Genomic DNA, 89898 nt, shown 5'->3' with positions numbered 1-89898 from the left:
AAAGAGCGTTGTTCACGTTTTAACCGTTTTTCTATCTTTTTTACTTTCATTGTTTTGTTGATGTTTTCATGAACGATCCCATCGCTACGTGTAGCAAAATCCTTCACTCCTAAATCAATCCCTAGACCTATTTTATTGAGTGCTAACTTTGTTGCCATTTCTTCCAATTCGCAAAGTACAGATACAAAATATCTTCCTGCTCTTTGATATACTGTGCCACTTTTTACAGTTGCATTTTTAGGGATATATCCATATTCTTTTAACCTTACCCAACCAATTGTAGGAACTTTGACTCTATGTCTTTCTACTGTCCAATCTGTTTTGTTGTTTTTCGGAAAGTAGCACTTCACATCTTGCTTCCTCTTTTTTTTATATCGTGGAAACTTAGATAAACCTTTAAAAAACCGCTTAAAAGCTTTATCTCCATTCATAATCGCTTGTTTTACCGCTTTGCTCGACACTTCTTTAATCCACTGGTCACACTCTTTTGTATGAATATTGTTCAGCCATTTGGAAAAGTCATAGCCACTAAGAAATTTCTCCTCCGACTCATATGCCTCTTTATTTTTAGAGATATACAGGTTATATACATATCGACACACCCCAATAGTTTGACGGATTTTACTAATTTGTTCAGTTGTCGGTTTGATTTCTATTAAATATGCTCTTTTCATAAGTCTCCATCCTCCGACATTTTCTTTTTGTATTTTCTCAACCCATATATTCTACAGCTAAATACATGAATGATAGATATTAAATCCTGAACAAGTTCTTCTTGAATCCCCATATATTCCTTATACTGTTCTTCTGTATAATATCTTCTTCCTTTTGGGTTTCGGTAAGCAGGTAAAACACCTTGGTTGTCCCACCTTTGCAATGTCTTAACAGAGACATTAAGCATTTCTGAAAATTCTTTTGGTTTATATTGTTTCATAATTACTTTTTTGCTATATATGCACACTTTTGTCTATGTTTTTGTTTACTGTTTCTTTCTCCTGTATATAGAAACTTTATCCCGATTGGTGAGGGATAATAACCAGTGGGAATGGTTCCTTACTGATCAAAGATTTACTTTATATATTATAAACGGCATACCCTTTTTCATAAAGGGTATGCCGTTTCTATTTTCTATACTAACTTACTTGCTTTTGTTTTTGTTTCGTTTTTGGACCTGTAAATAGTCGTTCATTTCCCATAAGTAAAATACAAATAATACTTAGCACAGCCGGGATAAGTGCCCAGAAGAATGTGCTGGCAATAGATGTAGCGAGAGCCTCTTTAATACCAGTTAATATTTCAGGTGGCATCTTCTCGGTAGCACCTTGTGATAATAAGAAACTTGTGTCTCCGCCCTGTGGAGCTAATTTAGCTAGTTCAGGAGGGAACACCGTGCTTAATTTATTAGTAAAAATATGATTTTGAATGGTACCGAAAATTGTTACACCAAGAGTCATACCGAGTGAACGGAAGAATGAGTTTGTTGATGTAGCAGAACCACGGTCTCGCATTTCTAACTTGTGAATAGAAGACATACTTAAAACTGAGAACGAGAAACCAACTCCAAGTCCAGTGAGAACCATAAATAGTGTTACAAGTAGACGAGGTGTATCCATCGTTAAAGTGCTTAATAAATAAATACCAATTACAAAGAAAACGCCAGATACGATCATGATGTTACGATAACTTGTTCGTGAAGCTAACTGTCCACCTGTTTGACTTCCAATTACAGAGCCAACCATCATAGGTGTTAAAATTAATCCAGCATTAGAGGCTGAACCGCCGAGAACACCTTGAACGAAGATTGGAATATAAACTGTACAGATAATAAAAGCGGCACCATAGAAAAAGGCAACGCCTTGGCTAGCTGCGAATAAAGGTTTTTTAAAGAGATGGAAAGAAATGATAGGCTCCGTTGCTTTTCGTTCTACGAAGAAGAAAATAATGAGCATAATAACAACTGTTGTAAATAAACCGATAATTACAGTGGAATTCCATGCATATTCTTTACCACCAAGTTCTAAGGCGAACATTAAGCAAACGATACTAATAACAAGTGTAATAGCGCCAGCCCAATCAATTTTTTGTTTTCTAAATTCTAGAGATTCACTGTAGTATTTAGTAATGAAGAAGAAGGAGATAAGCCCTAATGGAATATTAATATAGAAGACCCAGTGCCAACTTATATAGTCTGTAATATAAGCACCTAATAAAGGACCGAACACACTAGATGTCCCGAAAACGGCACCGAATAGTCCTGTCATTTTTCCGCGTTTTTCTGGTGGGAATATATCGTACATAATTGTGAAGGCAATAGGCATAAGAGCGCCCCCGCCAATCCCTTGAATTGCTCTATAAATACTTAACTGCTCAATACTAGATGCTGTTCCGCAAAGCGCAGAACCGAATAAGAAAAGAATGAGGCCACCGATATAAAAACGTTTCCGTCCGTACATATCAGAAAGTTTTCCGAATATAGGCATACCTGCCATTGTTGCTACCATATATGCAGATGTGACCCAAACGAACTTGTCAAATCCTCCTAGGTCTCCAACGATCGTTGCCATTGCTGTTGCAACAATTGTATTATCCATTGCCGCCATTAAAATACCAAGTAGTAAACCAGCAACAACAAATTTTGTCTTGTTGGAGTCTTTTTTTGATAATTGAGATTCCAAATATAACCCTCCTTTAAAAATAAGTAAACTATATTAAGTTTTGAGTGCAGCGCATAAAAATGTAAAGGACAGTTCTTTCAAATCAATTTACACAAGTGCACAAGCCATAAAGAATATTATAGTCAAATTTGACTAAAAGGCAAACTTTTTCATCCGTCAAAATATTCTGTTGTATGGACAGCGAAAGAGTGAGTAATACTTAATGGTGGTATAAAGTCAATGAAGGAAATTGTAAAAAAATATTTCAGTAAGAATACCGTCTGTTAACAGAGGAAAAATGGTTTTTTCTTTACATTGTCGAATAGGATAAAAGGAAGTGTAATAACTATATAGCGTTTGTAACAAGCATTATTAATATTGGGTAGAGAGGCAGAGTAAGGTCGTATAGATGATGCATCTGAAATGGGGTGAATATTATTATGAAAATATGGAAACGAATTTCGGATCAAGGAAGGCGTTCAATACCGCTACAACCGGTATTATGGATTGATGGATCAAAAAAGGAAAACGAATGTCCTAATGTAGCAGTTACATTACAAATCCGTAGTATGTATAAAGAAAAATTTTCATATGAACTGACCTATGATGTAAACGACATACTTATTATTCGAATTGAAGTTGAAAATAAAGGAACGGAAATGATTTCACGAGTTGTAGTAAGTCATATGATTCGCGATTATTTTGCATATATCCCCAATTCATTAAAGGCAGATAAGGGGGTAAGTGAGTTTCTATTCCAACTTGTAAGGTGGCGAATCGATAATTTATTACCCAATGAAAAGGTAGAATTAATTTGTAAAATAAAAGCAAATAAAGATAAAGCACTCAAAAATGCATTATTTCAGGCTACATATACATTTCAATATAACGGAGTACCATATGGTCCACTGCAAACAAATGAAGTTGTTGTGCGGCAATGAAAAAAAGGAACCTGTATGAAAGGTTCCTTTTTTAGTGAAGGTTGTGCTTTTTGAGTACTTTTTTTTGCTCGATTCCTTTTTTTCCTACATAATTATTTTTATAACCAAAATATAGAATGAACAGAAAGGAAACAACATTTACAATAGCGTCAATTTGATCGTTTGAAATAAAGTTCACTCCGAAAGAATTAAATAGTAATTTTAACGATAACAGAAAACCGGCTAGTAAACGTATAATATCTGATAGATTTTCTTTTTGTAGCATATAGGTCACCACCTTTCTAAAACGATATATAGTATATATATGAAATAGAATAGAGATGGTAGACAAGCTTAAGCGGAAATGTACACTCAATATGTACATTTTTTATTTTGTGGAAAAACATAATTGTTATAGAAACATATATTGGTATAGAAAGGAGGAGAAATATGAAACATAAAGGGAAAATTAGTGGATTATTACTTGGGAATACAGTGGCAGTTACAGAATGGATTGCGCTTCAGGATGTAATTACAAAACTGGATTCGCGATCATTTTATACCGTCTTTATTATTTATATATTGCAAATGGTACTCAGTTATTATTTTGGGCATTGGTATGATAAAAGAGCGAGTGGTCGTATGGATACGGAAGGAGGAGGAATGGCAAGTAATGATTTTGTAGTTGATTTCTTTGAGAAAGTAGCTGCTTTATCAGAACGGGATTCTCATAATATTACAGTGTACATTCTTTCTATGAAAGAATGGAAAGAACTAAAAGAAACAGTGCAAGAAAAAAAATTGGAGGCGTTAGTACAAAAATTGGAGAGCGCGATTGTAAAGACAATTCGTAAAGGGGATGTCGTTACTAGATGGGATGAAAATAAGTATGTTATTGTGGCGATTGATAACGGACATGAAAAGTCGACAATAACAAACAGATTAATGGAAAATATTGAAAGTGAAATAGAAAATGGCTTGTTAAGTATGACTCTATTATTTGGAGCTGCTAGTTATCCAATAGAAGGGAAAACTTTTGAAGAATTGTTAAGAAAAGCACAAAATCAATTGTATCAGCATAGGGATTTGTAAGGAAATCAGTGAAACTTTGATTTAAAGAAATATGATATGAAGAAGTTTTTGAATGTAACATTCTTTTGACTTTTATTACAAAAAGAACTTTTATTGTAATAAAAGTCTTTAAAAATATATGGAATAAGCATATAATTATGTTGGATGTGTCAATGCATTTTGCACAATGTGTTTCATTTTTAAAGTGTAGAGGAAAGCATGCTCTACACTTTTCCTTTTTAGGGAATGACAAGAATAATTGTAAGTTGTTGCAAGATGACATTTACACTGTGTAAAATGAACAAAGAGATTATTTGATAGAAAGCGGAAAGGGAATGATAGAATGATAGACGTGACGGAACAACGAACATCTTTTATCAGGTGAATTATTACCGTTGTTCTCCAAATTATTATGGCTGTGATGAATTCCGTTGTACTTTTATGTAATACATAGTATAAACAGGTTTTAAAAAGTGCCAAGTAAAAGGTAGATATGAAACTGTTATTTAGTTCAAAAATGTAATTTTGAGTAATACAATTTGTACAAGCATTATAAATAATATGAATGATTTTCGTAAAAAGGTGCGAGTGTGGAGTTAATAAAAGGATAAATAATTTCATAGCTTTTTACACGATGATCGTATATAAGTAGGAGGAAAAAGATGTTGAAGTATAGTAAATTAGCAATTGTAACTGCATTATCAATGACTTTACTGGCGGGTTGTTTTGGACCGAAACCAGAAGAGGAATTATATGTTTCATTTGAAAATGCTGCAAAGCAAGAAAAAACAATGTTTGAAGATGCGAAGAAACTTGAAACTTTAGAAAAAGAGGGACAAGAATTATATAACCAGATTGTTCAAGAAGGAAAAGATAATAATCAAACTGTTAAGGAAAAACTGAACCAAGCAGTGAAAAATACAGATGAACGAGAAAAAGTGCTTAAAAAAGAAAAAGAATCTTTAAATAAGGCACAAGAAGAAGTGAAGTCAGCAGATAAATATGTGAAGAAAATTGAAGATAAGAAATTGAAAGATCAAGCGGATAAAGTGAAAAGCACATATGAGAAACGACACGATTCGTTTAACAAGATGTATGATAGCTATAATAAATCGTTAAAACAAGAAAAAGAATTATATACAATGTTACAAGATAAAGGTACAAAATTAAAAGATATTAGTGAAAAAGTAAAAGTCGTAAATCAGTCTTATAAAGATATTGAATCAGAAAAAGACAAGTTTAATGAATTTACAAAAACTTATAATACAGAAAAAATAGCTTTTTATAAACAAGCAAATATTAAAATTAAAGAAGAGAAAAAATAAAACAGTTTGGCCTATAATTGGCCAAACTGTTTTATTTTTTTGTATAAGTACGACTATACCATGGGACAGGTTCACTTAATTTTTTTTCTTGTTTCAGTGCTTCAGGACCAATATAATCTTGAAGTGTCTTTTTTGCTACTGTTAAAGATAAGTTTGTTTTCGGGTTTCGATAGGAGGATTCAAGATGACCAAGATGTGGTAGGATTCGAAAATCTTCTTTTGTAGGAGGGATATGGAAAAAATAATCACCTAAACGTATAAGAACATCAGATTGTTGTTGGCTAAAACGTGGATTTCTAGAAAAATGTAATCCTTCTTTAATAGCTTTTTTTTCAGCAATTAAGCGTTCTAAAGCCGTCTTTTTTAACCAATATAAATACTTCGGATTAGTTGCAGCTTTAGCATGACGATTCACAACGAAAATAGATTGAGCTAGTCGATTAATAGAATGTTGGTTTTGTAATTGAGATTGTGGTTGTGAAGGTTTCATATTGAATCTCCTTTCAATTTTTCATTATTATAACATAAATAAAAGAGGTTTTTATTATATGCAAAAAGTGATTGTATATATTTTCAATATTAAAGCAATATTGTTACAAAAAACAACTATTTTGTATAATAGTAATAGAATGTGTTTTAGAAATTTGATAATGAAAGAGTGAGAAGTTTGAAAGAAATATTAAAGCAGCAATATGCCATTATAGATATAGGATCTAATACAATGCGTTTAGTTATTTATGAAAAGCAAAACGGAGGTTTTTATAAGGAGATTGAAAATACGAAAGTGGTTGCTCGGTTAAGGAATTACTTAATCGATGGTGTATTGATTGAAGAAGGAATAGAGGTATTGTTACAAACATTATTTCAATTTCAAGAAAGTACACGATTCCACCAGTTGCATCATGTACTTTGTGTTGCAACAGCAACAATTAGACAGGCTGAGAATCAAGAGGCTATTAAAAAGCTTGTTGAAGGACAAACAGACTTTACTCTTAGAATATTATCAGAATATGAGGAAGCGCGTTACGGCTATTTAGCAGTTATGAATTCAACTTCGTTCTCTGAAGGAATTACAGTAGATATTGGTGGAGGAAGTACAGAAGTTACATACTTTCGAAATAGAGAGATTTTAGAGTATCATAGCTTTCCTTTTGGAGCACTTTCTTTAAAGCAACAATTCATTAAGGGGGATATACCTAATGAAGATGAGTTGAAAAAGATTCAAACGTACTTAGAATATCAATTTCGAACATTACCATGGTTAATTGATAAGAAATTACCTCTTATTGCAATTGGTGGTAGTGCGAGAAACTTAGTGAAAATCCATCAAAATTTAATTTGTTATCCTATAGCAGGGGTACATTTATATAAGATGAAAGAAGAAGATATTAAAAATGTGAAAGAAGAATTGGAATCATTGTCGTTCATAGAACTTCAAAAATTGGAAGGATTGGCAAAAGATCGAGCAGATACAATTATTCCAGCAATCGAAGTTTTTCATACGCTTGTTAATGTTATAGAGGCACCAGCATTTGTATTAAGTAGAAAAGGGTTACGAGAAGGCGTTTTCTATGAAGAGTTGACAAAAGATTTGGGGATTTCATATTATCCGAACGTTGTGGAAGAAAGTTTGTATTTATTATCACATGAATATGAAATGGATATGGAATTTGTAATGCAGCTTATTAAACATGGAAGGTTGATTTGTCAACAGCTTGAAGAAACAGGGCTAATTTCTATGTCAGTGAAAGACTGGGAAGTATTTCACCAAGCAGCGAAAGTGTTTAATATAGGTAAATATATAGACGAAGAAGCGAGCCGCCTACATACGTTTTATTTACTAGCGAATAAAACAATTGATGGTATGGTGCATAAAGAGCGAGTTAGATTAGCGCTTATTGCGTCTTATAAATCAAAAATGTTATTCAAACAATATTTGTCTCCATTTGAAGGATGGTTTGATAAAAACGAACAAAAAAAAATTCGCCTATTAGGGGCTGTTTTACAATTTTCAGCAGCTCTAAATATAAGACAAAGATCGCTTGTTGAATCGATATCTATAACAGAAAGCAAAGAAGGATTAACATTTAAAATTGTATGTGAGCAAGCGGCATTAGCGGAAAAAGTGCAAGCTGAAAAGCAAAAAAAGCAGCTGGAAAGAGTATTGAAAACAACTATTAACTTATTCTTCGAATCAAAACACTAAGTTGTACGGATGTCTTTACGAAAAATTTACACTTTATAATATTGTAATTTGCTAAAATGAAAGTAACTAAATTATAGTAAAAAAGTTTCAAGGGGAAGTGTGAAGAGAATGGAATTATCTAAGGGGAACATAGTAAATTTAAATGATACAGCTTATTATAATAATCGAGAATTAAGTTGGTTAGCATTTAATGAACGTGTACTACAAGAAGCACAGGACGAAACGAATCCGCTCTTGGAAAGATTAAAGTTTATTAGCATTTTTAGCTCAAATTTAGATGAATTCTTTATGGTACGAGTGGCAGGATTGAAGGATCAAGTGAGTGCGGGGTTTAACCAACCAGAAAATAAGGCTGGCTTAACACCCAAAAAGCAATTAAATAAAATTGCGATAAAGGCCCATGAATTAATGACTGTACAATATAATACGTTTAAAAATTATGTGTTGCCAGCGCTGGATCAAGAGGGGATTGAGCGTTTAACATTCCATGATTTGACGAAAGAACAGAGAGAATTTATAGAAGAGTATTTTGATGAGCAAATTTTCCCAGTCTTAACACCTGTAGCTATCGATGCATATCGTCCATTTCCGATGTTATTAAATAAAAGTTTGAATTTAGCTACTCTTTTATATGATGAGAAACAAGTGGAGGAAGAAAATCGCACGAAGTTAGGAATTGTACAAGTTCCGTCATTACTCGAACGTTTTATATTTTTACCGAGTGAAGGGCAAAAGCATAAATTTATTTTGTTAGAAGATGTAATTAGTGGTTTTACTCATAAATTATTTACAGGGTATAAAGTATCATCTGTTACTCGTTTTCGTATTACACGTAATGCGGATTTAACAATTCATGAAGAAGGTGCGAGGGATTTATTAAAGGTAATTGAGAAAGAATTAAAGAAGCGTAAGTGGGGAGCTGCTGTACGTTTAGAAGTTGGAAAAGAGCATATTGATGAAAGAGTATTAGCACTATTATATGAGGTGTTGGAAGTAAAAGATGAAGATGTGTATATAATGGATGGACCGTTAGATTTAACATGTCTATTTTCTTTATATAAAAAACTAGCGCCTTTATATGAGCATCTTGTATATCCGGCTCTTATTCCACAAAGACCTCAAGACTTAGGGGACGCGGAAGATGTATTTGAAAAAGCAATTGAGCATGATATTTTATTACATCATCCCTTTGAATCGTTTCAGCCAGTAGTTGATTTTGTCCGTGATGCGGCAGACGATCCGAATGTACTTGCGATCAAACAAACATTATATAGAGTAAGTGGAGATTCGCCGATTATTCAGGCGCTAAAGGTAGCGGCTGAAAAAGGAAAACAAGTGACGGTATTAGTTGAATTAAAGGCAAGATTTGATGAAGAAAATAATGTGCATTGGGCTAAAGAATTAGAAAAGGCAGGCTGTCACGTTATTTACGGTGTAAGCCACTTGAAAACACATAGTAAAATTACGCTAGTTGTACGAAGAAAAAACGGAAAAATTGAAAGGTTCGTACATCTTGGGACTGGAAATTATAATGACGCAACTGCAAAGTTATATACTGATTTTGGGTATATTACATCACGAAAAGACTTTGGGGTCGATGCAACAAATTTCTTTAATTATTTGAGTGGTTATACAACAAAGCCGCATTTTCATCATTTATCGGTTGCACCATTTGATATAAGAGAGCAATTTATGGATTTAATAGATGAAGAAATCCGTTATCATAGGCAATATGGAAATGGATATATTATCGCTAAGATGAATTCATTAACAGATAAACCATTAATAAAAAAAATGTATGAAGCATCACAAGCTGGAGTAAAGGTAGAGCTTATTGTTCGAGGAACATGTTGTTTAAGGCCTGGTATTCCAAATGTAAGTGAAAATATTCGGGTAGTTAGTGTTGTAGGGAGATATTTAGAACATAGTCGAATTTATTATTTCCATCATAATGGAGAAGAGAAAATATACTTATCTTCAGCTGACTGGATGACGCGAAATATGGAGAAGCGAGTAGAAATTTCTTTCCCAATATTAGATATTGAAATGAAAGCGAGAATTAAGGCGATTTTACAGCTTACATTAGCTGATAATGTGAAAACGCGTGAACAAAATAAATCTGGTGACTACTACTATGTTATTAATAGTAGTGCAGAAGAAATTGATAGCCAAGTGAAGTTGTTTAAGATGGCGTATCAAAACACGGATGCTGAATAATGGGAACAAAGTAAAAAACCTCTTAAAAAAGAGGTTTTTTACTTTGTTCCCTACATATTATACGTTCTCTAAATAGAAGGATACGTAGAGAGAATAGTTTTTATTGTAAGCATATTAATGGATCATGAATCGGTTAAGAAAGGGGATAACATTAGTAGAATTGTTGCAGTACATTAATAATAGTATGGTTGTTGACAAGGTCCACCATAACAAGGATAAGGTGTTGGCGGGGGGAAAGGTGGTGGATATGGTGGGTAATACGGTCTAGGACCGAAAGCTAATGCTCCGCCGAGCAGTCCACCAGCAATGCCAGCTAAAAATGGAACGCCAAAAAACGGAAAGAAGCGTGAGTCGCCTACTGGACCAATAGGTGCTGAACGGACTGGGATTGGTTGATAATATGGATACATGAACAAACCTCCTTTATTGGACTCACTTTTATCATATGGTAAACGAAACGTGGATGAGCGCGTACAAGAAAGGATATGTAAGAAAATAGGCGAATTATTACGAATGTTGGAGCGTGAAAATCGTAATTTCAGGTTTTGACATAAATCGGAATGGGACACGTGTTCTTCCAAGGCCTCGATTTACATAGAGAGATAAATCTTGAATCGTATAGAAACCTTCTACATAGTTTTTAGCAAGTGATGGGGTAATAATAGCACCTACAAAAGGAATTTGGACTTGTCCACCATGACTATGACCAGAAAGCTGTAAGTTAACTGGATATGTAGCAATTTTGGGTGCAATATCTGGCTCGTGAACAAGAACAATGTTATAAGTGTTTTGCCTCGCGTGATGTAGTGTCTCCTCTATTTTGGGTTTGCCTAGTAGTATATCATCAAGACCGAAAATTGAAATTTCACTATTATCCAGTAGACGAATTTTCTTTTCACTATTTAGTAACAGTTCAAATCCAGATTCACGCATGATGTGTTCATAGTATTCCGTTCCATATCCGCCGTGATCATGGTTACCATAAATAGAAAATTTACCGAAGGGTGCTTGTATATTTTTTAAAATGGATGCAACGAAAGGAGTGTCAGTATATGTTTGATAATTATCAATGAGATCACCAGTAAAAAGAACAATGTCAGGATTTACAGCATTAATTTTAGAAACGATTTGAGATAAATGTTGGAGAGAGAAATAGTATCCGAGATGTAAATCGCTAAATTGGAGAATCTTCATACCATGAAAACTTTTAGGTATGAGCTGTGATGTAAGTGTATGCTCTGTCAAAGAGAGTAAATGAGGCTCAATATATTTAGCGTAATAGTATCCAATGCCAGTGGTTATAAATGAATATAGACAAGTGCGCATTCCAGCTTTTAAAAAATCTCTTCTTGTAATTTTCTTCATAAAAATATGAGTATACCTATTTGACTTATATCGTATGTGTTCGTTACATTTACAGGTTACTCAAATCTCCTTTCAGTTTATTTAAAATATATTTTAAATAATAAAAAAATAGTATAGATTACGAAAAAAGACGAATGAAATAAACCTCTTTACGTTAAAATATCAGAAAAATTTAAAAATATAAAGATTTCTATTAAATAAAATGATAAAATGAATGTATATTCATTTTTTGGAGGGGATGTATGTGAAAGAAAAGGTAGTTATTATAACAGGTGGATCAAGCGGAATGGGAAAAGGAATGGCGATTCGTTTTGCAAAAGAAGGGGCAAGAGTTGTTATTACAGGACGTACAAAGGAAAAACTAGAGGAAACAAAGTTGGAAATTGAACAATTTCCAGGACAAATATTACCTGTACAAATGGATGTAAGAAATACGGATGATATTCAGAAAATGATTGAACAGATTGATGAGAAGTTTGGACGAATTGATATTTTAATAAATAATGCAGCTGGAAACTTTATTTGTCCAGCAGAAGATTTATCCGTAAATGGCTGGAATTCGGTCATTAATATTGTGTTAAATGGTACATTTTACTGTAGCCAGGCTGTCGGAAAATATTGGATTGAAAAAGGGATAAAAGGGAATATCATTAACATGGTAGCAACATATGCATGGGATGCAGGTCCAGGAGTTATTCATTCGGCTGCAGCGAAGGCTGGAGTATTAGCAATGACGAAGACGCTTGCTGTAGAGTGGGGACGTAAATATGGAATACGAGTTAATGCTATCGCGCCAGGACCAATTGAACGTACGGGTGGTGCTGATAAATTATGGATTTCAGAAGAAATGGCTAAGCGTACGATACAAAGTGTTCCGCTTGGAAGGCTGGGTACGCCAGAAGAAATCGCAGGTCTAGCTTATTATTTATGTTCAGATGAAGCTGCGTACATAAATGGAACTTGCATGACAATGGATGGAGGACAACATTTGCATCAATATCCATTTTAAAAGGGATGAGAAAATGGATGTTTGATTCATTTTTCCATGGTTAAATGTGACGGAATTGTGACACATGAAAGAAAGGTGTTTACAAGAGGTCATATATACGTTATATTTAAGACCTCTTTTTTCTTCATAGTAGAATTGCTAATTCCCCTTAGCATTTTACCCCTCTAATCCCTTCAGGAAAACTGAAGGGATTTTTTATTATTTTTCCGTAAATATCATGTTATAATTTTTGAAAAGTAAAGGGAGGGAAGCACGTTGATAGATGCATTAGATGTAATGAGTAACTTGGATAAAGTCCTTCCTTATTATCAAGCTATTTTTAGTGCTGATGAGCATACTGTAATTGGATATGAAGTAGTAGGACGCATTCAAACAGAAGAGGGCATACAAAGTTTAGCTTCTTTCTTTCATGATGATTCTATTCCAAGTGAGTTTCAACTGGAAGCGGATAACATTATAGTAGAAAAAGCTTTAAATCGTTATTTAGAAAGTGATCAACAACTATTATTATTTATACATCGAAATGCTAACGTATTAATGAACGATGATGATGAAAGTTTACTTCAACTTTTATTGATGTATGAAGAGCAAGGTTTAAATTTGAAACACATTGTTTTAGAGATTACAGAACATGAATGTAAAGAAGATATAGAGCAATTTAATCATTTGCTTATGTATTATCGTACATATGGTATTCAAATTTCGATTAATAAAGTCGGAACAGGTACAAGTAATTTAGAACGTATTAGCGTGTTAGCACCGGATATTTTAAAAGTAGATTTAACAAACTTAAGGCAAACTGCACTTTTACAATCTTATCAAGATATTTTATATTCTTTATCATTACTTGCTAGAAGAATTGGTGCGACATTGTTATATGAAGAAATAGATGCTTTTTATCAACTACAATATGCTTGGAAAAACGGTGGTAGATACTATCAAGGAAATTATTTGAAAGAATGCTTACCTGATTTTATTGAAACGAACGTTTTGAAAGAACGACTTGGTAATGAGTGTCATCAATTTATTCAACATGAGAAGAAAAAGTTACAAAAGATTTATAATTTAACAGAAATGTTACGTGATCGAATTGGTGATGTTCTAGCTAAACAGAAAAAGAATGAAGATATAAATGATTGGTTATTACAATTTAGCCAAAGTGTATCACAATGTAGTTTTCGCATATTTATTTGTAACGAAGATGGTTTCCAACAATCAGGAAACGTTATGAAAAAAGATGGGGAATGGATTGTGATGCCTGAGTATTATATGAAGAACTGGAGTTGGCGTCCGTATTTTTTAGAAAATATCATGAAAATGCGTTTTGAGAATAAGGCAAGACTTTCAGATTTATATGCTGATATTGAAACCGGTGAGATGGTACGAACATTTTCTTTCCCAATTGATGATGAAAACTTTTTATTTATAGATTTATCGTATGAATATTTATATGAAGAAGATGTTTTATTTTAATGCACGAAGAGATTCGTGCATTTTTTGTTTGTTTTTATCATAAATTGGTAATAGTGAAAATGGTGATGAAAATGCTGTCTATCGTTGTAAAGATTTTACGAACGAAACCAGCCCTTTCTTTGCATAATCATTGTTACAATGAATACTACAAAGACAAGTTCTCTTAAAAGGAAGGTGAAATAATGAGGAAATATGGAATATGGTTAGTTCTATTTGTATGCGTTGCCTTTCTAGTTGGTTATAGTGTTACAACTGTTTTAGGAAAAGAGGAAGTGAAAGTCGATCGGGAAGAAGTGTTTACAACGATACAAAAAGGCTATGAAACCCAATTTTCAATTCGTGGGAAGCAATTGCCGATGAATAAGATGATAGAAACGTTATCACCGTATTTTACAGAGAATTTCCTTCAAGTATTTACAGATGAAAATAGTAGAAGTGATAAACAAAGTGGTGAATATTTACTTCCAGCAAAAGAAGCGCCGTTTTCTTTTCATTCAGAAACGAAAATGTCATATGATGAAGAGCATAAAATTTTATATGTATATGAGCGGGCGAAAAGTGGACAATATCAAATTGTAACATTGCAAAGAGATCAAGGGAAATGGAAATTGGCCGGATATCATGAAAGCCAAGAACTTTTAACTGAAATAAAAAGATTACAACAATTATAAAGTGAAACTTTAAGCAGTGGGGTATATCCCGCTGCTTATTAGCCCGCACCAATCGGGCGTTTACTGCCTATAAATAGCGGGATAAAAATAGGAATAGGTTTTTACCTATTCCTATTCTATATTGAGTAGCTGTTGTAATTTTTCAATTTGAAAACCAGCAACAACTTCTCCATCAATTACAACTGTTGGAGTTGAATAAGAATCATAGTCATATAGAAGACGATTGCGGGCAGCAGCGTCTTTTTTTACGTCAAATTCTTCATATACAACGTTATTATGCTTTAAAAACTCTTTCACAATGACACATGGCGGACAATCAGGTTGTGTGTAAACCTCAATTTTTTTCATTGTAATTCCTCCTTTTTTCTGTTTTTTATTATATTCTTCCATTATAAAAATCGCAATAAAGAAGGGAAAAGATGTTCTTTCTGTTTTTTCCTTCGCATTTCGACAAATTTTTAGTTGAGTTTCTGGCCAATAACCTTTATCCTAGAGTGTGGAACATTTTTTCTGTTATGACGGATAGAATGAGTATAGCTGTAAAACCTATTGGTAGGAAGATCAGAGAAAGGAGAGATTTCATGTCTCTACTCCAAGGAATTTTAACTCGACTTGTTAGTCTACAAGAACAAGCTGAAAGCGGTGAAGTAGCACAACGCTATTTTGAAGTGAACGGTGAGCGCAAATGTAGCGTGAAATTTTTCGATAAAAGTGAAATGTATGAGTTAGAAGTGTATCAACAAGGTGAAAAACCTCAAGTGTATCAATTCGATAATATCGACATGGTTGCAATTGAGATTTACGATATCATTTCTTGATACATATAAAAAAGGTGTTGCCATACGGCAACACCTTTTTTAGTTCTATTACTTTTTAATATGTATAGGGATTTTTCATTTTTCCTACAATGGTAATAAAGTGAAATTGTAATCAGTGGGGTTTCTTCGTCCTATTCTGATTATTAGCCCGCACCAATTGGGTGTTTACGGATAGCAAATAGTGGGATAAAAATAACGAGGAGGTGTGTTGTATGGAACGTTTACCGGTTGTGATTTGTCCTAAATGTCACAATTCTGCTGAGATTATTCATGTATTAACGGCTCAATCGAATCAAAATGTAATTTATACATGCCAAGTTTGCCATTATGTAATTCGAAATATTGAAACGAATAAAGGATAGGAAGTTATAATTTTTATTTTTGTCCCATACAATGAGAATACGAAAAGTCTGTCTAATTGAAAGGACGTGACTATGTGGCCGGTGAACATACATTTTATAATGTTTCAGAGAGACATTTAAATTTTGACATGGTCTTTAGCCGTATTTGTAGTTTCATTGAAAAGGATCCACGAAATTTATATCGTTTATCCATTGGGACAGACTCACAAGCGCATCAAAAGGATACGAGGTTTATTACGGCAATTCATATTCATCGCGTTGGAAAAGGAGCCTGGGGGTGTTTACACCATAAATCAGTAAAAGATAAGCCAGCAACTTTACGTGAGAAAATATATTTAGAAACGCAGTTTAGCCAAGAAATCGCATGCCTATTTACTCCAAACCATATACAAACAATATGGGATTTATTGCATCCATATGCTCAAGATGGGGCTGGATTTATAATGGAAATTCACTTGGATATCGGAAATGATGGTTTAACAAAAGAATTTATTCTAGATATGACAGCGAAAATTCAAGCGATGGGATTAACTGCAAAAATTAAGCCAGATGCTTATGCGGCGTTTAGTTATGCAAATCGATATACGAAATAAAAAACAATTTTTATATATCTTTCACTAAAAACTGAATATTACATCTATTAAATAGGCTGGAAATTTTATATAATAAGAGTAACGATGCGAGTATAAGGAGAGGGGTATATGAAAAGGGAATTTATTTTAACAGAAGAAGAGGAGAATTTGTTACTAGATATTTTATTTCAGCAAAATTATGCGAGTGAAATTTTAGCTGTAGAACTTACAGATATTGAGAATGGTTTAAAAAAGACAGATGTGATGCAATATAAAAAAATCACAAGGTTATTTTATAGATTAAAAAATAAAGGGTATTAAGCGCTACCGGAATGGTAGTCTTTTTTTTGTGTTGTATGCTAAAATAGCTGTGTAATTTTGTTTTTATTTGAAAAAAAGTAAGGACAAAATAATAATATGAAAACGCTGTCATAAAATGTGAATAGAGTCGGTGATTATAAGCAGGAAAAAGGGAAGATGGGGGATGTAATATGATTAGTATTCCAAAAGACGAGTTTCAACAAATTTTTGTGAAAGATTTAATGATTTCATCAGAAAAAGTAGCACACGTCCAAATAGGGAATGGTTTAGAGCATGCTTTACTCGTTCTTGTGAAATCTGGATATTCGGCAATACCTGTTTTGGACCCGATGTATAAATTGCACGGGTTAATTAGTACTGCTATGATTTTAGACGGTATGTTAGGGCTAGAACGCATTGAGTTTGAAAGACTTGACGAAATGAAAGTAGAACAGGTGATGAAGGAAGACATTCCGGTTCTTAAATTAGAAGATTCATTTGCAAAAGCTTTAGAAATGACAATTGATCATCCTTTTATTTGCGCTGTCAATGAAGAGGGATATTTTGAGGGGATTTTAACACGTCGGGCTATTTTAAAATTGCTAAATAAAAAAGTAAGGCAACATAATCGATAATGTGAGAAAAGTGACTTCATAGAAGTGGAGAAGTCACTTTTTTTTCGTGCATATCAGTTGCGTATGTATTATATTTAAAAAGATAAAAAATATAAGGGTACATAGTTAAATTAAGGATGAAAAGCTTATTGAGATAAGGTGTATGGAAGCTAAGGAAAGAGGGAGAAAGTTGCAAATTGATGATTTTCAAATGATGGTTGTGTTAGCTCAGGAATCAAATATGAGAAAAGCGGCGGAACGTTTATTTGTTTCACAACCTGCGCTTAGTCAACGATTACAATCTATGGAGAAACAATGGGGAATGAAGTTTTTTATTCGCTCACAAAAAGGATTGACCATTACACCTGAAGGGGAAAAAGTCGCAAATTATGCAAAAGAAATGCTACAAAAGGAAGAGGATATTAAAAGTGAGCTAGCTGTTTTTAGAACAGAAACTCACGGAACATTAAAAATAGCTGTTGCATCAGTTATTGGTCAATATTGGCTTCCTCCTGTTTTGAAGAAGTTTGTACATAAATACCCTTCTGTGAAAATATCGCTGTTTACTGGTTGGAGTAGTGAAGTGCAAAAGCAATTTTATGAAGGAGACGTTCATGTTGCTATATTGAGAGGCACACAAGAATATAAAGGTCAGAAGCAACAATTATTTGAAGATGAACTGTATTTAGTGGATAAAGAAATAAAAGATATTTCGATGTTAAAAGAAACAAATAGACCATTTATTCAATTTAAAAGTGATTCGACTTATTATGGACAAATACAAAATTGGTGGTATGGTTTATTTTCTAATCCACCTAAGAGAACGATTGTGGTTGATCAAATTGAGACTTGCAAACAACTCGTTTTAAATGGTATAGGTTATGCTCTTTTACCTTCTACTGTTTTAAAAGAAGTACAGGAAAATATGTATAAAACACCTGTTCAATTAACGAGAGAAACATGGTTATTGACGAGTGAATCGGCCAGACAATTGAAGCAAGTACGGGCATTTTTAGAAATTATAGAAGAAATTCAAATGGAAAAATAGGATTATTATCTTGCTACTCGCTCTATCGTTTGGTAGAGTAACATTATAAATGGATTTAGGAGGCAACAAGAATGAAAATGATGGACGCTAACGAAATTATTTCGTTTATTCAAAAAAGTGAAAAGAAAACTCCTGTAAAGGTATACATAAAAGGGGATTTAAAAGAAGTAACATTCCCTGAAACGGTACAAGCATTTGTAAATAAAAAGTCTGGTGTATTATTTGGAGAATGGTCTGAAATTAAGACAATTCTTGATGAAAATAGCAAGCACATTGTTGATTACGTTGTTGAAAATGACCGTCGTAATTCTGCGATTCCAATGCTTGATTTAAAAGGTATTAAAGCTCGTATTGAGCCAGGCGCGATTATTCGTGATCACGTTGAAATCGGCGACAACGCTGTTATTATGATGAATGCTACAATTAATATCGGTGCTGTAATTGGTGAAGGTTCTATGATCGACATGAATGCGGTACTTGGTGGACGTGCAACTGTTGGTAAGAACTGTCACGTAGGTGCGGGTGCAGTACTTGCAGGTGTTATTGAGCCGCCGTCAGCAAAACCAGTTATCGTTGAAGATGATGTTGTAATTGGTGCTAACGTAGTTGTGTTAGAGGGAGTTACAGTAGGTAAGGGTGCAGTTGTAGCAGCAGGAGCTGTTGTAACAGAAGATGTGCCTCCATATACAGTTGTTGCGGGTACTCCAGCACGTGTAATTAAAGAGATTGATGAGAAGACAAAAGCAAAAACTGAAATTAAACAAGAGCTTCGTCAATTAAACCCAGAGAAATAAAAACAAAAAAGCGTAAGAGCATAACGGGCTCTTACGCTTTTTATAGATAGAGGTGCAAAAATGGCAGTAAGCAAATTCATTCAAATACGTAGAGACTTACACAAAATACCGGAAATTGGATTTAAAGAGTGGAAAACACAACAGTATATTTTAGATTATATAGGAACGCTTTCGAATGAGCATGTGGAAGTGAGAGTATGGAAAACGGGTGTCATTGTTAAAGTAAATGGAAAAAATCCAGAAAAAATTATCGGTTATCGCGCAGATATAGACGGTTTACCAATTACCGAAGAAACTGGGTATGAGTTTGCTTCTATTCATGAAGGAATGATGCATGCATGTGGACACGATTTGCATACAACAATCGGTTTAGGCCTTCTAACAGCTGCTGTAACAGAAAGAATAGATGATGACCTTGTGTTTCTATTCCAACCAGCTGAAGAAGGTCCAGGAGGGGCTCTTCCTATGTTAGAGAGTGAAGAGTTAAAAGAATGGAAGCCGAATATAATTCTTGGTCTTCATATTGCACCTGAATACGCTGTAGGAACAATTGCAACAAAAGAAGGGCTATTATTTGCGAATACATCAGAGTTATATGTTGATTTAAAAGGGAAAGGTGGACATGCAGCTTATCCGCATACTGCAAATGATATGATTGTTGCAGCAAGTCACCTTGTAACACAACTTCAATCCGTTATTAGTCGTAATGTGAATCCCCTTGATAGTGCAGTAATTACAATCGGAAAAATAACAGGTGGTACAGTTCAAAATATCATAGCAGAAAATTCCCGGTTAGAAGGAACGATTCGAACGTTATCAGTGGAGTCAATGAGTCGTGTTAAAAGTAGGATTGAGGCAATTGTTGCAGGTATAGAGGCTTCTTTTCAATGTGAAGCGGTCATTGACTATGGAGCGATGTATCATCAAGTATATAACCATGAAGCATTAACGAGAGAGTTTATGCAGTTTGTAAGTGAACAAACTGATATGAATGTAATTACATGTACTGAGGCAATGACTGGAGAGGATTTTGGTTATATGCTTCAAGAAATTCCTGGGTTTATGTTTTGGCTTGGGGTCAATTCAGAATATGGTTTACACCACGCAAAATTAAAACCAGATGAAGAGGCTATTGAGAAAGCTATTGCATTTTTAGATCAATATGTGAAGTGGAAAGGAACTAGAAAGTGAACTTGCTCGCCAAATTTGCAAAGATTTAAAGTGGGTACTTGTTAGTTTCAAGACGAAAACATCTTTCATATTTGTTTTGGATTACACATCGGCATACAAATGGATAAAGTAATGAGCAGTGGTTTTGAGCCGCTGCTCATTATTCATTATCGCTTATTGAGAAGATGATTAGTTAACTAGCTTATATATGTTTACATTTCGTGTAGAAAGTGTGTAAAATCAATGTGAAACATAGAAAAAAGGGTGGGGAATTACGTGCAAATTAGCAGTGCAATGTTGTGTTTCGTCTTATATGCGTATGTTATTATTGCGGCGGTGTATTTTGGGATAAGTTTTTATGCCTACCGTTTAGTAGACAATCATGAATATGACGAAACATATAAATGGGTGAAGAGATATTTATCACCGGTATTAGAAATTATGAATGGGTTTGTGCTCTTTTTATTTATTGGATTAATTGCTTTCTCAACGAGCTTAGTGGGGAATAAAACGACATTATTTGTACTAGGTATCATTATTTTTATGTTGTTAGGAATACGGATTGGTAACACTGTGTTTTGGAATGAAAGAAAAGTAGATGGTTGGACTGGAATGTTAATTCCGTGTATGTTAGCGGCTATCGTGACAAACATAGAGCATGAGTACTATCAATTACATTTTTGGCTTATTATCGTGTTAACAATTCTTTCTGTTTTGTACATAAGTACGGTAGTACTAACATACATTGCACATGAAAAAGGTGATGTTAAAGGAACTCACTTCTTTAGAGGGCGAGCATTATTTTGGAGTGTGCCAACGATGGCGGTTATAGGAATTATCGCGATATTAGTAAATGGATATCAATTTACTAATTGGCAATTGTTTTTAGAAAACTGGTGGATTTTCATCATTTCGTTTATCGCTTTTTTAGGTGCGACGCATTATTTATTCCATCAACATCATTATATATTGGCATTGCTATTCGCATTTATACAACTATTATTTGCTTTCTTTGGACAAGAAACGTTATTATTCGTTTTTGAAACATTTAGTTCATTTGGAAATATATTTGTATTTGGTATGTTAATTTTCAGTATCGCATTTTATTTACAACAGTATTTTTATATGCAAAAACAAAAATAAGAATGATATACAGATTTTTGTAGCAAATCTAAAGTATGTTACAATAAAAATACATAGTATTCGATGTTATTGGAGGAATTCCTGTGGGTGAAAAAGAGAAAGAATTTGCTGTCATTGGGCTTGGACGTTTTGGTGGAAGTATTTGCCGAGAACTCGCTCAATTAGGTATGGAAGTAATGGCGATTGATTCAGATGAGGATAAAATTAATGAGTTTGCAAATATAGCTTCACATGCTGTAATTGCAGATTCAACAGATGAGATGGTATTAAAAAGTCTCGGTATTCGTAATTTTGATCATGTAGTCGTTGCTATTGGAGACAATTTAAATTCAAGTATTTTAACAACATTAATTCTAAAAGAGTTAGGTGTAAAAAATATTACTGTAAAAGCACAAAATGATTACCATGAAAAAGTTTTAAGTAAAATAGGGGCAGACCACATTGTGCATCCGGAGCGTGATATGGGAAAGAGGATTGCTAATAATATTGCATCAAGTAATGTATTAGACTATCTTGAGCTTTCAGATGAGCATAGTATTGTAGAGATTATTGCAAATAAAAAAATTGATGGTCATTCTTTAATCGAATTAGATATTCGTGCGAAGTTTGGATTGAATATTGTAGCGATTAAACGTGGTAAAGAAGTGATTGTATCTCCTCGAGCTACGGAAAATATTCAAGCAGGAGATATATTAATTGTAATTGGTCATGACGATGAAGTAGATCGTTTTAAACACTTTTTAAGATAAGAGAAAAGGACAATACCATGAAGGTATTGTCCTTTTTCTTATATTTCCATAATGATTGGTAAAATCATTGGGCGACGTTTCGTTTTCTCATATAGGAATGGTGCTAATGTGTCTGTAATTTCATTTTTAATTTCAGACCATTGCGTTGTTTTACGCTCCATTACTTTTTCTAAATGAGTTGTAATTAATGTTTGAGCATCATTAATTAAATCACTACTTTCGCGCATATACACGAAACCACGTGAGATAATATCAGGTCCTGCTGCAACTTTAAACTCTTTCATATCAATGCTTACAACTACAATAACAAGTCCTTCTTCAGAAAGAATACGACGATCGCGTAATACGATATTACCGATATCTCCAATACCATTTCCATCAATATAGACAGATCCAGATGGTATTTTACCAGCTACGCTTGCTTCATCTGAACGAAGAGCAAGAACATCGCCATTATCCATGATGAAACAGTTTTCTTCTGGAATACCACAATCGTTTGCTAACTTCATATGCATACGTTGCATGCGGTATTCACCATGAATTGGCATGAAATACTTCGGTTTAATTAGACGAAGCATTAGTTTTTGTTCTTCTTGTCCGCCGTGTCCACTCGTATGAATGTTTGACAGTTTTCCGTGGATTACATCAGCACCAGCACGATACAACATGTTAATTGTACGGCTTACACTAATTGTATTACCAGGGATTGGTGAAGAAGAGAAAACAACTGTGTCGCCAGGAATGATTTGAATTTGACGATGAGTACCATTAGCAATACGTGAAAGTGCTGCCATTGGCTCACCTTGACTACCTGTACATAAAATAACAACTTTGTTAGCCGGTAGGCGGTTTAGTTGAGCTGTATCTATGAATGTATCCTTCGGACAGCGAATATAACCGAGGTTTTGTCCGATTTCAATCGCCGCTTCCATACTGCGACCGAACACAGCCACTTTACGATTGTTTTCAACAGCCGCTTCAACAACTTGTTGCAAGCGATGGATATTTGATGCAAAGGTTGCAAAGATAATACGACCTTCTACTTTGCGGAAAATATCTTGAATACTATCACCAACACGGCGCTCAGACATTGTAAAGTTTGGAACTTCACTGTTTGTACTGTCAGATAAGAGACAAAGTACACCGTCTTTTCCGATTTCAGCCATTTTCGTTAAGTCCGCTGGTTCACCGACTGGTGTGAAATCAAATTTGAAATCGCCAGTATGAACAACTTGTCCTTGAGGTGTTTTCACAACAACTCCGTATGAATCTGGGATACTGTGAGTTGTACGGAAGAAGGAAACAGATGTCTTTTTAAATTTAATAACATCATCTTCTTGAATTTCATAAAGTTTTGCTTTACGAAGTAATCCGTGCTCTTCTAATTTGTTTTTGATTAGTGCAATTGCTAATTTCCCGCCATAAATGGGGATGTTTACTTGACGTAATAAGTAAGGAATTCCACCGATATGATCTTCGTGACCATGTGTAATGAATAATCCTTTAATTTTATCTTCGTTTCGCACAAAATAAGTGTAATCTGGTATTACATAATCGATTCCGAGGAGTTCGTCTTCTGGAAATTTAATTCCAGCATCAATAATAATAATTTCATCTTGAAATTGAACAGCATATGTATTTTTACCGATTTCACCAAGTCCACCTAAAGCAAAAACGGCAGCCTGATCGTTCTTTAGAAATTTCATATGACTATACGATTTCCGCTAATGTTAAATCAGCGTTTTCTTTTTCATATTCAAGATGATTGCCAGTAACAGACTGAACGAACTCGATATTATATGCGAACTTATTTAATTTCTTACGAACATCCTTTTCAGACGTAGCCTCTAAATATAAAACTTTTGTATTTTCACGAACTGGAACCTCAGTCATTTTGTCTTGATAAAATACTTTAAAAATCATTTGGAAAACCTCTCCTTGTCTATGTTTTGCATTATCTGTTACTTATTATAAAGCAAACAGTCACGATTTTCATGTTTTTTCGAATGAGAATGAAGAAAAAGCCCGAAATGGGCACAATTTAAGCGATTGTCTTTTTACGGACTAGGTCTTTTAAATAACGCTTGAGCTTTTTCTTCAGCTTCTTCAGCATGATTACTCCTTCCTTTCCTTATTTTAAACATGCATATTACTAGTGAAAACGTCGTCTCTGATATAAGAAAGAAGACAAAAGTGAATGTTGAATCTTGTCCTTTCTCATACAGGGAAAGTCATTCTATAGTAACGATTAGTAGCCGTTAGTTATAGGTATAGTATGAGAAAGAATAGAAAAGAAAATTCATACGAACAAGTATCCACATTTTTTACTAATATATATATGCAGGTTTCATAAATAAGGTCAGAAAGTGAACGCTTTCTTCACAGATGTTTAATATGTTATACTTTTTTTTAGAATTTGAAAAGCGATAATCAAAATAGGAATATAGAGTAACAGAAAGGATTTTGACAAATGAATGATAAAATTGTCTTTTTTGATATTGATGGAACATTATTAGATCATGATAAGAAGATTCCGCAATCTACACGAGATGCAGTAAGACATTTACAAGAAAAAGGTGTGCATGTAGCAATTGCTACAGGACGTGCGCCATTTATGTTTGAAGATATTCGTGAGGAACTCAATATACACAATTATGTTAGCTTTAATGGACAGTACGTTGTATTTGAAGATGAGGTAATATTTAATAATCCGTTACATCCAGCTGCTTTACATAAATTTACTCTGTTTGCACAACAAGAAGGATATCCACTTGTATATCTTGATCATCAAGAAATGAGAGCATCAGTGGAGTATCATGATTATGTGAAAGAAGGTTTTGGAAGTTTAAATTTTGAGCATCCGGCATATGAACCTGATTTCTATGAGAAACGTAATATTTATCAAACACTTCTTTTCTGTGAAGTGAATGAAGAGGAAAAGTTTATTAATCAGTACCCAGACTTTCATTTTATTCGCTGGCATGCATATTCAATGGATATTATTCCGAATGGTGGTTCGAAGGCAAAAGGAATTGAGAAATTCATTGAAAAATTAGGATTTAACCGTGAACAAGTGTATGCATTTGGAGATGGATTAAATGATTTAGAAATGATTGAAGCAGTTGGGACAGGTATTGTGATGGGGAATGGTCATGAAGACTTGAAAAAACTTGCAAATCATGTGACAAAGGATGTTAGTGAAGACGGCATATATCATGGCTTAAAGTGGGCTGGATTGCTATAAGTGAATATGGAACCCATTTCATATAAAAAGGCGGAAGATAACTCCCGCCTTTTTATTATCGCTCTAGAGGTTTTGAATCGTCAGGAGCAGCAAAAGGATTTTCTTTATTAATGTGGTCATAGAACATAACACCATTTAAATGGTCGATCTCATGCTGAAATACAATTGCTGGTAAACCTTTTAAACGTAATTTTACTTCTTCGCCGTTGATAGATGTTGCTTTCACTGTAATTCTTGTGTAACGAGGGACATAACCAGGTACTTCGCGGTCTACTGATAGACAGCCTTCCCCGCTTTGTAAATATGTACGTTCAACAGAATGACTAATGATTTTTGGGTTGAATAATGCATGACTATATAACGTACCGTCCGTATCAGTTACATGAATCGCAATCATTTTCTTTGAAATACCGATTTGCGGAGCTGCTAATCCGATTCCAGGGCGTAAACTATATTTTTCAGCCATTTCAGGATCTTGGCTATTTATTACAAATTCAATCATCTCTTTAAGTGTAGTTGTATCTTCTTCGCTCGCCGGTAGTGATACCTCTTCTGCAACGTTTCGCAAAATAGGATCTCCTTCGCGAATTACATCTTTCATTGTAAGCATATGTAATCTCTCCTTTCTTCTTTAGTCTACCAAAGGAGATGAAAAAAGTCATCGACAAGTAGGGGAAGCGCTTTGGAAAGTGTTCTACTGTAGAATGTGGATGTAATATAAAGAAAAGACGGCAAAGCCGTCTGTTTCTTTCCATAGTTGTTTCATTTTACATTAGCGAATGCAAGCAGCACCAACGATAATTAAAAGAATAAACAACACAACGATTAAGGCGAAGCCGCGTCCAGATCCGCCACAAGAACCGCCATAACCGTAGGAAGGATATGAACAAGTTGGATAGCAATATGAGTATCCGTACATGAGATGACCTCCTTTATCATTTCCCGCTAATACTGCGGTTACTATAATGTATGGAGCGAAGAGTAGAAATGTATGGGTAATTACCTATAAAAGGAAGAAGAGTTTGTATATTTTTGTTAAGAAGAGAGAAAAACTAAAGAGAATTAAATCGTTTACATATTATTCTAAGAGAAAAAACAAGTTAAAAAGGGAATAATATAACAGCAGGTTAATGCTTACTAATACAGATGTGAAAAATAAAAACACGTTTGTGTAGAAGAAACCTGCAGATTATTTATAAAAAAACGTATTCAAAGTAATTGACATCGTAATTAGAATAGTTGTAAACTAAAAAACGTGATCAAGATTGTATTAATATGTTTCTGAAAAAACATTAGTACAGATTGTTAGGTACACAAAATTATTCTCAACCGACAAATAAATTTGTTGGTTTACATTGTTGCGTTTTCAGTCTAGCTAATAGATAGTGAAAGCGTTTCAGAATATGGTTCAAGAGAGGAAGAGGTGAACGGAATGGGTACTAAAACAAAAAAGACCCTATTTAATGTTGATGAGCAAATGAAAGCTATCGCAGCTCAATTTGAGACATTACAAATTTTAAATGAAAAAGGCGAAGTTGTGAATGAAGCAGCTATGCCTGAATTATCTGATGATCAATTAAAAGAATTAATGCGCCGTATGGTGTATACTCGCGTACTAGATCAACGTTCTATTTCTTTAAACCGTCAAGGACGTTTAGGTTTCTACGCACCAACAGCTGGACAAGAGGCTTCTCAATTAGCAAGTCATTTCGCACTTGAAGCAGAAGATTTCATCTTACCAGGATATCGTGATGTGCCACAATTAGTATGGCACGGTTTACCATTATACCAAGCATTCTTATTCTCTCGTGGACATTTCATGGGTAACCAAATGCCTGAGAATGTAAATGCGCTTGCTCCACAAATCATTATCGGTGCGCAAATCATCCAAACTGCTGGTGTTGCGTTAGGTATGAAACTACGTGGTAAAAAATCTGTTGCAATTACTTACACTGGTGACGGTGGTGCTTCACAAGGTGACTTCTACGAAGGTATGAACTTTGCGGGTGCATTCAAAGCTCCAGCAATCTTCGTTGTACAAAACAACCGTTATGCAATCTCTACTCCAGTAGAAAAGCAATCTGCAGCTAAAACTGTAGCACAAAAAGCAGTAGCAGCAGGTATTTACGGAATTCAAGTAGACGGTATGGATCCATTAGCTGTATACGCAGCAACTGCTTTCGCTCGTGAGCGTGCAGTAAACGGCGAAGGCCCTACTTTAATCGAGACTTTAACATTCCGTTACGGTCCACATACAATGGCTGGTGATGACCCAACTCGTTACCGTACAAAAGATATCGAGAACGAATGGGAACAAAAAGATCCAATCGTACGCTTCCGTGCATTCTTAGAAAACAAAGGCCTATGGTCTCAAGAAGTTGAAGAGAAAGTAATCGAAGAAGCAAAAGAAGATATCAAACAAGCAATTGCTAAGGCTGACCAAGCTCCAAAACAAAAAGTTACTGATTTAATGGAAATCATGTACGAAAAAATGCCTTACAACTTAGCTGAACAATATGAAATTTACAAAGAAAAGGAGTCGAAGTAAGCCATGGCTCAAATGACAATGATTCAAGCAATCACTGATGCTTTACGCGTTGAAATGAAAAATGACCCTAACGTACTTGTGTTTGGTGAAGACGTTGGTGTAAACGGCGGTGTATTCCGTGCTACTGAAGGTTTACAAGCTGAATTCGGTGAAGATCGTGTAATGGATACTCCACTTGCAGAGTCTGGTATTGGTGGACTTGCAGTTGGACTTGCATTAGAAGGTTTCCGTCCAGTTCCAGAAATCCAATTCTTCGGTTTCGTTTATGAAGTAATGGATTCAATTTCTGGTCAATTAGCTCGTATGCGTTACCGTTCTGGTGGACGTTGGACTGCTCCAGTAACAGTTCGTTCTCCATTCGGTGGCGGTGTTCATACTCCTGAACTACATGCTGATAGCTTAGAAGGATTAGTGGCTCAACAACCTGGTCTAAAAGTTGTTATTCCATCTACTCCATACGATGCAAAAGGTCTTTTAATCTCTGCGATTCGTGACAACGATCCAGTTATCTACTTAGAGCATATGAAATTGTACCGTTCATTCCGTCAAGATGTACCAGAAGGCGAATACACAATTGATTTAGGTAAAGCTGATATCAAACGTGAAGGTACAGATGTATCTGTTATCGCTTACGGTGCTATGGTTCACGCTGCATTAAAAGCTGCTGAAGAACTTGAAAAAGAAGGTATCTCTTTAGAGGTTGTTGACTTACGTACAGTTCAACCATTAGATATCGAAACAATCATCGCTTCTGTTGAAAAAACAGGCCGCGTAGTTGTAGTTCAAGAAGCGCAAAAACAAGCTGGTATTGCAGCTAACGTTGTAGCGGAAATTAACGACCGTGCAATCTTAAACTTAGAAGCTCCAGTTGTACGTGTTGCAGCTGCTGATACAGTATTCCCATTCTCTCAAGCTGAGAGCGTATGGTTACCAAACCATAAAGATATTGTTGAAGCTGTTAACAAAGTAATGAACTTCTAATTTTTAGCTTTTCATGTGCAAAAGAAATCAGCACATGCTGGTTTCTTTTGTACATATTCCATAATAATGAAATGAATCAGGGGGCTGAATTCCGTGGCATTTGAATTTAAACTACCAGATATCGGTGAAGGTATCCACGAAGGTGAAATCGTAAAATGGTTTATTAAACCAGGCGATGAAGTAAACGAAGACGATGTACTTCTTGAAGTACAAAATGATAAAGCAGTAGTAGAAATCCCTTCTCCTGTTAAAGGTAAAGTACTTGAAGTACTTGTAGAAGAAGGAACAGTTGCAATTGTAGGAGATACATTAATTAAATTTGATGCTCCTGGATACGAAAACCTTAAATTTAAAGGTGACGATCATGATGCAGCTCCAAAAGCTGAAGAAGCAGCAGTAGAAGCTCCAGCAGCGGAAGCTACTCCAGCAGCAACTGCAGAAGTAGTAAATGAGCGCGTAATCGCTATGCCATCTGTTCGTAAATATGCTCGTGAAAACGGCGTAGACATTCATAAAGTAGCTGGTTCTGGTAAGAACGGCCGTATCGTTAAAGCTGACATCGATGCATTTGCAAATGGTGGACAAGCAGTAGCAGCAACTGAGGCTCCAGCAGCAGTAGAAGCTACTCCAGCAGCAGCGAAAGAAGAAGCACCAAAAGCACAACCAATCCCAGCTGGTGAATATCCAGAAACTCGTGAGAAAATGAGTGGTATCCGTAAAGCGATTGCAAAAGCAATGGTTAACTCTAAGCACACAGCTCCTCACGTAACATTAATGGATGAAGTTGATGTAACTGAGCTTGTTGCTCACCGTAAGAAGTTCAAAGCTGTTGCAGCTGACAAAGGTATTAAATTAACTTACCTTCCATACGTTGTTAAAGCTTTAACATCTGCATTACGTGAATTCCCAATGTTGAATACTGCTTTAGACGATGCTTCTCAAGAAATCGTTCATAAACATTACTTCAACATCGGTATCGCAGCTGATACAGACAAAGGTCTATTAGTACCAGTTGTTAAAGATACAGATCGTAAATCAATCTTCACTATTTCTAACGAGATCAATGATCTTGCTGGTAAAGCACGTGAAGGTCGTTTAGCTCCGGCTGAAATGAAAGGTGCTTCTTGCACAATTACAAACATTGGTTCTGCAGGTGGACAATGGTTCACTCCAGTTATCAACCACCCAGAAGTAGCAATCCTTGGTATCGGCCGTATCGCTGAGAAGCCAGTTGTGAAAAACGGTGAAATCGTTGCAGCTCCAGTATTAGCATTATCTCTAAGCTTTGACCATCGTTTAATTGACGGCGCAACTGCTCAAAAAGCATTAAACCAAATTAAACGTCTATTGAATGACCCACAATTATTAGTAATGGAGGCGTAATAACAATGGTAGTAGGAGATTTCCCAATTGAATTAGATACAGTCGTTGTTGGTGCAGGTCCTGGTGGATACGTTGCGGCAATTCGTGCAGCACAATTAGGTCAAAAGGTAGCAATTATTGAAAAAGCTAACCTTGGTGGCGTATGCTTAAACGTTGGATGTATTCCTTCAAAAGCGTTAATCAATGCAGGTCATCGTTATGAGAATGCAATGCATTCTGATGACATGGGTATCACTGCAGAGAACGTAAAAGTTGACTTTACAAAAGTTCAAGAATGGAAAAACGGCGTAGTTAAGAAATTAACTGGCGGTGTTGAAGGCCTTCTTAAAGGTAACAAAGTTGAAATCATTCGCGGTGAAGCTTACTTCGTAGATGCTAACACATTACGCGTAATGACTGAAGATGCAGCTCAAACTTACACGTTTAAAAATGCTGTTCTTGCAACTGGTTCTACACCAATCGAAATTCCTGGATTCAAATACTCTAAACGTGTTATCAACTCTACAGGTGCTTTAAGCTTACCTGAAATTCCTAAAAAACTTGTTGTAATCGGCGGCGGTTACATCGGTATGGAATTAGGTACTGCATATGCTAACTTCGGTACAGAAGTTACTGTAGTAGAAGCTGGCGATGAAATCTTAGCTGGTTTCGAAAAAGCTATGAGTTCTGTTGTTAAACGTGCTCTTCAAAAGAAAGGTAACGTTAATATCCATACAAAAGCTATGGCTAAAGGCGTTGAAGAAACAGAAACTGGCGTAAAAGTTAGCTTTGAAGTTAAAGGTGAAATCCAAACTGTAGAAGCAGATTACGTATTAGTAACTGTAGGTCGTCGTCCAAACACTCAAGAAATCGGTCTTGAGCAAGTTGGAGTTAAAATGACTGACCGCGGCATCATCGAAATCGATGAGCAATGTCGTACAAACGTACCAAACATCTATGCAATCGGTGATATCGTTCCTGGACCACCATTAGCTCACAAAGCTTCTTACGAAGGTAAAGTAGCTGTTGAAGCAATTAGTGGCCATGCATCAGCAATCGATTACATCGGAATTCCAGCAGTATGCTTTACTGATCCAGAATTAGCATCTGTTGGTTACACTAAGAAACAAGCAGAAGAAGCAGGAATGACAGTAGCTGTATCTAAGTTCCCATTCGCTGCAAACGGTCGTGCGTTATCATTAAACAGCACTGACGGTTTCTTACAACTTGTAACACGTAAAGAAGACGGTCTTCTTGTAGGTGCTCAAGTTGCAGGTGCAGGCGCTTCTGATATTATCTCTGAGATTGGTTTAGCTATCGAAGCTGGAATGACAGCAGAAGATATCGCTCAAACAATCCACGCTCACCCAACATTAGGTGAAATCACAATGGAAGCAGCTGAAGTTGCTCTTGGAATGCCAATTCACATTGTAAAATAATTATAAAAAAAACGTCTTCTAAATTTAGAAGACGTTTTTTTTGTTATATGCATAGAAAAACAAGAGGTGAATCTCTTCGATTCACCTCTTGTTTTTATTCTTTATTTTCAAATTGATACATTTCTTTATTTGTACTAGTGTCATTATAAAGGAATAACACGATATCAGCATTTAGTTTTTCAAGGTCTTGTTTTACATTTTTACTTGCCGCAAATCGTGGATCAATAAATGTTGTTTGTTCAAACTCTTGTGCAAATAAAGGATAAGTTGCATCTGCATAAGAATCTTTAATAATGACAGCGTGTAGTTTGTTTTTTGCATCTGGATTGAAGATATTTATCTGTGCATAGTCTGTTTGGTAAACAGAACTATAGTCTGGTGAAAGCTTATTTTTGTCAGCTGCAAAGAATTCCTTCATCGGCATTTGCAGCGATTCTTCTGATTTTGGACCGAGATACACAGTGTAATTATCCCACATATTTGGGTTTTGCTTTAATTGTACATATGGGACTGTTTCAGGTGTTTTTATTAAATTATACAGTTGTTTATTCCAACTACCGATAAATTGTCCATTCGGTTTTTCTGTAGTTATTTTATAATCATCTCGATTAACAGCATTACCTTTAAATATTTTAGATTCATTAGTAATGTGATTCATTGTTTGTTCGTATGCATAAAATGCACCTTTCATATTCCAATGGTGATCGGTTTTAAAGTATAGATCTTCTAATTGTTCATGAGTAAATTCTTTTTGAAAAGCAGGAAGAACATCAATAACAGGGAAATTTATTTTCTGTAACTCTTGTACAAAATAATCGCGATGCTTTTGATCGTATCCACGATCTACATATGGCGGATATTTATACGAAAATGCCGTTAGTTTACTTGGAGCTAACAAGAAATAAAATTCTGTTTTTGGAAATTGAGTTTGTAAGTTTTCTAATTCATTAACAGATTGTTTAATTTGATCACGCATATCTATCTTTGTAGGTGCGGATAAAATGAAACCGTCATCTGCAACATAATTGTTATTTACGAAAGTTCGATTGAATTTCATTTGTAGCTTTGTGTATGTTTCAATAAATCTGTCTCGTGCTGCAATGTGATCTGTAAAGTGTAATTCAGTATCTTTGAAATATTTTCCGGATTTTATAGTATCGATAGTTAGGACTGGATTTAAAGCTAATTCTCTGTTTTCAAAATCAGAAAAACTTTTTTTGTCCCAATATATTATTTTTCCGGTCCATATACACATTCCAAAAATAATAGTGAGAAATCCTGTAATTAATATACGATTAGTGAAATTTTTCATAGTTAGCCCTCCTTTAGAAGCGGAAGTAGATAAATGGATTGTAAGTTGCATTTGTTAAATACATCATAGTTATGATTAAAACACTCAAGTAATAAAGTGGAGATAAAATGATTACCTTTTTATTTGCTAATAAATTCTTGATCCAAGAGAAGATTGGAGCTGATGTAATAATAGCAAGTATAAAGATTCCCCAATAATTCATTACATAGAAATAACTTGTAATGTCAGTTAACGATCCATTTAATCCGAACATTGCTTGTAAAAATTTAGAACAGTAGCTAAAATTATCAGCGCGGAAGAACACCCAACCAATAATCACTAAAAACATAACGTATACGTGTTGAATTGGCCACCATAATTTTTGTAATATTTTTTCGAAACCAGCCTTTTCTAAAGCAATTAAACATCCGTAATAAATACCCCAAATCATAAATGTCCAACTAGCTCCATGCCAAAATCCGGTTAACGCCCATACAATGAAGAGATTACGATAGATTTTCCAAGTAGATACGCGATTCCCGCCTAATGGAATATAAACATAATCACGGAACCAAGAACCAAGTGAAATGTGCCAACGACGCCAAAATTCAGAGATGGATTTTGAAATATATGGGTAATTGAAATTTTCTAAGAAATCAAATCCGAACATTTTTCCTAATCCAATTGCCATATCACTGTAACCTGAAAAGTCGAAATAAATTTGTAATGTGTAAGCGATTGCGCCAATCCAAGCAGTAGATACGCTCATTGTTGCTGGATCCATCGCAAATATCTCATCAGCAATAGCTCCCAATTGATTCGCAATTAAAACTTTTTTTCCTAATCCAATGATAAAACGACGAATTCCTTCTGAAAACTTATCAGCATTAACTGTTCTAACATGTAATTGAAAAGCGATTGTATTATATCGAACAATTGGTCCTGCTACTAATTGCGGGAAAATAGTAAAGTATAGTGCGAGATCAAATAGATTTCGCTGGGCTTCTACTTTTTTCTTATAAATGTCAATAATATAACTCATTGCATGGAAAGTGAAAAATGAAATTCCAATTGGTAAGGGGATTTTTTCGAGTACAATGTTTGTATGAAAAATTCCATTTATATTATCTACTAAGAAATTAGCGTATTTAAAATATCCGAGTATAGCGGTATTGACAACGATTGCTATAGTAAGAATAAGTTTTCTATTTGCACTAGACAGTCGGTCCTTATTAAGCCATATGCCGAACCAATAGTTGATGAAAATAGAAAAAAGCATTAGGAAGACATATATTGGTTCTCCCCAAGCATAAAATAATAAACTAAACAATAGTAGAACTATGTTTTGTAATTCTTTCCGTACTGAGTAGTACACAAAAAGAATTGCTGGTAGAAACAGACATAAAAAAAAGAGGTTGCTAAATACCATATATCATTAATTCCTTTCTATAGTTACTGCATAAGAATTATATCATGTAACAGACGGGATAATCTATATTTTAAGGGATATGAGAGTATGGTGTGAAAAAAAAGAGCATTTGCACATAATTATATAAAAGAGAGGATATGAGGAGGTAACGCTATGAAAATTACGCTAGCTTCATTTTTTCATCTAGTTTTGTGGAGTGGATTTTCAGCAGTGTTATTATTATCAAGTCGTGATAAACTTCATTATAAAATTTTTCTTTTTCTTATATTTTTGTACTTAGCGTATGTAATAGCGTATGTCATACTAAGTGCAAGGAGAAAAGCAATGCTTCTTACTTGCACAAATAGTATGATCTTTTTAATCATTTATTTTTGTTTTTAAATTAACGTTTATAAAAATACATTGTTCTTCCATTAAATAATTGTAATTCTCCTTCTAATTTCTTTGCTAGAAAACGGCAAAATTCATTAGCTTTTCCTTTATCACCAAATGTTGCATTAGGTGGTAAAGAAATCTGAATAAAAGATTGTTCCTTTTCTATACCGACACCAACATAAATGGAGTCATATCGATCGTGAGTAGATTGTAGTTTTAATGTTGTTGCTGATGTGTCTAAAATTTCATAAGGAAAAGCGGTATTTGTATAAGCATAATTAATTTGAACACCAGTTTTGGAAGTAACTGTTTGATAGTAAATAAAAAGTTGTTTTATATCATCTATTGAAACAGATTGTTGATTGGATTTAGGTACAAGCGTAATATAGGCATGTTGCATATAAGTTCCCCCTAACTTAGTAGAATACTATCATTTTACAGCCTACTGAATTTTTTTGACAATTAAAAGGAGTATTCCTTTTTTTGTTTAATATACTAATGAAAGTTGATGTAGAAAGGTGGAAACCGATGTTTGAAAAATTGTATGATGAGCATGAAAGTGTGAAGGTACGATTTTTGGGGTTTATGACACACGATACTCGGTATGATTTTGGTGTTATTTATACAAATATGTTTTTTGGAAAGCCACTCATTGTTTGTATGCAAACAGGGAGGTCTACTTTACTTGGACGAGATGATGTAGAGAATGTTCAATATTTGCAGGAAATTTTCAAATTAGGGTCAGAGGGTGAAGCAGCGGAGTTAGCTCAGTTCTTCTCATTTCTAGTTCCATCTACATCTTTGCATGCGGAATATGAGGAATAAATAATGTAAAACAGTCGTACGTATAAATATGGCTGTTTTTTTGTTTGAATATCGCATACTAATTTAAATTTAAAATAATTAATGTGTTATACTAAAAACCTATTGACGTAAAAAGTATAACATATTAAAATGAAGACAGAAAGTTAAGCGGTTACAAAAAGTTTTTGGGATTATAAAACTTAGGGGGAAATGAAAAATGGGAACAATCGTATGTCAAGATTGTGAAGGTACAATTGCACACTTTGAGGATGAGAAAGTAACGGTACTTTACGGGAAATGTGGATCTTGCGGATGTGATCACACAGAGCATACAAAAGCCCAATAATTAATAGGAAATGGACAGCTAAAAGTTTTTAGGACCATAAACTTAGGGGGAAATGAAAAATGGGAACAATCGTATGCCAAGTATGTGAAGGAACAATCGGTCATTTTGAAGATGAAAAGACGACAGTGCTTTACGGGAAATGTGGTACAAATTGTGACTGTGCTAATAAAGATAAGGCGAAAGCTTAATTATAAATAAGTAGATTATTATTAAAACTCAGGGGGAAATGAAAAATGGGAACAATCGTATGCCAAGTATGTGAAGGAACAATCGGACATTTTGAAGATGAAAAATCAACAGTACTATACGGAAAATGTGGATCTCATTGCGAATGTGACCATAAGGAACATACAAAAGCTTAAATAAGAAAAAGCGCCTACATATGTAGGCGCTTTTTTAATAAATTGTAGTTGTATGGCCAACTGTTGCAACGATTGCATCATCTCTAATCGGAATAAATCCTATGGATGTCTGTGGAGCGCTAGGAGAAGCGTAGTGGCTCATAAGACGGCTATCAATGCGGGTAATAGTATCGGTCAAGAAAGCCGAAATAAAAGCGTAAGGGACTCGTCGTTCATTTAATGAGTATATAATTTCTTCTTTTGTTTTTACACCTACACCATGTCCGTAAAAAAAGAAATTTCCTAAATAGATTGTATTTTCTCCTTGCCACTCGATTGTAGCTGGATTCACTTGTGGATTTTTAAAATAAACGAGATCACCTGGGACAAGATCGCCACCTGTTTTTGTTATGAGCTTTAAATCTTGATCGTAGTCCCACGTATAAAGTAAAAGGTTTGCAAAGAGACGGTTGAAAGTTTCTTCCTCATACAATGATAGTAAAGCTTTGTAAAAAATAATGATCATAGCGGTGGCACATTCAGTTCCATACAGTTTTCCGTTTTTGAAAATATCTTGTATGGCAATGGAAGGGGGTATGTTTGGAAGGAGCTCGAATCCTCCAAGTGATGTTCTTCTCCAATACTGGGGGTTGCAAAAGGATTGTTGAAATGTGCGAAACTGAAATCCACTTTGAAAAAGTTCTAATGCAGAAGTAATAATATTAACGCGCAAATTTAGATCAAAGCTGAGTTCATCAGATGTTCGGAAGGAATAAATTTCTTGATTTCCTGCCATTATAGATAAAATTTGTTGTTTCTCAGCTGCAAATGGCTCATATTCATTTGTGATATAAGGATGTACAATAGAACGGCCTATTACAATCATAATAGTATCCCCACCTATACATTACATTACTTAATATCGTATGAGAAAAGGGAAAAAGGGTGAAAAAAAAGCCTATCAACTGATAGGCTTGTACTCTTTAATCACACGTAATGTTTGTAATGTCATATCTTCGGGACCTTGTACAGGTAAACCCGCTTCTAAGTTTTTACGAATATACTCTAAGTTATCTTGTGTAATAATTTCCCCCGGAGTAAAGATTGGAATCCCTGGCGGATAAACCATAACGAAATCAGCTATTATACGACCTGCTGCATTTTCAAATGGAATAACTTCTGTTTCCGAATAAAAAGCATCTCGAGGAGAAAGTGCTAGCACTGGTATTTCGGGAATTTCTACTTGAATTTGAACACCCTTATCGGCTTTACTTCTAAATGTTGCTGCTAAATCTTGTAATGCTGCAATAAGTGTATTTGTCTCACTTTCTGTATCCCCAAAAGTGACAAGACATAGTATGTTGTATAAATCTGAGAGTTCTACTTCAATGTTATATTGCTCTCTAAGCCATACTTCAGCCTGATGGCCTGTAATACCTAAATCTTTTACAGATACAATTATCTTTGTAGGATCATAGTTAAAAGTAGCATCCGTACCTAGCATTTCTTTCCCAGGACAGTAAAGATGCTCAATATCATTAATAGCTTCACGAACATGTTCCGCTAATTGTATTGTTTGTTCTATGAGTGCTGTTCCTTCTGTAGCAAGACGTTTTCTAGCAACATCTAGGGATGCCAACAAGATGTAAGAAGTTGATGTCGTCGTAAGCATGCTAATAATAGATTGAACATGTTTTACGTTCACAAGGCCTTCCTTCACATTAAGAATAGAACTTTGTGTTAAAGATCCTCCTAATTTATGAACACTTGTTGCCGCCATATCTGCACCGGCTTGCATCGCTGACATCGGCAATTCATCGTGAAAATGAATATGAACACCATGAGCCTCATCAACTAATACAGGGATATCGTAAGAATGTGCTAATTGTACAATTTGTTCTAAGTCCGCAGCAAAGCCGAAGTATGTTGGATTAATAACAAGTAAGCCTTTCGCATCTGAATGTTCTTCAAGTGCCTTTTTGACAGATTGAATTGTAATTCCATGTGAAATTCCAAGTTTTGGATCGATTTCAGGATGCATGAAAATCGGTTTTGCACCTGAGAAAATAATAGCTGACATTACTGATTTATGCACGTTTCGTGGCACTAGGATTTTGTCACCAGGACCGCAAACGCTCATCACCATTGTCATTATTGCACCACTTGTACCTTGAATAGAAAAGAAAGTATGATCCGCACCAAATGCAGCGGCTGCTAAATCTTGTGCTTCTTTAATCATACCTTTTGGATGATGTAAATCATCGAGCGGCGCAATATTAATTAAATCAATTGCTAATGCATTATGCCCAATAAATTCGCGAAATGTAGGATCCATGCCCTGTCCTTTTTTATGACCAGGAATATGGAATTGAATTGGATTTCGCTTACTGTGCTCAACTAAAGCGGTAAACAATGGTGTTTCGTATTGGGACAATCTATACACCCCTTCTTTTTCATAATATTTATTAGAGTTTGTTTTATATAATCTTGTTCTAAAAAAGTTAAGTGCTTTTTAGAATGAGACTTGTTTTTCTGCCAATCACAAAAGCGTTTTTGAGATGGTAGGTTCACTTTATTTTCTATAAAACAAAAGCATTATATCACCAATAATTATAGATGTATAGAAAAAAATATTATTACAGTGAGTATGTTAAATAGTTATTTCTAATTAACATATAGAGGAAGACAATTCCATCATAATGAATAAATAGTGTATAATGCAAAGTGGCTATAGTGAAGAAGAAAAAAATCCCTTTAAGATAGCATATTGAAATATGAAGAAATGATAAATGAGGTGCGAAATGGAATATCAATACCCGTTAGATTATGATTGGTCAAATGAGGAAATGGTTGCAATTGTGAAGTTTTATGAAGCAATTGAGAAAGCATACGAAAAAGGAATTATAAGAGAAGAATTAATGGGATTATATCGTCGTTTTAAAGAGATTGTTCCATCGAAAGCAGAAGAAAAGAAAATTGATAAAGAGTTTCAAGAAGTAAGTGGGTATTCTATATACCGTGCGATTCAAAGGGCGAAAGAAACGGAAGAACAAAAGCTTGTAAAAATGTAAAAAATATTTTGAAAAATAAAAACTGAAGTGATATAATGTGATAACAACTAAAAACGGACAATATAAATTGTCCGTTTTCTACTATCGATTACAAAGTGCATATAAAGGAAGGAGTGATTGCATCGTAGATTCAATCTTAGCAAGGAATTGTTCGTTGGTCATTGCTGAAAACTCCTCTGGTGATATATGAATACCAACTAATAATTCTGCTTTTTTCACAGTAGCTAGGCGTTCAATCATCTTTTGTAAGTCTTCTGTTTCAAGTGTTTTATGTAATTTTACACTTGGTTTAGTATGGTCAATGGACCAAACGAAGTCATTTGGAATATTTGTTTTTAAATCATTTAAATGTTCTAAGAAGGCGTGAGCCGTCTCCACTTTTTGTGGACACTCATAGATTAAACCAAAGTATATGAAGGCATGAGTACCCCATAATCCAATTTGGAAATGTGGCAGCATTTTATATCCTCGTTTATTTGTTGAAAAAGCAACCCAAGTATCGTTTGGTGGATTGACTTTACGACGTGCATGTTTTGCTACATGATAAAAAAAGTTCTCATCAGTTTGTTTGGATAAATACGCTGCAAACTGTTCCCCTAAAGCTTCTAGCTTAGGATGAATGTTCGTTTTAATTGCACTCATTCGTTCTTCGAGACCATCAACTGTAAAGACCTCAAAATCAGTTGATTTGAATGTTTGTAGTGTCATGATTGTTCCTCCAACTCCTATTTTGTTTTTATTTTAGCATAGCTTGTACTATTCATAAAAAAAACAGCACAAAAAAATTTAAATAAAAAAATATAATTTTGTTGCATAGATGATTTATCCAACATAGTATAGTATAAAACAAAAAATCAGAAAATTGAATTAATTCTAGTCCGAGGGCAGACGAATATTGGGAGGAGGCAAATAATATGAGACAGGTGATTAATGCGTTAAAGAGAACAGATGCTGAAAAGAGAATACCGGTGCTACGTTTGGAGCTAGATTATGAATTAGCAACTTTATATGATGCGATGATGGAAAATGATAAACAGAAAAAAGAAGAGTGTGTACAAAAGTTAGAAGTGTTAAGACTTGAAATGATTCGTTTAGAAGCGTAATAATAGTATATGTATAAAAAATTAGTTGGTGCGAACCTTATAAAGGGTTCGTTTTTTCTGTGAACAGTATAGATCGGAGTGTTTAAACATGCAAGAAGTATGGAAAGACATCGATGCACACGCCAAACAGTGGATTCGAGATGCGGGAGAGTTTTTAATGGCATCAATGGAAAAAGCACTTATTATAGAAACGAAATCCAATGCAGCTGATTTAGTAACAAATATGGACCGAGAAATAGAACAGTTTTTAATTGGGAAAATTAAAGAAACATTCCCGAACCATAATATTTTAGGTGAAGAAGGTTATGGAGATGAGGTAACTTCTTCTGATGGGGTTGTTTGGTTAATTGATCCAATTGATGGCACGATGAACTTTGTTCATCAAAAAAGAAATTTCGCAATTTCAATTGGAATTTATGAGAACGGTATCGGAAAGGTTGGACTCATTTATGATCCAGTTCACGATGAACTATACCATGCGGTAAAGGGAGCTGGAGCATTTTGTAATGAAGTACCAATACCTTTATTGGAAAAAGGGACTGTAGAGCAAGGTATTGTAGCTTTAAATGCGATATGGCTTACTGATAACCCATTGCTTAATAAGGAAAGTATGATGGCACTTGTTAAGCGAGCAAGAGGCACAAGATCATATGGCTGTGCAGCGTTAGAGATGGTATATGTTGCAACAGGAAGAATAGATGCATATGTAACGCCGAGATTATCACCATGGGATTTTGGTGGGGGACAGATAATTGTAGAGGAAGTTGGAGGTAAGGTGACGACATTTTCTGGAGCCCAGCTTTCTATAGTAGAGAAGAGCAGTGTATTAGTTGCAAAACCAGGGGTGTATGAAGAGGTGTTACGATTTATAGCGGAGTAACAAAAAAAGTAAGAGGCTGTATACACGCTTCTTACTTTTTGACGTTATTGCGATTTACGCATTTTTCTTTTTGTTACAAAACCGTATCCAACTGTAACAAATGTGCCGATAATGCAAATAATAACACCGATGGGACTATTTTCAGCAACCATAATGCCGATACCGATTAAGAAAATAACACCGATAATTGCAGTTAATAAAAAGCGATATTGAATGTGTTCCATTTCTTCACCCTCCAATCTCATTTTACTTTCACAAAAGTAAGAATACAACTATATTTTCATTCTTGATTTTATTTTGATTGCCATTGTATCCCCTTCGCTCTTATAATAGAGAAGGATTAAAAAGACATTAGGAGTTGGACATGTTGAAAAAACGACAAGATTTACGTAATATAGCAATTATTGCCCACGTTGACCATGGTAAAACAACACTTGTTGACCAGTTATTACGTCAAGCGGGGACTTTCCGTGCGAACGAACACGTTGAAGAACGCGCAATGGATTCAAATGATCTAGAAAGAGAACGCGGTATTACAATTTTAGCGAAAAATACGGCGATTCACTATGAAGATAAACGAATTAACATTTTAGATACACCAGGTCACGCTGACTTCGGTGGAGAAGTAGAACGTATTATGAAAATGGTTGATGGCGTTTTACTTGTTGTTGATGCATATGAAGGTTGTATGCCACAAACACGATTTGTTTTAAAGAAAGCTCTTGAGCAAAACTTAACTCCAATCGTAGTTGTAAACAAAATTGACCGTGACTTCGCTCGTCCTGATGAAGTAGTTGATGAAGTAATCGACTTATTCATCGAACTTGGTGCAAACGAAGATCAATTAGAGTTCCCAGTTGTATTTGCATCAGCAATGAACGGAACAGCAAGCTTAGATTCAAACCCAGCAAATCAAGAAGAGAATATGAAATCATTATTTGATACAATTATTGAACATATTCCAGCACCGATTGATAACAGCGAAGAGCCACTTCAATTCCAAGTAGCACTTCTTGATTACAATGACTATGTTGGACGTATTGGGGTTGGACGCGTATTCCGCGGTACAATGAAAGTTGGACAACAAGTTGCATTAATGAAGGTTGACGGAACTGTAAAACAATTCCGTGTAACGAAATTATTCGGTTACATTGGATTAAAACGTCAAGAAATTGAAGAAGCAAAAGCTGGAGATTTAGTAGCTGTTTCAGGTATGGAAGATATTAACGTAGGGGAAACAGTATGCCCAGTTGAGCATGAAGATGCGTTACCATTATTACGTATTGATGAGCCAACACTACAAATGACGTTCCTTGTAAATAACAGTCCATTTGCAGGTCGTGAAGGTAAATACATCACATCTCGTAAAATTGAAGAGCGTCTTCGTTCACAATTAGAAACTGATGTAAGTTTACGTGTAGATAATACAGATTCTCCTGATGCTTGGATCGTATCTGGACGTGGAGAATTACATTTATCTATCCTAATTGAAAACATGCGTCGTGAAGGTTATGAACTACAAGTATCTAAGCCAGAAGTAATCATTAAAGAAGTTGATGGCGTAAGATGTGAGCCTGTAGAGCGCGTACAAATCGATGTACCTGAAGAATACACGGGTTCTATTATGGAATCTATGGGTGCACGTAAAGGTGAAATGTTAGATATGGTGAATAACGGAAACGGTCAAGTTCGCCTTACTTTCATGGTCCCAGCACGTGGTTTAATTGGTTACACAACAGAATTCTTAACATTAACTCGTGGTTACGGTATTTTAAACCATACATTCGATTGCTACCAACCAGTACACGCTGGACAAGTTGGTGGACGTCGCCAAGGTGTTCTAGTTTCACTTGAAACAGGAAAAGCATCACAATACGGTATTATGCAAGTTGAAGACCGTGGTGTAATCTTCGTTGAACCAGGTACAGAAGTATATGCTGGTATGATTGTCGGAGAACACACTCGTGAGAACGATTTAACAGTTAACGTTGTAAAAATGAAACAACAAACTAACATTCGTTCTGCAACGAAAGATCAAACTTCAACAATGAAAAAACCACGCTTAATGACTTTAGAAGAGTCATTAGAGTACTTAAACGATGACGAGTTCTGTGAAGTAACTCCAGAATCAATTCGTTTACGTAAAAAGATTCTTGATAAGAGCGAGCGCGAAAGAGCTGCTAAGAAAAAGAAATCTGTAGAAGCGTAAAATAATAGAACAGCTACCTTTGAGGGGTAGCTGTTTTTTATTGTATTTATTTTTGGAATATTTACTCTTTTTTGTGGACAGTATTTTTTTTGCGGGTTACTCTTGTATTAAGTACATAAAAAATTGTTTTTGTGAGAAAGGGGGATGAATGATGTTAGAAAGAATGTCTTTTTTTGCGAAATTATGTAAAGTTGATGAAAATCCAGAACTAGGGATGTGGTTACTGTATGGCATCATTATTATATTAAGTGCACTTGTGTATAATTTAGGTTTTGCAAGAAAACTATCAATAGTAAAAAATATAGTGATATATATATCGTTAGCGATTGGGTGTACAGTTTTAACTTTCTTTGCAGTTTTTTTACCTGTTGGAGAGGGAATGGTTGTAGCGGCAATTGTGCTTGGGATTTATAGGTTGCGATTACATCAAGCAAGACAACAAAAAGCAGGATGAGGGGGCGGAGTTTGATGCGTTCAGTGCAAGATGCATTATATAATTGGTTAACAATTAAAACAGTTGCCGAAGCACGTCCAGATGATAATGCTGCAAAAGAAACGTATTTACTATTTCAAAATATGATATATGAAGAGCACAAATTAAAGAATGTGGAAGTTGAAAAGAACGAAGAAATGTATTTGATTTCATATGAAATGAATGGGGAAAGAAAATCTGCAAGGTTTCCATTAGAAGCTATTGATTGTTTCTTGGATCAAATGAATCGTGAACCTGAAAAATATAAATAAGTCCTTATCTATATGATTAAGGACTTATTTACATTTTACCAATCGTCTTCGACTTTTTTATCACGATATAGTCGAAAATTACCACTTGCATGACGTTCCAGCGTACGTTCTGCAATTCGTTCCGAACATTCCATGCACATATATGTATGAATAGGGCGATTACGCAGTTTTTTTGCCATAGGATTTTCATCATCTAACATATCTTTTTTATCACAAATCATACATTTGACTCTCATTTCGTCACCTCAATACGAATTCTATCAGTATAAGTATATCATGGAAGTGTAATGTTTTTGAATAATAGCGGGAAAAAATAATATTTTCGCAATTCGAAAAATAAGTTATGATAAGGATATATTAAGTATATTTGGAGGTGGAAATATGGCGAATGTAGTAGAGCCTACATTAACAGATGATTTAGTACAAACGTTACGTAAAGAATGTATTGTTATGGTTGCAACAACAGACTTCGAAAAACAAGTTCCTAACGTAAGTGCTATTTCTTGGGTGTATGCGGTGAGTAAAACTAGTATTCGATTTGCAGTAGATCAACGTTCACGTATTGTAGAAAATATACGGCATAGTACTGGGGTGGTTTTGACTATAATGGCGAATGAATCCGTATTTTCCATAAGTGGTGCAGGTGAAATTTTGACTGATAGAATGGAAGGCATTCCTCTAAAATTAACTGTAATAGAAGTAAATGTGCAGGAAGTACGTGATGTTATGTTTTATGGAGCGAAACTTGCAACTGAACCAACATATGAAAAAACATATGATATCCGCGCAGCGAAAAAGCTGGATAACCAAGTGTTAGTAGGAATAAAAGAATTGTAAATGTGATAAATAAGAAAGTCAGTTATAAACTTTTGTAATCGGTTATTGTGATTTTATGTTAATAATTATAATTAAAAGTAATATATTGAATAGAAATGAATAAAAAATAAATAACAGGTTTAATGGCTATGAATTTCGATTCTACCTCGTTTATACGGTACATATAATTATAACAATGGTTCGTCCATATTTTATGGATGAAACCCTTGTTCTACAAATTTAAAAGTGGAGTCAGGGGGTAACAGGTTGGATAAAATTTATGTGTTAGATACGAATGTACTTTTGCAGGATCCTTTATCTATTTTTTCATTTGAAACCAATGAAGTAGTGATTCCAGCAGTTGTATTAGAAGAGGTTGATTCGAAAAAACGTTATATGGATGAAGTAGGACGAAACGCTCGTTATGTATCTAAGTTAATAGACAAATTTCGTGAAATAGGAAAGCTGCATGAAAGTATTCCGCTAGAAAACGGCGGTACATTTCGTATTGAATTAAATCATCGTTCATTTGTTCAACTACAAGATATTTTTGTAGAAAAAACAAATGATAATCGAATTTTAGCTGTAGCAAAAAATCTATCTTTAGAAGAACAAGAAAAAGAGGACGGGAAGTCTGTTATTTTAGTAAGTAAAGACGTGCTCGTAAGGGTAAAAGCTGATGCAATTGGTTTGAAGGCCGAAGATTATTTAAGTGATCGTGTGATTGAAGTAGATAATATATATTCTGGATTTTTAGAAGGGTATATATCAAAAGAGCAATTGGATTATTTTTATGAAAAAGGTGAATTGCCTTTATCCGAAATTGCAAATCATCCTTTTTATCCAAATCAATTTGTAGTAATGAAAGATGCATTAGGGGGATCTAGTTCAGCACTTGGCATTGTGGATCATTTAGGTAAGAAGGTAAAGAAACTTATTTTTCACAATGAACAAGTATGGGGAATACGACCACGAAATGTACAGCAAATTATGGGGTTAGAATTGTTGCTTCGTGAAGATATTCCGCTAGTAACGTTAACGGGGAAAGCTGGTACAGGAAAAACATTACTCGCGTTAGCTTCGGGACTCATGCAAACGGAAGATTTAGGGTTATATAAAAAACTACTCGTTGCAAGGCCAATTGTTCCAGTCGGAAAAGATATCGGTTATTTACCAGGAGAAAAAGAAGAAAAGTTAAGACCGTGGATGCAACCGATTTTTGATAATCTAGAGTATTTATTTAATACGAAAAAGCCAGGAGAGTTAGATGCTATTTTAGCTGGAATGGGTTCGATTGAAGTAGAAGCTCTTACCTATATACGTGGAAGAAGTATTCCGGATCAGTTCATTATAATTGACGAAGCACAAAATTTAACGAAGCATGAAGTGAAAACGATACTAACAAGGGTAGGAGAAAAAAGTAAAATCGTATTAATGGGAGATCCTCAACAAATTGATCATCCATATTTGGATGAGTATAATAACGGTTTAACATATGTTGTAGAGAAGTTTAAAGAGCAACGTATTAGTGGCCATGTGAAGTTTGTTAAAGGGGAGCGGTCTAATTTAGCTCAATTAGCAGCAGATTTATTATAAAAAGGAGTGAGCTGAAGCTCACTCCTTTTTTCTTTCAAGTATACATTTTAGATAATAGTAAATTTACGAATGTTACGGATTGGGTTTTGTCTATTAGATCCATCATTGTAATATAGATGAACAGGTCCATCTTCTTTTAATGGCTTCCCTTCTTTTGAAAAACCAAGAATAGCATTTTCGACAGTTTCTAATGGAAGTATTAATGTTCGTTCTACTGTTTCAATTTCAACTTGCGTAGCGTCATCTGAAATTTCGGCGTTAGCAAGAAATGGATGAAATGGTATACCGAACGTCCCAGTAATTAGCTGTTCTTTTTTATATTTCTTTACACTTTGTTGTATCGGTGGAAACGCAGCACCATCACGGATTTCACGATCCCAATGTTCTGAAGTGTTTTTTAAATAAGCTTCTAGTTCTGATGTGTTTTCTCTTGTTTCATCAAAGTAAGTTGTCAAATCTACTTTTCGATCATCAAAGATCCAAACAGTTGGATCGATAGTGATTGGAAAACGAACTTTTCCATTAATAAATAAAATTTCGCTCATTGTTGTTCCCCCATTTGTGTTATACTCCCACTTTTCAGTATAATAGCATTAGACACGGTTGTCACAAAAAATGTTTCTATTGCAATTTACTAAAACTATCGCTAATATTAATAGATAGGAGAGAGTAGGACGGAAACGGAGGGAATCAATTTGGCGTCTGAGACAGTATCAAATCATCAGGAAAAGGCACTAGCCCTTCTACAAGCGGATGCGGAGAAGATTTTAAGACTTATAAAGGTGCAAATGGACCATCTTACAATGCCGCAATGTCCATTATATGAAGAAGTGTTAGACACACAAATGTTTGGACTATCCCGCGAGGTCGATTTTGCAGTTCGCCTTGGTCTTATTGCAGAAGAACAAGGGAAAGCAATGTTAGGAGAGCTTGAACGTGAGTTATCTGCACTTCATGAAGCATTTACAAACAAACAACAATAACGGGTTCAAATAAGGGGGCTCAAACTGAAAAAGTTTGGGCTTTTTATTTGTATAATAAAGCAGGAAGAATCAATGTACATATGGAATACAACAATAATTAAATTGAGACAGAGAGAGGAAATGAAATGAAAAGAGTATGGAAATCAATGGATTATTCATTATTACTTCCTCTTGTTATCTTATGTGTGTTGGGAGTTATAATGGTATATAGTTCTAGTTCCATTGTCGCGATTTCGTCGAGATATAACTGGCCAGCAGATCACTTTTTTAAAAAACAATTAGTTGCTCTTGCTATTGGAACGGTAATATTAGTGATTGTCGCTATAATTCCTTACAAACTTTGGAGGGAAAAAATAGTTTTAACAGCGATGGGGTTAGGGAGTATTAGCTTACTAACAGCAGCTTACCTTTTCGGTAAGGAAATCAACGGTGCAAAAGGATGGATACTAGGTATACAACCGGCTGAGTTTGTAAAAATAGCAGTTATTATTACGCTAGCGAGTTTTTTTGCTAAGAAACAAGAGAGGCAAACCCCTTTTTTCCAAGGGATAATACCGCCCATATTTGTTGTCGGTGGATCAATGTTGTTAATTTTATTACAAAATGACTTAGGGACTGACATATTAATAGGTGGAACGGTGCTAATCATGTTCTTCTGTTCAGGGGTTAATGTTAATTTGTGGATAAAAAGATTTTTATTAACATCTGTCGTGTGGATTCCGGCGTTGTATTTTATTGGAAACTATAAATTAAGTCAATACCAAAAAGCGCGATTTTCAGTTTTTCTTGATCCATTTAGTGATCCACAAAAGGATGGATTTCAACTAATAAATTCATTTATTGGAATTGCCTCAGGTGGATTAGGTGGTAGAGGACTAGGGAATAGTATACAAAAGTATGGCTATTTACCAGAGCCGCAAACGGATTTTATTATGGCAATTATATCTGAAGAATTAGGTTTTATAGGTGTAGCTATCATTTTAATCTGTTTACTACTTATTATCATTCGTTCGTTTAGAGTGGCACAAAAATGTAAAGATCCATTTGGAAGTTTAATTGCAATCGGAATTGCAAGTTTAATTGGAATACAAACTTTTGTTAATGTGGGTGGTATGTCGGGATTAATACCGCTTACAGGGGTACCTTTACCGTTTATTAGTTATGGTGGTAGCTCTTTATTGGCTAATCTAATCTCGATGGGTATATTATTAAATATTGCTAGTCATGTAAAACGACAAGAGAAACAGCAAAATGAGATAATGAAAGAAAGAGAACAAGATGGACCACGTCTTGTCGTTGTAAAATAAAAACACATCTTGCTTTAGAGCACGATGTGTTTTTTTATTTTTTAAAAATATTAAATATGATACATTAATTAGTATTAATGACAAAAAATATATCACATTAAACCAAATGTGATATACAATTGAGTTGTGAGAAAAGGAAGAGGTATGCTATACTATTTTTGTGAAACAAATTGATCAGAAAACTTATCATTTGCTAAAAAATAAGGTATGATGGATAAAAATAAAGTGAAGCTTTCTAAGTATAATATAATGTAGAAAGTGAAGAACTTCACGCTCTTTAGGGTGTGTATATATTTTATCTCTAGAGTGGTAGGAAAGTAGAGGGGGAAAATCATGACAAAGCTGCAACGTATTCAAAAAGTATTGGTAGCTAACCGTGGAGAGATTGCAATTCGTGTGTTTCGAGCTTGTTCGGAACTTGGATTAAAAACAGTTGCAATCTATTCTAAAGAGGATAGTGGTTCTTATCATCGTTATAAAGCCGATGAGTCCTATTTAGTTGGGGAAGGGAAAAAGCCAATTGATGCTTATCTAGATATTGAGGGCATTATTGAGATTGCGAAAAGTAATCATGTAGATGCAATCCACCCTGGATATGGTTTCTTGTCAGAAAATATTCAATTCGCAAAACGTTGTGAAGAAGAAGGGATTATCTTTATCGGTCCAAAGAGTAAGCATTTAGATATGTTTGGAGATAAAGTGAAAGCAAGAACGCAAGCGCAGCTAGCACAAATTCCAGTTATTCCTGGTAGTGATGGTCCAGTAGATTCAATAGAAGAAGTCGAAAAATTTGCTGAAAAGTATGATTACCCGATTATTATTAAAGCTTCCCTTGGCGGTGGCGGTCGTGGTATGCGTATTGTACGTACTAGTGAAGAATTAAGAGAATCGTATAATCGAGCGAAGTCAGAAGCAAAAGCAGCCTTTGGTAATGATGAAGTATACGTAGAAAAATTCGTTGAAAAACCTAAACATATAGAAGTTCAAATTTTAGCAGATGAAGAGGGCAATGTTGTTCATTTATACGAGCGAGACTGTTCTGTACAACGTCGTCATCAAAAAGTTGTAGAAATTGCACCTAGTGTGTCACTTTCAGATGATTTGCGTCAGCGTATTTGTGATGCTGCTGTTAAGTTAACGAAAAATGTAAATTATTTAAACGCAGGAACAGTAGAATTTCTTGTGAAAGATGATGAGTTTTACTTCATAGAAGTAAATCCGCGTGTTCAAGTTGAACATACGATTACAGAAATGATCACAGGAGTGGATATCGTTCAATCGCAAATTTTGATAGCTGATGGACATGCATTACATAGTAAAATGGTAGGTGTTCCGAAGCAAGAGGAAGTAGTTGTACATGGATTTGCAATACAATCTCGTGTAACGACTGAGGACCCGTTAAATAATTTCATGCCGGATACGGGGAAAATTATGGCATACCGATCAGGTGGTGGTTTCGGTGTACGTCTTGATACAGGTAATAGTTTCCAAGGTGCTGTTATTACACCGTACTATGATTCTTTACTTGTAAAAGTTACAACATGGGCACTTACTTTTGAACAAGCTGCTGCGAAAATGGAACGTAACTTAAAAGAATTCCGTATTCGTGGTATTAAAACAAATATTCCATTCTTAGAGAATGTAGTAAAACATAAAAACTTCTTATCAGGAGAATATGACACTTCATTTATTGATGCGTCTCCTGAACTATTCTTGTTCCCGAAACGTAAAGACCGCGGAACAAAAATGTTAAATTACATTGGGACAGTAACAGTAAATGGCTTCCCAGGAGTAGGGAAAAAAGAGAAACCAATTTTCCCGGATGCTCGTATACCGAATGTATTACACTCAGAGCCAATCCAAAATGGAACGAAACAAATTTTGGATGAGCGTGGAGCAGATGGATTAGTAAAGTGGGTACAAGATCAAAAACGTGTACTTTTAACAGATACAACATTCCGTGATGCGCATCAGTCATTACTTGCGACGCGTATTCGTACAAAAGATTTACATCAAATTGCAGAGCCGACAGCGAGAATGTTACCGAACCTATTCTCAGCAGAAATGTGGGGCGGTGCAACGTTTGATGTTGCATATCGTTTCTTAAAGGAAGATCCATGGGAACGATTACTAGATCTTCGTGAAAAAATGCCAAACGTTTTATTCCAAATGTTACTTCGTTCTTCAAACGCAGTTGGTTACAAAAACTATCCAGATAATTTAATTCAAAAATTTGTGGAATGTTCTGCTCAAGCTGGAATTGATGTGTTCCGTATTTTTGATAGCTTAAACTGGGTAGAAGGTATGAGAGTTGCGATTGATGCTGTACGAGATACTGGTAAAATTGCAGAAGCAACAATGTGCTACACAGGAGATATTCATGATCCGTTACGTAGTAAATATGATTTAAATTACTATAAAAATTTAGCAAAAGAGTTGGAAGCATCAGGAGCTCACATTTTAGGCATTAAAGATATGGCGGGCTTACTAAAACCAAACGCAGCGTATGATCTAGTTTCGGCATTAAAAGAGACGGTATCGATTCCGATTCACCTGCATACACACGATACGAGTGGAAATGGTATATTAACGTATACGAAGGCAATTGAAGCAGGTGTTGACATTGTCGATGTAGCAGTAAGTTCTATGGCTGGTCAAACGTCACAACCAAGTGCGAACACGCTATACTATGCATTAGGTGGAAATGAGAGACAGCCAGACGTTAATATAGATTCATTAGAAAAACTATCTCATTATTGGGAAGATGTACGTAAATACTACGCACCGTTTGAAAGTGGTATGAATGCACCTCATACAGAGGTATATATGCACGAAATGCCAGGCGGACAGTATAGTAATCTACAACAACAAGCGAAAGCGGTTGGTTTAGGAGATCGCTTCGATGAAGTGAAAGTAATGTACCGCCGTGTGAATGACATGTTTGGCGATATTGTTAAAGTAACACCATCATCTAAAGTTGTCGGTGATATGGCATTATTTATGGTTCAAAATCACTTAACAGAACAAGATATTTTAGAGCGTGGGCATTCTATGGATTTCCCTGGATCTGTTGTTGAAATGTTCTCAGGAGATTTAGGACAACCATATGGTGGTTTCCCGAAAAAATTACAAGAAATTATTTTAAAAGGGAAAGAGCCATTAACAGTAAGACCAGGTGAATTATTAGAGCCAGTAGATTTCGATGCGTTAAAAGAAGAGCTATTCCATAAACTTGGACGTGAAGTGACGATTTTTGATGTCGTTGCATATGCATTATATCCAAAAGTATTTATGGATTACGAAAAAGTTGCTGAGCTTTATGGAAGTGTATCTGTGCTTGATACACCAACATTTTTCTATGGTATGAGACTTGGTGAAGAAATCAATGTGGAAATCGAACAAGGTAAAACATTGATGGTAAAACTAGTATCAATCGGAGAGCCTCAGCCAGATGGAAATCGTGTTCTTTACTTGGAGTTTAACGGTCAACCACGTGAGATTGTTGTGAAAGACGAAAGTGTGAAAGCAACAGTTGCACAACGTGTGAAAGGAAACCGTGAGAATCCAAACCACATTAGTGCAACAATGCCAGGAACGGTTATTAAAGTAGTTGTCAAAGAAGGCGATGAAGTGAAAAAAGGCGATTCTATGGCAATTACAGAAGCGATGAAAATGGAAACGACGGTTCAAGCACCGTTTAATGGTAAAGTGAAAAAAGTATATGTTAACGATGGGGACGCAATTCAAACGGGTGACTTACTCATTGAATTAGATCACTAAAATAGAAAAGAGCTGCATGCAGCTCTTTTTCTTTATTGCAAAAAATACCTTGCCAATTTGGCAAGGTATTTTAATGTGAATTTATTTTGTTTGTTTAGAAGTTGATTCAGCTTCTTTTGCATTCACTTTGCTTCTTGTACCTAACATAACTAAATAGCATAGTACAGCAAACAAGCAAGAAATGAATAGTGAATGTAATAGTGCCATTGCTAAACTAGCATTTGTAAATACGACTAAAATTCCTACGATAGCTTGAAGTGTAACAAGGATAAATGAAATGATCCATCCCCAGTATACGACAGGCTGCTGCTTATAATGGCGTATAGCGAGAATCATCGCGTATAGTATCCAAGCGAAAATTAACATTGCTGCAACTCTATGTCCCATTTGAACCCATTCATGGAGTTGAGTTGGCATGGGTCTATTTTTGCTACATAAAGGGAAGTCTGGACAGGCTAAGCTAGCTCGTTCGTGACGTACTAAAGCTCCTGTGTAGACAACGAGATAACAGTAAATTGTTACACCATAAATATGAAATTTCATTTTTTTGTCCATAATAAGTGAACGTGCATCAAATTTTTGGTCAATTTCAAAGATAAGACACGTTAATAAAATAACAGAAGCAAATGAAATTAAGGAAATACCGAAATGGATAGCAAGTACAGCTGGCATTTGTCCCCAAACAACTGCTGCGGCCCCCATTAATGCTTGTGCAACTAAAAATACGAAGGATAAAATTGCTAACGTTTTTGTTTCGCGCACATGTTTATAATATTTCCAGGACAAAATACAAAGGAGAGTGACAAGAATTCCTGCTGATCCTGATGTAAGGCGATGACTTAGCTCAATAATAGTTTCCATGGATAAATTAGATGGAACAAATTCACCGTTACAAAGTGGCCATGACTTACCGCACCCTTGGCCAGAACCTGTTTTTGTAACTAAGGCGCCTCCTAATAAAACTATTAATAAATCAAGACTCGTAATGACTGCTAACCATTTAATAAAGCGTTGCAATCTCTTTCACCATCTTTCTGCTATGAAGTTATTGCGAAATATTTTCATTCCATTATGTATAGAATAAAACGCGCTAGTTCCTATGATATATAAAAAATAATAAAATAGCAAAGAAATGGCGGGGGAAGACAGGGGAGAGAAAATGGGTGTAGAAATAGGATATATAAGGAAATTTTTAGGTGGAAAATAGGCTATTTTGAAAAGAAATGGGGAGAATACGTGTTAAATATGACAAAAAAGTTTATGATAGAAGGTAACATCATGTTATGATAAGGACAAGTAAGAATTAAGTTTTTTATATTCGACACAAAAAGTTCATGTTTTCTTCACAAAATGTTCGGGAAATATGATTTAATATATTGGAGTATGGGCGTAGATTAGTAGTAGAATGGGTTAACAATGTTTCTACTGTAATAATATTGCTATATAGAAGCGAAATATTTCATTCGAAATAGGCGCAAAAAGAAAGATGAAAGTTTTAAGAGGGGGTTAAAGTGATGAACCATGCAACAAGTGAGCTGCATGATGAGTCAGCTGTTACAAGTGTACCGGAAACAACTCGGCTACAAGATTTATCAGCGCTCGTTAAAATGGGGATTGTAAACTCAAATACACTTACTGTATTTACAGGATTTTGGTTGGCGTTACATTTTAATGGATTAAGTGTGATGGACAATCTGGATAAGTTATTTTTTACAATCGTTGGTTCTGGATTAATTATGGCAGGGGTATGTTGTTTAAATAACTACATTGATCGAGACATTGATCCGTTAATGGAAAGAACAAAGACCCGTCCAACGGTTACAGGGAAGTATAAACCAGGATTTGCACTTACGTTTGGACTAGTCATATTACTACTTGGATTTGTATTTTTATTATTAACAACACCAATGGCAGTATTAATGGGATTTATTGGTGCTTTCACATATGTTGTCTTATATACTTTATGGACAAAGAGAAAGTATACACTAAATACTGTTGTAGGTAGTATATCTGGTGCAGTTCCACCTTTAATTGGATGGGCAGCAATCGATCCATCTTTAGGTCATCCAATTGCTTGGATGTTATTTTTAATTATGTTTATTTGGCAAATCCCACATTTCCTCGCATTAGCGATGAAACGTGTTGATGAATATCGAAATGCAGGAATTCCAATGCTTCCTGTAGTTCATGGATTTGAAATTACGAAACGCCAAATTATGATTTGGACAGTATGTTTATTACCACTACCATTTTATATGAGTGGACTAGGGATAACATTTATGGTAATTGCAACTTTGCTTAACATCGGATGGATTGTTTTAGGATTTTATGGCTTCCGTAAGAAAGATGACATCAAATGGTCCGTACAAATGTTTGTTTATTCCCTAAATTATTTAACAATCTTATTTGTATCAATGATTGTAGTTACATTCTTCTAAGACAACGACATAATTGGATTTCTTTACGTTGAGATTTACTTTACTTAACTATAAAGTACAATCTAATTCACAAGGAAAGTGGGGGTTGTTTGTATGAAGAAACAGTGGCGACTGCTTTCGTTCGTTTCACTGCTGGCTTTACTGTTAGGGGGATGCGGTAAAGCCTTTCAATCTACTTTAATTCCGCAAGGAGAAGTAGCAAAAATGCAATATGATTTGCTCTTACTAGCAACTGCGATTATGGTAGGAGTAGTACTAGTAGTTACTATTATTTTCTTATATGTAATTGTGCGTTTCCGACAAAAGAAAGGTCAGGAAGATTATATTCCGGAGCAAGTTGAAGGGAATCACAAGCTAGAAATTATATGGACAGTTATTCCGATTATTCTTTTGCTAATCTTAGCTGTTCCGACGGTTACATATACATTCAAACTTGCTGATGTAAGTGCGATGGAGAAAAAGAATATTGATAAAGATACTATCGTTGTTGATGTAACAGCGAATCTTTATTGGTGGGAATTTTCTTATAAATCAGAAAAAATAGTAACTTCTCAAGATTTAGTCATCCCCACAGGTAAGAAAGTGTATTTGAATTTGAAGGGTGCCGATATTAAACATTCGTTTTGGGTTCCATCGTTAGCTGGGAAAATGGATACAAATACAGATAATGTGAACAAAATGTGGTTAAAGGCAGATAAATCGGGCACTTATAATGGTTTTTGTACAGAATTTTGCGGCCCATCACATTCTTTAATGCAATTCAAAGTGAAAGCTTTAGATGAAAGCGAGTACAAAAAGTGGCTTGCTGATATGAAGAAGATTGATGGGAAGAAAGAAGTAGCTTCAACAAAGGCGCAAGAGGGCCAAGAAATATTTAATAAAAGCTGTATTGGTTGTCACGCAGTTGGATCTAATGATAGTAGACCACCTTCCGCTCGTATCGCACCAAACTTAGCAAACTTTGCGGATCGCGATATGGTTGCCGGTATTGCCGAAAACAATGAAGAAAACTTAAAAAAATGGCTGAAAGATCCTGAAAATATGAAACCAGGAAATAAAATGACTGGTAAATATGGCAACTTAACGGATGATCAAATTGATGCATTAAATGCATACTTACAAACGTTAAAAGTTGAAAAGTAAAGAGGGATTATTCGCGAAGGGGAGGTTGAAAACGTGAGTTCTGTAGCAAAAAAACAGGGGATGGGTGCTGTCATATGGGATTATTTAACGACAGTAGACCATAAAAAGATTGCCATTCTCTATTTAATTGCAGGTGGATTGTTTTTTATAATAGGCGGAATAGAAGCTCTATTTATTCGCCTTCAATTAGCGATTCCTAACAACGCTTTTCTTGTTGGGGATGCTTATAATCAAGTATTAACGATGCACGGTACAACAATGATTTTCCTCGCAGCTATGCCACTCGTGTTTGCATTTATGAACGCCGCTGTACCACTTCAAATTGGTGCGCGTGATGTAGCGTTCCCGTTTTTGAATTCACTCGGATTTTGGTTATTTTTCTTTGGTGGAGTATTTTTAAATTTAAGTTGGTTTTTAGGTGGAGCACCTGATGCAGGGTGGACATCTTATGCATCTTTAGCTTTAGCCTCTAAAGGCCATGGTGTTGATTTTTATGTACTCGGCTTGCAAATCTCCGGTATTGGTACATTAATTGGAGGTATTAACTTCCTTGTAACCATTATTAATATGCGTGCGCCGGGAATGACGTATATGCGCATGCCGATGTTTACATGGACGACATTTGTAACATCTTCGCTAATATTATTCGCTTTTCCGCCATTAACTGTAGGATTAGGACTTTTAATGTTAGATCGTTTATTTGGAACAAGTTTCTTTAATCCAGCATTGGGCGGAAATACAATTATATGGGAGCATTTATTCTGGATTTTCGGTCATCCAGAAGTATACATTCTTATACTCCCAGCTTTCGGAATATTCTCAGAAATATTTGCGACGTTTTCGAAAAAGCGATTATTTGGTTATTCATCGATGGTATTTGCGACAGTATTAATTGGATTCTTAGGATTTATGGTATGGGCGCATCATATGTTTACTGTTGGGCTTGGTCCAGTTGCAAATGCTATTTTCTCAGTTGCAACAATGGCGATTGCGGTTCCGACCGGTATTAAAATATTCAACTGGCTCTTTACGATGTGGGGCGGAAGTATTCGTTTTACGACACCGATGATGTGGGCAGTAGCTTTCATTCCATCATTCGTAATGGGGGGAGTTACAGGTGTTATGCTAGCATCTGCGCCAGCTGATTATCAATTTCATGACAATTATTTCGTGGTAGCGCACTTTCATTATGTAATTGTCGGCGGTGTTGTATTTGGTTTACTTGCAGGAGCTCATTATTATTGGCCACTGATGTTTAATAAAGTATTGAATGAAACGTTAGGAAAGATAACATTTTGGTTATTCTTTATCGGTTTCCATTTAACGTTCTTTATTCAGCATTTCCTTGGATTGATTGGTATGCCGCGTCGTTATTACACATATCTTGAAGGTCAAGGGTTGGAAATGGGGAATATGATTAGTTCTATTGGAGCGGTATTTATGGCCCTTGGAACGATTGTTCTTCTATTCAATGTAATCAAAACAACAGTATCAAAAGAAGAGGCTGGTCGTGATCCATGGGATGCACGTACATTAGAATGGACAATGCCAGCACCTACACCGGAATATAACTTTAAACAATTGCCATTTGTTCGCGGGTTAGATCCGTTTTGGATTGAAAAACGTGAAGGGAATAAAGAGATGACAGCGGCGGAACCAGTTGGTGATATTCATATGCCAAATCCATCATTCTCGCCATTTATTATTTCTTTAGGATTGTTTATAGCGGCATTTGGTGCAATGTATATGCAAGGTGGAAAAGATAAGTTTTGGTTATTGGTAGCAATTATTGGTTTAATCATTACATTTGGCGCAATGTTCCTACGTTCAGTAATCGATGATCATGGTTATCATATTCATAAGGAAGATTTAGAAGATAAGGGGGGCCAGGCATAATGCATGTAGATGAAAAATTAACGAATGAAACATTTCCAGCAGAGCCTGAAAAAGCAACCCTTGAAGGGAAAAATAAGTTTGTCGGTTTTTGGTTATTTCTTGGAGGCGAAACAGTATTGTTCGCTTCCTTATTTGGCACATATTTAGCTTTGAAGAATTCTACAAATGGTGGACCAACATCTCAAGAGATGTTCCAAATGCCACTCGTTTTCATTATGACGATGCTTTTATTAACGAGTAGTTTAACGAGCGTTTATGCGATGTATCATATGAAAAACTTTAACTTTAAAAAAATGCAACTTTGGCTACTAGTAACAGTGTTGCTAGGTTTAGGGTTTTTAGGGTTTGAGATATATGAGTTTTATCATTATACGCATGAATTTAAGCATACTATGAGAAGTAGTGCATTTGGTTCCGCGTTTTATGCTCTTGTTGGTACACATGGACTCCACGTATTGTTTGGATTGTGTTGGATTTTAACATTAATCTTTAGAAACGCGAAGAGAGGTCTGAATCTATACAATGCACCGAAGTTTTATGTTGCATCGATTTATTGGCACTTTATTGACGTAGTTTGGGTGTTTATTTTCACTGTAGTATATTTGATGGGAATGGTGGGATAAACAATGGCGATAAAGCAAACGAATAATCCTAAAGTTGATCTTGTTTATCGGAAGAGAAAAAGTGCGGAGGAAATGAAGCATCAAGTTATTACATTTGCATTAATGATTTTTTTAACATTAGTTGCATTTGCAGCAGTAGCATATCCGAAAACTTTTAGTCCGACTTTCTCAGTACCATTTATTTTACTATTAGCGGTGGTACAAGTAATTTTTCAATTGTATTATTTTATGCATATGAGTCATAAAGGACATGAAGCGGCAAGTTTCTTTCTTTATTCTGGTCTGTTGATCGGGTTAATTACGATTTTAGCTTTTATGACAATTGTGTGGATTTGAAAAGTGAAGAATAAGGGAGCTTGTGTCGTCACAGCTCCCTCTTCATGTTATGTGAAAAGATAACCTTAAGAAGGTAGGTGTGACAATGAGTAACTTGTGGATATTTGGTTTTCAAGCTCTATGGAGTCCAATCTTTTTACTATTTATGCTTTCGATCCTTATCGGGTACTTTTTAATTATTGGGCCATATAGAATGCGATTTGAACATGCGACAAAGGTAAGTAAGAAGCAAGTTTTTTATTTTACGACCGGGATTGTTCTTTTGTATTTTGTAAAGGGAGGGCCTATTGATTTAATTGGTCATATTATATTTAGTGCACATATGTTTGAAATGGCAGTCATGTATATTGCCGTTCCACCGTTATTGTTGCTTGGTATACCAGATTGGTTATATCGTTATATTACTTCTTTTAAGTTTGTTCAAATTATATTAAAGATATTTGCTAAGCCACTTATTGCATTGTTTGTATTTAATGGTCTGTTTTCTTTTTATCATTTACCAGTTGTTTTTGATACAGTAAAACAAAGTCAAATTGCTCATCCTATTTGTCTCGCTATTTTGTTCTTTACGGCAATCATGATGTGGTGGCCGATGCTAAATCCATTACCAGAATATCAAACATTAAGTGATATAAAGAAACTTGGTTATATGTTTGCTAACGGTATATTATTAACGCCAGCTTGCGCGTTAATCATTTTTGCAACTGCACCATTATTTGCAACGTATACGGATTCGGCTGCTTGGATGAAGGCGATGGAACTTTGTGTACCAGCGGGAACTTTATCTGATTTAAATATAACTGGACCAGAATTTTTACACTGGATGCCGGTCGTACAAGATCAACAAACAGGTGGCATCATTATGAAAATTGTCCAGGAAATAGTGTACGGTACGATTATTGGCTATGTATTTTTTAGATGGGCACGTAGAGAGCGTGAAAAAGATAAAGAACAGTTGCAACAATTACCGCCGTATTTACAGACGAAATAAAAATGAGTGCATCAAGTATGATGCACTCGTTTTTATTTTATTCAATGATTTGGAATTCTTTTAACTCTTTTTCGACATTTTGTAGGAGTTGTTCGCTTTTTTGAAGTACATTCGTTGGGAAAGTTTCACCATCACCATACTCGACACCGTGAGGATAATAATGTTTACCTAATAAGGGAGGAAGTAGTTTTATTTCAGCATGTCTACTACCGATGTCACCTTCAACAGCTAAACCTTGTACGCGTAAATAATAAACATCGTTTAATATTTCAAATTTATAATCGTATGTAACTCGTTCATAATCCCACTGTCCAGCAAGTACAAAATGATTCTTTTCCATAATCTCTGTTAATAGTGCTAAATCAACGACTGCCCCATTAAATTTCGTATTTGTAAATTGCATATAATACCTCCTCTTTTCATGTTACATCATTATTTTTATAATAGTATGAATAATAAGAAAGTGCAATTCATATTGAGAGAAAAGGGATAATCCAGACTTTTTTTGCGAAAATATGATATAGTGAAAAGAGTACGGTACACACAAAAAAGGAAAGAAAAGGATTTGTGTATATCTCAATTTTATGTTTTGTGCAGGAGGTATATCGATTGAAGAAATTATTGCGTATCGTAATGATTACATTTTTAATATTAGCTGTTGATTTATACGGGAAATTACTCGTTTCACAATATATATTAACCCCGTCCCAATCAAAGCAAGAAAATAAAATTGTGAAAAAGAAAAAACAAGTAAATGAAGAATCTTCAAATACGGTTTTAAATATGATTGGTGGAGACTCTGAAAATTTATTAGCAAAATGGGGCGAACCATCTAGAATAGAGCCATCTGCTTACGGATATGAATGGTGGGTATACAACCAAGATTTAGCACAGTATGTTCAATTTGGGGTTGCGGAACGTAAAGTTGTAACGGCGTATGTTGCTGGCGAGCAAGTTAAGGTGCCGCCTTATTATATAAATGAAAAGTATGAAGAAGTGTATAAAAAGAATCCACTCTCTCATGAGATTTCGTTAAAAAGAGGGAAGAATAGTTATCAATTTGAGTTATCTGATACGGAAGTGATGGAACAACCGTTAATACCTGTAGAAGATGGCTGGGCACAATTATATTTTGATCATTTTACACATGAGCTTGTTGGTGTTCGTTATATGGATGACGAAACGTTATTACGCCAAAGACCGTATCAGCTTGTTTATTCAGGTGAATTACTAGCTGAACAACCATTGACTCCAGAAAAAATGAAACAAATAGAGAATGGGAATATGCAACAAATTTTTGATTTAACAAATATTATCCGAAGTCGTCATGAGTTGCCGTTGTTAACATGGGATCAACAAACGGCAGATGTGGCTATTGGTCATAGTAAAGACATGAAGGATAATAATTACTTTTCACACGATTCACCTACACTAGGTACGTTAGGAGACCGTTTACAGCGCGGGAAAGTAGGATTTCAACTTGCTGGTGAGAATATAGCTGCGCAACATAGTGATGGGATTGCGGCGGTGCAAGGTTGGTTAAATAGTGAAGGTCACAGAAAAAATGTATTAAATGAACAATTTACAGGATTAGGTGTTGGGGTATACGATAAGTTTTATACACAAAACTTTATTCGAAAATAAAATTTTGTGTAGGGGATACTTCCCGGTTAAGTACTTCGTATTCACTGAATTGTAGGTGGAAATCTTACCGTATGCAAGTAGCAGGATAAAAAGGTGCATGAATCGTCTAAAAATAGGCGAACCATGCGCCTTTTTTTTCTTATTATATAGTAGATATACATGAAGAGGTGAGGATTATGCCGACAACAAAAGGACCGTTACATCCATCGGTTCAACAGTTTAAAGAGTTTGTAAACCATCACCCTAAAATGGTTCATGAAGTTAGAAGTGGTCATAAAACTTGGCAACAGTTTTATGAAGAATGGTACTTACTTGGTGAGGAAGATCCGATATGGGCGACTTTTAGACCTGATGGAGCGCCTGCTTATACTTCGGTAAAAGAAAATAAAAAAGAAAAAGAAAAAGATAATCGAACTGAAGAGGAAAAGACTGCTGATGTGATGGGACAAATGCTTTCTTTCTTTAAAAAGCTAGATGTGGAACAAATGCAACACCATTTAGCCAATGTGACGAGTGCTATTGGAAGTGTGCAACAAGTTTTTCAACAATTTCAAGGAAAGCCCACGCGGCAAGAAGAAAGTACTTCCGAAAATAATCCATTTTTCTTTCAGAAGGATTAGGGGGAAAGCGGATGAGAGCAGAAATTATGGAGTTTATAAAGGCTGATGAGGATTTATCTCGCTATATTAGGGAGCAACCGTACTGGTATAGAAAACTAACGCGAAACCCTGAAGAAAAAGAGGCATTTGAGTTAGCAGCTATGCAACATTTCAAAAAAACGATACCAGATAAAGTAGAGAAATTTCAAAATCAATTGGCAGTTGCTTCCATTATGATCGATATGTTTCAGTATATGAAGCAGCAAAATACAACATAATTGGAAGGGAAAACTATGTCCGTCATGCAGAACTTTTGATACAATAGAAGCGGATTATTTAAAAAGGAGTTGCAGCATGAGCATGACGGAAATTTGTTTAGTACGACATGGACAAACTGATTGGAATTTTCAAGAGATTATTCAGGGACGTGAAGATATTCCACTTAATGAAGTGGGAAAGAAGCAAGCAAGTCAAAGTGCAGCTGCTTTGCAAGCGGAAGCATGGGATTTAATTATAAGTAGCCCATTAATTAGAGCGCACGAAACAGCTAAGGAAATTGCAGGGGCTACAGGATTGCAATCGATTTTATTAGATGAGCGATTTGTTGAACGTAATTTTGGTGAAGCTTCTGGGAAGCCGGTTGCGACTGTTAGGGAGCTAATTGCAGAAGGTAAAGTAGAAGGTATGGAGCAAGATGAAGAGATTGTAACTCGCTGCTTTGCTGCTTTAAAAGATGTTGCAGAAACTCATTCTGGCAAACGTATTATCATTGTAGCTCATTCGCATGCGATAAAAGCAATTTTACATGCAATTGCACCGGAAGATATTTCGTTTAAGACACCATTAAAAAATGCATGTATTAGTTATGTGAAAGAAAATAGTGGGCAATGGGATGTTCTGAAATATAATATTGCGGAACATATTAATGTATAAGTATATGCTAGAATTGTATGGAAAATAGTTAGAGTAATATCTTTCTGTTTAGTGAGACACTTCAATTAGTAGTTCTATTCTAAATGTGGTATGATGAATATTCGGAGGTGTCTCTCATGATTGTAGCGACGCTGGAAAGCGTATTGATATTAGATAAGGCAGAGCAGCTTGCAAAAGCGATCATCTGTTCAGATATAGCAGAAGATTATCGTAAGTGTTATAAAGAATTGCATGAAGATATAGAAGTTCAGACGTTAATTCAGCAATTTACAGCGATGAAAGAACGATATGAAGAAGTGCAGCGTTTCGGTAAATACCATCCTGATTATACTTTCGTTTCGACGAAAATGAGGGAGTTAAAGCGTTCTGTAGACTTACATGATAAGATTGCAGCTTTTAAACGAGTAGAAACAGCTTTACAAAAGTTGTTAGATGAAGTTAGTGTCGCAATCGGTTCTGAGGTGTCTTCTTCCATCAAAGTTCCAACAGGAAATCCATTTTTTGATGCTGGTGGCTGTGGTGGCGGTTGTGGTACCGGCGGAGGTTGTGGCTGTAAAACGGGGTAAATTACCCCGTTTTTTAGAAGGTAGAAGAAAACGTATACAGAGTTTGTCCTGTAATGTTATAAATTTCTGATTGGTTTTCATAAAATATAAAATATATGTTTTTAAAAGGAGAAGATGGAGAAGATTATGTTCGGGCAACGACAAAGTATGATTGTTTATTTACATTCATTGAAACATGCCAAGATTTTAAGGAAATATGGTAACATACATTACATATCAAAACGCTTAAAATACGCAGTAGTATATTGTGATATGGAACAAATTGAGCATATGATGCAAAAGTTGAACAAACTTCCTTTTGTGAAAAAGATAGAACCGTCGTACCGCCCGTATTTAAAAACGGAATTTGAAAATTCACGTCCTGATCGGGCAAAAGAATACGATTATAGCTAATAAAAAAATCCCCTGCTAATTTTAGCGGGGGTTTTTATTTGGAATGAAGTGTTATTTCATTGGAGGAATGAAATTATTCATTCGTAAAATACCAATTAAATGATTGAAAAACAGTTCTTTTTCTGGGAAAGTTGTGGATGGTTTTACCGTAAAGGTAGTTACTTTTTTTCCTAGTTGTTCTGCTGTTTCTTCAAATAAAATGACGCGTTTACTTTTTTTATTTTCAAGTACAGGAATGCCTTCACGACATATGTATAATGGTTGGAAATCACCAGTAGTAGTTGGTTTTAATATTACAACAAGTGAGCACACTTTTTTTTCATTTTTAATCGTTTCAAATTGCAACATATGGGTTATACGTTCTCGATTTGCTTTGGCAATTTCAAGTAATTCATATAAATCAGAGTAGCCTTCTCCGAGTTCTATAAAGCGTTGAATCATATTTTTTCCTCCTCTTTCTTTTACTGTACCATCTCGCTTTTTAAATGAAAAGTAGACAAAGAAAAAAACCCTGCAAAGCAGGGCCCTTCTTATACTAGCATGTACTAGTAAGAAGGCAAAGGGAGAGGAGAAACCGGAGGAAGAACTTATGGGGAAACGTAAGTCTTCTCCGCGGTTGGCAACAACATCGAAGGTGATGTTGTTATAATTATTTATGTCCAATCTAAATGAAGATATACATCATGAAATTAAATTTTATGTTGGGCTTTTTATTTTTCTTTTTTTTATTTTATGATAGGATAAAAAAGATAAAGTGAAACTAATTTACATAATGGGTTCGTGTTAGCGAATGGTGAGATGAATACATAAAAAATGCAGAGCGGTTATTTTAAGTAAGAGTTCTCTTATTGTTCGATGAAAGGTGAATGGAAAACTTCATGGAATAGTAAAGTTTGGTAGCGGTTACCGAATGGAGAAAGGCTTTCTATAATTGCTCGATAGATTGAAATAAAGGTAGTGACAACAGATGAGAGTAGTTTCAGGAAAATGTAAAGGGCACCCACTTAAAGCGGTACCAGGTAATACAACACGTCCAACGACAGATAAAGTAAAAGAATCAATTTTTAATATGATAGGCCCTTATTTTGATGGCGGTACCGCTCTTGATTTATTTGGCGGTAGTGGTGGTCTTGGAATCGAGGCTATAAGTAGAGGGATTGATAAAGCAATCTTTGTTGATCGAGATAATAAAGCGATAAAGGTAATCCATCAAAATTTAGAAAGTTGTCGAATACAGGAACAAGCTGAAGTATATCGAAATGATGCAGAACGTGCGGTAAAGGCTCTTATAAAACGTGAAATATCATTCGATCTTATATTAATTGATCCTCCATATAAAGATCAAAAAATTGTATCTTTAATTAGTGTGATGGATCAACATGGATTGCTACATAGAGATGGATTAATTATGTCAGAGCATGGTAATGATGTGGTTTTACCTGATTCTATAGGGAGACTTGTAAAAGTAAGAGCTGAAAATTATGGGATTACAGCAATATCGATTTATAAGTATGAAGGTGAGGGGACGGAATGACTAGTATAGCTATTTCTTCGGGAAGTTTTGATCCAATTACCCTTGGGCATCTGGATATTATTAAAAGGGGAGCAAAAGTATTTGATGAGGTATACGTAGTAGTTTTAAATAACTCGTCAAAAAAACCGTTCTTTTCAGTTGAAGAGCGCTTAGATTTAATTCGAGAAGCAACAAAGGATATCCCGAATGTAAAAGTAGATTCACATAGTGGATTATTAGTGGAGTATGCAAAAATGCGTAATGCAAACGCGATTTTACGTGGGTTACGAGCTGTTTCTGATTTTGAATATGAGATGCAAATCACTTCTATGAATCGGAAATTAGATGAAAATATTGAAACCTTTTTTATTATGACAAACAATCAATATTCATTTTTAAGCTCGAGCATTGTGAAAGAAGTTGCGAGATATGGAGGAAGCGTAGTAGATCTTGTGCCTCCTGTTGTAGAACGTGCTTTAAAAGAAAAGTTTCAAACCCCGTTAAAGTGAACGGGGTTTTTCTTTGTTGCTACGAAAAAATAATAAGATAACATATACATATAAACAAAATAGTGTAAATATCGGTCCGTAGTGTACAAAAGATGTCCAAATTTTATGCAGTATAGAAGAATGATTCAATAAAAATACGGGGATATCTTTTTGCATAGGTGAAAAAGAGCTTACTTTTTCATAAAATGGTTTCCAAAATATAAAAGTAAAAATTGGAGCAAGAATACTTTGGATAATTCGTGCGAAAAAATAGGGCTTAAATCGGATATCTGTTTCAGCTAATATGCTAGCAACTTGTGCCTGAATAGAAAGGCCGCTAAATGCTAAAATAAAGCTTGTTACCATAGCTTGCTGCAGGAGGGGTGTTTCACTTATTTGACTGATCATTTGGCTTCCGAGTGTCATTTCAAAAATTCCTGATAATATCGGAATGCTAAATTCTGTAGTTAGTTGGAAGAATGATAAAATATGTTGCATAATAAGAGAAAGTGCTGCTGTAATATGAAATACAGTAATCATTTTATTTAAAACAGAGAATAAAATAATAAATCCACCAATCATAAGTAACGTTTGAATAGAAGAAACGATAGCGTCCCCAAGTAATTTTCCTATTGGTCTTTTTTCTTGCATGCGTGTCTTGTGTAGGATTGAAAAAGGGTTTTGAAAAGGACGTTTTGTAATAGTGTGTTTATCATTCGTGGAAATGTTGTTATTGCCGTAAAAACGCATCAATAATCCGACGGCAAAGTTACTTAAATAATGTGCAGCAGCTAATACGATTCCTAATTTCGGATTATTGAAAAAACCGATAGAAACAGCTCCAAAAATAAAAAGTGGATTAGATGAGTTTGTAAAAGATACGAGGCGCTCTGCTTCGATTTGTGTTAGCTGATTACTTTTACGCAGTCTAGCGCTTAATTTGGCGCCAGCAGGGAATCCTGAAGCCATTCCCATTGCCCAAACAAATCCGCCTATCCCTGGAACGCGAAAAAGTGGTCGCATGAGTGGTTCTAATATAACGCCTATAAATTTTACAACACCAATACTAATGAGAAGTTCCGCAATGATGAAAAACGGTAAAAGTGAAGGGAATACAACTTCCCACCATATATTTAACCCTCGAATGGAAGCTTGTAAAGCAGCTTGGGGGTGGAGTACAAGAGAAAAGGTTAAAAAGAGTGTTGATATAGTAAGGAAAGCCGTTTTCCATTTTTCATACATGTAAGTAAATCCCCCTTTGTCCCAAAAAACGTTCATTTCAGTATACGTGGATACGTGGTGAATTTAGACCATAAGTATGAAAAAGGAATGAAAAAAATTAAAGGGTGAGAAAAATGAAAGAACCGAAAATTGGTTTAGCTCTTGGATCTGGGGGCGCAAAAGGATTTGCTCATGTTGGTGTTATAAAAGTTTTAAGGGAAAATGGTATTCCGATTCATATGATTGCAGGAAGTAGTATGGGGGCTTTAGTAGGTACGTTTTATGCAGCTAGTTCAAGCGTTGAAAGGCTGTATAAACTGGCAAATGTTTTTAAGAGGAAATATTATTTAGACTTTACGGTTCCGAAAATGGGATTTATTGCTGGAAAACGTGTCAAAGATATGATTAAAATGTTTACATATAATAAAAATTTAGAAGAGTTAGATATCCCGACGGCTGTTGTGGCTACTGACATCTTGAAGGGGGAAAAAGTAGTTTTTACAAGTGGTCCTGTTGCAGAGGCAGTGAGAGCTAGCATATCTGTACCTGGAGTATTTGTACCAGAAAAAATAGATGGACGATTATTGGTGGATGGCGGAGTGATTGATCGCATTCCAGTATCGGTTGTGAAAGAGTTAGGTGCTGATATAGTTATTGCTGTTGATGTATCCCCGATTAAAGTGAATGGAGAGGTTACGTCTATTTATGATGTAATTATGCAGAGTATTGAAATTATGCAACATGAGCTTGTGATGAACAGGCAAATTGCATCGGATTTAATGATGCGACCAGCTGTAGAACAATTTAGTTCACGTGCTTTTACAAACATTGAAGACATTATTCGAGTTGGAGAAGTTGAAGCGGAAAAACATGTTGCAAATATTTTTTTATTAATCGAGCAGTGGAAGGAGAAACATAATGTTTAAGCGTTTTCGGTTTATATATGCAATTTTAATAGGGGTTATATTGGCGATGTTACTTGTTTACGTACGTTTACCGTATTATATAACAAAACCAGGAATGGCGGCCAAATTAGAGCCTTACGTTCAAGTTGAGGGTGGAACGAAAGAATCTGGTGATTTTATGCTTGTTACGGTTTCGATGGGACCAGCAAATGTGGTGAATTTAATAGCGGCACAGTTTAATAAATATACACATATTTCGAAAGCGGAAGAAATATTGCAAAAAGGTGAGAGTGATGAAGAATATCAATTTCGCCAAAATTATGCGATGAAAGATTCGCAAAATGCAGCAATCTATAATGCTTATAAACGTGCAAATCGTACTGTTTCTTTTGAAAATAAAGGTGTATTGGTTGCTGGTGTAGCGAAAGGGATGCCGTCAGAAGGAAAGCTTAAACTTGGAGATGTCATTATAGCTGTCGACGGAAAAACATTTGAAAAGACGGAGCAATTTATTGAATATATGACAGGGAAAAAAGAAGGGGACGCAGTAAATATTGAGTACAAGAGGAATGGAAAACAGTTAAAAGAAAATTTAAATGTAAAGACCATTCCGAATGGAAATGGACGTGTTGGTATAGGGGTTTCTATCGTTACGGAAAGAGAATTAGTGGTAGATCCGAAAGTGAAAATTGATTCTCATGAAATAGGCGGACCATCGGCAGGTCTAATGTTTACATTAGAAATATATAATCAACTTGTAGAAGATGATTTAACAAGAGGGCATGAAATAGCTGGAACAGGGACGATTAATGAAAAGGGAGAAATTGGCCCGATTGGTGGTATTCAGCAAAAAGTGGTCGCTGCAAGTGATGCTGGTGCTGAAGTGTTCTTTGCGCCAAATGAAAAAGGTGTGGAGAAATCGAATTATAAAGATGCACTTGAGGCTGCGAAAGATATTAAAACAAAAATGAAAGTTGTACCAGTTGATACGCTGGATGATGCATTACTGTATTTGGAAAAAATGGGCGAGAAAAAATAAACCTCTCTGAAAAAGAGAGGTTTTTTATAGAAATTTTGCAGTTGTTTCATCATAACGAATTGGATGGTGTGTTGCATCTTGTTTTAGTAGTTGTGTTCGTAATGGTTCTTGCATGATGGAGAAATATACAGAATTGGCTTTTCGCTCTATCTGTAAAGTAGGATGGTCAAATGTTTTTGTATGGGTAAGGATGGGAAGCTCTATTTTTTTCTTGTTTTTTGAAAGGTAAGTTTGTCCTTTTTGTGACATGCCTAGTAGACGAATGTACGGCGCATGCTGCCCTATATTTGCGCTATGTATTTCTTCTTTTGTTGTATTTGTTAAAATGTGTGTACAAGCTCTTTGTAATCTAGTCCACGTATAACGCTTCGTTTTTAATGCTTCCATGAATGAATGGAAGGAGGAACTGGTTTGTATTTTGGATAAAATACGATGCTCTAAACCTTCCTCTATTTCATATATATGTCGTAAGTCCTCTGGAGACATCGTCATGAGTTTGTATTTAAAAAATGAAAAGTATTGTTCCCAATTATGTAATATCCCGTAGTTTTGTTTGTAACTTGCTAAAAGAGAAGCAGTCGCTTTTGGAATAAAAGGCTCAATTTCTGTAAAAGAACTATTTTCGCTAAAAAGTTGTTTGCGAATACTTGTTGCGCTTGCTATATGTTGGTCGTTAAATGTTTCATCATGATAATGAGATGCGAATCTTTTTATCGTTTGTGCTTGTATAGAACTATTTTGCGTCAGGATTGCTTTCATGTATTGGAAACCTAAAATATTATTTGGTTGTGACATGTCTATGTTTTTTTCAGAAGGTAAAATGTGTAGGAAAGCTTCAGATGTAGCTTTTGCGTAACTATTACCTGCGTTCATAAATTGCTTTACAAGACGATTAAAAGTCTCTTCTTCATTTTTTTGCACAGAAATGGTGTTATAAAAATTTTCTATTTTTCCATCTTCACTACCGAAACAAATTTCAGAAACGTGTAGGGCGTTTAAAATGGAAATAGCGCCATTTGCAAAGGTTTCAGCCTTTTGTGTTGAAAAGGCATATGGAAGCTCTACAACAAGGTCTACACCGCATGATAAGGCCATTTGGGTACGATACCATTTGGATATGAGTGCTGGCTCACCACGCTGTAAAAAAGGGCCACTCATAACAGCGATTGTAATATCAGAGTGTGTTAACTTTTTTGTTTGTTGCACATGATAATCATGACCGTTATGAAAAGGGTTATATTCAACAACAATACCACTGGCTTTTATGGTAATCTCTCCTTTCGATGTAGCATCTTTTTGAAAAACGTGATACTCTATATAATATTTACTATGATGACTTCATTATAGTGTAAAGAAAAAACATTGACAAATATAAAATGGCTAGCTATAATTTTGTTTGTTGCCTTGAGGTGATATGATATGAAATGGTCCATCCATCAATTGAATAAATTGAGAAATAAAGGATTGACATTGGATGAGATGGTAGATGTAAGTGAGCTAAAAGAGGTCGAGAAAGATATTCGTGAAATTAATCCTGTTCATGTAACAGGAAGAGTTGATTTTGGCTCCGGTAAGTTTACGTTCCATCTACATATAACTGGAAGCATGGTTTTACCGTGTTCTCGCTCTTTAGTAGATGTGACATTACCATTTGACATTAAAACAACTGAGGTGTTCCAAACTTCGCAAGAAGAATTTGAAACTGAGGCTGAAATTCATTGTTTAGAAGGAGAAGTACTTGACTTACTGCCCGTAATCAAGGAAAATATACTTTTGGAGATTCCAATGCAAATTTTCAGTGATGATGTTTCTGGTGGAGCACCGATGCAAGGTCAAGACTGGCAAGTGATTTCGGAAGAAAACAAAGAAAAGACTGTTGATCCAAGATTAGCAGGACTTGCAAAGTTTTTTGACAAATAATCGGAAGACTGGTTCAGGCCTTCATATGAAAATAACTATTTCTTTTAAGGAGGTGGGAAGAATGGCTGTACCTTTTAGAAGAACTTCTAAAACAGTAAAAAGAAAGCGTCGTACGCATTTCAAATTATCAGTACCTGGTATGGTAGAGTGCCCAAGCTGTGGTGAAGCGAAATTAGCTCACCGTGTATGTAAAGCATGCGGTACTTACAAAGGTAAAGAAGTAATCAGCAAGTAATTGCGGGAAAATAAACGTAGAAGATATCTTCTGCGTTTATTTTTTTTTGCCTTATTCTTTATTTGTTGTATTCTATCTTTTCTAGTAACTGCATATGCTTAATAAAAAATGCATAGGGAGGACTAGAGAGATGGCGACAACAAGACAAGATGCTTGGACTGATGATGAAGATTTGCTTCTGGCAGAAGTAGTACTCCGGCATATTCGAGAAGGTGGAACGCAATTATCTGCCTTTAAAGAAGTGGGAAGACATTTATCTCGTACACCAGCAGCATGCGGCTTTAGGTGGAATTCTTACGTTAGAAAGCAATACAAAGAACGTATTGAAGAAGCGAAGCAACTACGTAAAGTAGAAAATTATGAAGTAAAAGAGACAAAGGTATTAGAGCCTACGTCAATTACATTAAATGATGTTATTGATTTCTTGCAAAATTATAAAGATGAAAACTCTTTAATGGTGTTACAACAGCAAATTGAATCGTTACAAACAGAGAGAGAGAGTCTTTTGGAGCGATTATCAGTATATGAGGAAGAATATAGAACATTGCTTGATTATATCGATCAAAAAAGAAGTGTAATGGTAGCAGAAAGAAATAGCGCTCGTTCGAATGGGAAATTAGAAAAGTTAAAGAAATAAAAAAACAGCTGCTATGTAGCTGTTTTTTTATTTCTTATGCAGATTCTTCATTTGTAACCGCATTCAAATTTGTTTCTGGGTTCCAAACATAAAAATCACCATCAGGTACTGATACAGGATGGAAATTTAATTTATCCCAAAAACCAGCTGAATGGATACGTGCAATCGTTTTAATTGGGAACTGTAGCCCCTTCGCATAATTTACAAGCATTTCTCCGAATCCTTGTTTTTGGAAAGTTGGTAACACTTCAAGTTTATAGAGTTCTAGGTAAGTACCTGTAATTTCGAATGGTTCCCCGCCGCTTCTTTTCATATATAGACTCATACGTGCAATTAGTGATCCGCCATAATAAATACCGTAAAATGGAGATTCGCTATCGTTTTCAATAATGTTTGCCTGTAATTCTTCTAACATGGATAGTTCTTGAGCTCCGCAACCTTTAAATTTTTTAAATTCATCTAATGTTTTATAATTGATGAGCAAGCGCTCAACTTTTGGGAATCCCATAACATCACATCCTTTTCTTGTCTTGTTGAATGCAGAAAAGTAAAAATATTTATAATAATATTATAACTCATTTTTTTATTTTTATGAAGATGATAGTATATTTCTTTTATTATTTTTTTAAGGATTTGCTAAACTAAGAGTAGAAGCATATTAATAGGTAGTATATACATATTGAAAGAAGAGGTTGCATTTGTTTGTTTAAGAGCAATGAAATTGTAAACTATGTTAATGGAATGGAGAAAGATAAAGTGAAACTGTAATCGGTGGGATTTGTTCACCTTTAGTTAATTATGATTCCGCAACAATCAGGCGTTTGCGGGATGAAAAGGGGGAGGGAAAGGGACTTATGTATCGCGATTATATGAGTTCCTTGTGTGAAAATGAAAATTGGAGTTGTTGGACCAGGAGCTATCGGTCTATTGTATGCATTTTATTTACAAAAAAGTAAGCAAGATGTTACGTTGTTTACAAGGACAGTTAAACAGGCTGAGGAATTGAACATAACGGGTATAACTTGTATGAAGGAGGGAAAAAGCGAAACGGTATTCCCACCTGTTTTGCCAATAGAAAGTATGCTAGACCAGCAGCTAGACTATATATTTATTGCTGTTAAGCAATATCATATAACTGATATACTACCTTTTGTACGAGGGGAAACATCATTAATCTTTTTGCAAAACGGAATGTCGCACCTTCATGCTATGCAGCAAATAGGGAATGAAAATATTGCGGTTGGGATTGTAGAGCATGGCGCAAAAAAAGAAGAAAAACATACCGTTTATCATACAGGGATAGGTGTAACAAAGTTTGGAATCGTGCATGGCCAGTCTATGCATTTTGAAAAAATATTTAATTGTTTTCCTTTCCCTCATTTTCCGATTCAAATAGAAGATGATTGGAAGGATGTCATGCACAAAAAGTTAGTAGTTAATGTATGCATCAATCCATTGACAGCATTATTACAAATCCAGAACGGAGAGTTGATTAAGAACCCGTTTTTTTACCGGATGATGGAACAAGTATTTCAGGAAGTCGTTTTTCTTGTTGAAGAAGAAAAAGAAATGGTATGGGAAATGGTGCGTCATGTATGTGAAAGAACGTCTCGTAATACATCATCTATGCTGGCAGATGTAAGGGCGAATAGACAAACGGAAATTGGTGCGATTGTTGGATATGTATTAGAAGAAGCTAAGAAACAGCAACGATCCGTTCCGACACTTCAATTTTTGTTCGATGCAATAAAAGGATTAGAAGTAAACGTATAAGTGTAATTCTTTGCTTTTACGTGCAACATTGACTACAATGTGGATTGGTGAGAGAACAGGATACGAAAGGAAGAATTATATGGAGATAAAAGAAATCTCTGTTCCGCAACAAGGCGTTGTAGCGGACTATATGAACGGTAAAAAAGAGATACAGTCGTGTTTTGACTATATGTTAACAGAAGATGCTTTTAAACAACGAGTACACGATTTGCGTGAGCGAGAGTTTTTCCGCCAAGATTTAGTAGCGCATTTATTAGAATATAATACAAAATTACAAGCGGGAGAAGCTACGATTCAAAATGTAAAAGCGCTTGGAGATGAAAATACATATGTTGTGATAGCTGGACAACAAGCTGGGTTATTAACTGGACCACTTTATACAATTCATAAAATCATTTCAGTTTTACAGCTTGCGAGGGAAAAGGAAGAAAGTTTAGGTGTTAAAGTCGTTCCTGTTTTCTGGATTGCTGGTGAAGACCATGATATGGATGAAATTAATCATACTTTTGTAACGAAGAATAAAAAAATAAAAAAGACTATTTTTCATGATCGTAATCCGAAAAAGGCGAGTGCTTCAGAGTCCGAGCTTTCTTTGGAAGACTGTAGAAAGTGGATTGAAGAAATTTTTAAAACATATCCTGAAACGAATTTTACAAAGGATGTACTGCAATTTATTGATGATTCTTTGGAAAAATCGAATACGTATGTAGATTTCTTTGGTCATCTTATTATGAAAATGTTCGTGAATTCTGGTTTAATTCTTGTCGATTCGCATCATCCTGAATTAAGAAAATTAGAAGTACCGTTTTTCAAGCAAATTATAAGTAAGTATAAAGAAGTGCAAGAGGGGCTTCATAATCAACAGGAAGTAATTAAAGAATTAGGATATAAACCGATTATTGAAACAAAGTCTAATGCAGTACATATATTTATGGAAATTGATAACGAGCGAGTGTTACTTGAAGATAATCAAGGGAAGTTTGTTGGAAAGGATGGAGCGTATTCCTTTTCATATGAGGAATTGATGGAAGAGATGGAAAGAAGTCCTGAACGCTTTAGTAATAATGTTGTAACGCGCCCTCTTATGCAAGAGTATGTATTTCCTACGCTTGCGTTTATTGGAGGTCCAGGGGAATTAGCTTACTGGAGTGAATTGCAACAAGTCTTCCATACTATCGGTTTCCGAATGCCGCCTGTCGTTCCGCGTATTACAATCACTTATATAGAGAGGGATATAGCGACAGATTTATGCGATTTACAATTGCAAGAGAGTGACCCGTTTTTAAATAACGTAGATACGCTGCGTGAAAACTGGTTATCTAATCAAATAGAGGAACCGATAGACGATCGATTTGTAGAGGCGAAAAAAGAAATAATTGATATTCATATGTCATTACAACAGTTTGTGAAGAAAATAGATCCAGGATTAAGTACGTTTGCAGGGAAAAATGAATTCAAAGTTAATGAACAAATTGAACTGTTGGAAAGAATGTTGAAAAGAAATGTTGAGAAAAAACATGAAGTGCAGCTAAATAAATTCCGTCGCATACAATGTGCGCTTCGTCCATTAGGGGCGCCGCAAGAGCGTGTGTGGAATGTATGTTACTATTTAAATCAGTTCGGTTTGGATTTCGTTGATCGTGTAATGGAAAACCCGTTTTCTTGGGACGGAAAACATCATGTTATAAAACTATAGAATCTTGCTCTTAGGAGCAGGATTTTATTTTTGTCCCGTTGAATTTACTGTGAAGTGAAATTTTTCTGAATTATCAATTTCGAAATGATAGATATCGTAATTATGCAGGATACTTAAATATATGACAAAATAGCACAAAATGTAAACGTATTATTATCTTTTTCGACAGTTTTTTATTTAAATTCCCGCAAAAGATGATAAAATTTAGTATATAATAAAAGAAAATAGCGATTTGTATAGTATGCTGCCTTTGTAGGCAAGTTAAATGAGTCGTTCTTTCATAGTATTTCGTTCTCTAATCGTGAAATGTGCGTTTAGAGGAGGAGATGCATTCAACATAATTAATTGGAAAAAGAGTAGGTGCAACAATGTTTAAACACGTAACAGTGCTTTTAAAGGAAACAGTAGACGGCTTAGATATAAAGCCAGGTGGTACATATGTAGATTGTACACTGGGGGGAGGAGGACATAGTTCTTATTTATTATCCCAATTAACTGAAGGCGGAAAGTTAATCGCGTTTGATCAAGATGAGATAGCGATTCAAAATGCGAAAGAAAAATTCGCTTCATACGGTGAGCAGTTCATAACAGTAAAAAGTAATTTCCGTTATTTATCTGAAAAACTACAGGAATTAGGTATAACAGAAGTAGACGGTATTTTATTTGATTTAGGTGTTTCATCCCCACAATTAGATACACCAGAGCGTGGCTTTAGTTATCATCATGATGCACCGTTAGATATGCGAATGGATCAAGATGCCCCCTTAACAGCATATGATGTTGTAAATAGCTGGTCATATGAGCAACTTGTAAGGATTTTCTTCCAGTATGGTGAAGAGAAATTTTCAAAACAAATAGCTAGGAAAATTGAAGCGTATCGTGAGAATAAAGCTATTGAAACGACAGCAGAATTAGTAGAACTAATTAAAGAGGGTATTCCAGCTCCTGCTCGTAGAACAGGTGGACATCCTGCGAAGCGAGTGTTCCAAGCAATCCGTATTGCTGTAAATGATGAATTGAAAGTATTTGAAGAAGCGTTGGAATCTGCAATTGAGATGGTCAAGCCAGGCGGAAGAGTTAGTGTTATAACATTCCATTCGTTAGAAGACCGTATTTGTAAAACGACGTTTAAGCGAAATAGTACAACGCCACAATTGCCACCAGGATTACCAATTATTCCTGATGAATTTAAGCCGAAATTAAAGCTTATTACAAGAAAGCCAATTTTACCTTCTGATATAGAGTTAGAAGAAAATAATCGAGCGCGTTCTGCGAAATTGAGAATCGCTGAAAAACGATAAAAAGGGGAGAGAGGTATGAGTAACTTAGCTGTAAAGTACAAACAACAAGCGCAAGAAGAGGTACAGATTCAAACGCCCCCACAGCAGATGGTTCAGCCAAAAGCTAAAGCGAAGATTACAAGAATCGAAAAACTGTTGTATGTAGCATTTATTGGCTTTTTATTGTATGCCTGTGTAGCGTTTATTGGAAATAAAGCAGGCCTTTATCAAGTTAACGTAGAAGCTGCGACGATAGAACAAAAAATTGTACAGCAGCAAAAAGAAAATCAAGAGTTACAGGCTGAAGTAGAGAAGTTAAGTCGTTATGAACGAATCTCTGAAGTTGCAAAAAAACACGGGCTAGAAATTAATGCGAATAATGTGAAGGGCCTCAAATAAGGCAATAGGTGTGAAGGGAAAATGAAGAGAAATATGACTAAATTTCATACCAATAAGGGAGCAGGGTATTTTATGATTTTATTCCTCCTGCTCTTTTTGCTGTTATTAGCCCGATTTTTTTACATACAAGCAACAGGATCAGTTCATAATCATGACTTGGATGAACTCGCTAAGCAAAAACATAGTAAAACAGGAGTTTTGGAAGCGAATCGCGGGACGATTTATGATCAAAATGGTCATGTATTAGCGCAAGATGCAAACTCTTATAAACTTGTAGCGGAATTAAAAGGTGCGAATCCGGTTAAGGATAAAGAGGATACTGCAAAGAAAATTGCGGGAGTACTCGGAAAAGATGAAGAGAAGATTTTAGATACCTTAAATAAAGAAGGTAGAAGTCAAGTGGAATTTGGAAAATTAGGTAAGGGCTTGACGAAAGAACAGAAAGAACAAATAGAAGCATTAAAATTGCCAGGTATATCTTTTATTACTGAAAATGCAAGAGTGTATCCAAACGGTGATTTCGCATCCTATGTCGTAGGTCATGCGAGACCTGATGATAAGGGGATTGCTATAGGGCAATTTGGTTTAGAAAAGAGCTTGGATAAGTATTTAGGGGCTTCTAACGGAAAAGTAGCTTATACAGGTGATCGTAAAGGTGTGTCTCTTGACGGTGGGAAAGTGAATGTAGAGGCACCTAAAAATGGAGATAATGTATATTTAACGCTTGACCAGCGTATTCAAAGTTATTTAGAAGACGCAATGAAAGAAGCGAGTAAACATTATGAACCAGAAAGCTTAATAGGGATTGTTGCGGATCCAAAAACAGGGAAAATATTAGGAATGTCTAGTAAGCCTAGTTATGATCCAAACCAAGAGAATAATGAGTATTTTTATAATGACGCAATTGCAAATGCATTTGAACCTGGATCAACAATGAAAATATTCACGCTAGCAGCAGCTATTAATGAAGGTGTGTATAAAGGACAGGATTACTATCAGTCTGGTACATATCAAGTCGGAAACCGAAAAATAAAAGATCATAACGGCGGCGCTGGATGGGGATCTATCACATTTGATGAAGGGGTAGAGCGTTCTTCAAACGTAGCGTTTGCGATTTTAGGGGATCAAAAGCTTGGCCCAGAACGTTTCCGAAAGTATATTCATAGCTTTGGATTAGATGAAAAAACGAACATTGATTTACCTGGTGAAGGTTCAAATACAATTATATTCGATCAGCAAATACAACAAGTAACAACAGCATTTGGACAAGGTTCTACTGTAACCCCAATTCAGCTTGTACAAGCTGCAACTGCTATTGCAAATGATGGGAAAATGATGAAGCCTTATACAGTTGATAAAATTGTAGATCCAATAACAGGTAAAGTAAAATTAGAACATAAGCCAGAAGAAGCGGGAAAACCTGTTACAAAAGAAACAGCAGCGCAAGTAAGACAGTTATTAGAACGCGTTGTTACATCGCCGAAAGGAACAGGAACTGCTTATAAAGTCGATGGATATTCGGTTGGTGGTAAAACAGGGACAGCGCAAATTCCGGATGGAAAAGGTGGCTATATGACGGGAAGGGAGAATTATATATTCTCATTCTTAGGGATGGCACCTATGGACGATCCGCAACTTGTTGTGTATGTAGCTGTAAAACAGCCGAAATTGAAAGATGATGAGAATGGCGCACAGCCTTTAGCTGATATTTTTAAATATGTAACCAAAAATAGTCTAGAGTATTTAAAGATTAAGCCAAATGAAATAAAAGATCCAAAAAAATATGTAAAAGAACAACAAACTGTCGTTCCAGATGTAACCGGGAAAACGATGGAAGAAGCGAAAAAAGCAATTGATAAAGCAAAACTTCGTCCAATCGTATTAGGTGAAGGAAAAGTGCAGCAGCAAGTGCCAAAAGCAACTGAGCAAACATTAAAAGGTGATCGAGTCTTCTTAGTAGGAGATAAACCTACAATGCCAAATATACAAGGTTGGGCACTGCGTGATGTTATGAATTTAGCAAAAACATTAAAGCTTAACTTAAAACCTACTGGTACCGGATACGTAACTGAACAAAGTGTGGCAGAAGGAACATTGTTGCAACCTGGTACAGAGTTAGGTGTAACACTTGTACCGCCACTTGAACCACAACAAGAAGCAGAAAAACCGTAATGGTAAAAGAGAAAAAGTTCTAATTAAATAAGTACAAGCATATATTGGAACAAGCTAGGCGTAAGGGAGGCTTGTTCCAATATGCGTGTATCAAATGTAACAGTTAGAAAACGACTTATTTTTATACTCATATCAGGTATACTTATTTTCACTATCATCGATATTCGTCTTGGATATGTGCAATTTTTTCTTGGCAATATGTTAACGGATCGTGCGAAGGATTCATGGAGTCGTAATATTACTTTTGAACCTGAACGTGGGAAAATTTTAGACCGAAATGGTGTGGAACTTGCTACGAATAAAAGTGCCCCAACTGTCTTTGTTGTACCGAGGCAAATTGAAAAACCAGCAGAGACTGCAGAGAAGTTAGCTGCAGTATTAGGTGTGGAAAAAGATGAGGTTTATAAGCGGATTACAAAAAAAGAATCGATTGTAAGGTTAGATAAAGGCGGAAGAAAAATATCACATGATAAAGCGAAAGAGGTACGAGGATTAAGTTTGAAAGGTGTTTATATCGCAGAGGACTCTATCCGGTACTATCCATTTGGTAACTTTTTATCACACGTATTAGGGTTTGCAGGTAGTGATAACCAAGGCCTTATGGGATTAGAAAAATATTATGATAAAGAATTAAATGGTGATAAAGGTCATGTGCGTTTTTTTGCAGATGCAAAAGGACAAAGGATGCCTAATATTGGCGATGATTTCAAAAAGCCAGAAGCTGGTTTGAATTTAGGTTTAACCATTGATGCACGTATTACGAGAATTATGGAAAGAGAAATGAATATTGCAGAATCGACATATAATCCAGATGGTATGATTGCGATTGCGATGAATCCGAAAAATGGTGAAATTTTAGGCATGTCGAGTCGGCCGAGCTTTGATCCAGCAGATTTTCAAAGTGTTTCTCCAGAAGTGTATAATAGAAATTTACCAGTATGGAGTACGTATGAGCCTGGTTCAACATTTAAGATCATTACGTTAGCAGCAGCCTTGAATGAAAATTTAGTAGACTTAGAGAAAGATACGTTTTATGATGATGGAGCAGCTGAAGTGGGTGGAGCTCGATTGAAATGCTGGAAAGCAGGAGGTCATGGTAGCCAAACGTTTTTAGAAGTAGTTCAAAACTCATGTAACCCAGGATTTATTGAACTTGGTGATCGTCTTGGCAAAGACCGATTGTTTAAATACATTCGTAATTTCGGCTTTGGACAGAAAACCGGAATTGATTTGCAAGGTGAAGGTAGTGGGATTTTATTTAATTTAGATAAAGTTGGTCCAGTCGAGCAAGCAACTACTTCATTTGGTCAAGGCGTTTCTGTAACACCGATTCAACAAGTAGCAGCAGTAGCAGCGGCTGTAAATGGTGGGACGTTGTATCAACCGTATATAGCTAAGGAATTTATTGATCCGAAAAATGATAAAGTTGTAAGTAAAAAGACACCTGTGGAAAAAAGAAAAGTTATTTCCAAGGAAACTTCAGAAAAAGTTCGGTATGCATTAGAGAATGTTGTAGCAAAGGGATCTGGTAAAGGTGCTTTCATTGATGGGTATCGTGTAGGTGGAAAAACAGGTACGGCTCAAAAAGTGAAAGATGGTAAATATTTAGAGAATAATTATATAGTATCTTTTATCGGTTTTGCTCCAGCGGATGATCCGGAAATTGTTGTCTATGTTGCTGTTGATAATCCGAAAGGTGTAACGCAATTTGGTGGAGTAGTAGCTGCTCCAATTGTTGGGAACATTCTTCGTGATGCACTTCCTGTTATGGGTGTGAAACCGAGAACAGAACAAGTTGAGAGAGAATATAAATGGGGCGATATACCAACTGTGGAAGTTCCAAATTTAATTGGTATGAAAAAGAAAGATTTACAGACGCAACTCGTCGATTTGAAGCTTGATATAAGTGGAGACGGAGAGAAAGTCATTAAACAGTCCCCAGAAGCAGGAGCTAAAGTGAAAGAGGGCTCAAAAATTAGAATTTACTTCGGGAATTAAAGGTAACCTAGTACGTTTTATGGTACAATTGGTGGAAGTGAGTTCTTTATAGAAGAGTTACTTAAATTGAGACCGTAAGAGTTTCAATTATAAATAAGTCTATTTATTAGACGACAGTGGCACGTACCTCCTATTTTACATAATTAGGAGGTAACGTGTTGCTTATTAAAAAAGAGATAAATACACAATGTAGAGAGGGTTTAGTGAAATGAAGTTGCATACACTTGTATCATGTTTGCATGATTTTCCAGTTGTTCCAAAAGAAAATCCAGAAATCACATCTATAGAAGCTGATTCACGTAAAGTGAAAGAGGGAAGCTTATTTGTATGTATGAAAGGGTATACGGTTGATAGCCATGATTTTGCTAAGCAAGCAGCGGCACAAGGAGCGGCTGCTATTGTTGCGGAAAGACCAATTGATGTTGACGTTCCAGTTGTACTTGTGAAAAACACTTTTCGTTCGTTAGCGATTTTAGCTGATTATTTTTATGGTCAACCAACACACAAGTTACATTTAATCGGAATTACAGGTACAAATGGAAAGACAACAACATCGCATATTATGGATGAGATTATGCGCGCACATGGTCATAAAACGGGGCTAATTGGAACGATTAATATGAAAATCGGTGATGAAACATTTGAGGTGAAAAATACAACACCAGATGCACTAACACTTCAACAGACGTTTTCAAAAATGGTTGAACACGGTGTAGATAGTACAGTAATGGAAGTTTCGTCACATGCTTTAGATCTTGGTCGTGTACACGGATGTGATTACGATGTAGCAGTGTTTACAAATTTAACACAAGATCATTTAGACTATCATAAAACGATGGAAGAATATAAACATGCAAAAGGATTGCTATTTGCACAACTTGGCAATAGTTATAATCATAATCGTGAAAAATACGCGGTACTGAATAACGATGACGCTGTAACTGCGGAATATATGAGAAGTACTGCGGCAACTGTTGTAACATATGGAATTGATACAACAAGTGATATTATGGCCAAAGATATCGTAATGACGAGTGGTGGAACTACATTTACACTTGTAACACCATATGAAAGTGTAAATGTTACGATGAAATTGATTGGGAAATTTAATGTATATAACGTACTAGCGGCAACAGCAGCAGGACTTGTTTCTGGTGTAAGTTTAGAAACGGTCATTGATGTGATAAAGCAACTAGCTGGAGTTCCAGGACGTTTTGAAGTAGTTGATGGTGGGCAAAATTATACAGTTATTGTTGATTATGCACATACACCAGATAGCTTAGAAAATGTATTAAAAACAGCAAAACAGTTCGCAAAAGGCGATGTATATTGCATCGTCGGTTGTGGCGGAGATAGAGATCGAACAAAGAGACCAATCATGGCAAGTGTTGCAACAAAATATGCAACTCATGCAATTTACACTTCAGATAATCCAAGAAGTGAAGAGCCGGGGGCTATTTTAGATGATATGGTACAGGGTGCAAATGGGAATAATTATGAAGTAATCATTGATAGAAAAGAAGCGATATACCATGCAATTGCTAACGCGAAAGCTGAAGATATCATCATTATTGCTGGTAAGGGTCATGAAACATATCAAATTATTGGTAAAGAAGTTCATCATTTTGACGATCGTGAAGTCGCTAAAGAAGCAATTACAGAGCGTTTAAACAACGAAGAGTAACAACGTGAGAGGAGGACTACATGTGCTTGAGCAAGGTTTATTAGTAACGGCTGGGGTAGCATTCTTAATTTCTGTTGCCCTTTCGCCATTGTTTATTCCATTTTTAAGGAAATTAAAGTTCGGACAGAGTATTCGTGATGAGGGACCAAAGTCACATCAAAAGAAATCAGGGACACCGACAATGGGTGGTATTGTCATATATGTATCTATGATGGTCACTTCACTTATTATGGCAATTAAGTTTAATCATTTAGGTGCAGAGGTTTCGTTATTACTATTAGTAACGTTTGGTTACGGATTGATTGGATTTTTAGATGACTACATAAAGGTAGTTAAGAAGAGAAATCTTGGTTTAACATCAAAACAAAAATTAGTAGGTCAGCTTGTTATTGCTATTGCGTTCTTTTTAATTGGAAAAGGGCAAGCGTTCCACACATATATCATGATTCCGGGAACAGATGTTAAGTTTGAATTAGGTTGGGCGTATTTTGTACTTGTATTATTTATGCTTATTGGTGGATCAAATGCAGTTAACTTAACTGACGGTTTAGATGGTTTATTATCAGGAACAGCTGCTATTGCATTTGGAGCGTTTAGTATTATTGCAGTAGCGCAAGAGCAATTTGGAGTAGCGATATTCTGTATGGCAGTTGTAGGAGCTGTACTTGGATTTTTAGTATTTAATGCAAATCCAGCGAAAGTGTTTATGGGAGATACAGGTTCTTTAGCTTTAGGTGGAGCCATTGCAGCTGTAGCGATTTTATTAAAACAAGAATTGCTACTTGTAATCATTGGTGGAGTATTCGTAATGGAAACTTTATCTGTTATTATTCAGGTTATTTCGTTTAAAACAACAGGAAAACGTGTGTTTAAAATGAGTCCATTACATCATCATTATGAATTATGTGGTTGGTCAGAGTGGCGTGTTGTTGTGACGTTTTGGTCTGTAGGATTTTTATTAGCTGTGTTAGGAATTTATATCGGGGTGTGGATGTAATTGAAAACTGTAACTGAATTTCAAAATAAAAATATTCTTGTGTTAGGCATTGCAAAAAGTGGTTATGCAGCAGCTACGTTGTTACAAAAATTAGGTGCAAATGTTATTGTAAATGACGGAAAGCCTTTAGCAGATAATGTACTTGCTGCAGAATTACAAGCAAAGGGAATGGACGTTGTATGTGGTGGTCATCCTTTAGAATTGTTAGAGAGAAATATTTCTCTTGTAGTAAAAAATCCAGGAATCCCGTATTCTAATCCAATATTAGTTGCTGCGAAAGAAAAGCAAATTCCAATTGTAACGGAAGTTGAATTAGCATATCGTATTTCAGAAGCGCCATTTGTTGGGATTACGGGGTCTAACGGTAAAACGACGACGACAATGCTTACATTTGAAATGCTAAAAGAAGGACAAAAGCATCCTGTAATTGCAGGGAACATAGGAACTGTAGCGTGTGAAGTAGCACAGGATGCAAAAGAAAATGAAGTTGTAGTTACAGAACTTTCATCGTTCCAACTGATGGGAGTAGAATTGTTCCAACCTAAAATTGCTGCGTTTTTAAATTTATTTGAGGCCCACTTAGATTATCACGGGACGAAGAAGGAGTATGGTTTAGCAAAAGCAAATATTTTTAAAAACCAAACAGAAAATGATTATAGTGTAATAAATGCAGATGATGCAGATGTGATGGCTTTATCAGCTTATAGTAAAGGGCAAAAAGTACTATTCTCGACAACAAAAGAAATTGAAGATGGTGCGTGTATAAAAGATAATGCTCTTTATTTTAAAGGTGAAAAAGTTGTTGAAGTAGACGATATCGTTTTACCTGGTCAACATAATTTAGAAAATATTTTAGCAGCGATGAGTATCGCAAAATTATTGGGTGTTTCTAATGAAGCGATTACGGCGGTGTTAAAACGTTTTACAGGTGTAAAACATCGTTTAGAATATGTAACAACTATTAACAATCGTAAGGTTTATAATGACTCAAAAGCAACGAATATGTTAGCGACTGAAAAAGCTTTATCTGCGTTTACACAACCGATTGTGTTATTAGCAGGTGGGCTTGATCGTGGAAATGAATTCGATGATTTAATTCCATATTTCAAAAATGTAAAAGCAATTGTAACATTTGGACAAACAGCTCCAAAATTAGTAAGAGCTGCAGAAAAAGCGGGATTAGATACAATTGAAAGTGTCGATACTTTAGATGAAGCAGTAGTGAAAGCTTATGCTCATTCTACAGATGGCGATGTAATTCTTCTTTCTCCAGCATGTGCAAGCTGGGATCAATTTAAAACATTTGAAGAAAGAGGAGACATTTTTATACAAGCTGTGCATAAACTTATATAAAGTAAATCAAAACATCAGTAGGCTAACACCTACTGATGTTTTGTTACATAGGGCAAAAGTTTCTGCCTAAAGAGGTGGTGTTTATGGGTAATGAAGAAAACGCCTGATTTTATTCTCATCATCGTTACACTTGCGTTGTTAACAATCGGAATGATTATGGTGTATAGTGCGAGTGCGGTTTGGGCCTCTTATAAAATGGGGGATTCATTCTTTTTTGCGAAAAGGCAATTGCTATTTGCAAGTCTTGGTGTAGTGGCTATGTTTTTTATTATGAAAATTGATTATTGGGTGTGGCGTACGTATTCAAAAGTAATTTTGCTAGTTTGCTTCATTCTTCTCATTCTTGTTCTTATTCCTGGGGTAGGACTTGTTCGAGGAGGAGCGCGAAGTTGGATTGGAATTGGGGCATTTTCCATTCAACCGTCAGAATTTATGAAGTTTGCGATGATTATTTTCTTAGCAAAATTTTTAGCGGAACGACAAAAATTAATTACTTCTTTTAAACGTGGTTTATTACCAGCTCTTAGTTTTGTATTTCTTGCTTTTGGGATGATTATGTTACAGCCAGATCTTGGCACAGGAACGGTAATGGTTGGGACATGTATTATTATGATATTTATCTCAGGAGCAAGGGTCTTTCACTTTGCGATGTTTGGTTTGCTTGGTGTAGCAGGATTTGTAGGGTTAATTGCATCAGCACCGTATCGAATGAAACGTATTACATCATATTTAGATCCGTGGTCAGATCCGCTTGGAAGTGGATTTCAAATTATTCAATCGTTACTCGCAATTGGACCTGGTGGATTATTCGGGCTCGGACTTGGACAAAGTAGACAAAAGTTTCTTTATTTACCTGAACCACAAACAGACTTTATATTTGCAATCTTATCTGAGGAATTAGGTTTTATTGGTGGTTCATTTGTGTTATTATTATTTAGTCTGTTATTATGGCGTGGGATTCGTATAGCTTTAGGAGCGCCAGATTTATATGGTACGTTTTTAGCAGTAGGTATTGTGGCGATGATTGCGATTCAAGTAATGATTAATGTTGGTGTTGTAACAGGATTGATGCCTGTTACGGGTATTACTTTGCCGTTTTTAAGTTATGGTGGATCAAGTTTGACATTAATGTTAATGGCAGTAGGTGTATTATTAAATATAAGTCGCCATTCTCGCTACTAAACCCTGTTTTATAAGACAGGGTTTTTCGTATGTGCGCGAAGAAACATTATGTATATAGAAATAAATACGACTGAAATAAGAAAAGAGAAGCGGAGGAGTTAGTAGTGCGTGTATTAGTAAGTGGTGGGGGCACTGGAGGTCATATTTATCCGGCTCTTGCTTTAATAAGAGAAATAAAAAAATTAAATCCGGAAGCAAGGTTTTTATATATTGGTACGGAGAGTGGATTAGAGAGCACAATCGTTCCTAAAGCAGGTATACCGTTTCAATCTATTGTTATAAGTGGATTTAAGCGTAAAATATCGTTAGATAATGTGAAAACGGTGATGCGTTTTCTAAAGGGTGTACAAGATAGTAAACGATATATTCGTCGTTTTAATCCGGATATTGTGATTGGAACAGGTGGATATGTATGTGGACCAGTTGTATATGCTGCGGCAAAATTAGGTATTCCAACCATTGTACATGAACAAAATAGTGTACCTGGTGTAACGAATAAATTTTTAAGCCGCTATGTTGATAAAGTTGCAGTTTGTTTTGAAGCGGCTGCAGAGCATTTTCCACAGTCAAAAGTGGTCATGACAGGAAATCCACGAGCATCAGAAGTAATGGATCAGAATGGAATGAAAGGAAAACGTTCCGTAGGTTTATCTTTACCTAAAAAATCCGTACTTATTTTTGGTGGAAGCCGTGGGGCTAGACCGATTAATGATGCTTTCGTAGAGGCAATTGAACAGTTTGGAAATAAAAGTTACGAAATATTGTATGTAACAGGTGAAGTTCATTATGACAAAGTGATGGAAGCTGTGAAGCAAAAAGGGAATCCAAATAATGTTATTATTAAACCTTTCATTCATAATATGCCAGAGGTACTTACAGGTGTAGATCTTGTTGTTTCAAGAGCGGGGGCAACAACACTTGCAGAATTAACAGCGTTAGGTAAGCCAAGTGTGTTAATTCCGAGTCCTTACGTAACGAATAACCATCAGGAAAAAAATGCACGTTCTGTTGTGGATAAAGGAGCAGCAAAAATGTTGCTTGAAAAAGATTTAACAGCAGAAACACTTATTCGTGATATTGATGAGATTTTATTAGATGCACAAACATTACAAAATATGAAGCTGGCTGCGGGGCAATTAGGTATTCCAGATGCAGCAAATAAGCTATATGAAGTAATGAATAAGCTTGTAAAAAAATAACGTTAGGTGAACGCCCTGCATACTACTGTAATAAGGATACTTAGTATGGGGGAGATTGTTTATGGAGCAATTAGTAAATGAGCTTATAGAAGCAAATGTTGGTCGCGTATTAGTGAATGAACCGTTAGCGCGTTATACCACTATGAAAATAGGTGGACCAGCTGATATTTTAATTGTGCCAAAGCATGTTGCCGGTATTGAAAAAACATTGCAGTTAGTAAAAAAATATAAAACAGAGTGGACTGTAATTGGTCGGGGGTCGAACCTTCTTGTATCTGATCTAGGTATAGAAGGTGTCGTTATTCGTTTAGGAGAAGGATTAGACCACTTAGAAGTCGAAAAACATAGAGTAAGAGTTGGTGGTGGGTATCCCCTTATTAAATTATCAACTTTACTTAGTCGTCAAGGGTTATCCGGCCTGGAATTTGCCAGTGGTATTCCAGGAAGTGTTGGTGGTGCAGTCTATATGAATGCAGGAGCACATAAATCGGATATATCAAACATATTATCAAAAGCACTCATTTTGTTTGAAAACGGAACTCTTGATTGGTTAATGCATGAAGAAATGGAGTTTTCCTATCGTACTTCTGTATTGCAAACGAAACGTCCGGGTATTGTTTTGGAAGCTGAGTTTCAATTACAGGTAGGAGAGCGTGAAGAAATCGTAAGCGTCATGCAAAAGAATAAAGATTACCGCCGTGAAACGCAGCCATGGAATCATCCTTGTGCAGGAAGTATATTTCGGAATCCAATTCCATACTTTGCAGGAGACTTAATAGAAAAGGCGGGGCTTCGTGGGTATCAAATAGGCGGAGCTCAAATTTCTGAAATGCATGGGAATTTTATTATTAATACTGGGGGAGCCAGCGCGCAAAATGTCTTATCTTTAATAGCATTAATAAAACAAACAATTAAGGATAAATTTGGCGTAGAAATGCATACAGAAGTAGAAATCATTGGAAGATAACGGTTATTCGTTCCGCTCATTATCATTTATGTTATAATAAGAAGATAAGAACGGCATGAAGAACATGCCGTTCTTTATGTTACGTAGGGGGATCGTACATGAAAAATAGTAAAGTGATTAAACTACAGGATCGTGTACCAAAGTTAAAAAATCAACAGAAGAAAAACAAGAAAAATGTTAATCATCGGTTGATTTTATACATATCAATTTTATTTTTATTAGTGCTCTTTTTAATTTACTTTCGGTCTCCGCTAAGCAATATCAAAAAGATAAGTGTGTTTGGAAATCATTATATGACAGATGAACAAGTGATGAAGGAATCAGGTGTGACGTATGATACAAGTTATTTCCGAGTGACAGCACATAAAGCAGAAGAAAACCTAACGAAAAGAAAAGAAATTAAAGCAGTAAATGTAAAAAAACGTTTTCCAAATAAAATTGATGTTCATATTGAAGAATATGTAACGATTGGTTATATAAACAAAGATGGGAAATTACAACCGTTATTAGAGAACGGGAAAACACTTGATGTACTCCCGAACGGAAAA

General features: G+C 35.4%; 98 protein-coding genes (1 of these 98 running past the window's edge). 71 read left to right on the top strand and 27 right to left on the bottom strand.

Features of this window, described 5'->3' with window-relative positions:
• The 3 genes from FS742_RS20425 to FS742_RS20415 all read right to left on the bottom strand — a co-directional run.
• Window positions 1-674 (bottom strand): RNA-guided endonuclease InsQ/TnpB family protein (locus tag FS742_RS20425; protein ID WP_144614686.1); only part of this gene is annotated, 674 nt, incomplete at its 3' end.
• Window positions 671-934 (bottom strand): MerR family transcriptional regulator, encoded by a 264-nt coding sequence (locus FS742_RS20420; protein ID WP_000816200.1) that lies wholly within the window; start codon window positions 932-934, stop codon window positions 671-673. The genes FS742_RS20425 and FS742_RS20420, both read right to left, overlap by 4 nt.
• A 199-nt stretch (window positions 935-1133) precedes the next feature.
• Window positions 1134-2675: an MDR family MFS transporter gene (locus FS742_RS20415; protein WP_087958519.1), complete on the bottom strand. Its 1542-nt coding sequence runs from the start codon at window positions 2673-2675 to the stop codon at window positions 1134-1136.
• Between the two features lie 419 nt (window positions 2676-3094).
• On the opposite strand from FS742_RS20415, the gene FS742_RS20410 reads away from it, so the two are divergent.
• Window positions 3095-3595, top strand: coding sequence for a hypothetical protein (locus FS742_RS20410; RefSeq protein ID WP_144614684.1), 501 nt, complete (start codon window positions 3095-3097; stop codon window positions 3593-3595).
• Window positions 3596-3626: 31 nt separating this feature from the next.
• Here FS742_RS20410 and FS742_RS20405 read toward each other — a convergent pair whose 3' ends face one another.
• Window positions 3627-3860, bottom strand: a complete 234-nt coding sequence (locus FS742_RS20405; RefSeq protein ID WP_033691462.1) for an SPP1 phage holin family protein — start codon at window positions 3858-3860, stop codon at window positions 3627-3629.
• 164 nt (window positions 3861-4024) lie between these two features.
• Between FS742_RS20405 and FS742_RS20400 the strand changes: the two genes are divergently transcribed.
• Both FS742_RS20400 and FS742_RS20395 read left to right on the top strand, forming a co-directional pair.
• Window positions 4025-4666: a diguanylate cyclase domain-containing protein gene (locus FS742_RS20400; protein ID WP_144614682.1), complete on the top strand. Its 642-nt coding sequence runs from the start codon at window positions 4025-4027 to the stop codon at window positions 4664-4666.
• A 641-nt stretch (window positions 4667-5307) separates the two neighbouring features.
• Window positions 5308-5970, top strand: a complete 663-nt coding sequence (locus FS742_RS20395) for a YkyA family protein (RefSeq protein WP_144614680.1) — start codon at window positions 5308-5310, stop codon at window positions 5968-5970.
• Between the two features lie 31 nt (window positions 5971-6001).
• Here FS742_RS20395 and FS742_RS20390 read toward each other — a convergent pair whose 3' ends face one another.
• On the bottom strand, window positions 6002-6460 hold the full coding sequence (locus FS742_RS20390; protein WP_000804861.1) for a YkyB family protein: 459 nt from the start codon (window positions 6458-6460) through the stop codon (window positions 6002-6004).
• A gap of 177 nt (window positions 6461-6637) precedes the next feature.
• Between FS742_RS20390 and ppx the strand changes: the two genes are divergently transcribed.
• Window positions 6638-8176: an exopolyphosphatase gene (gene ppx, locus FS742_RS20385; protein WP_144614678.1), complete on the top strand. Its 1539-nt coding sequence runs from the start codon at window positions 6638-6640 to the stop codon at window positions 8174-8176.
• Window positions 8177-8284: 108 nt separating this feature from the next.
• A complete protein-coding gene (locus FS742_RS20380; RefSeq protein ID WP_144614676.1) occupies window positions 8285-10393 on the top strand; it encodes a polyphosphate kinase in 2109 nt (702 codons plus the stop codon).
• Between the two features lie 173 nt (window positions 10394-10566).
• On the opposite strand, the gene FS742_RS20370 is transcribed toward FS742_RS20380, so the two are convergent.
• Window positions 10567-10803: a hypothetical protein gene (locus tag FS742_RS20370; RefSeq protein WP_048563234.1), complete on the bottom strand. Its 237-nt coding sequence runs from the start codon at window positions 10801-10803 to the stop codon at window positions 10567-10569.
• Between the two features lie 97 nt (window positions 10804-10900).
• A complete protein-coding gene (locus FS742_RS20365) occupies window positions 10901-11758 on the bottom strand; it encodes a metallophosphoesterase (protein WP_144614675.1) in 858 nt (285 codons plus the stop codon).
• A 244-nt stretch (window positions 11759-12002) separates the two neighbouring features.
• On the opposite strand from FS742_RS20365, the gene fadH reads away from it, so the two are divergent.
• From fadH to FS742_RS20350, 3 genes are all read left to right on the top strand, one after another.
• Complete coding sequence (gene fadH, locus FS742_RS20360) at window positions 12003-12767, top strand: 2,4-dienoyl-CoA reductase (RefSeq protein WP_000660897.1); 765 nt, start codon at window positions 12003-12005, stop codon at window positions 12765-12767.
• A 255-nt stretch (window positions 12768-13022) separates the two neighbouring features.
• Window positions 13023-14240 (top strand): EAL domain-containing protein, encoded by a 1218-nt coding sequence (locus FS742_RS20355; protein WP_144614673.1) that lies wholly within the window; start codon window positions 13023-13025, stop codon window positions 14238-14240.
• A 182-nt stretch (window positions 14241-14422) separates the two neighbouring features.
• Window positions 14423-14911 carry a DUF3993 domain-containing protein gene (locus tag FS742_RS20350; protein WP_144614671.1) on the top strand — a complete coding sequence of 163 codons (489 nt, stop codon included), beginning with the start codon at window positions 14423-14425 and terminating at the stop codon, window positions 14909-14911.
• 111 nt (window positions 14912-15022) lie between these two features.
• Here FS742_RS20350 and FS742_RS20345 read toward each other — a convergent pair whose 3' ends face one another.
• On the bottom strand, window positions 15023-15259 hold the full coding sequence (locus FS742_RS20345) for a glutaredoxin family protein (protein ID WP_000717880.1): 237 nt from the start codon (window positions 15257-15259) through the stop codon (window positions 15023-15025).
• 233 nt (window positions 15260-15492) lie between these two features.
• Between FS742_RS20345 and FS742_RS20340 the strand changes: the two genes are divergently transcribed.
• The 10 genes from FS742_RS20340 to FS742_RS20300 all read left to right on the top strand — a co-directional run bounded on the left by FS742_RS20340 (window position 15493) and on the right by FS742_RS20300 (window position 22481).
• Entirely contained in the window at window positions 15493-15729 is a 237-nt protein-coding gene (locus FS742_RS20340) for a YkuJ family protein (RefSeq protein ID WP_000055151.1), read from the top strand.
• Between the two features lie 212 nt (window positions 15730-15941).
• Window positions 15942-16091, top strand: coding sequence for a hypothetical protein (locus FS742_RS27685; RefSeq protein ID WP_000440533.1), 150 nt, complete (start codon window positions 15942-15944; stop codon window positions 16089-16091).
• A gap of 74 nt (window positions 16092-16165) precedes the next feature.
• Window positions 16166-16684 (top strand): ribonuclease H-like YkuK family protein, encoded by a 519-nt coding sequence (locus FS742_RS20335; RefSeq protein WP_000896654.1) that lies wholly within the window; start codon window positions 16166-16168, stop codon window positions 16682-16684.
• Window positions 16685-16792: 108 nt separating this feature from the next.
• The gene (gene abbA, locus FS742_RS20330) at window positions 16793-16984 is read left to right on the top strand and encodes an antirepressor AbbA (RefSeq protein ID WP_144614669.1); all 192 of its coding nucleotides are present in this window, start codon (window positions 16793-16795) and stop codon (window positions 16982-16984) included.
• A 170-nt stretch (window positions 16985-17154) separates the two neighbouring features.
• Window positions 17155-17598 (top strand): cyclic-di-AMP-binding protein CbpB, encoded by a 444-nt coding sequence (gene cbpB / locus FS742_RS20325; protein WP_048530727.1) that lies wholly within the window; start codon window positions 17155-17157, stop codon window positions 17596-17598.
• A 142-nt stretch (window positions 17599-17740) separates the two neighbouring features.
• The gene (locus FS742_RS20320) at window positions 17741-18625 is read left to right on the top strand and encodes a LysR family transcriptional regulator (protein ID WP_061678286.1); all 885 of its coding nucleotides are present in this window, start codon (window positions 17741-17743) and stop codon (window positions 18623-18625) included.
• Between the two features lie 71 nt (window positions 18626-18696).
• The gene (gene dapD / locus FS742_RS20315) at window positions 18697-19419 is read left to right on the top strand and encodes a 2,3,4,5-tetrahydropyridine-2,6-dicarboxylate N-acetyltransferase (RefSeq protein WP_016086511.1); all 723 of its coding nucleotides are present in this window, start codon (window positions 18697-18699) and stop codon (window positions 19417-19419) included.
• 60 nt (window positions 19420-19479) lie between these two features.
• On the top strand, window positions 19480-20610 hold the full coding sequence (locus tag FS742_RS20310) for an N-acetyldiaminopimelate deacetylase (RefSeq protein WP_144614667.1): 1131 nt from the start codon (window positions 19480-19482) through the stop codon (window positions 20608-20610).
• Between the two features lie 255 nt (window positions 20611-20865).
• Complete coding sequence (locus tag FS742_RS20305; protein ID WP_060632084.1) at window positions 20866-21732, top strand: hypothetical protein; 867 nt, start codon at window positions 20866-20868, stop codon at window positions 21730-21732.
• Window positions 21733-21815: 83 nt separating this feature from the next.
• Window positions 21816-22481 carry a potassium channel family protein gene (locus FS742_RS20300; RefSeq protein ID WP_000504032.1) on the top strand — a complete coding sequence of 222 codons (666 nt, stop codon included), beginning with the start codon at window positions 21816-21818 and terminating at the stop codon, window positions 22479-22481.
• Between the two features lie 38 nt (window positions 22482-22519).
• On the opposite strand, the gene rnjA is transcribed toward FS742_RS20300, so the two are convergent.
• Together rnjA and FS742_RS20290 are read right to left on the bottom strand one after the other, a co-directional pair.
• The gene (rnjA, locus tag FS742_RS20295; RefSeq protein WP_000670370.1) at window positions 22520-24187 is read right to left on the bottom strand and encodes a ribonuclease J1; all 1668 of its coding nucleotides are present in this window, start codon (window positions 24185-24187) and stop codon (window positions 22520-22522) included.
• A 4-nt stretch (window positions 24188-24191) separates the two neighbouring features.
• Window positions 24192-24404, bottom strand: coding sequence for a DNA-dependent RNA polymerase subunit epsilon (locus tag FS742_RS20290; RefSeq protein ID WP_048530714.1), 213 nt, complete (start codon window positions 24402-24404; stop codon window positions 24192-24194).
• A gap of 547 nt (window positions 24405-24951) precedes the next feature.
• On the opposite strand from FS742_RS20290, the gene FS742_RS20280 reads away from it, so the two are divergent.
• Window positions 24952-25725 carry a Cof-type HAD-IIB family hydrolase gene (locus FS742_RS20280; protein WP_144614666.1) on the top strand — a complete coding sequence of 258 codons (774 nt, stop codon included), beginning with the start codon at window positions 24952-24954 and terminating at the stop codon, window positions 25723-25725.
• Between the two features lie 55 nt (window positions 25726-25780).
• Here the strand turns inward: FS742_RS20280 and def are convergent, their stop codons facing one another.
• Together def and FS742_RS20270 are read right to left on the bottom strand one after the other, a co-directional pair.
• The gene (def, locus tag FS742_RS20275; protein ID WP_144614664.1) at window positions 25781-26335 is read right to left on the bottom strand and encodes a peptide deformylase; all 555 of its coding nucleotides are present in this window, start codon (window positions 26333-26335) and stop codon (window positions 25781-25783) included.
• A 162-nt stretch (window positions 26336-26497) separates the two neighbouring features.
• The gene (locus FS742_RS20270) at window positions 26498-26644 is read right to left on the bottom strand and encodes a YjcZ family sporulation protein (RefSeq protein ID WP_000274562.1); all 147 of its coding nucleotides are present in this window, start codon (window positions 26642-26644) and stop codon (window positions 26498-26500) included.
• A gap of 513 nt (window positions 26645-27157) precedes the next feature.
• Between FS742_RS20270 and pdhA the strand changes: the two genes are divergently transcribed.
• From pdhA to lpdA, 4 genes are all read left to right on the top strand, one after another.
• Complete coding sequence (pdhA, locus tag FS742_RS20265; RefSeq protein ID WP_000536893.1) at window positions 27158-28273, top strand: pyruvate dehydrogenase E1 component subunit alpha; 1116 nt, start codon at window positions 27158-27160, stop codon at window positions 28271-28273.
• A gap of 3 nt (window positions 28274-28276) precedes the next feature.
• Window positions 28277-29254 carry a pyruvate dehydrogenase complex E1 component subunit beta gene (gene pdhB / locus FS742_RS20260; RefSeq protein WP_000068166.1) on the top strand — a complete coding sequence of 326 codons (978 nt, stop codon included), beginning with the start codon at window positions 28277-28279 and terminating at the stop codon, window positions 29252-29254.
• A gap of 93 nt (window positions 29255-29347) precedes the next feature.
• Window positions 29348-30637, top strand: a complete 1290-nt coding sequence (gene pdhC / locus FS742_RS20255; protein ID WP_087958536.1) for a pyruvate dehydrogenase complex dihydrolipoyllysine-residue acetyltransferase — start codon at window positions 29348-29350, stop codon at window positions 30635-30637.
• 5 nt (window positions 30638-30642) lie between these two features.
• Entirely contained in the window at window positions 30643-32055 is a 1413-nt protein-coding gene (gene lpdA, locus FS742_RS20250; protein ID WP_061678278.1) for a dihydrolipoyl dehydrogenase, read from the top strand.
• Window positions 32056-32149: 94 nt separating this feature from the next.
• Here the strand turns inward: lpdA and FS742_RS20245 are convergent, their stop codons facing one another.
• Window positions 32150-33367 carry a DHHW family protein gene (locus FS742_RS20245; RefSeq protein ID WP_144614662.1) on the bottom strand — a complete coding sequence of 406 codons (1218 nt, stop codon included), beginning with the start codon at window positions 33365-33367 and terminating at the stop codon, window positions 32150-32152.
• A 13-nt stretch (window positions 33368-33380) separates the two neighbouring features.
• Window positions 33381-34775: an MBOAT family O-acyltransferase gene (locus FS742_RS20240; RefSeq protein ID WP_144614660.1), complete on the bottom strand. Its 1395-nt coding sequence runs from the start codon at window positions 34773-34775 to the stop codon at window positions 33381-33383.
• A 153-nt stretch (window positions 34776-34928) separates the two neighbouring features.
• Here FS742_RS20240 and FS742_RS20235 point away from each other — a divergent pair, with 153 nt between their 5' ends.
• The gene (locus FS742_RS20235; protein ID WP_000705129.1) at window positions 34929-35156 is read left to right on the top strand and encodes a hypothetical protein; all 228 of its coding nucleotides are present in this window, start codon (window positions 34929-34931) and stop codon (window positions 35154-35156) included.
• A 1-nt stretch (window position 35157) separates the two neighbouring features.
• Here the strand turns inward: FS742_RS20235 and FS742_RS20230 are convergent, their stop codons facing one another.
• The gene (locus FS742_RS20230; RefSeq protein WP_144614658.1) at window positions 35158-35550 is read right to left on the bottom strand and encodes a DUF1885 family protein; all 393 of its coding nucleotides are present in this window, start codon (window positions 35548-35550) and stop codon (window positions 35158-35160) included.
• 128 nt (window positions 35551-35678) lie between these two features.
• Here FS742_RS20230 and FS742_RS20225 point away from each other — a divergent pair, with 128 nt between their 5' ends.
• From FS742_RS20225 to FS742_RS20210, 4 genes are all read left to right on the top strand, one after another.
• Entirely contained in the window at window positions 35679-35975 is a 297-nt protein-coding gene (locus tag FS742_RS20225) for a DUF3055 domain-containing protein (protein WP_144614716.1), read from the top strand.
• A gap of 196 nt (window positions 35976-36171) precedes the next feature.
• Entirely contained in the window at window positions 36172-36300 is a 129-nt protein-coding gene (locus tag FS742_RS20220; RefSeq protein WP_000536778.1) for a GapA-binding peptide SR1P, read from the top strand.
• A 59-nt stretch (window positions 36301-36359) separates the two neighbouring features.
• Window positions 36360-36488, top strand: a complete 129-nt coding sequence (locus FS742_RS20215; protein WP_000536800.1) for a GapA-binding peptide SR1P — start codon at window positions 36360-36362, stop codon at window positions 36486-36488.
• A 45-nt stretch (window positions 36489-36533) separates the two neighbouring features.
• Entirely contained in the window at window positions 36534-36662 is a 129-nt protein-coding gene (locus FS742_RS20210; RefSeq protein WP_000536796.1) for a GapA-binding peptide SR1P, read from the top strand.
• A gap of 34 nt (window positions 36663-36696) precedes the next feature.
• Here FS742_RS20210 and FS742_RS20205 read toward each other — a convergent pair whose 3' ends face one another.
• A complete protein-coding gene (locus tag FS742_RS20205) occupies window positions 36697-37527 on the bottom strand; it encodes a protein-glutamine gamma-glutamyltransferase (protein ID WP_144614656.1) in 831 nt (276 codons plus the stop codon).
• A 75-nt stretch (window positions 37528-37602) separates the two neighbouring features.
• Entirely contained in the window at window positions 37603-39075 is a 1473-nt protein-coding gene (gene speA / locus FS742_RS20200) for an arginine decarboxylase (protein WP_144614654.1), read from the bottom strand.
• Window positions 39076-39442: 367 nt separating this feature from the next.
• On the opposite strand from speA, the gene FS742_RS20195 reads away from it, so the two are divergent.
• Entirely contained in the window at window positions 39443-39712 is a 270-nt protein-coding gene (locus FS742_RS20195; RefSeq protein ID WP_000456541.1) for a UPF0223 family protein, read from the top strand.
• 81 nt (window positions 39713-39793) lie between these two features.
• Here the strand turns inward: FS742_RS20195 and FS742_RS20190 are convergent, their stop codons facing one another.
• Window positions 39794-40420, bottom strand: a complete 627-nt coding sequence (locus FS742_RS20190; RefSeq protein ID WP_000175083.1) for a YktB family protein — start codon at window positions 40418-40420, stop codon at window positions 39794-39796.
• Window positions 40421-40626: 206 nt separating this feature from the next.
• Between FS742_RS20190 and FS742_RS20185 the strand changes: the two genes are divergently transcribed.
• Complete coding sequence (locus FS742_RS20185; protein ID WP_001250168.1) at window positions 40627-40815, top strand: hypothetical protein; 189 nt, start codon at window positions 40627-40629, stop codon at window positions 40813-40815.
• 88 nt (window positions 40816-40903) lie between these two features.
• Window positions 40904-41695 carry an inositol monophosphatase family protein gene (locus FS742_RS20180; RefSeq protein WP_144614652.1) on the top strand — a complete coding sequence of 264 codons (792 nt, stop codon included), beginning with the start codon at window positions 40904-40906 and terminating at the stop codon, window positions 41693-41695.
• A 44-nt stretch (window positions 41696-41739) separates the two neighbouring features.
• Here FS742_RS20180 and FS742_RS20175 read toward each other — a convergent pair whose 3' ends face one another.
• Window positions 41740-41919 carry a DUF5325 family protein gene (locus FS742_RS20175; RefSeq protein WP_000400130.1) on the bottom strand — a complete coding sequence of 60 codons (180 nt, stop codon included), beginning with the start codon at window positions 41917-41919 and terminating at the stop codon, window positions 41740-41742.
• Between the two features lie 140 nt (window positions 41920-42059).
• Between FS742_RS20175 and typA the strand changes: the two genes are divergently transcribed.
• The 3 genes from typA to FS742_RS20160 all read left to right on the top strand — a co-directional run bounded on the left by typA (window position 42060) and on the right by FS742_RS20160 (window position 44648).
• Window positions 42060-43904, top strand: coding sequence for a translational GTPase TypA (gene typA / locus FS742_RS20170; protein WP_029438050.1), 1845 nt, complete (start codon window positions 42060-42062; stop codon window positions 43902-43904).
• A gap of 151 nt (window positions 43905-44055) precedes the next feature.
• Complete coding sequence (locus FS742_RS20165) at window positions 44056-44358, top strand: YlaH-like family protein (protein ID WP_144614651.1); 303 nt, start codon at window positions 44056-44058, stop codon at window positions 44356-44358.
• Between the two features lie 14 nt (window positions 44359-44372).
• Window positions 44373-44648, top strand: a complete 276-nt coding sequence (locus tag FS742_RS20160; protein WP_098667494.1) for a hypothetical protein — start codon at window positions 44373-44375, stop codon at window positions 44646-44648.
• Window positions 44649-44683: 35 nt separating this feature from the next.
• Here FS742_RS20160 and FS742_RS20155 read toward each other — a convergent pair whose 3' ends face one another.
• Window positions 44684-44884 carry a YlaI family protein gene (locus FS742_RS20155; protein ID WP_033701671.1) on the bottom strand — a complete coding sequence of 67 codons (201 nt, stop codon included), beginning with the start codon at window positions 44882-44884 and terminating at the stop codon, window positions 44684-44686.
• A gap of 145 nt (window positions 44885-45029) precedes the next feature.
• Between FS742_RS20155 and FS742_RS20150 the strand changes: the two genes are divergently transcribed.
• The gene (locus FS742_RS20150; RefSeq protein ID WP_144614649.1) at window positions 45030-45485 is read left to right on the top strand and encodes a pyridoxamine 5'-phosphate oxidase family protein; all 456 of its coding nucleotides are present in this window, start codon (window positions 45030-45032) and stop codon (window positions 45483-45485) included.
• A gap of 246 nt (window positions 45486-45731) precedes the next feature.
• Window positions 45732-47060 (top strand): PhoH family protein, encoded by a 1329-nt coding sequence (locus FS742_RS20145; RefSeq protein ID WP_000358079.1) that lies wholly within the window; start codon window positions 45732-45734, stop codon window positions 47058-47060.
• Between the two features lie 47 nt (window positions 47061-47107).
• Here the strand turns inward: FS742_RS20145 and FS742_RS20140 are convergent, their stop codons facing one another.
• Window positions 47108-47605, bottom strand: coding sequence for a peptidyl-prolyl cis-trans isomerase (locus FS742_RS20140; RefSeq protein WP_144614647.1), 498 nt, complete (start codon window positions 47603-47605; stop codon window positions 47108-47110).
• Window positions 47606-47755: 150 nt separating this feature from the next.
• On the opposite strand from FS742_RS20140, the gene FS742_RS20135 reads away from it, so the two are divergent.
• From FS742_RS20135 to pyc, 3 genes are all read left to right on the top strand, one after another.
• Window positions 47756-48043 (top strand): Fpa/YlaN family protein, encoded by a 288-nt coding sequence (locus FS742_RS20135; protein ID WP_000135695.1) that lies wholly within the window; start codon window positions 47756-47758, stop codon window positions 48041-48043.
• Window positions 48044-48168: 125 nt separating this feature from the next.
• Complete coding sequence (gene ftsW / locus FS742_RS20130; RefSeq protein WP_144614645.1) at window positions 48169-49350, top strand: putative lipid II flippase FtsW; 1182 nt, start codon at window positions 48169-48171, stop codon at window positions 49348-49350.
• Between the two features lie 333 nt (window positions 49351-49683).
• Window positions 49684-53130 carry a pyruvate carboxylase gene (pyc, locus tag FS742_RS20120; protein ID WP_144614643.1) on the top strand — a complete coding sequence of 1149 codons (3447 nt, stop codon included), beginning with the start codon at window positions 49684-49686 and terminating at the stop codon, window positions 53128-53130.
• A gap of 81 nt (window positions 53131-53211) precedes the next feature.
• Here the strand turns inward: pyc and ctaA are convergent, their stop codons facing one another.
• Window positions 53212-54147 carry a heme A synthase gene (gene ctaA, locus FS742_RS20115; RefSeq protein WP_098264586.1) on the bottom strand — a complete coding sequence of 312 codons (936 nt, stop codon included), beginning with the start codon at window positions 54145-54147 and terminating at the stop codon, window positions 53212-53214.
• Between the two features lie 497 nt (window positions 54148-54644).
• On the opposite strand from ctaA, the gene ctaB reads away from it, so the two are divergent.
• The 6 genes from ctaB (at window position 54645) to ctaG (ending at window position 60557) form a co-directional block, all read left to right on the top strand.
• On the top strand, window positions 54645-55568 hold the full coding sequence (gene ctaB, locus FS742_RS20110; protein ID WP_001015061.1) for a protoheme IX farnesyltransferase: 924 nt from the start codon (window positions 54645-54647) through the stop codon (window positions 55566-55568).
• A gap of 93 nt (window positions 55569-55661) precedes the next feature.
• Window positions 55662-56711 (top strand): cytochrome c oxidase subunit II, encoded by a 1050-nt coding sequence (coxB, locus tag FS742_RS20105; RefSeq protein ID WP_000745278.1) that lies wholly within the window; start codon window positions 55662-55664, stop codon window positions 56709-56711.
• Between the two features lie 60 nt (window positions 56712-56771).
• Complete coding sequence (gene ctaD, locus FS742_RS20100; protein WP_186327196.1) at window positions 56772-58607, top strand: cytochrome c oxidase subunit I; 1836 nt, start codon at window positions 56772-56774, stop codon at window positions 58605-58607.
• On the top strand, window positions 58607-59230 hold the full coding sequence (gene ctaE / locus FS742_RS20095; protein ID WP_000557861.1) for a cytochrome c oxidase subunit III: 624 nt from the start codon (window positions 58607-58609) through the stop codon (window positions 59228-59230). The genes ctaD and ctaE overlap by 1 nt, the downstream gene beginning before the upstream one ends.
• A gap of 3 nt (window positions 59231-59233) precedes the next feature.
• A complete protein-coding gene (ctaF, locus tag FS742_RS20090; protein WP_000985699.1) occupies window positions 59234-59566 on the top strand; it encodes a cytochrome c oxidase subunit IVB in 333 nt (110 codons plus the stop codon).
• Window positions 59567-59651: 85 nt separating this feature from the next.
• Entirely contained in the window at window positions 59652-60557 is a 906-nt protein-coding gene (ctaG, locus tag FS742_RS20085; RefSeq protein ID WP_144614640.1) for a cytochrome c oxidase assembly factor CtaG, read from the top strand.
• 37 nt (window positions 60558-60594) lie between these two features.
• Here ctaG and FS742_RS20080 read toward each other — a convergent pair whose 3' ends face one another.
• Window positions 60595-60960 (bottom strand): YugN family protein, encoded by a 366-nt coding sequence (locus FS742_RS20080; protein ID WP_001160932.1) that lies wholly within the window; start codon window positions 60958-60960, stop codon window positions 60595-60597.
• Between the two features lie 206 nt (window positions 60961-61166).
• Here FS742_RS20080 and FS742_RS20075 point away from each other — a divergent pair, with 206 nt between their 5' ends.
• From FS742_RS20075 to FS742_RS20050, 6 genes are all read left to right on the top strand, one after another.
• Window positions 61167-62201, top strand: a complete 1035-nt coding sequence (locus tag FS742_RS20075; RefSeq protein WP_144614638.1) for a CAP domain-containing protein — start codon at window positions 61167-61169, stop codon at window positions 62199-62201.
• Window positions 62202-62377: 176 nt separating this feature from the next.
• Window positions 62378-62821: a YlbD family protein gene (gene ylbD / locus FS742_RS20070; protein WP_144614636.1), complete on the top strand. Its 444-nt coding sequence runs from the start codon at window positions 62378-62380 to the stop codon at window positions 62819-62821.
• 11 nt (window positions 62822-62832) lie between these two features.
• On the top strand, window positions 62833-63078 hold the full coding sequence (locus FS742_RS20065; RefSeq protein ID WP_001200991.1) for a YlbE-like family protein: 246 nt from the start codon (window positions 62833-62835) through the stop codon (window positions 63076-63078).
• An 82-nt stretch (window positions 63079-63160) separates the two neighbouring features.
• Window positions 63161-63733, top strand: coding sequence for a histidine phosphatase family protein (locus FS742_RS20060; protein ID WP_144614714.1), 573 nt, complete (start codon window positions 63161-63163; stop codon window positions 63731-63733).
• A 116-nt stretch (window positions 63734-63849) separates the two neighbouring features.
• A complete protein-coding gene (locus tag FS742_RS20055) occupies window positions 63850-64299 on the top strand; it encodes a YlbF/YmcA family competence regulator (protein ID WP_144614634.1) in 450 nt (149 codons plus the stop codon).
• 126 nt (window positions 64300-64425) lie between these two features.
• Complete coding sequence (locus FS742_RS20050; protein ID WP_061678315.1) at window positions 64426-64692, top strand: YlbG family protein; 267 nt, start codon at window positions 64426-64428, stop codon at window positions 64690-64692.
• A 51-nt stretch (window positions 64693-64743) separates the two neighbouring features.
• Here the strand turns inward: FS742_RS20050 and FS742_RS20045 are convergent, their stop codons facing one another.
• Window positions 64744-65133 (bottom strand): DUF7147 family protein, encoded by a 390-nt coding sequence (locus tag FS742_RS20045; protein WP_144614632.1) that lies wholly within the window; start codon window positions 65131-65133, stop codon window positions 64744-64746.
• Window positions 65134-65659: 526 nt separating this feature from the next.
• Between FS742_RS20045 and rsmD the strand changes: the two genes are divergently transcribed.
• Window positions 65660-66226, top strand: coding sequence for a 16S rRNA (guanine(966)-N(2))-methyltransferase RsmD (gene rsmD, locus FS742_RS20040; RefSeq protein WP_073516240.1), 567 nt, complete (start codon window positions 65660-65662; stop codon window positions 66224-66226).
• Window positions 66223-66714 carry a pantetheine-phosphate adenylyltransferase gene (gene coaD / locus FS742_RS20035; protein WP_000200598.1) on the top strand — a complete coding sequence of 164 codons (492 nt, stop codon included), beginning with the start codon at window positions 66223-66225 and terminating at the stop codon, window positions 66712-66714. Before rsmD ends, coaD begins: the two co-directional genes overlap by 4 nt.
• On the opposite strand, the gene ylbJ is transcribed toward coaD, so the two are convergent.
• Window positions 66706-67935 carry a sporulation integral membrane protein YlbJ gene (gene ylbJ, locus FS742_RS20030; RefSeq protein WP_144614630.1) on the bottom strand — a complete coding sequence of 410 codons (1230 nt, stop codon included), beginning with the start codon at window positions 67933-67935 and terminating at the stop codon, window positions 66706-66708. The two genes, coaD and ylbJ, sit on opposite strands and share 9 nt — an antisense overlap.
• A 113-nt stretch (window positions 67936-68048) precedes the next feature.
• On the opposite strand from ylbJ, the gene FS742_RS20025 reads away from it, so the two are divergent.
• Together FS742_RS20025 and FS742_RS20020 are read left to right on the top strand one after the other, a co-directional pair.
• Window positions 68049-68840 (top strand): patatin-like phospholipase family protein, encoded by a 792-nt coding sequence (locus tag FS742_RS20025; protein ID WP_144614628.1) that lies wholly within the window; start codon window positions 68049-68051, stop codon window positions 68838-68840.
• Window positions 68833-69858, top strand: a complete 1026-nt coding sequence (locus FS742_RS20020; protein WP_144614626.1) for a SepM family pheromone-processing serine protease — start codon at window positions 68833-68835, stop codon at window positions 69856-69858. The genes FS742_RS20025 and FS742_RS20020 overlap by 8 nt, the downstream gene beginning before the upstream one ends.
• Before the next feature lie 24 nt (window positions 69859-69882).
• Here FS742_RS20020 and FS742_RS20015 read toward each other — a convergent pair whose 3' ends face one another.
• The gene (locus tag FS742_RS20015; RefSeq protein ID WP_186327195.1) at window positions 69883-71124 is read right to left on the bottom strand and encodes a nucleotidyltransferase; all 1242 of its coding nucleotides are present in this window, start codon (window positions 71122-71124) and stop codon (window positions 69883-69885) included.
• Window positions 71125-71277: 153 nt separating this feature from the next.
• On the opposite strand from FS742_RS20015, the gene FS742_RS20010 reads away from it, so the two are divergent.
• From FS742_RS20010 to FS742_RS20000, 3 genes are all read left to right on the top strand, one after another.
• Window positions 71278-71778, top strand: a complete 501-nt coding sequence (locus tag FS742_RS20010; RefSeq protein ID WP_000872144.1) for a YceD family protein — start codon at window positions 71278-71280, stop codon at window positions 71776-71778.
• Between the two features lie 61 nt (window positions 71779-71839).
• A complete protein-coding gene (gene rpmF / locus FS742_RS20005) occupies window positions 71840-72013 on the top strand; it encodes a 50S ribosomal protein L32 (RefSeq protein WP_001984764.1) in 174 nt (57 codons plus the stop codon).
• A 130-nt stretch (window positions 72014-72143) separates the two neighbouring features.
• Window positions 72144-72650: an RsfA family transcriptional regulator gene (locus tag FS742_RS20000; protein ID WP_016086544.1), complete on the top strand. Its 507-nt coding sequence runs from the start codon at window positions 72144-72146 to the stop codon at window positions 72648-72650.
• Between the two features lie 34 nt (window positions 72651-72684).
• On the opposite strand, the gene FS742_RS19995 is transcribed toward FS742_RS20000, so the two are convergent.
• Window positions 72685-73158 carry an N-acetyltransferase gene (locus tag FS742_RS19995; protein ID WP_144614622.1) on the bottom strand — a complete coding sequence of 158 codons (474 nt, stop codon included), beginning with the start codon at window positions 73156-73158 and terminating at the stop codon, window positions 72685-72687.
• 374 nt (window positions 73159-73532) lie between these two features.
• On the opposite strand from FS742_RS19995, the gene panE reads away from it, so the two are divergent.
• The 13 genes from panE to divIB form a co-directional block, all read left to right on the top strand.
• Window positions 73533-74423: a 2-dehydropantoate 2-reductase gene (gene panE / locus FS742_RS19990; RefSeq protein ID WP_144614620.1), complete on the top strand. Its 891-nt coding sequence runs from the start codon at window positions 73533-73535 to the stop codon at window positions 74421-74423.
• A 79-nt stretch (window positions 74424-74502) separates the two neighbouring features.
• Entirely contained in the window at window positions 74503-76119 is a 1617-nt protein-coding gene (gene bshC, locus FS742_RS19985; protein WP_144614619.1) for a bacillithiol biosynthesis cysteine-adding enzyme BshC, read from the top strand.
• A gap of 368 nt (window positions 76120-76487) precedes the next feature.
• Complete coding sequence (gene rsmH / locus FS742_RS19980) at window positions 76488-77420, top strand: 16S rRNA (cytosine(1402)-N(4))-methyltransferase RsmH (protein WP_144614617.1); 933 nt, start codon at window positions 76488-76490, stop codon at window positions 77418-77420.
• 15 nt (window positions 77421-77435) lie between these two features.
• Complete coding sequence (gene ftsL, locus FS742_RS19975; RefSeq protein ID WP_000067082.1) at window positions 77436-77798, top strand: cell division protein FtsL; 363 nt, start codon at window positions 77436-77438, stop codon at window positions 77796-77798.
• Between the two features lie 21 nt (window positions 77799-77819).
• Window positions 77820-79970, top strand: a complete 2151-nt coding sequence (locus FS742_RS19970) for a penicillin-binding protein (RefSeq protein WP_472924382.1) — start codon at window positions 77820-77822, stop codon at window positions 79968-79970.
• Between the two features lie 81 nt (window positions 79971-80051).
• Window positions 80052-81968 (top strand): stage V sporulation protein D, encoded by a 1917-nt coding sequence (locus tag FS742_RS19965; RefSeq protein WP_144614615.1) that lies wholly within the window; start codon window positions 80052-80054, stop codon window positions 81966-81968.
• A 208-nt stretch (window positions 81969-82176) separates the two neighbouring features.
• Window positions 82177-83652 carry a UDP-N-acetylmuramoyl-L-alanyl-D-glutamate--2,6-diaminopimelate ligase gene (gene murE, locus FS742_RS19960; RefSeq protein WP_144614613.1) on the top strand — a complete coding sequence of 492 codons (1476 nt, stop codon included), beginning with the start codon at window positions 82177-82179 and terminating at the stop codon, window positions 83650-83652.
• A gap of 22 nt (window positions 83653-83674) precedes the next feature.
• On the top strand, window positions 83675-84649 hold the full coding sequence (gene mraY, locus FS742_RS19955; RefSeq protein WP_000893058.1) for a phospho-N-acetylmuramoyl-pentapeptide-transferase: 975 nt from the start codon (window positions 83675-83677) through the stop codon (window positions 84647-84649).
• On the top strand, window positions 84650-86002 hold the full coding sequence (gene murD / locus FS742_RS19950) for a UDP-N-acetylmuramoyl-L-alanine--D-glutamate ligase (RefSeq protein WP_144614611.1): 1353 nt from the start codon (window positions 84650-84652) through the stop codon (window positions 86000-86002).
• Window positions 86003-86092: 90 nt separating this feature from the next.
• Window positions 86093-87184 (top strand): stage V sporulation protein E, encoded by a 1092-nt coding sequence (gene spoVE, locus FS742_RS19945; protein WP_144614609.1) that lies wholly within the window; start codon window positions 86093-86095, stop codon window positions 87182-87184.
• A gap of 104 nt (window positions 87185-87288) precedes the next feature.
• On the top strand, window positions 87289-88383 hold the full coding sequence (gene murG, locus FS742_RS19940) for an undecaprenyldiphospho-muramoylpentapeptide beta-N-acetylglucosaminyltransferase (RefSeq protein ID WP_001265424.1): 1095 nt from the start codon (window positions 87289-87291) through the stop codon (window positions 88381-88383).
• Between the two features lie 61 nt (window positions 88384-88444).
• Window positions 88445-89350, top strand: a complete 906-nt coding sequence (gene murB, locus FS742_RS19935; RefSeq protein WP_144614607.1) for a UDP-N-acetylmuramate dehydrogenase — start codon at window positions 88445-88447, stop codon at window positions 89348-89350.
• A gap of 98 nt (window positions 89351-89448) precedes the next feature.
• Window positions 89449-89898 carry the 5' portion of a cell division protein DivIB gene (gene divIB, locus FS742_RS19930; RefSeq protein WP_016086556.1) on the top strand. Its footprint extends 321 nt past the window's final position, so only the first 450 of its 771 coding nucleotides appear in the window; the start codon lies at window positions 89449-89451; the stop codon falls past the right edge of the window.

It is taken from the genome of Bacillus cereus, from assembly GCF_007678085.1.
In the GTDB taxonomy this organism is placed as follows: Bacteria; Bacillota; Bacilli; order Bacillales; family Bacillaceae_G; genus Bacillus_A; species Bacillus_A cereus_BE.
The sequence above is the reverse complement of the archived record's forward strand: the minus strand, read 5'-3'. Positions and strand labels throughout refer to the sequence as shown.

Excerpts from the sequence above, each read along its gene's own strand:
- ctaD (WP_186327196.1), top strand. The coding sequence starts at position 56,772 with ATGGGTGCTGTCATATGGGATTATTTAACGACAGTAGACCATAAAAAG.
- FS742_RS20280 (WP_144614666.1), top strand. The coding sequence starts at position 24,952 with ATGAATGATAAAATTGTCTTTTTTGATATTGATGGAACATTATTAGAT.
- FS742_RS20230 (WP_144614658.1), bottom strand. The coding sequence starts at position 35,550 with ATGCAACATGCCTATATTACGCTTGTACCTAAATCCAATCAACAATCT.
- ylbD (WP_144614636.1), top strand. The coding sequence starts at position 62,378 with ATGCCGACAACAAAAGGACCGTTACATCCATCGGTTCAACAGTTTAAA.
- FS742_RS20150 (WP_144614649.1), top strand. The coding sequence starts at position 45,030 with ATGGCGAATGTAGTAGAGCCTACATTAACAGATGATTTAGTACAAACG.
- FS742_RS20310 (WP_144614667.1), top strand. The coding sequence starts at position 19,480 with ATGGCAGTAAGCAAATTCATTCAAATACGTAGAGACTTACACAAAATA.
- FS742_RS20240 (WP_144614660.1), bottom strand. The coding sequence starts at position 34,775 with ATGGTATTTAGCAACCTCTTTTTTTTATGTCTGTTTCTACCAGCAATT.
- spoVE (WP_144614609.1), top strand. The coding sequence starts at position 86,093 with ATGAAGAAAACGCCTGATTTTATTCTCATCATCGTTACACTTGCGTTG.
- lpdA (WP_061678278.1), top strand. The coding sequence starts at position 30,643 with ATGGTAGTAGGAGATTTCCCAATTGAATTAGATACAGTCGTTGTTGGT.
- FS742_RS20225 (WP_144614716.1), top strand. The coding sequence starts at position 35,679 with ATGTTTGAAAAATTGTATGATGAGCATGAAAGTGTGAAGGTACGATTT.
- def (WP_144614664.1), bottom strand. The coding sequence starts at position 26,335 with ATGCTTACAATGAAAGATGTAATTCGCGAAGGAGATCCTATTTTGCGA.
- coxB (WP_000745278.1), top strand. The coding sequence starts at position 55,662 with ATGAAGAAACAGTGGCGACTGCTTTCGTTCGTTTCACTGCTGGCTTTA.
- FS742_RS20195 (WP_000456541.1), top strand. The coding sequence starts at position 39,443 with ATGGAATATCAATACCCGTTAGATTATGATTGGTCAAATGAGGAAATG.
- FS742_RS20140 (WP_144614647.1), bottom strand. The coding sequence starts at position 47,605 with ATGAGCGAAATTTTATTTATTAATGGAAAAGTTCGTTTTCCAATCACT.
- ylbJ (WP_144614630.1), bottom strand. The coding sequence starts at position 67,935 with ATGTATGAAAAATGGAAAACGGCTTTCCTTACTATATCAACACTCTTT.
- FS742_RS20290 (WP_048530714.1), bottom strand. The coding sequence starts at position 24,404 with ATGATTTTTAAAGTATTTTATCAAGACAAAATGACTGAGGTTCCAGTT.
- FS742_RS20345 (WP_000717880.1), bottom strand. The coding sequence starts at position 15,259 with ATGAAAAAAATTGAGGTTTACACACAACCTGATTGTCCGCCATGTGTC.
- FS742_RS20050 (WP_061678315.1), top strand. The coding sequence starts at position 64,426 with ATGTTCGGGCAACGACAAAGTATGATTGTTTATTTACATTCATTGAAA.
- FS742_RS20235 (WP_000705129.1), top strand. The coding sequence starts at position 34,929 with ATGAAAATTACGCTAGCTTCATTTTTTCATCTAGTTTTGTGGAGTGGA.
- pdhB (WP_000068166.1), top strand. The coding sequence starts at position 28,277 with ATGGCTCAAATGACAATGATTCAAGCAATCACTGATGCTTTACGCGTT.
- FS742_RS19965 (WP_144614615.1), top strand. The coding sequence starts at position 80,052 with ATGCGTGTATCAAATGTAACAGTTAGAAAACGACTTATTTTTATACTC.
- ctaB (WP_001015061.1), top strand. The coding sequence starts at position 54,645 with ATGAACCATGCAACAAGTGAGCTGCATGATGAGTCAGCTGTTACAAGT.
- FS742_RS20020 (WP_144614626.1), top strand. The coding sequence starts at position 68,833 with ATGTTTAAGCGTTTTCGGTTTATATATGCAATTTTAATAGGGGTTATA.
- FS742_RS27685 (WP_000440533.1), top strand. The coding sequence starts at position 15,942 with ATGGAACGTTTACCGGTTGTGATTTGTCCTAAATGTCACAATTCTGCT.
- FS742_RS20180 (WP_144614652.1), top strand. The coding sequence starts at position 40,904 with ATGCAAGAAGTATGGAAAGACATCGATGCACACGCCAAACAGTGGATT.
- bshC (WP_144614619.1), top strand. The coding sequence starts at position 74,503 with ATGGAGATAAAAGAAATCTCTGTTCCGCAACAAGGCGTTGTAGCGGAC.
- FS742_RS20025 (WP_144614628.1), top strand. The coding sequence starts at position 68,049 with ATGAAAGAACCGAAAATTGGTTTAGCTCTTGGATCTGGGGGCGCAAAA.
- FS742_RS20380 (WP_144614676.1), top strand. The coding sequence starts at position 8,285 with ATGGAATTATCTAAGGGGAACATAGTAAATTTAAATGATACAGCTTAT.
- rnjA (WP_000670370.1), bottom strand. The coding sequence starts at position 24,187 with ATGAAATTTCTAAAGAACGATCAGGCTGCCGTTTTTGCTTTAGGTGGA.
- FS742_RS20210 (WP_000536796.1), top strand. The coding sequence starts at position 36,534 with ATGGGAACAATCGTATGCCAAGTATGTGAAGGAACAATCGGACATTTT.
- FS742_RS20365 (WP_144614675.1), bottom strand. The coding sequence starts at position 11,758 with ATGAAGAAAATTACAAGAAGAGATTTTTTAAAAGCTGGAATGCGCACT.
- murB (WP_144614607.1), top strand. The coding sequence starts at position 88,445 with ATGGAGCAATTAGTAAATGAGCTTATAGAAGCAAATGTTGGTCGCGTA.
- FS742_RS20340 (WP_000055151.1), top strand. The coding sequence starts at position 15,493 with ATGTCTCTACTCCAAGGAATTTTAACTCGACTTGTTAGTCTACAAGAA.
- pdhA (WP_000536893.1), top strand. The coding sequence starts at position 27,158 with ATGGGTACTAAAACAAAAAAGACCCTATTTAATGTTGATGAGCAAATG.
- FS742_RS20390 (WP_000804861.1), bottom strand. The coding sequence starts at position 6,460 with ATGAAACCTTCACAACCACAATCTCAATTACAAAACCAACATTCTATT.
- FS742_RS20155 (WP_033701671.1), bottom strand. The coding sequence starts at position 44,884 with ATGAGAGTCAAATGTATGATTTGTGATAAAAAAGATATGTTAGATGAT.
- FS742_RS20215 (WP_000536800.1), top strand. The coding sequence starts at position 36,360 with ATGGGAACAATCGTATGCCAAGTATGTGAAGGAACAATCGGTCATTTT.
- FS742_RS20060 (WP_144614714.1), top strand. The coding sequence starts at position 63,161 with ATGACGGAAATTTGTTTAGTACGACATGGACAAACTGATTGGAATTTT.
- FS742_RS20400 (WP_144614682.1), top strand. The coding sequence starts at position 4,025 with ATGAAACATAAAGGGAAAATTAGTGGATTATTACTTGGGAATACAGTG.
- FS742_RS20270 (WP_000274562.1), bottom strand. The coding sequence starts at position 26,644 with ATGTACGGATACTCATATTGCTATCCAACTTGTTCATATCCTTCCTAC.
- FS742_RS20320 (WP_061678286.1), top strand. The coding sequence starts at position 17,741 with ATGGAAGCTAAGGAAAGAGGGAGAAAGTTGCAAATTGATGATTTTCAA.
- FS742_RS20165 (WP_144614651.1), top strand. The coding sequence starts at position 44,056 with ATGTTAGAAAGAATGTCTTTTTTTGCGAAATTATGTAAAGTTGATGAA.
- FS742_RS20350 (WP_144614671.1), top strand. The coding sequence starts at position 14,423 with ATGAGGAAATATGGAATATGGTTAGTTCTATTTGTATGCGTTGCCTTT.
- FS742_RS20205 (WP_144614656.1), bottom strand. The coding sequence starts at position 37,527 with ATGATTGTAATAGGCCGTTCTATTGTACATCCTTATATCACAAATGAA.
- FS742_RS20055 (WP_144614634.1), top strand. The coding sequence starts at position 63,850 with ATGATTGTAGCGACGCTGGAAAGCGTATTGATATTAGATAAGGCAGAG.
- FS742_RS20045 (WP_144614632.1), bottom strand. The coding sequence starts at position 65,133 with ATGATTCAACGCTTTATAGAACTCGGAGAAGGCTACTCTGATTTATAT.
- FS742_RS19970 (WP_472924382.1), top strand. The coding sequence starts at position 77,820 with ATGAAGAGAAATATGACTAAATTTCATACCAATAAGGGAGCAGGGTAT.
- FS742_RS20420 (WP_000816200.1), bottom strand. The coding sequence starts at position 934 with ATGAAACAATATAAACCAAAAGAATTTTCAGAAATGCTTAATGTCTCT.
- dapD (WP_016086511.1), top strand. The coding sequence starts at position 18,697 with ATGAAAATGATGGACGCTAACGAAATTATTTCGTTTATTCAAAAAAGT.
- coaD (WP_000200598.1), top strand. The coding sequence starts at position 66,223 with ATGACTAGTATAGCTATTTCTTCGGGAAGTTTTGATCCAATTACCCTT.
- FS742_RS20190 (WP_000175083.1), bottom strand. The coding sequence starts at position 40,420 with ATGACACTACAAACATTCAAATCAACTGATTTTGAGGTCTTTACAGTT.
- FS742_RS20370 (WP_048563234.1), bottom strand. The coding sequence starts at position 10,803 with ATGTATCCATATTATCAACCAATCCCAGTCCGTTCAGCACCTATTGGT.
- murE (WP_144614613.1), top strand. The coding sequence starts at position 82,177 with ATGAAGTTGCATACACTTGTATCATGTTTGCATGATTTTCCAGTTGTT.
- FS742_RS20010 (WP_000872144.1), top strand. The coding sequence starts at position 71,278 with ATGAAATGGTCCATCCATCAATTGAATAAATTGAGAAATAAAGGATTG.
- FS742_RS20160 (WP_098667494.1), top strand. The coding sequence starts at position 44,373 with ATGCGTTCAGTGCAAGATGCATTATATAATTGGTTAACAATTAAAACA.
- ftsL (WP_000067082.1), top strand. The coding sequence starts at position 77,436 with ATGAGTAACTTAGCTGTAAAGTACAAACAACAAGCGCAAGAAGAGGTA.
- FS742_RS20395 (WP_144614680.1), top strand. The coding sequence starts at position 5,308 with ATGTTGAAGTATAGTAAATTAGCAATTGTAACTGCATTATCAATGACT.
- FS742_RS20000 (WP_016086544.1), top strand. The coding sequence starts at position 72,144 with ATGGCGACAACAAGACAAGATGCTTGGACTGATGATGAAGATTTGCTT.
- abbA (WP_144614669.1), top strand. The coding sequence starts at position 16,793 with ATGAAAAGGGAATTTATTTTAACAGAAGAAGAGGAGAATTTGTTACTA.
- FS742_RS20080 (WP_001160932.1), bottom strand. The coding sequence starts at position 60,960 with ATGCAATTTACAAATACGAAATTTAATGGGGCAGTCGTTGATTTAGCA.
- pyc (WP_144614643.1), top strand. The coding sequence starts at position 49,684 with ATGACAAAGCTGCAACGTATTCAAAAAGTATTGGTAGCTAACCGTGGA.
- ctaE (WP_000557861.1), top strand. The coding sequence starts at position 58,607 with ATGCATGTAGATGAAAAATTAACGAATGAAACATTTCCAGCAGAGCCT.
- cbpB (WP_048530727.1), top strand. The coding sequence starts at position 17,155 with ATGATTAGTATTCCAAAAGACGAGTTTCAACAAATTTTTGTGAAAGAT.
- FS742_RS20065 (WP_001200991.1), top strand. The coding sequence starts at position 62,833 with ATGAGAGCAGAAATTATGGAGTTTATAAAGGCTGATGAGGATTTATCT.
- ctaG (WP_144614640.1), top strand. The coding sequence starts at position 59,652 with ATGAGTAACTTGTGGATATTTGGTTTTCAAGCTCTATGGAGTCCAATC.
- FS742_RS20185 (WP_001250168.1), top strand. The coding sequence starts at position 40,627 with ATGAGACAGGTGATTAATGCGTTAAAGAGAACAGATGCTGAAAAGAGA.
- rsmD (WP_073516240.1), top strand. The coding sequence starts at position 65,660 with ATGAGAGTAGTTTCAGGAAAATGTAAAGGGCACCCACTTAAAGCGGTA.
- FS742_RS20220 (WP_000536778.1), top strand. The coding sequence starts at position 36,172 with ATGGGAACAATCGTATGTCAAGATTGTGAAGGTACAATTGCACACTTT.
- FS742_RS19995 (WP_144614622.1), bottom strand. The coding sequence starts at position 73,158 with ATGGGATTCCCAAAAGTTGAGCGCTTGCTCATCAATTATAAAACATTA.
- FS742_RS20175 (WP_000400130.1), bottom strand. The coding sequence starts at position 41,919 with ATGGAACACATTCAATATCGCTTTTTATTAACTGCAATTATCGGTGTT.
- ftsW (WP_144614645.1), top strand. The coding sequence starts at position 48,169 with ATGAAAAGAGTATGGAAATCAATGGATTATTCATTATTACTTCCTCTT.
- rsmH (WP_144614617.1), top strand. The coding sequence starts at position 76,488 with ATGTTTAAACACGTAACAGTGCTTTTAAAGGAAACAGTAGACGGCTTA.
- FS742_RS20410 (WP_144614684.1), top strand. The coding sequence starts at position 3,095 with ATGAAAATATGGAAACGAATTTCGGATCAAGGAAGGCGTTCAATACCG.
- FS742_RS20245 (WP_144614662.1), bottom strand. The coding sequence starts at position 33,367 with ATGAAAAATTTCACTAATCGTATATTAATTACAGGATTTCTCACTATT.
- rpmF (WP_001984764.1), top strand. The coding sequence starts at position 71,840 with ATGGCTGTACCTTTTAGAAGAACTTCTAAAACAGTAAAAAGAAAGCGT.
- typA (WP_029438050.1), top strand. The coding sequence starts at position 42,060 with ATGTTGAAAAAACGACAAGATTTACGTAATATAGCAATTATTGCCCAC.
- ctaF (WP_000985699.1), top strand. The coding sequence starts at position 59,234 with ATGGCGATAAAGCAAACGAATAATCCTAAAGTTGATCTTGTTTATCGG.
- FS742_RS20405 (WP_033691462.1), bottom strand. The coding sequence starts at position 3,860 with ATGCTACAAAAAGAAAATCTATCAGATATTATACGTTTACTAGCCGGT.